This window comes from Pseudomonas sp. S3E12 (genome assembly GCF_001702295.1).
In the GTDB taxonomy this organism is placed as follows: domain Bacteria; phylum Pseudomonadota; class Gammaproteobacteria; order Pseudomonadales; family Pseudomonadaceae; genus Aquipseudomonas; species Aquipseudomonas marginalis.
This window is the reverse complement of record NZ_MBDT01000029.1, coordinates 1-115,343: the sequence shown is the minus strand read 5'-3', so window position 1 is coordinate 115,343 and position 115,343 is coordinate 1. Positions and strand designations below refer to the sequence as shown.

General features: G+C 61.3%; 100 protein-coding genes, 1 tRNA gene and 1 pseudogene (1 of these 102 running past the window's edge). 51 read left to right on the top strand and 51 right to left on the bottom strand.

What is annotated here, in order from left to right:
• The 9 genes from argS to BB029_RS22120 form a co-directional block, all read left to right on the top strand.
• On the top strand, positions 1-1,265 hold the 3' portion of the coding sequence (gene argS / locus BB029_RS22160) for an arginine--tRNA ligase (protein WP_065940784.1). 472 nt of this gene lie to the left of the window's left edge; only the last 1,265 of its 1,737 coding nucleotides appear in the window; its start codon lies off the left edge, out of view; it ends in the stop codon at positions 1,263-1,265.
• A 1-nt stretch (position 1,266) separates the two neighbouring features.
• On the top strand, positions 1,267-1,968 hold the full coding sequence (locus tag BB029_RS22155) for an SPOR domain-containing protein (protein WP_027605014.1): 702 nt from the start codon (positions 1,267-1,269) through the stop codon (positions 1,966-1,968).
• A 256-nt stretch (positions 1,969-2,224) separates the two neighbouring features.
• Positions 2,225-2,755 carry an ATP-dependent protease subunit HslV gene (gene hslV / locus BB029_RS22150; protein ID WP_010563201.1) on the top strand — a complete coding sequence of 177 codons (531 nt, stop codon included), beginning with the start codon at positions 2,225-2,227 and terminating at the stop codon, positions 2,753-2,755.
• A 37-nt stretch (positions 2,756-2,792) separates the two neighbouring features.
• Positions 2,793-4,130 (top strand): ATP-dependent protease ATPase subunit HslU, encoded by a 1,338-nt coding sequence (gene hslU / locus BB029_RS22145; protein ID WP_065940783.1) that lies wholly within the window; start codon positions 2,793-2,795, stop codon positions 4,128-4,130.
• A 149-nt stretch (positions 4,131-4,279) separates the two neighbouring features.
• On the top strand, positions 4,280-4,657 hold the full coding sequence (locus BB029_RS22140; RefSeq protein ID WP_027605016.1) for a gamma-butyrobetaine hydroxylase-like domain-containing protein: 378 nt from the start codon (positions 4,280-4,282) through the stop codon (positions 4,655-4,657).
• Between the two features lie 249 nt (positions 4,658-4,906).
• Entirely contained in the window at positions 4,907-6,586 is a 1,680-nt protein-coding gene (gene phaC / locus BB029_RS22135) for a class II poly(R)-hydroxyalkanoic acid synthase (protein ID WP_065940782.1), read from the top strand.
• Positions 6,587-6,735: 149 nt separating this feature from the next.
• Positions 6,736-7,581 carry a poly(3-hydroxyalkanoate) depolymerase gene (gene phaZ / locus BB029_RS22130; protein WP_027605018.1) on the top strand — a complete coding sequence of 282 codons (846 nt, stop codon included), beginning with the start codon at positions 6,736-6,738 and terminating at the stop codon, positions 7,579-7,581.
• An 88-nt stretch (positions 7,582-7,669) separates the two neighbouring features.
• Positions 7,670-9,352, top strand: a complete 1,683-nt coding sequence (phaC, locus tag BB029_RS22125; RefSeq protein ID WP_065940781.1) for a class II poly(R)-hydroxyalkanoic acid synthase — start codon at positions 7,670-7,672, stop codon at positions 9,350-9,352.
• A 27-nt stretch (positions 9,353-9,379) separates the two neighbouring features.
• Entirely contained in the window at positions 9,380-10,000 is a 621-nt protein-coding gene (locus BB029_RS22120) for a TetR/AcrR family transcriptional regulator (protein WP_065940780.1), read from the top strand.
• On the opposite strand, the gene BB029_RS22115 is transcribed toward BB029_RS22120, so the two are convergent.
• Positions 10,001-10,663: a response regulator transcription factor gene (locus BB029_RS22115; protein WP_065940982.1), complete on the bottom strand. Its 663-nt coding sequence runs from the start codon at positions 10,661-10,663 to the stop codon at positions 10,001-10,003. It abuts the gene before it with no gap.
• A gap of 354 nt (positions 10,664-11,017) precedes the next feature.
• On the opposite strand from BB029_RS22115, the gene BB029_RS22110 reads away from it, so the two are divergent.
• From BB029_RS22110 to BB029_RS22085, 6 genes are all read left to right on the top strand, one after another.
• On the top strand, positions 11,018-11,596 hold the full coding sequence (locus BB029_RS22110; protein ID WP_065940779.1) for a fimbrial protein: 579 nt from the start codon (positions 11,018-11,020) through the stop codon (positions 11,594-11,596).
• Positions 11,597-11,618: 22 nt separating this feature from the next.
• On the top strand, positions 11,619-12,404 hold the full coding sequence (locus BB029_RS22105) for a molecular chaperone (RefSeq protein WP_065940778.1): 786 nt from the start codon (positions 11,619-11,621) through the stop codon (positions 12,402-12,404).
• Between the two features lies 1 nt (position 12,405).
• Entirely contained in the window at positions 12,406-13,173 is a 768-nt protein-coding gene (locus tag BB029_RS22100; protein ID WP_065940777.1) for a molecular chaperone, read from the top strand.
• A 123-nt stretch (positions 13,174-13,296) separates the two neighbouring features.
• A complete protein-coding gene (locus tag BB029_RS22095) occupies positions 13,297-15,873 on the top strand; it encodes a fimbria/pilus outer membrane usher protein (protein ID WP_065940776.1) in 2,577 nt (858 codons plus the stop codon).
• The gene (locus BB029_RS22090; RefSeq protein WP_367399673.1) at positions 15,860-16,879 is read left to right on the top strand and encodes a fimbrial protein; all 1,020 of its coding nucleotides are present in this window, start codon (positions 15,860-15,862) and stop codon (positions 16,877-16,879) included. Before BB029_RS22095 ends, BB029_RS22090 begins: the two co-directional genes overlap by 14 nt.
• Positions 16,880-16,897: 18 nt before the next feature.
• Positions 16,898-17,428, top strand: coding sequence for a fimbrial protein (locus BB029_RS22085; RefSeq protein ID WP_065940775.1), 531 nt, complete (start codon positions 16,898-16,900; stop codon positions 17,426-17,428).
• A 68-nt stretch (positions 17,429-17,496) separates the two neighbouring features.
• Here BB029_RS22085 and BB029_RS22080 read toward each other — a convergent pair whose 3' ends face one another.
• The 3 genes from BB029_RS22080 to BB029_RS22070 all read right to left on the bottom strand — a co-directional run bounded on the left by BB029_RS22080 (position 17,497) and on the right by BB029_RS22070 (position 19,278).
• Positions 17,497-18,462, bottom strand: a complete 966-nt coding sequence (locus BB029_RS22080; protein ID WP_065940774.1) for a phasin family protein — start codon at positions 18,460-18,462, stop codon at positions 17,497-17,499.
• Between the two features lie 12 nt (positions 18,463-18,474).
• On the bottom strand, positions 18,475-18,897 hold the full coding sequence (locus tag BB029_RS22075; RefSeq protein ID WP_065940773.1) for a phasin family protein: 423 nt from the start codon (positions 18,895-18,897) through the stop codon (positions 18,475-18,477).
• Positions 18,898-19,002: 105 nt separating this feature from the next.
• Positions 19,003-19,278: a polyhydroxyalkanoic acid system family protein gene (locus tag BB029_RS22070; RefSeq protein WP_065940772.1), complete on the bottom strand. Its 276-nt coding sequence runs from the start codon at positions 19,276-19,278 to the stop codon at positions 19,003-19,005.
• Positions 19,279-19,422: 144 nt separating this feature from the next.
• On the opposite strand from BB029_RS22070, the gene ubiE reads away from it, so the two are divergent.
• From ubiE to BB029_RS22015, 12 genes and pseudogenes are all read left to right on the top strand, one after another.
• Positions 19,423-20,193, top strand: a complete 771-nt coding sequence (gene ubiE / locus BB029_RS22065) for a bifunctional demethylmenaquinone methyltransferase/2-methoxy-6-polyprenyl-1,4-benzoquinol methylase UbiE (RefSeq protein WP_003171186.1) — start codon at positions 19,423-19,425, stop codon at positions 20,191-20,193.
• On the top strand, positions 20,193-20,816 hold the full coding sequence (locus BB029_RS22060; RefSeq protein WP_065940771.1) for an SCP2 domain-containing protein: 624 nt from the start codon (positions 20,193-20,195) through the stop codon (positions 20,814-20,816). Before ubiE ends, BB029_RS22060 begins: the two co-directional genes overlap by 1 nt.
• Positions 20,813-22,417, top strand: coding sequence for a ubiquinone biosynthesis regulatory protein kinase UbiB (gene ubiB / locus BB029_RS22055; RefSeq protein ID WP_027605031.1), 1,605 nt, complete (start codon positions 20,813-20,815; stop codon positions 22,415-22,417). The genes BB029_RS22060 and ubiB overlap by 4 nt, the downstream gene beginning before the upstream one ends.
• Positions 22,418-22,458: 41 nt before the next feature.
• Positions 22,459-22,851: a phosphoribosyl-AMP cyclohydrolase gene (gene hisI, locus BB029_RS22050; protein ID WP_012721796.1), complete on the top strand. Its 393-nt coding sequence runs from the start codon at positions 22,459-22,461 to the stop codon at positions 22,849-22,851.
• 2 nt (positions 22,852-22,853) lie between these two features.
• Complete coding sequence (locus BB029_RS22045; RefSeq protein ID WP_027605032.1) at positions 22,854-23,186, top strand: phosphoribosyl-ATP diphosphatase; 333 nt, start codon at positions 22,854-22,856, stop codon at positions 23,184-23,186.
• Positions 23,187-23,212: 26 nt separating this feature from the next.
• Positions 23,213-23,491: a twin-arginine translocase TatA/TatE family subunit gene (locus BB029_RS22040; protein WP_003171180.1), complete on the top strand. Its 279-nt coding sequence runs from the start codon at positions 23,213-23,215 to the stop codon at positions 23,489-23,491.
• A 10-nt stretch (positions 23,492-23,501) separates the two neighbouring features.
• Positions 23,502-23,918, top strand: coding sequence for a Sec-independent protein translocase protein TatB (gene tatB, locus BB029_RS22035; protein WP_065940770.1), 417 nt, complete (start codon positions 23,502-23,504; stop codon positions 23,916-23,918).
• Complete coding sequence (tatC, locus tag BB029_RS22030) at positions 23,915-24,703, top strand: twin-arginine translocase subunit TatC (RefSeq protein ID WP_065940769.1); 789 nt, start codon at positions 23,915-23,917, stop codon at positions 24,701-24,703. The genes tatB and tatC overlap by 4 nt, the downstream gene beginning before the upstream one ends.
• Positions 24,700-25,407, top strand: coding sequence for a 16S rRNA (uracil(1498)-N(3))-methyltransferase (locus tag BB029_RS22025; protein WP_065940768.1), 708 nt, complete (start codon positions 24,700-24,702; stop codon positions 25,405-25,407). The genes tatC and BB029_RS22025 overlap by 4 nt, the downstream gene beginning before the upstream one ends.
• A gap of 188 nt (positions 25,408-25,595) precedes the next feature.
• Positions 25,596-26,654: pseudogene (locus BB029_RS34320) on the top strand (methyl-accepting chemotaxis protein); the annotation flags it as partial.
• Positions 26,640-27,512 carry a methyl-accepting chemotaxis protein gene (locus tag BB029_RS34315; protein WP_371856075.1) on the top strand — a complete coding sequence of 291 codons (873 nt, stop codon included), beginning with the start codon at positions 26,640-26,642 and terminating at the stop codon, positions 27,510-27,512. The pseudogene BB029_RS34320 and the gene BB029_RS34315, both read left to right, overlap by 15 nt.
• Before the next feature lie 165 nt (positions 27,513-27,677).
• Positions 27,678-29,585 carry a methyl-accepting chemotaxis protein gene (locus BB029_RS22015; RefSeq protein WP_065940766.1) on the top strand — a complete coding sequence of 636 codons (1,908 nt, stop codon included), beginning with the start codon at positions 27,678-27,680 and terminating at the stop codon, positions 29,583-29,585.
• A gap of 12 nt (positions 29,586-29,597) precedes the next feature.
• On the opposite strand, the gene BB029_RS22010 is transcribed toward BB029_RS22015, so the two are convergent.
• The 22 genes from BB029_RS22010 to hutC form a co-directional block, all read right to left on the bottom strand.
• Positions 29,598-30,332 carry an amino acid ABC transporter ATP-binding protein gene (locus tag BB029_RS22010; protein WP_027605038.1) on the bottom strand — a complete coding sequence of 245 codons (735 nt, stop codon included), beginning with the start codon at positions 30,330-30,332 and terminating at the stop codon, positions 29,598-29,600.
• Positions 30,325-31,284: an amino acid ABC transporter permease gene (locus BB029_RS22005; RefSeq protein ID WP_065940765.1), complete on the bottom strand. Its 960-nt coding sequence runs from the start codon at positions 31,282-31,284 to the stop codon at positions 30,325-30,327. The genes BB029_RS22010 and BB029_RS22005 overlap by 8 nt, the downstream gene beginning before the upstream one ends.
• A gap of 93 nt (positions 31,285-31,377) precedes the next feature.
• Complete coding sequence (locus tag BB029_RS22000; RefSeq protein WP_065940764.1) at positions 31,378-32,175, bottom strand: transporter substrate-binding domain-containing protein; 798 nt, start codon at positions 32,173-32,175, stop codon at positions 31,378-31,380.
• Between the two features lie 210 nt (positions 32,176-32,385).
• A complete protein-coding gene (locus BB029_RS21995) occupies positions 32,386-33,195 on the bottom strand; it encodes a transporter substrate-binding domain-containing protein (protein ID WP_065940763.1) in 810 nt (269 codons plus the stop codon).
• Between the two features lie 177 nt (positions 33,196-33,372).
• Entirely contained in the window at positions 33,373-35,943 is a 2,571-nt protein-coding gene (mdoH, locus tag BB029_RS21990) for a glucans biosynthesis glucosyltransferase MdoH (RefSeq protein ID WP_065940762.1), read from the bottom strand.
• Complete coding sequence (locus BB029_RS21985) at positions 35,936-37,615, bottom strand: glucan biosynthesis protein G (protein WP_222935589.1); 1,680 nt, start codon at positions 37,613-37,615, stop codon at positions 35,936-35,938. The genes mdoH and BB029_RS21985 overlap by 8 nt, the downstream gene beginning before the upstream one ends.
• Before the next feature lie 323 nt (positions 37,616-37,938).
• Entirely contained in the window at positions 37,939-38,376 is a 438-nt protein-coding gene (dtd, locus tag BB029_RS21980; protein WP_065940761.1) for a D-aminoacyl-tRNA deacylase, read from the bottom strand.
• Positions 38,373-39,344: a prolyl aminopeptidase gene (gene pip / locus BB029_RS21975; protein ID WP_027605045.1), complete on the bottom strand. Its 972-nt coding sequence runs from the start codon at positions 39,342-39,344 to the stop codon at positions 38,373-38,375. The genes dtd and pip overlap by 4 nt, the downstream gene beginning before the upstream one ends.
• Before the next feature lie 103 nt (positions 39,345-39,447).
• The gene (locus tag BB029_RS21970) at positions 39,448-40,377 is read right to left on the bottom strand and encodes an alpha/beta hydrolase (RefSeq protein ID WP_065940760.1); all 930 of its coding nucleotides are present in this window, start codon (positions 40,375-40,377) and stop codon (positions 39,448-39,450) included.
• Positions 40,378-40,748: 371 nt separating this feature from the next.
• Entirely contained in the window at positions 40,749-41,696 is a 948-nt protein-coding gene (locus tag BB029_RS21965; protein ID WP_065940759.1) for a choline ABC transporter substrate-binding protein, read from the bottom strand.
• A 131-nt stretch (positions 41,697-41,827) separates the two neighbouring features.
• Complete coding sequence (gene hutG, locus BB029_RS21960) at positions 41,828-42,628, bottom strand: N-formylglutamate deformylase (RefSeq protein WP_065940758.1); 801 nt, start codon at positions 42,626-42,628, stop codon at positions 41,828-41,830.
• An 11-nt stretch (positions 42,629-42,639) separates the two neighbouring features.
• Positions 42,640-43,845, bottom strand: coding sequence for an imidazolonepropionase (hutI, locus tag BB029_RS21955; RefSeq protein ID WP_065940757.1), 1,206 nt, complete (start codon positions 43,843-43,845; stop codon positions 42,640-42,642).
• Between the two features lie 15 nt (positions 43,846-43,860).
• On the bottom strand, positions 43,861-45,270 hold the full coding sequence (locus BB029_RS21950) for an amino acid permease (RefSeq protein WP_065940756.1): 1,410 nt from the start codon (positions 45,268-45,270) through the stop codon (positions 43,861-43,863).
• A gap of 160 nt (positions 45,271-45,430) precedes the next feature.
• Positions 45,431-46,969, bottom strand: a complete 1,539-nt coding sequence (hutH, locus tag BB029_RS21945; protein ID WP_141696571.1) for a histidine ammonia-lyase — start codon at positions 46,967-46,969, stop codon at positions 45,431-45,433.
• A gap of 33 nt (positions 46,970-47,002) precedes the next feature.
• On the bottom strand, positions 47,003-48,511 hold the full coding sequence (gene hutH / locus BB029_RS21940) for a histidine ammonia-lyase (RefSeq protein ID WP_065940755.1): 1,509 nt from the start codon (positions 48,509-48,511) through the stop codon (positions 47,003-47,005).
• A 117-nt stretch (positions 48,512-48,628) separates the two neighbouring features.
• Positions 48,629-49,453 carry a glycine betaine/L-proline ABC transporter ATP-binding protein gene (locus BB029_RS21935; protein ID WP_065940754.1) on the bottom strand — a complete coding sequence of 275 codons (825 nt, stop codon included), beginning with the start codon at positions 49,451-49,453 and terminating at the stop codon, positions 48,629-48,631.
• On the bottom strand, positions 49,450-50,301 hold the full coding sequence (locus BB029_RS21930) for a proline/glycine betaine ABC transporter permease (RefSeq protein WP_027605053.1): 852 nt from the start codon (positions 50,299-50,301) through the stop codon (positions 49,450-49,452). The genes BB029_RS21935 and BB029_RS21930 overlap by 4 nt, the downstream gene beginning before the upstream one ends.
• 71 nt (positions 50,302-50,372) lie before the next feature.
• On the bottom strand, positions 50,373-51,338 hold the full coding sequence (locus tag BB029_RS21925) for an ABC transporter substrate-binding protein (RefSeq protein WP_027605054.1): 966 nt from the start codon (positions 51,336-51,338) through the stop codon (positions 50,373-50,375).
• Between the two features lie 70 nt (positions 51,339-51,408).
• Positions 51,409-52,857, bottom strand: coding sequence for a cytosine permease (locus tag BB029_RS21920; RefSeq protein WP_027605055.1), 1,449 nt, complete (start codon positions 52,855-52,857; stop codon positions 51,409-51,411).
• Between the two features lie 69 nt (positions 52,858-52,926).
• Positions 52,927-54,597, bottom strand: coding sequence for a urocanate hydratase (gene hutU / locus BB029_RS21915; protein WP_065940753.1), 1,671 nt, complete (start codon positions 54,595-54,597; stop codon positions 52,927-52,929).
• A 405-nt stretch (positions 54,598-55,002) separates the two neighbouring features.
• Positions 55,003-55,563: a HutD family protein gene (locus BB029_RS21910; protein WP_065940752.1), complete on the bottom strand. Its 561-nt coding sequence runs from the start codon at positions 55,561-55,563 to the stop codon at positions 55,003-55,005.
• Positions 55,560-56,270, bottom strand: coding sequence for a histidine utilization repressor (gene hutC / locus BB029_RS21905; protein ID WP_371914630.1), 711 nt, complete (start codon positions 56,268-56,270; stop codon positions 55,560-55,562). The genes BB029_RS21910 and hutC overlap by 4 nt, the downstream gene beginning before the upstream one ends.
• Positions 56,271-56,417: 147 nt before the next feature.
• Here hutC and BB029_RS21900 point away from each other — a divergent pair, with 147 nt between their 5' ends.
• Positions 56,418-57,782 (top strand): formimidoylglutamate deiminase, encoded by a 1,365-nt coding sequence (locus BB029_RS21900; protein WP_065940750.1) that lies wholly within the window; start codon positions 56,418-56,420, stop codon positions 57,780-57,782.
• A gap of 54 nt (positions 57,783-57,836) precedes the next feature.
• Here the strand turns inward: BB029_RS21900 and BB029_RS21895 are convergent, their stop codons facing one another.
• The 6 genes from BB029_RS21895 to BB029_RS21870 form a co-directional block, all read right to left on the bottom strand.
• The gene (locus tag BB029_RS21895) at positions 57,837-58,406 is read right to left on the bottom strand and encodes a lipocalin family protein (protein WP_027605060.1); all 570 of its coding nucleotides are present in this window, start codon (positions 58,404-58,406) and stop codon (positions 57,837-57,839) included.
• A 30-nt stretch (positions 58,407-58,436) separates the two neighbouring features.
• On the bottom strand, positions 58,437-58,691 hold the full coding sequence (locus BB029_RS21890) for a hypothetical protein (protein WP_027605061.1): 255 nt from the start codon (positions 58,689-58,691) through the stop codon (positions 58,437-58,439).
• A gap of 176 nt (positions 58,692-58,867) precedes the next feature.
• Positions 58,868-59,878, bottom strand: coding sequence for a class 1 fructose-bisphosphatase (locus BB029_RS21885; RefSeq protein ID WP_027605062.1), 1,011 nt, complete (start codon positions 59,876-59,878; stop codon positions 58,868-58,870).
• A 108-nt stretch (positions 59,879-59,986) separates the two neighbouring features.
• Positions 59,987-61,339 (bottom strand): DUF3999 domain-containing protein, encoded by a 1,353-nt coding sequence (locus tag BB029_RS21880; protein WP_065940979.1) that lies wholly within the window; start codon positions 61,337-61,339, stop codon positions 59,987-59,989.
• The gene (locus BB029_RS21875; RefSeq protein ID WP_065940749.1) at positions 61,339-64,854 is read right to left on the bottom strand and encodes a DUF2339 domain-containing protein; all 3,516 of its coding nucleotides are present in this window, start codon (positions 64,852-64,854) and stop codon (positions 61,339-61,341) included. The genes BB029_RS21880 and BB029_RS21875 overlap by 1 nt, the downstream gene beginning before the upstream one ends.
• 133 nt (positions 64,855-64,987) lie before the next feature.
• A complete protein-coding gene (locus BB029_RS21870) occupies positions 64,988-67,438 on the bottom strand; it encodes a glycogen/starch/alpha-glucan phosphorylase (protein WP_065925746.1) in 2,451 nt (816 codons plus the stop codon).
• 240 nt (positions 67,439-67,678) lie between these two features.
• Here BB029_RS21870 and BB029_RS21865 point away from each other — a divergent pair, with 240 nt between their 5' ends.
• On the top strand, positions 67,679-68,113 hold the full coding sequence (locus BB029_RS21865) for a YkgJ family cysteine cluster protein (protein WP_024072902.1): 435 nt from the start codon (positions 67,679-67,681) through the stop codon (positions 68,111-68,113).
• A gap of 193 nt (positions 68,114-68,306) precedes the next feature.
• Here BB029_RS21865 and typA read toward each other — a convergent pair whose 3' ends face one another.
• Both typA and thiI read right to left on the bottom strand, forming a co-directional pair.
• A complete protein-coding gene (typA, locus tag BB029_RS21860; protein WP_024072901.1) occupies positions 68,307-70,127 on the bottom strand; it encodes a translational GTPase TypA in 1,821 nt (606 codons plus the stop codon).
• A gap of 139 nt (positions 70,128-70,266) precedes the next feature.
• Positions 70,267-71,721, bottom strand: coding sequence for a tRNA uracil 4-sulfurtransferase ThiI (gene thiI / locus BB029_RS21855; RefSeq protein ID WP_065940748.1), 1,455 nt, complete (start codon positions 71,719-71,721; stop codon positions 70,267-70,269).
• Positions 71,722-72,055: 334 nt separating this feature from the next.
• Between thiI and glnA the strand changes: the two genes are divergently transcribed.
• The 4 genes from glnA to ntrC all read left to right on the top strand — a co-directional run bounded on the left by glnA (position 72,056) and on the right by ntrC (position 76,905).
• On the top strand, positions 72,056-73,462 hold the full coding sequence (glnA, locus tag BB029_RS21850) for a glutamate--ammonia ligase (RefSeq protein WP_024072899.1): 1,407 nt from the start codon (positions 72,056-72,058) through the stop codon (positions 73,460-73,462).
• 85 nt (positions 73,463-73,547) lie between these two features.
• A complete protein-coding gene (locus BB029_RS21845; RefSeq protein WP_065940747.1) occupies positions 73,548-74,084 on the top strand; it encodes a chorismate mutase in 537 nt (178 codons plus the stop codon).
• Between the two features lie 302 nt (positions 74,085-74,386).
• Positions 74,387-75,472, top strand: coding sequence for a nitrogen regulation protein NR(II) (gene glnL / locus BB029_RS21840; protein WP_024072896.1), 1,086 nt, complete (start codon positions 74,387-74,389; stop codon positions 75,470-75,472).
• Positions 75,469-76,905, top strand: a complete 1,437-nt coding sequence (gene ntrC, locus BB029_RS21835; RefSeq protein ID WP_027605069.1) for a nitrogen regulation protein NR(I) — start codon at positions 75,469-75,471, stop codon at positions 76,903-76,905. Before glnL ends, ntrC begins: the two co-directional genes overlap by 4 nt.
• A 529-nt stretch (positions 76,906-77,434) precedes the next feature.
• On the opposite strand, the gene BB029_RS21830 is transcribed toward ntrC, so the two are convergent.
• Entirely contained in the window at positions 77,435-77,875 is a 441-nt protein-coding gene (locus BB029_RS21830; protein ID WP_027605070.1) for a hypothetical protein, read from the bottom strand.
• Here BB029_RS21830 and BB029_RS21825 point away from each other — a divergent pair.
• Positions 77,874-78,329, top strand: a complete 456-nt coding sequence (locus BB029_RS21825; protein ID WP_010563141.1) for a tRNA (cytidine(34)-2'-O)-methyltransferase — start codon at positions 77,874-77,876, stop codon at positions 78,327-78,329. The two genes, BB029_RS21830 and BB029_RS21825, sit on opposite strands and share 2 nt — an antisense overlap.
• Positions 78,330-78,455: 126 nt before the next feature.
• On the opposite strand, the gene secB is transcribed toward BB029_RS21825, so the two are convergent.
• The 3 genes from secB to BB029_RS21810 are packed head-to-tail and all read right to left on the bottom strand — an operon-like array spanning position 78,456 to position 79,647.
• Complete coding sequence (gene secB, locus BB029_RS21820) at positions 78,456-78,935, bottom strand: protein-export chaperone SecB (RefSeq protein ID WP_014716520.1); 480 nt, start codon at positions 78,933-78,935, stop codon at positions 78,456-78,458.
• A 42-nt stretch (positions 78,936-78,977) separates the two neighbouring features.
• Positions 78,978-79,232 carry a glutaredoxin 3 gene (gene grxC, locus BB029_RS21815; RefSeq protein WP_010213876.1) on the bottom strand — a complete coding sequence of 85 codons (255 nt, stop codon included), beginning with the start codon at positions 79,230-79,232 and terminating at the stop codon, positions 78,978-78,980.
• Position 79,233: 1 nt separating this feature from the next.
• Positions 79,234-79,647, bottom strand: a complete 414-nt coding sequence (locus BB029_RS21810) for a rhodanese-like domain-containing protein (protein WP_027605071.1) — start codon at positions 79,645-79,647, stop codon at positions 79,234-79,236.
• Between the two features lie 151 nt (positions 79,648-79,798).
• Here BB029_RS21810 and gpmI point away from each other — a divergent pair, with 151 nt between their 5' ends.
• From gpmI to BB029_RS21790, 4 genes are all read left to right on the top strand, one after another.
• Positions 79,799-81,325, top strand: a complete 1,527-nt coding sequence (gene gpmI, locus BB029_RS21805; RefSeq protein WP_065940746.1) for a 2,3-bisphosphoglycerate-independent phosphoglycerate mutase — start codon at positions 79,799-79,801, stop codon at positions 81,323-81,325.
• Positions 81,326-81,510: 185 nt separating this feature from the next.
• Entirely contained in the window at positions 81,511-82,806 is a 1,296-nt protein-coding gene (locus BB029_RS21800) for a murein hydrolase activator EnvC (RefSeq protein ID WP_065940745.1), read from the top strand.
• Positions 82,807-82,836: 30 nt separating this feature from the next.
• Positions 82,837-84,153, top strand: coding sequence for a S41 family peptidase (locus BB029_RS21795; protein WP_065940744.1), 1,317 nt, complete (start codon positions 82,837-82,839; stop codon positions 84,151-84,153).
• A gap of 1 nt (position 84,154) precedes the next feature.
• Positions 84,155-84,934: a divergent polysaccharide deacetylase family protein gene (locus BB029_RS21790; protein ID WP_065940743.1), complete on the top strand. Its 780-nt coding sequence runs from the start codon at positions 84,155-84,157 to the stop codon at positions 84,932-84,934.
• On the opposite strand, the gene BB029_RS21785 is transcribed toward BB029_RS21790, so the two are convergent.
• The 7 genes from BB029_RS21785 to BB029_RS21755 all read right to left on the bottom strand — a co-directional run bounded on the left by BB029_RS21785 (position 84,925) and on the right by BB029_RS21755 (position 90,624).
• The gene (locus tag BB029_RS21785; protein WP_065925754.1) at positions 84,925-85,680 is read right to left on the bottom strand and encodes an ABC transporter substrate-binding protein; all 756 of its coding nucleotides are present in this window, start codon (positions 85,678-85,680) and stop codon (positions 84,925-84,927) included. The two genes, BB029_RS21790 and BB029_RS21785, sit on opposite strands and share 10 nt — an antisense overlap.
• 66 nt (positions 85,681-85,746) lie before the next feature.
• Positions 85,747-86,517 carry an imidazole glycerol phosphate synthase subunit HisF gene (hisF, locus tag BB029_RS21780; RefSeq protein WP_003171107.1) on the bottom strand — a complete coding sequence of 257 codons (771 nt, stop codon included), beginning with the start codon at positions 86,515-86,517 and terminating at the stop codon, positions 85,747-85,749.
• A 9-nt stretch (positions 86,518-86,526) separates the two neighbouring features.
• Entirely contained in the window at positions 86,527-87,264 is a 738-nt protein-coding gene (hisA, locus tag BB029_RS21775) for a 1-(5-phosphoribosyl)-5-[(5-phosphoribosylamino)methylideneamino]imidazole-4-carboxamide isomerase (RefSeq protein WP_027605077.1), read from the bottom strand.
• Between the two features lie 39 nt (positions 87,265-87,303).
• Positions 87,304-87,561 (bottom strand): DUF2164 domain-containing protein, encoded by a 258-nt coding sequence (locus BB029_RS21770; RefSeq protein ID WP_065940742.1) that lies wholly within the window; start codon positions 87,559-87,561, stop codon positions 87,304-87,306.
• Entirely contained in the window at positions 87,562-88,200 is a 639-nt protein-coding gene (hisH, locus tag BB029_RS21765; RefSeq protein WP_065940741.1) for an imidazole glycerol phosphate synthase subunit HisH, read from the bottom strand. It lies immediately after the preceding gene.
• Positions 88,200-88,793 (bottom strand): imidazoleglycerol-phosphate dehydratase HisB, encoded by a 594-nt coding sequence (gene hisB / locus BB029_RS21760; protein WP_017849940.1) that lies wholly within the window; start codon positions 88,791-88,793, stop codon positions 88,200-88,202. Before hisB ends, hisH begins: the two co-directional genes overlap by 1 nt.
• A 169-nt stretch (positions 88,794-88,962) precedes the next feature.
• Positions 88,963-90,624, bottom strand: a complete 1,662-nt coding sequence (locus BB029_RS21755; protein WP_065940740.1) for an OFA family MFS transporter — start codon at positions 90,622-90,624, stop codon at positions 88,963-88,965.
• Between the two features lie 325 nt (positions 90,625-90,949).
• Between BB029_RS21755 and BB029_RS21750 the strand changes: the two genes are divergently transcribed.
• The 4 genes from BB029_RS21750 to BB029_RS21735 all read left to right on the top strand — a co-directional run bounded on the left by BB029_RS21750 (position 90,950) and on the right by BB029_RS21735 (position 94,672).
• The gene (locus BB029_RS21750) at positions 90,950-93,160 is read left to right on the top strand and encodes an AsmA family protein (RefSeq protein ID WP_065940739.1); all 2,211 of its coding nucleotides are present in this window, start codon (positions 90,950-90,952) and stop codon (positions 93,158-93,160) included.
• Positions 93,157-94,224, top strand: a complete 1,068-nt coding sequence (gene mutY, locus BB029_RS21745) for an A/G-specific adenine glycosylase (RefSeq protein WP_065940738.1) — start codon at positions 93,157-93,159, stop codon at positions 94,222-94,224. Before BB029_RS21750 ends, mutY begins: the two co-directional genes overlap by 4 nt.
• Positions 94,221-94,493, top strand: coding sequence for an oxidative damage protection protein (locus tag BB029_RS21740; protein ID WP_027605083.1), 273 nt, complete (start codon positions 94,221-94,223; stop codon positions 94,491-94,493). The genes mutY and BB029_RS21740 overlap by 4 nt, the downstream gene beginning before the upstream one ends.
• A 103-nt stretch (positions 94,494-94,596) precedes the next feature.
• Positions 94,597-94,672: transfer RNA gene (locus tag BB029_RS21735), tRNA-Phe, on the top strand.
• Between the two features lie 121 nt (positions 94,673-94,793).
• Here BB029_RS21735 and BB029_RS21730 read toward each other — a convergent pair.
• Complete coding sequence (locus BB029_RS21730) at positions 94,794-96,398, bottom strand: hypothetical protein (protein WP_065940737.1); 1,605 nt, start codon at positions 96,396-96,398, stop codon at positions 94,794-94,796.
• A gap of 85 nt (positions 96,399-96,483) precedes the next feature.
• Positions 96,484-97,449, bottom strand: coding sequence for an arsenic resistance protein (locus BB029_RS21725; protein ID WP_065940736.1), 966 nt, complete (start codon positions 97,447-97,449; stop codon positions 96,484-96,486).
• 172 nt (positions 97,450-97,621) lie between these two features.
• Here BB029_RS21725 and BB029_RS21720 point away from each other — a divergent pair, with 172 nt between their 5' ends.
• Together BB029_RS21720 and BB029_RS21715 are read left to right on the top strand one after the other, a co-directional pair.
• Positions 97,622-98,560 carry an alpha/beta fold hydrolase gene (locus BB029_RS21720; protein WP_065940735.1) on the top strand — a complete coding sequence of 313 codons (939 nt, stop codon included), beginning with the start codon at positions 97,622-97,624 and terminating at the stop codon, positions 98,558-98,560.
• Positions 98,561-98,577: 17 nt separating this feature from the next.
• Positions 98,578-98,982 (top strand): hypothetical protein, encoded by a 405-nt coding sequence (locus tag BB029_RS21715; RefSeq protein ID WP_027605088.1) that lies wholly within the window; start codon positions 98,578-98,580, stop codon positions 98,980-98,982.
• 74 nt (positions 98,983-99,056) lie between these two features.
• Here the strand turns inward: BB029_RS21715 and gabP are convergent, their stop codons facing one another.
• Complete coding sequence (gabP, locus tag BB029_RS21710; RefSeq protein WP_065940734.1) at positions 99,057-100,448, bottom strand: GABA permease; 1,392 nt, start codon at positions 100,446-100,448, stop codon at positions 99,057-99,059.
• Positions 100,449-101,003: 555 nt separating this feature from the next.
• Between gabP and BB029_RS21705 the strand changes: the two genes are divergently transcribed.
• From BB029_RS21705 to BB029_RS21685, 5 genes are all read left to right on the top strand, one after another.
• The gene (locus BB029_RS21705) at positions 101,004-101,777 is read left to right on the top strand and encodes an ABC transporter ATP-binding protein (RefSeq protein WP_065940733.1); all 774 of its coding nucleotides are present in this window, start codon (positions 101,004-101,006) and stop codon (positions 101,775-101,777) included.
• 13 nt (positions 101,778-101,790) lie between these two features.
• Complete coding sequence (locus tag BB029_RS21700) at positions 101,791-102,543, top strand: ABC transporter substrate-binding protein (protein WP_065940732.1); 753 nt, start codon at positions 101,791-101,793, stop codon at positions 102,541-102,543.
• A gap of 74 nt (positions 102,544-102,617) precedes the next feature.
• A complete protein-coding gene (locus BB029_RS21695) occupies positions 102,618-103,310 on the top strand; it encodes an ABC transporter permease (protein WP_027605092.1) in 693 nt (230 codons plus the stop codon).
• Entirely contained in the window at positions 103,310-103,999 is a 690-nt protein-coding gene (locus BB029_RS21690) for an ABC transporter permease (RefSeq protein ID WP_027605093.1), read from the top strand. Before BB029_RS21695 ends, BB029_RS21690 begins: the two co-directional genes overlap by 1 nt.
• The gene (locus BB029_RS21685) at positions 103,980-105,167 is read left to right on the top strand and encodes a methyltransferase (protein ID WP_065940731.1); all 1,188 of its coding nucleotides are present in this window, start codon (positions 103,980-103,982) and stop codon (positions 105,165-105,167) included. Before BB029_RS21690 ends, BB029_RS21685 begins: the two co-directional genes overlap by 20 nt.
• A 241-nt stretch (positions 105,168-105,408) precedes the next feature.
• Here the strand turns inward: BB029_RS21685 and bcsQ are convergent, their stop codons facing one another.
• Positions 105,409-106,368, bottom strand: coding sequence for a cellulose biosynthesis protein BcsQ (gene bcsQ / locus BB029_RS21680; protein WP_065940730.1), 960 nt, complete (start codon positions 106,366-106,368; stop codon positions 105,409-105,411).
• Positions 106,369-106,634: 266 nt separating this feature from the next.
• Between bcsQ and lapG the strand changes: the two genes are divergently transcribed.
• Both lapG and lapD read left to right on the top strand, forming a co-directional pair.
• Positions 106,635-107,351, top strand: a complete 717-nt coding sequence (gene lapG / locus BB029_RS21675) for a cysteine protease LapG (RefSeq protein ID WP_083236467.1) — start codon at positions 106,635-106,637, stop codon at positions 107,349-107,351.
• A gap of 11 nt (positions 107,352-107,362) precedes the next feature.
• Positions 107,363-109,309: a cyclic di-GMP receptor LapD gene (gene lapD, locus BB029_RS21670; protein ID WP_065940729.1), complete on the top strand. Its 1,947-nt coding sequence runs from the start codon at positions 107,363-107,365 to the stop codon at positions 109,307-109,309.
• 56 nt (positions 109,310-109,365) lie between these two features.
• Here lapD and BB029_RS21665 read toward each other — a convergent pair whose 3' ends face one another.
• On the bottom strand, positions 109,366-109,704 hold the full coding sequence (locus BB029_RS21665) for a tryptophan synthase subunit beta (RefSeq protein WP_065940728.1): 339 nt from the start codon (positions 109,702-109,704) through the stop codon (positions 109,366-109,368).
• Positions 109,705-109,827: 123 nt separating this feature from the next.
• Positions 109,828-115,326, bottom strand: a complete 5,499-nt coding sequence (locus tag BB029_RS34055) for a type I secretion C-terminal target domain-containing protein (RefSeq protein WP_218188812.1) — start codon at positions 115,324-115,326, stop codon at positions 109,828-109,830.
• Positions 115,327-115,343: the final 17 nt, after the last annotated feature.

The window sequence follows — 115,343 nt, the reverse complement described above, 5'->3', positions numbered from 1 at the left end:
TGATCCGCCAGAACCACGTAGGCGACTGGGGCACTCAGTTCGGCATGCTGATGGCCTATCTGCAGGAAAACCCGATCACCAGCAACGAGCTGTCGGACCTGGAGAACTTCTACCGCGCCGCCAAGAAGCGTTTCGACGAATCCGAAGAATTCGCCGACCGCGCCCGCGGGCTAGTGGTCAAGCTGCAAGCCGGGGACAAGGAATGCCTGGAACTGTGGGGCCGCTTCCGCGAGATCTCGCTGTCCCACTGCCAGGAAATCTACGAGCTGCTCAACGTCAAGCTGACCATGGCCGATGTAATGGGCGAAAGCGCCTACAACGACGACCTGATCAACGTGGTCAACGACCTCAAGGCCAAGGGCCTGCTGGTTGAGAGCAACGGCGCGCAGTGCGTGTTCCTCGAAGAATTCAAGACCGCCGACGGCGAGCCGCTGCCGGTGATCATCGTCAAGGCCGATGGCGGCTACCTCTACGCCACCACCGACCTCGCGGCCGTGCGCTACCGCAGCGGCGTGCTCAAGGCCGACCGTGCGCTGTATTTCGTCGACCAGCGCCAAGCCCTGCACTTCCAGCAGGTGTTCGAAGTGGCACGTCGCGCCGGTTTCGTCACCCATCCGATGCACATGGAACACATGGGCTTCGGCACCATGAACGGCGCCGATGGCCGCCCGTTCAAGACCCGCGACGGCGGCACCGTCAAGCTGATCGACCTGCTCAACGAAGCCCAGGACCGCGCCTACAACCTGGTGAAGGAAAAGAACCCGGAGCTGGCCGAGGCCGACCTGCGCAATATTGCCCGCGTGGTGGGGATTGGCGCGGTGAAATACGCCGACCTGTCCAAGCACCGCACCAGCGACTACAGCTTCAACTTCGAACTGATGCTCAACTTCGAGGGCAACACCGCGCCGTACCTGCTGTACGCCTACACCCGCGTGGCCGGTGTGTTCCGCAAGTTGGGCAAGGACTTCAGCCAAGTCGAAGGCCACATAGTGCTGGACGCGCCCCATGAACAGGAGCTGGCCGCCAAGCTCGCGCAGTTCGGCGAAGTGCTGAACAGCGTCGGCGAGAAAGGCACGCCGCATATCCTGTGCACCTACCTGTACGAAGTCGCCGGGTTGTTCTCCAGCTTCTACGAGAACTGCCCGATCCTCACCGCCGACGACGAAGCCCAGAAGCAAAGTCGCCTGCGCCTCGCCGCACTGGCTGGACGGACCCTCAAGCAAGGCCTGGAACTGTTGGGCCTGGAAACTCTGGAGCGTATGTAAGTTGGCTGCCAAGAAAAAACCTGCACCCAAGCGCGGCGCCAGCCGCTACCAGGCCCCAGCGAAGAAGCCGATCCCAGGCTGGTTGTGGATGGCCATCGGCCTCACGGTCGGCGCGTTTATCGTGTTCCTGATGAAGCTGGATCCAGGCCAGGGCGATGACGTCAAACGGGTCAAGCAGGAACAGCAGAAGGCCACGAAAATGGCTGAAGCCAACAAGACTGCACCGAGCCCGACAGCACCGGTAAAGCCGAAGTACGACTTCTATACGCTGCTGCCGGAATCGGAAGTGATCGTGCCGCCTGACGCCGTGCCGGAGAAAACCCTGCCGACGCCGCAAGTGCCGACCACGCCCGTCACCCCTGCGGAAGCGGCGAAAATCGACACGGCGCGGGCTCAGGCGGCGTTGGCAGGGATTACTCCGCCGCCAGCACCACCGGTTGCCGAAACCAAGGCCGCGCCGGTGACCAAGTTCTTCCTGCAGGCAGGCTCGTTCCCGAAGCAGGCCGATGCGGATCGCGTGCGTGCGCAGATCATTCTGTTGGGCCAGACGGTGACGGTGGAGTCCGGCACGGTGAAGGACGCGACCTGGTATCGCGTGCTGGTGGGGCCGTTCAGCAACCGCGAACAGCTGACCGTGGCGCAGAAGCAATTGGCCGGCGCCGGGTTTAGCAACCTGTTGTTACAACAGCGCCAGAGCCGATGATTCTGGCTCAACTTCGATAAAAATGTGGGAGGGGGCTTGCCCCCGATAGCGGTAGATCAGTCAATATTTTCGGCGACTGATACACCGCTAACGGGGCAAGCCCCCTCCCCCATTTGGTATTGCAGCGCTCTGAAATGGGTGTCAGACCGATAAACACCACTCGTCCGCCATAAACCCCCATGGTTGAAATCCCCCCCGCCACCCCCATATGAGTTTCCATCAGGGCATTTTCGCCCCGCTGCGTGGAGACTCTCCCTTGACCACCATCGTTTCAGTACGTCGCCACGGCAAAGTCGTCATGGGCGGCGACGGCCAGGTTTCCCTGGGCAATACCGTGATGAAAGGCAATGCGAAAAAAGTGCGTCGCCTGTATCACGGCCAGGTCCTCGCCGGTTTTGCCGGCGCCACCGCCGACGCCTTCACCCTCTTCGAGCGTTTCGAAGGCCAGCTGGAAAAACACCAGGGCCACCTCGTACGTGCCGCTGTCGAACTCGCCAAAGAATGGCGCACCGACCGTTCCCTCAGCCGCCTGGAAGCCATGCTGGCCGTCGCCAACAAAGATGCGTCCCTGATCATCACCGGTAACGGCGATGTGGTTGAACCTGAACATGGCCTGATCGCCATGGGCTCCGGCGGCGGGTATGCACAAGCCGCAGCCAGCGCACTGTTGAAGAAAACCGACCTGTCGGCCCGCGAAATCGTCGAGACCGCCCTGGGCATTGCCGGCGATATCTGCGTGTTCACCAACCACAACTTCACCATTGAGGAGCAGGACCTCGCCGAGTAAGCCGTAGGCTTATTCCCGCTTGAGGCCGCCAAACACTATGTCCATGACTCCCCGCGAAATCGTCCATGAACTCAATCGCCATATCATCGGCCAGGACGATGCCAAGCGCGCGGTTGCCATCGCGCTGCGTAACCGCTGGCGCCGGATGCAACTGCCTGAAGAATTACGCGTTGAAGTAACACCCAAGAACATCCTGATGATCGGCCCGACCGGCGTCGGTAAAACCGAGATCGCGCGACGCCTGGCCAAACTGGCCAACGCACCGTTCATCAAGGTCGAAGCGACCAAGTTCACCGAAGTCGGCTATGTGGGCCGCGATGTCGAGTCGATCATCCGTGACCTGGCCGACGCTGCCCTTAAGCTGCTGCGCGAACAGGAAATGACCAAGGTCAGCCACCGTGCCGAAGACGCTGCCGAAGAACGCATCCTCGACGCCCTGCTGCCACCGGCGCGCATGGGCTTCAACGAAGACGCTGCACCGGCCTCGGATTCCAACACTCGCCAGCTGTTCCGCAAGCGCCTGCGTGAAGGCCAGTTGGATGACAAGGAAATCGAGATCGAAGTCGCTGAAGTCTCTGGCGTCGACATCTCCGCACCGCCTGGCATGGAAGAAATGACCAGCCAGTTGCAGAACCTGTTCGCCAACATGGGCAAGGGCAAGAAGAAAAGCCGCAAGCTCAAGGTGAAGGAAGCGCTGAAGCTGGTGCGCGACGAAGAAGCCGGGCGCCTGGTAAACGAGGAAGAACTCAAGGCCAAGGCCCTGGAGGCGGTTGAGCAGCATGGCATCGTGTTTATCGACGAGATCGACAAGGTGGCCAAGCGCGGCAACGCCGGCGGCGTCGATGTATCGCGCGAAGGTGTGCAGCGCGACCTGCTGCCGCTGATCGAAGGCTGCACCGTCAATACCAAGCTGGGCATGGTCAAGACCGACCACATCCTGTTTATCGCTTCGGGTGCGTTCCACCTGAGCAAGCCAAGCGACCTGGTGCCCGAGCTGCAAGGCCGCCTGCCGATTCGCGTAGAGCTCAAGGCGCTGACCCCCGGCGACTTCGAGCGCATCCTCAGCGAACCCCATGCGTCGCTCACCGAGCAGTACCGTGAGCTGCTGAAAACCGAAGGGCTGGGCATCGAGTTCCTGCCGGACGGCATCAAGCGCCTGGCGGAGATTGCCTGGCAGGTCAACGAGAAGACCGAGAACATCGGTGCGCGTCGCCTGCACACCCTGCTTGAGCGCCTGCTTGAGGAAGTGTCCTTCAGCGCCGGCGACATGGCGGGAGCGCAGAATGGCGTAGCGATCAAGATCGACGCCGACTACGTCAACAGCCACTTGGGCGAATTGGCGCAGAACGAAGACTTGTCGCGGTATATTCTGTAAGCCTCACACAGAACTGCTTTGCTTCAAATGTGGGAGGGGGCTTGCCCCCGATAGCGGTGAATCAGTCAGCTTATCTATAGCTGACCCACTGCAATCGGGGGCAAGCCCCCTCCCACATTTTTAAGCCGGTTTATTCAAGAGCACCTCATATGGCCAAGTTTCCTACCGCTGTAAACCTGCACAAAACCTCCAACACTCTAGGCCTCACCTACGGCCCCGACGAGGTCTACCAGTTGCCCGCCGAACTGCTGCGGGTGCATTCGCCTTCCGCCGAGGTCCAGGGCCACGGCAAACCTATCCTGCAATTCGGCAAGCTCAACGTGCGGTTGACCAAGATCGAACCGGCCGGCCAGTACGCACTGAAATTGACCTTCGACGACGGACATGACAGCGGACTGTTCACCTGGGACTACCTCTACCAATTGGCCGTGCGTCAGGACGCGTTGTGGGCCGATTATCTCGCCGAGCTCAAGGCAGCCGGCAAAACCCGCGATCCGAGCGAGTCGGTCGTGCGGCTGATGCTCTAGTCCAGGCTTCTTGCTCTTTAGAGGGCATTTTCTAATTTCATCTGCTTGAATGCCCTGTCGCGTGGCCAACGATTGGCCCGCTTGCGAAAAAAATTAAACTCGGGTAACCAATGGAACTGGCAAGTTCCCTGCATTTGACGATGCGGTATCAACGGTCACCCGAGTCGCAGTACCTGGCTTGTGTTGTGTATCGAAACCTGGTGCGCAGCGGTACCCGGTACTCGTCTTTCGGACAATGGAGCGTCGTAGATGAGTAACAAGAACAACGATGACTTGAAACGCCAGGCCTCGGAAAACACCCTGGGGCTCAACCCGATCATCGCGTTACGTAAAAAGGATTTACTGGCCTCGGCCAAGATGGTGCTGACCCAAGCCATCAAGCAACCGTTGCACAGCGTCAAGCACGTCGCCCACTTTGGCGTTGAATTGAAGAACGTGATGTTCGGTAAATCGCAGCTGCAGCCCGAAAGCGATGACCGTCGCTTTCACGACCCAGCCTGGAGCCAGAACCCGCTCTACAAACGCTACCTGCAAACCTACCTGGCGTGGCGCAAGGAACTGCACGACTGGATCGGCGACAGTAACCTGTCGGACCAGGACATCAGCCGCGGCCACTTCGTGATCAACCTGATGACCGAAGCCATGGCCCCTACCAACAGCGCGGCCAACCCGGCGGCGGTCAAACGCTTCTTTGAAACCGGCGGCAAGAGCCTGCTCGACGGCCTGTCGCACCTGGCCAAGGACATGGTGCACAACGGCGGCATGCCGAGCCAGGTCAACATGGGCGCGTTCGAAGTGGGCAAGACCCTGGGCATCACCGAAGGGGCGGTGGTATTTCGCAACGACGTGCTGGAGCTGATCCAGTACAAGCCGATCACCGAACAGGTGCACGAACGCCCGCTGTTGGTGGTACCGCCGCAGATCAACAAATTCTATGTATTCGACCTGAGCCCGGAGAAGAGCCTGGCGCGCTTCTGCCTGCGCAATGGGCAGCAGACCTTTATCGTCAGTTGGCGCAACCCGACCAAGGCCCAGCGCGAATGGGGCCTGTCGACCTATATCGAAGCGCTCAAGGAAGCGGTCGATGTGGTCACGGCGATCACCGGCAGCAAGGATATCAACATGCTCGGCGCCTGCTCCGGCGGCATCACCTGCACCGCCCTGCTGGGCCACTACGCGGCGCTGGGTGAGAAGAAGGTCAACGCCCTGACCCTGCTGGTGAGCGTGCTGGACACCACCCTGGACACCCAGGTGGCGCTGTTCGTGGATGAGCAGACCCTGGAAGCGGCCAAGCGCCATTCCTACCAGGCCGGTGTACTGGAAGGCCGCGACATGGCCAAGGTGTTCGCCTGGATGCGCCCCAACGACCTGATCTGGAACTACTGGGTCAACAATTACCTGCTGGGCAATGAGCCGCCGGTGTTCGACATCCTGTTCTGGAACAACGACACCACACGCTTGCCGGCGGCCTTCCACGGCGACCTGATCGAACTGTTCAAAAACAACCCACTCGTGCGCGCCAATGCCCTGGAAGTGTGCGGCACGCCCATCGACCTCAAGCAGGTCACGGCCGATATCTATTCACTGGCCGGCACCAACGACCACATCACGCCCTGGCAGTCGTGCTACAAGTCGGCACAGTTGTTCGGTGGCAAGGTGGAATTCGTGCTGTCCAGCAGCGGGCATATCCAGAGCATCCTCAACCCGCCCGGCAACCCCAAGGCGCGCTATCAGACCAGCGACAGCCTGGCGGGCAAGCCTCTGGAGTGGCAGGAAAATGCGACCAAGCACACAGATTCGTGGTGGTTGCATTGGCAGGTGTGGCAAGCGGAACGTGCGGGCAAGCTGAAGAAGGCACCGACGAGTTTGGGTAACAAAACCTTCGCCGCAGCGGAAGCAGCCCCCGGGACTTACGTACACGAACGCTGAATTGAAATGCGTTCAAATGTGGGAGGGGGCTTGCTCCCGATGGCAGTGTGTCAGCCATCTGATCCATTGGCTGATCAATTGCAATCGGGGGCAAGCCCCCTCCCACAGTTGGCCTGCATTCCAACCGTCACATCTCACAGGGCTTGAGCATGCCGCAACCGTTCATCTTCCGTACCATCGACCTGGATGGCCAGACCATCCGCACGGCGGTACGCCCGGGCAAGCCCCACTTGACACCGTTGCTGATCTTCAACGGCATCGGCGCCAACCTTGAGCTGGTGTTTCCGTTCGTCCAGGCACTGGACCCGGACCTGGAAGTGATCGCCTTCGATGTGCCGGGCGTGGGTGGCTCCTCGACGCCCAACCGGCCTTATCGTTTTCCCGGCCTGGCCAAGCTCACTGCACGCATGCTGGATTACCTGGACTATGGCCAGGTGAATGCGGTGGGCGTGTCCTGGGGTGGCGCCTTGGCGCAGCAGTTTGCCTACGACTACCCGGAGCGCTGCAAGAAGCTGATCCTGGCGGCGACCGCGGCCGGTGCCTTTATGGTGCCAGGCAAGCCGAAGGTGCTGTGGCTGATGGCCAGCCCCCGGCGCTACATTCAACCGTCCCACGTGGTGCGCATTGCACCGATGATTTATGGCGGTTCGTTCCGCCGCGATTCGAAACTGGCGGCCGAGCACGCGAGCAAAGTGCGCTCGGCCGGCAAGCTGGGCTACTACTGGCAGCTGTTCGCGGGGCTGGGCTGGACCAGCATCCACTGGCTGCACAAGATCCGTCAGCCGACCCTGGTGCTGGCCGGGGACGACGACCCGCTGATCCCGCTGGTCAACATGCGCATGCTGGCCTGGCGCATTCCCAACGCACAGTTGCACATCATCGATGACGGCCACCTGTTCCTGATCACCCGGGCTGAAGCCGTGGCGCCGATCATCATGAAGTTTCTCGAGGAGGAGCGCATGCGGGCCGTGATTCATCCGCGACCAGCGGTGTAAGGACCACACCGCCGCGCAACTTGCCGAGAACCGACTATGGTTCTGAATTGGCGTGCCTGTTGATGGCTTGACGAAGGAGTGTTGGCTCATGCGAGAAAGACCCGTGACGAACCCGGCGCCCACCCCTGCCGCGTTCATCAACGCACAAAACGCGATCACCGGCCTACGCGGTCGGGACTTGCTGTCGACCTTGCGCAGCGTTGCCGCCCACAGCTGGCGCAACCCGGTGCATACCGCCCGTCACGCCCTGGCCCTGGGCGGTCAGCTGGGTCGTGTGCTGCTGGGTGAGACCGTGCACGAGCCCAACCCACGGGACAGCCGCTTCAGCGACCCGACCTGGACGCTCAACCCGTTCTACCGACGCAGCCTGCAAGCCTATTTGAGCTGGCAGAAGCAGACCCGCCAGTGGATCGATGACAGCTCACTGAGTGACGACGACCGCGCCCGCGCGCACTTTGCCTTCGCCTTGATCAATGACGCCGTGTCGCCCTCCAACACCCTGCTCAACCCGCTGGCCGTGAAGGAGCTGCTCAACTCCGGCGGCAACAGTGTAGTGCGCGGCGTGAGCAACCTGTTCGACGACCTGCTGCACAACAACGGCCTGCCGCGCCAGGTGAGCAAACAGGCCTTCGAAGTCGGCAAGACCGTGGCCACCACCCCAGGCTCGGTGGTGTTTCGCAATGAGCTGCTGGAGTTGATCCAGTACAAGCCCATGAGCGAAAAACAGTACGCCAGGCCATTGCTGATCGTGCCGCCGCAAATCAACAAGTACTACATCTTCGACCTGAGCCCGGCCAACAGCTTCGTGCAGTACGCCCTCAAGAACGGCCTGCAGACCTTTATGGTCAGCTGGCGCAACCCGGATGTACGCCACCGCGAATGGGGCCTGTCCACCTATGTGGCGGCGCTGGAGGAAGCACTCAACGTCTGCCGGGCCATCACCGGCGCCCGCGAGGTCAACCTGATGGGTGCCTGCGCCGGTGGCCTGACCATCGCAGCCCTGCAAGGCCACTTGCAAGCCAAGCGCCAGCTGCGTCGTATCTCCAGCGCCAGCTACCTGGTGAGCCTGCTGGACAGCCAGATCGACAGCCCCGCCATGCTGTTCGCCGATGAGCAAACCCTGGAAGCCGCCAAGCGTCGTTCCTACCAGCAAGGCGTGCTGGACGGCCGCGACATGGCCAAGGTGTTCGCCTGGATGCGTCCCAACGACCTGATCTGGAACTACTGGATCAATAACTACCTGCTGGGCAAGGAACCGCCGGCCTTCGACATTTTGTACTGGAACAACGACAACACGCGCCTGCCCGCCGCACTGCATGGCGACCTGCTCGATTTCTTCAAGCACAACCCGCTGAGCCATCCCGGCGGCCTGGAAGTGTGCGGCACGCCCATCGACCTGCAGAAGGTCACGGTGGACAGCTTCAGCGTGGCCGGGATCAACGACCACATCACGCCGTGGGACGCGGTGTATCGCTCCACACAATTGCTCGGTGGCGAGCGGCGCTTCGTGCTGTCCAACAGCGGGCATATCCAGAGCATCCTCAACCCGCCGGGCAACCCCAAGGCCAACTACGTCGAAAATCCCAAGCTGAGCAGCGACCCGCGTGCCTGGTACTACGACGCCAACCACGTCGAGGGCAGTTGGTGGCCGCAGTGGCTGGCGTGGATCCAGCAGCGCTCGGGCGTACAGCGCGAAACCCTCACCGCCCTGGGCAACCAGAACTATCCACCGATGGAAGCGGCGCCCGGCACCTACGTGCGAGTGCGCTGAGCTCAACGATCAGATTAAGAAGACTGGATGAAGACCCGCGACCGTATCCTTGAATGTGCCCTGCAGTTGTTCAACCAGAAGGGCGAGCCGAACGTGTCGACCATGGAGGTGGCCAATGAAATGGGGATCAGCCCCGGCAACCTCTACTACCACTTCCATGGCAAGGAACCGCTGGTGCTGGGGTTGTTCGAGCGCTTCCAGGGCGAATTGGCGCCGCTGCTCGACCCGCCGGCGGACGCGCAACTGCAGGCCCAGGATTACTGGCTGTTCCTGCACCTGATCATCGAACGCATGGCCCAATACCGGTTTTTGTTCCAGGACCTGTCGAACCTGGCGGGGCGCCTGCCGAAACTGGCCAAGGGCATTCGCAACCTGCTGACCGCACTCAAGCGCACCCTCGCGTCCTTGCTGGCGCGTCTGAAGGCGGACGGGCAACTGGTCAGTGACACCCAGGCGCTGGGCCAGTTGGTGGAGCAGATCACCATGACCCTGCTGTTCTCCCTGGACTACCAACGCATTCTCGACCGTGAGGGCGAGGTGCGGGTGGTGGTGTATCAAGTCATGATGCTGGTGGCGCCACACCTGCTGTTGCCGGCGCGACAGGCGACGGAACGATTGGCGCTACGTTATCTGGACGATCAGGGCTGACTACCCGAGTTTTCCGAACTGGTGAGTAAACTTGAACAGTTCACTGTCGTTCCTGATCCCCAACTTTCGATAGGCGGATTGTTTTTGCGTGCTGATCGTACTTGCACTTCGAGAAAACTTGGCCGCAATGGAATTCACGGACATGCCGTCCAGAAAACACCGCAATACTTCCTGCTCTTTTGGCGTCAGGCATTCGTTAAACTGCAAAGGCTTCGACAAGTCTCTGTCCGATTTAATCTTTCCTTCCTTCAATACGGATTGCACACCCTGCAGCGCAGGCACCATGCAAAGCTGCAGGTAAATCCGTCCCTGGGCGACCGTTCGGATTGCCGTGATCAACTCCGTCAGGTTTTGGGTTTTCCCCATGATCCCCCTGCAACCCGCCTTCAACGACAAAGAAACAGTGGCGGGCGTGTAGTGCGAACACACAATCAAGAGCCTGCAGGTGCTGAAACGCCGGTGCAGCGCCTCGATCAGGCTGAGGCCATCGCTGTCCGATGGCGCGAGGCTAAAGTCCATCACCACGACATCGGCCGGCCGCCGCGTAAGAGCCTCCAGCAGTTCCTTGCCGGTTCCGAAGGAACCGATCACCGCAAGGTCGGCCTCCTTGCTCAACCCCAACTCGATGCCCTGCCGAACCATCTCGTGATCATCCAGCAGCATGACGGTATGCGTAGTGGACATTGAAGTAGCCATAATTACACCCATACAAGTGAATACAGCACCACACCCATAATCGCTCTGGTTAAATACACGGTATACCCAGTTACAGGCGAGGATCAATACGACAATTCAATAAGAAAAAACCCTTCAGGCATAACTTACAGATATTTCCCAGTACTACAGAAAACACCTACAAAAGTTAAATTAACTTATCGAACGATCACGAGATAAGTCTCGCTGGTTCTCTATGGATAGCACTCGGCAAACGCGACAAATTAGGGCACCCCGCCATTCGAAAGATCAGCGATCTTCATCGGCGACGGGCTAGACCTATGAATGACGACTGGAAATATCATGAACGTTAACCCCCTCTCCACGATTACGGCCGTGCTGGCCTTGACCGTCGCCGCTTCACAACCGGCGCACGCAGCAGATGGCATCATCAAGTTCAGTGGTCTTGTGACAGACCTGACGTGCACGGTCGAAGGTGCAGCCCCCGGCACTGGCGCAGTCGTCAAGGACGTCAACCTGGGAGGCGTCTCGGCGGCACGCCTGGCAAGCGCGGGCAGTCGTGCCAACCCGACGGGCTTCACCATCCGTATCGGCGCGCCGGGTGAAGGCAGCTGCAGCAACGGGCGTACCGCCATGGTCGCGTTCGATCCAACCAGCCCGGCCATTGATGTGGCGACCGGGCGCTTGAACATCGACGGCTACGATGACCCGTCCGACACCAGCGCCGCCAAGAACGTACAGGTGGAAGTGACTCAACGCGATGGCACGCCGATCAACGTCTACACCGAGAAATCGGCCGGCGCGGTGATCGTCGACAACCAGGCCGTGATCCCGCTCGCGGCGCAAATGTATGCCAGCGGCCCTGCCACCGAAGGCAAGGTCAACACCCGTGTGGGCTTCTTGATCGAGTACGCCGAGTAAGGCAACCCAGGGGCCTGACACGATGAAAAGAATCGCCTGCCTGATGCTGGTTACCACCGCGGCTTGCGCGTGGCTCTGGCTGTTGCCGCTTCCTGCCCGCGCAGGCGTGATCATCCATGGCACACGCGTGATCTACCCCATGCAGCAGCAGGAAGTCGTGGTGCGCCTGGAGAACAAGGGGCCGCTTCCGGCGCTGGTGCAAACCTGGCTGGACACGGGCGACCGGCATTCGACACCGGCAACGGCCCACACACCGTTCATTCTCTCGCCACCGATCTTCCGCATTGAGCCGCACCAGCAACAGGCTTTGCGCCTGCGCTATGGCGCAGGCGCCTTGCCGGCCGACCGTGAAAGCCTGTTTTGGTTGAACGTATTGGAAGTACCACCGCTTGCCGCTGACGCCGCACACAACAACCAGATCGAATTGTCGTTCCGCACCCGCTTGCGTGTGTTTGTGCGCCCGCCGGCATTGCCCTACTCCGTCGACAGCGCCCCGGAAAAACTGCAGTGGAAGCTGGTGGCCCATGAACAGGGTTTCGCCCTGCAAGCCACCAACCCGACGCCGTACCATATTTCCATCGCCTCGATCGAGTTGCTGAACGACGGTAAACGTTTCAGTAAAGCCGCCAACAAAGACGCCAACGACAGTCTGCTGATGCCGGACGGTGACGTGAAACTGTTTGTGCTGCCCCTGCTGCGCCATCACCCCGTCGATGCAGCCACGGTCGAATTCACCACCGTCAGCGACTTTGGTGCTCGAGTCCGTCACTCGGCCCGCCTTGCCCTTCAACCGCAGGATGACCGATGACATGAAGACAGCTATCCGCTCACACCTGCCGGCCCGGTGCATGGCGTTGGTGCTTGCGCTGTTGACCACCCTCCCCGTGCAGGCGAGCGTGGTCATCAACAGCACCCGAATTGTCTACCCGCAGGACGACAAGGAGGTGACGATCAGACTGCACAGCAAGAACCAGGCACCGGTGCTGATCCAGGCGTGGCTGGACAGCGGCGATGAGCAATCAACACCGGATCTGGCGACAGCGCCCTTCGTCCTCACGCCACCGATCTTCCGCATGGAGCCAGGCAAGCAACAGGTGGTACGTATGGCCTACACCGGCGAAGCCTTGCCCAGGGCACAGGAAAGCCTGTTCTGGTTCAACGTACTGGAGGTGCCCTCACGCCCCCAGGGCGGCCAGCAGGGCGATCAGGTGCAGTTCGCCTTCCGCTCGCGCATCAAGGTGTTTTTGCGCCCATCGGGCCTGCCTTACCAGGTCGAGGAAGCACCCGGGAAGCTGCAGTGGCGGTCTGTCCCGGGCGAACATGGCCAGGCGCTGGAAGTCTTCAATCCGACGCCTTACCACGTGACGTTCGAGCGCATCGAAGTGCAAGTGGCAGGGCAGCACTATGTCCGCGAACCGGCGGCGTCGGGTACGGAGAATATGGTGACGCCCGGTGGGCGCGCTCGCTTTGAGTGGCCTCGCCTGAAAACCCCGATGGGCAGCGCTGCAACCGTCGAGTTCCAGACGCTCGACGATTTCGGGGTCAAGACCCACCACAGCAGCGAGGTCTCTCCATGACGGCCGTTCTTCTGTAGCAATCCCACTTCGCCTTATTGAAAGCACCGTCGATTGATACCCCATTCAGTGGGTAGGGATGCCCTTTGCCGACATTCGGGGAGCCCGTTTATGGAAACGCGAAAAATGAGTTTTTACACGCCTGCCAGGCTCGTAAGCCGGCCCCGTTTAAAGCAGACGCTGCGTGGCGTGCTGTTGGTAAGCGGAGCCCATGCCATGGCCGCCAATAGTGCAGAACAGGCTGAGTTCAACCCGGCTTTCTTTACCGGCGGCCGGGGCGGCCTGCAGATCGATATTGCACGGTTCAGCCAAGGCAACGTCGTGCTCCCGGGCAACTATCGCACCGACATCCACCTCAACGGCCAATGGGTTGGGCGTGAAACCCTGACGTTCATTGCGGTGGAAGGTCAGCAGGTCGCGCAGTTGTGCCTGGAGCGTGATGTGCTGCTCAGGTTTGGCATTGACCTGCAAACCACTGAAGCCAATCAGGCGTCCCGTACGCCGTTTGCGCGCTGTGCGGATATCGGCACCTACCTGCCGGGAGCCAGCAGCCAATTTGATTCAGGTGAAAACCGTCTGGATTTGCAAGTGCCGCAGGTTTTCCTGGTGCGCAAGGCACGGGGCTATGTCGACCCGCAGCACTGGGACAGCGGGATCGATGCCGCCTTTGTGCGGTACAACGCCAATACGTTTACCACCCAGACCGATACGCGCGCACTCGGCTCCAGCTACCTGGGCCTGAACACGGGGCTCAATCTTGGCGACTGGCACTGGCGGCATAGCGGCAGCTACAGCCATTCAGAGGTTGCCTCGAGCTATCAAAGCAGCGCCACCTATGTGCAGCACGAAGTGGACACGTTGCAGTCCCAACTGATGGCGGGCGAAATCTACACGCCAGGCGAACTGTTCGATAGCGTGCGCCTGCGGGGTGCCAGCCTGTCCAGCGACGATCGGATGCTGCCCGACTCATTGAGCGGATTTGCACCGGTAGTGCGTGGCGTTGCCGAGACCAACGCGCGGGTCAGCGTGCGCCAACGCGGCGTGTTATTGGACGAAGTGTCTGTAGCACCCGGCCCGTTTGTCCTCAACGACCTGTTTCCCACCGGGTACGGGGGCGACCTGAGCGTCACCATCACCGAGGCCGACGGCCGCCAGCGTGAGTTCATCGTACCGTTCGCCGCCAACGCCAACCTCTTGCGTCCCGGCCACAGCCGCTATGCATTGAGCGTCGGCCAGTTGGATGAAGTGGGCCTGCACCATCCGCCCGCGCTGGTGCAGGCCACTTATCAGCATGGCCTGAGCAATCTCCTCACGGGGTACACCGGCGCGACGCTCGGCGACGACTACCAGTCGCAGTTGCTGGGTACGGCGGTCAACACCTCAGTAGGTGCGTTGTCGTGCGACCTGACGCATTCGAGCGCGCATCTGCCGGGGCATGGTTCACGCCAGGGGCAAAGCGTACAACTGCGCTACAGCAAGAACTTCACGGACACCGGCACCCACTTTGCCCTCGGGGCGTACCGCTACTCCACCGAAGGTTTCCTGAATGTGGCTGATGCCGCACGCATTCGCGACCTGGCCATCGACGGACTGAACCCCGATAACCTGTCGCGGCTGCGCAACAGAATGGACATCAGCCTCAACCAGAGCCTGGGCAACGGTTCGGTGTACCTGACCGGTTCTTCACAACATTATTGGAACCGCACCCATGGCAACCTGACCTTTACCGCCGGGTACAGCGGCACGTGGCGGGGCCTCCACTATCTGCTGAGCGCACAGCGCAGCCGTGATCTGCGCAGTGAGCACGGGGACAAGCAACTGGAGCTCACCTTGAGCCTGCCACTGGGCAGCCACGCCCATTCGCCGACATTGACCACCACCGCCTATGGCGGCGATCAAGGCAGCGGCGAGCGCGCCAGCCTGGGCGGCAGCCTGGGTGAGCACAATCAGTTCAGCTACAGCGTCAGTGCCAACCGGACCCAGGGCAACAGCAACGCCACCAGTGCCGACATGAAATACCACACCCGCCATGGCGTACTCTCCGCCAGCCATGGCCAGAGCAGCACATACCGCTCCACATCGCTTGGCATGACCGGAGGCATTGTCGCCCACGCAGACGGTGTGACCCTCGCCCCAGAACTCGGCGATACCATCGGCATCGTCCAGGCGCCTGACGCCCAAGGCGCGCGAATCAATGGCAATCACAGCGCGCAAATCGGCAAAGGCGGCTTTGCCGTGGTGCCGCACCTCACCCCTTACCGCCAGAACATCGTGGAACTGGACCCGAAGGATCTGTCCACCGATGTGGAGCTCAAGACCGCGGCCCGGAATGTGGCGCCGCGCGCCGGAGCAGTGGTGAAACTGCAGTTCGAGACGACCAGCGGCCAGGCCTTGTTGATCACGGCACTGCGCGAGGATGGCAGCTCGTTGCCGTTCGGTGCGGATGTGTTCGATGAGGACGGCGCGAGCGTCGGGGTGGTCGGGCAGGGCGGTCAGGCTTTTGTGCGCGTGCCCCGTACACAGGGGCCATTGACGATCAAGTGGGGTCCCCATGCCGGTGCCGCATGTCAGTTGCATTACGACTTGGCTACACAGTCGAACACTTCCGGCACCCAGCGCTTACTCAATCTGAACGCGGGCACCTGCCGGCCCGATACAGCACAGCGCATGACACCCTCGAGCGAGAGCAATGCAAGCAGTTGATCCGGCGCAGGCGAGTAATGCCATTGCACTGCTTGCCTGCAAACGCCCTATTTCTTTTGCGGGACTGAAGATGAAACGCGCCATACAACTCATATCAACAGTGCTGATCCTTGGCTCGCCAATCGCGGCTCAAGCGGCGTGTGACAGGTATCAGAACGACACATTCACACTCACCCTTCCTTCCACAATCGTCGTACCGGACAGCCTCCCGGTGGAGTCTGAAATTGTCATTAAGGAGTTCACTGGCACGGCACCCTATTTCACTATGTACTGCAGCAACACTTTATTAACGATTACCGGGCGCTATGGCCCAAGGTCTCACGCAAAGTACTACGAGACCGAGGTTCCCGGTGTAGGTGTACACATGCGCATCCGACATTCCGGCGCGCTTTACCCTTTCTTTGGCATGCATAGTCAAAAAAACACCATCAGCGGTGCGCTCACGAGCTTCATGGCTGCGGAGTTGAGGTTCTATAAGGCCGGGCCTGTAACAGACGGGACAGTGCCTGCCGGAGACATTTGGGTGCAGAGACTGGATAACCGCCCGGAGAGTTTTACCCTGAGGCTCGGCAACGCAGTACGCTTTGTCAGGCCCGCCGCCACCTGCGATCTGGCAGCCGGCGACGCCAACCGCACGATCTCCCTCGACCCGGTGCAAGTCGGCGCATTCGAACACTCCACCACCGTCGGCGCCCGCGAATTTGAGCTGTCGGCGCAGTGCACCAACGCCTCCAACGTCACCTTCAGTTTTTCTGGCACCCCCGCACCAGGCAATGACCGGCTGTTCGCCAATACCGGCACCGCTGGCGGAGTGGCCCTATGGCTTTACTCCCGCCTCGATGGGGGCGTCCAGAACATTCTCGCCAATGGCACCGAGAATAGCCGCACGGTACCGGTTTCCGGCAACCGTGCAGTCTTGCCGCTTGGCGCGGCGTACCACCTGAACGGCACGGTCAGCCAGGGCACGCTCGCCAGTACCGCCACCGTCACCATTACCTACAACTGAAACCCTGAGCACTCTTTGATGAAGATCCGAACGCGCGCCCTGCTGCTGACAATGACTGCGAGCCTGGCCTTCCTGCCTGCCGTGCACGCCGATACCACCGGCACTTTAAACTTTACCGGCCAAATCAACGCCGGTACCTGCGACCTTGCCGCAGGTGACCTGAACCGCAGCCTCGCCCTGCCGGCCATCAAGATTTCGGACTTCGATTCGACCTCCACGGCAGGCTCGCTTGATTTTGAGATTTCTGCCGAATGCGACTCGGATATACGCAAGGTGGTTTTCCAGTTCGGGGGCACACCCGCAGAGGCGAACCCCTTGTTGTTCTCCAATACCGGAACGTCGACAGGGACGGCCCTGGCGTTATCACACCGCGCGGCCAAGGCGTACGCCATCCCAGCGAACGGCAAGGTCGAGCAGCGCAGCCGTACGATTGCAACAAAAGGCAAGAAAGCCGTGATACCACTCACGGCGGCATATCACAAAACCGGCGTAGCGATCACCCAAGGAACCCTGGCCAGCGCGGTGACTGTCTCGATCACTTACAACTGAGGCACTGACAACGCGCAAAAAAAATGCCCCACCTTCTCAGGTGGGGCATTTTTTGTGTCCCGGAAAAATCAGGACTGACTGGTTGGCGTCGGGGTGACCGGCGTTGCAGTCGGGGCGGCAGCAGGCGTGGGTGCCGACACCGAGTTGGCTGTCGAAGCAGACGGTGCCGTGGTTGCCGGCTTGGCGGCAACAGCAGGCTTAGGCGCTGCCGGTTTTTTCGCTGCAGCTGGCTTCTTCGCCGCAGCAGGTTTGGCGGCTGGCTTGGCCACCGGTTTCGCGGCAGCAGGCTTGGCTGCAGGTTTAGCAGCGGCAGGCTTGGCCGCGGGTTTGGCGGCTGGCTTAGCGGCCGGTTTGGCAGCGGCTTTGGCTGCTGGCTTGGCCGCAGGTTTGGCAGCGGCTTTCGCAGCCACGGGTTTAGCGGTGGCCTTGGCAGCCGGTTTGGCCGCTGCGGTTTTGGCAGCCGGTTTAGCGACTGCTTTTGCAGCAGCCTTGGCCGCAGGTTTTGCAGCTGGCTTGGCGGCAGCTTTCACCAGAGGTTTGGCAGCCGTTTTAGCCGCCGGTTTGGCAGCGGCCGTTTTTGCAGCAGGCTTGGCAGCCGGTTTAGCGGCAGCCGCTTTCACTGGAGCCACTTTGGCACCGGTCAGTTTTTCAATTTGCTTTGTCAGGGTATCGACCTTGCTGTGCAGGGTCTTCAGCTCAGCTTTACTCGGCACGCCCAGGCGCGAAATAGCACTGTTGAGGCGCTTGTCCAGAGCCCCTTCGAGTTCGCCCCAAGTACCCAATACCTGTTTTTTCGCATCACTGATGCGCGAACCGGCAGTCGCTTTGGCAGCACCTACTTGTTTACCCACTGCGCTCTTGGTCAACTTCTCGGCTTTCTCGCCGTCTTTAACCAACGTCTCGAAGAGTTTACTGCCGTCACTGTCGATCTTCGAGTAAACGCCTAAACCAGCCAGCCAGATCTTGCGGGAATACTCTTCAACTTTCCCGACCCACGAGCTGCCTTCTTTCTGAGTAGTCTTTTTAACAGCCATCCCGATGTCTCCTTAGTGTTTACGCGCGACACGTTCGAGCAATGCCGTCAGCTCTTCGAGCTTAGCAGAGAGTGTCTCCACGTCATGTTTAGACGCAATGCCAATTCGATTCAAGGCACTGGCAACGCGAGTATCAAAAGCTTTTTCAACTTTATCCAGCTGAACTTCTACCAGACCTTTGACCGCGGAGACATTACTCTTTACTTGATCAATCTGACTGTTGGCCGCATCAAGTTGTTCCACTGCAACTTTTTTGCCTTTACTTTCAACATGTTGACCAGCTTTAACCAGCTCTTTGAAGTAGTCGCCGCCCTCGCTGCCGACCTTCGCGTAGGCACCAAGACCCGCCAACCAGATCTTGCGGGCATAGGTTTTAACGTCACTCAACGCGCCGGTCTGAGCATCGATTTTTTTCTTCAGGATAACTTTGGCCATGGTGCACCTCACGCAGGAAAGGGGGGAGGAACGGCCCGCAGGAGTTGAGGACCTGGGCACAAAGTAGGCTGGAAAATTAGAATCGGCACCCTAAGTACTCGCGCATCAGGCCAAGGCTTTATCCAGGGCTTTCTCGATTTCGGACTTGATGGTGCCACTCATGGCCGACATCAACAGGCCCAGTTCCACATCAATGCGCAGCAAATCATCCGCCACCAACACGGTGCCTTTAACCCCCGAACGCTTGAGGTTCAAGGTGTCGCCGGACCACGAGGGCTCCAGGCCATATTGCTCCTGGAGTTTATGCGCCAACTTCTCGGCCTTTGCGCGTGCCCCTTCTTTACCCAGGGAATGTGCACGCTCAACGGTTATACGGGCCATTACGATGACTCCTCTTTATAGGGATTTGAATACCTTGAATGCGGCAAAAGGTCTCGGTGCGTGCCTATCTTACCTGCAGCCTTGCCAAGACAAAGCAGGCCTTGGGGATTATCATGTCCCGCATTCTCTTTTGGTGACAGCGATATGACTGATCAGCGCAAAGGCAGCGATGCCGAACCCACCACTCACTTCGGTTTCAAGAACGTCCCGGAAAGCCAGAAGGCGGAAAAAGTCGCTGAGGTGTTCCACTCCGTGGCAGCCAAGTACGACCTGATGAACGACGTGCTCTCCGGCGGCATGCACCGCCTGTGGAAACGCTTCACCATCGAGCTGTCGGGTGTACGCACCGGCAACCGTGTGCTGGACATCGCCGGCGGTACGGGTGACCTGGCGGCCAAGTTCTCCAAGCTCGTCGGCCCTACCGGCCAGGTGGTGCTGGCGGACATCAACGGCTCGATGCTCAAGGTCGGCCGTGATCGCCTGCTCGACAAGGGCGTGGCCGGCAATATCGAATTCGTCCAGGCCGACGCTGAAAAGCTGCCGTTCCCCGACAACCATTTCGACTGCGTGACCATCGCCTTCGGCCTGCGCAACGTGACCCACAAGGAAGACGCGATCCGCTCGATGCTGCGCGTCCTCAAGCCGGGTGGTCGCCTGTTGGTACTGGAGTTCTCCAAGCCGACCAACGCGCTGATGTCCAAGGTCTACGACACCTACTCCTTCGCCTTCATGCCGCTGATGGGCAAGCTGATCACCAATGACGCCGAAAGCTACCGCTACCTGGCCGAATCGATCCGCATGCACCCCGACCAGGAAACCCTGAAGTCGATGATGGTAGAGGCCGGTTTCGACCGCGTGACCTACCACAACATGACCTCGGGCATTGTCGCCCTGCACCGTGGCATCAAGCCCTGATGCTGCTCAAAGGCCTTCTCGCCAGCGTCGAACACGGTATCAACCGTGTACTGCGCCTGGACAGCACCGCCCTGGCACGGCTCGCGCACTTGAACGGCAAGGTCATCGCCGTGGACTGCACCAGCCCCGCCCTGCAGCTGTTTATCCTGCCCAGCGATGAAGGCCTGCTGCTCGCCACTCAATGGGCCGCCGAAGCCGACTGCACCCTGCGCGCACCGGCCTCCAGCCTGTTGCACCTGGCGCTGAGCCGCAACAAGACCGCCATCCTCCACGGCCCCGAAGTGCACCTGGAAGGCGACAGTGCGGTCCTGATGGACCTGGCCGCCGTGCTGCAGGACCTGGAGCTGGACTGGGAATACGAGCTGTCACGCTGGATCGGCCCCGTCGCCACCCAACTGATCAGCGGGCACCTGCGCAGTCGCACGCGCTGGTACCAGCAGGGGTTCGCCAGCCTCAACCAGAACCTCGCCGAATACCTGAGCGAAGAATCGCGCACCCTGGTCGGAGAACGCGAAGCGCAAGCGCGCTTTCGTGAGCTCGACAAGGCCAAAATCGACCTGGAACGCCTTGAGGCCCGCTTCGAGCGCCTGAGCCGTTCCCTTGATCCAAGCGATAACGCATGAAGCTGCTCGCCGTCCGCCGTTTGTTCCGTATCCAGCGCGTCGTAATCCGCTACCGCCTCGATGACCTGCTGTTCGCCCTGCCCTTGCCATGGTTCCTGCTGGCGGTGCGCTATGTGCTGCCGTGGCGCTGGTTCCCACGCAAACAGCTGGAGCTGAGCCGGGGCGCGCGCCTGCGCCTGGCGCTGCAGGACCTGGGACCGATTTTTATCAAGTTCGGGCAGATCCTCTCCACGCGCCGCGACCTGCTGCCCGAAGACATCGCCGACGAACTGATGCTGCTGCAGGATCGCGTGCCGCCGTTCGATTCCCAGCAGTCGATGAAGCTGATCGAAGAGCAACTGGGCAAGAAGATCAGCGAGGTGTTCAGCCGCTTCGACGTCGAACCGCTGGCCTCGGCCTCGGTGGCGCAAGTGCACGCCGCGCAGTTGAAGAGCGGCGAAGAAGTGGTGGTGAAGGTGATTCGCCCGGGCCTCAAGCCGATCATCGGCCAGGACCTGGCGTGGCTGTTTATCCTGGCCCGCGCCGCCGAACGTTTCTCTGCCGATGCGCGCCTGCTGCACCCGGTGGACGTGGTCGCCGACTACGAAAAAACCATCTACGACGAACTCGACCTGCTGCGCGAAGCAGCCAACGCCAGCCAGCTCAAGCGCAACTTCGAAGGCTCGCCGCTGCTGTACGTGCCGCAGGTGTATTGGGATTGGTGCCGCCCGAAAGTGCTGGTGATGGAGCGCATCTACGGCGTACAGGTCACCGACCTCGCGACCCTGGCCGACCAACGCACCGACATGAAGATGCTTGCCGAGCGCGGTGTGGAGATCTTCTTCACCCAGGTGTTCCGCGACAGTTTCTTCCACGCCGACATGCACCCCGGCAATATCTTCGTCAGTACCGTCAACCCGTGGAGCCCGCAGTACATCGCGATCGACTGCGGCATCGTCGGCAGCCTGACCCCGGAAGACCAGGACTACCTGGCGCGTAACCTGTTCGCCTTCTTCAAGCGCGACTACCGCCGCGTGGCGCAGTTGCACATCGATTCGGGCTGGGTGCCGGCGGAAACCAAGCTCAATGAATTCGAAGCGGCGATCCGCACCGTGTGCGAGCCGATCTTTGAAAAGCCACTGAAAGATATCTCCTTCGGCCAGGTGCTGATGCGCCTGTTCCAGACCGCGCGGCGCTTCAATATGGAAGTGCAGCCGCAACTGGTGCTGCTGCAAAAAACCCTGCTCAACATCGAAGGACTGGGCCGTCAGCTGTACCCGGACCTCGACCTCTGGAACACCGCCCAGCCGTTCCTGGAACGCTGGATGCGCGAGCGGGTCAGCCCGAAAACCCTGCTGGGCAACCTGCACAGCCAGTTCGAACAGTTGCCGCACCTGGCCAACATGACCCGCGACCTGCTGGAGCGCATGTCCCAGCCCCATGCCAAAGACCCCGCGCCGCCCTGGCAGAAGCGCAAGGACGACTGGTTCCTGCGCCTGCTGGGGGCCGCGCACCTGGTCGGTGGCGTGATGCTGGCCATTGGCGGGCCGCTGAACCAACTGGGCCACTGGCCGGCCGGCATCATGGTCGCCGTGGGTGTTTATCTGATCGTGCGTCGATAGCCAATCCGGTTATACACTGTCGCAAATTGCCGGAGCCGAAGATGAAAGACTGGCTGGACGAGATCAAGTGGGACAGTGACGGCCTGGTGCCGGCCATTGCCCAGGACTACAAGACCGGGCGCGTGCTGATGATGGCCTGGATGAACCGCGAAGCCCTGAGCCTCACCGCCACTGAGCAGCGCGCCATTTACTGGTCACGTTCCCGTGGCAAACTGTGGCGCAAGGGCGAAGAGTCCGGGCACGTGCAGACCCTGCACGAGATGCGCATCGACTGCGACGCCGACGTGGTGATCCTGAAGGTCGAGCAGATCGGCGACATCGCCTGCCACACCGGCCGCCACAGCTGCTTCTATCGCGTGTTCGAGAACGGCGAATGGAAGGTTGTAGAGCCGGTGCTCAAAGACCCGCACGCCATCTACTCGGCAGGACACTGACCATGAGCGATACCCTCAACCGTGTGGCCCAGGTGCTGGAGGACCGCAAAGGTGCGGACGCCGACAGCTCCTACGTCGCCAGCCTGTACCACAAGGGCCTGAACAAGATCCTGGAAAAACTCGGCGAAGAGTCCATCGAGACCATCATCGCCGCCAAGGACGCACAAATCAGCGGCGATTGCAGCGATGTCATCTATGAGACCGCCGACTTGTGGTTCCATAGCCTGGTCATGCTCGCCCAACTGGGGCAGCATCCACAGGCCGTGCTGGATGAACTGGACCGTCGCTTCGGCTTGTCCGGGCACGCCGAAAAGGCCTCGCGCCCGTCCGCTTGAATAACTTTTACTAGAGGATTTGCAGCATGGGCATTTTTGACTGGAAACACTGGATCGTCATTCTGGTGGTGGTGGTACTGGTATTCGGCACCAAGAAACTCAAAAACCTCGGCACCGACGTGGGCGAGTCGATCAAGGGCTTCCGTAAAGCCATGAACGACGATGAGAAGCCTGCCGACCCGGCCGCCAACCCGGTGCCACCGGCCCAGCCTGTACACCCCCAGGCCACCCAGCCAATCACCGAGCGTCGTACCTTCGACGTGCAGGCTGAAAAAGTCGAAGAGCCGACCCGCAAAGACTCGTGAGCACTGACTAATGTTTGGTATCAGCTTCTCTGAACTGCTGCTCGTCGGCCTGGTTGCCTTGCTGGTACTGGGGCCGGAACGCCTGCCCGGTGCCGCACGCACGGCCGGCCTGTGGATCGGGCGCCTGAAACGCAGTTTCAACGCCATCAAACAGGAAGTTGAACGGGAAATCGGCGCCGACGAGATCCGTCGCCAACTGCACAACGAACATATTCTGTCGTTGGAACAGGAAGCCCGGAAGATCCTGTCGCCGGTGCAGGAGCCCGCCAAACCGGTGGAGCCTGTGGCCGAGCACAGCATCGCGCCTGCGCCTGCGGTGGATACCCCGCCAGCCGCCCCGACCCCGACCGCTCCAACCGAGCCTGCGCCGACGCCCGCTGCGTCGCCCGCGCCCCATGACCCTACATTGCCGCCGCGAGCCCCATGAGCGCTGATAAACCGGAAAACGACCAGCATATGCCGCTGGTCTCGCACCTGACCGAGCTGCGGACCCGCCTGCTGCGTTGCGTGGCCGCGATCTTCGTGATCTTTGCCGGGCTGTTCGCCTTTACCCAGCAGATCTACACCTTCGTCTCCACGCCGCTGCGCCAATACCTGCCGGCCGGCGCGACGATGATTGCCACCGATGTGTCATCGCCCTTCCTCACACCGTTGAAGCTGACGATGATGGTCTCGCTGTTCCTGGCGATCCCGGTGATCCTGCACCAGATCTGGGGCTTTATCGCGCCGGGCCTGTACAAGCATGAGAAGCGCATCGCCGTGCCCTTGCTGGTGTCGAGCATCCTGCTGTTCTACACCGGCATGGCCTTCGCCTACTTCCTGGTGTTCCCGTTGATCTTCAAGTTCTTCGCCGCCGCCACCCCGGCCGGCGTGGAAATGATGACCGACATCACCAGCTACCTCGACTTCGTGATGACGCTGTTCTTCGCCTTTGGCGTGGCGTTCGAAATCCCCGTGGCCGTGGTGCTGCTGGTGTGGATCGGCGTGGTCAACGTGGCGTACCTGAAGAAAATCCGCCCGTACGTGATCATAGGCTGCTTCGTGGTCGGCATGATCCTCACGCCGCCGGACATCTTCTCCCAGACCCTGCTGGCCGTGCCGATGTGGATGCTGTTCGAGATCGGCATCCTGTTCAGCGGCTTGATCAGCAAGCGCAGTGAACATCCGGATGACCAGCCCGACGACGACCAGCCGCCAGCGACCCAGCCGTGAACCTGCTGCTGCTGTTCGATGCCGACTTTATCGCGGCCGACCGGGTGATCCTGCGTGATCGGCGCCTGGTGCATATGCAGGAAGTCCACCGCGCCGCCGTAGGCGACAGCCTGCGGGTCGGGCGCCTTGGCGGGTTGATGGGCAACGCGCAATTGCTGCGCCTGGAAGCCCGCGAAGCCGAACTGCAAGTGAGCTTCGACCAACCACCGCCGGCCAAACTGCCCCTGACCCTGCTGCTGGCCCTGCCACGTCCGAAGATGCTGCGTCGGGTGCTGCAAACCGTGGCGGCCATGGGCGTGCCGAAAGTGGTGCTGGTCAATAGCTACCGGGTGGAAAAAAGCTTCTGGCAGACCCCCTTCCTGGAGCCCGAGGCGATTCGCGAACAACTGATCCTCGGCCTGGAACAGGCTCGGGACACGGTGCTGCCGCAAATCGTTATCGAAAAGCGCTTCAAGCCCTTCGTCGAAGACCGCCTGCCGGCCATGACCGCAGGCACCCTTGGCCTGATCGGCCATCCCGGCGACTACCCAGCCTGCCCCCGTGGGCTGGATGAACCGGTCACCCTGGCCATAGGTCCGGAAGGTGGCTGGATCCCCTATGAGGTGGACCTGCTGGCCAAGGCCGGCTTGCAGCCGGTGCAATTGGGCGCCCGCATCCTGCGCGTCGAAACGGCCGTCACCGCCCTGCTCGCCCGCCTCTTCTAACCACACAGCATAACCCCGTGGGAGGGGGCTTGCTCCCGATAGCGGTGGGTCAGTCAGCATTTCTGATACTGAACCACCGCTATCGGGAGCAAGCCCCCTCCCACAGGAGACAGCGTCGCTACAGAATTCCGTATGCAAGCCGATAACCCGTGAATAAGTCCAAGCCTTGTTCCAGGGGAGTTCGCAACATGTATCGTTGGTTAGCCGAAAAGCTGGGGAATGTCAGCGTCAAAACCAAGCTGGCGGTGGGCTTTGGCCTGGTATTGCTGTTGACACTGATGATCACCTTCACCGGCTGGACCGGCCTGGGCGACGTGATCAGCCGTGGTGACAAGCTGGGTTACATCTCCAGCCTCAACGGCTTGACCAAAGACCTGCGCCTGGCACGCCTTGACTACGAGATGCGCCGTGGCGAACAAGGCCCGACCGCCGTCAGCGAGCTGCTGAACAAGCTGGACACTGGCCTGAAGACCGCACGCAGCCTGATCGAACAACCCACGGATGCCGCCCTGGTCGATGAGCAATTGGCCGCCGTGGACCAGTACAAGCGCGCGTTCAACGATATGGTGCAGGCAGGCACCAACCGCGAAAATGCCCGCAGCAAGCTGGGCGATACCGCCGATAATGCGGTACTCAAAGTCAGCGAAGTGGAGAAATCCCTGCTGCAAGGCGACAGTGTCACGCTGTTCAACAGCGTGGTGGACCTGAGCAAACTGATCCAGCAAGCACGCTTCCAAGTACGGGGCTACACCTACAGCGGCAAGGTGGAGGCCGAGCAGCCCGCGCTGGATGCCATCGACAACGCGCTGAAAAAAATCACCAGCCTCACCAGCCAAATACCTGATCAGTATTCAGCCAACCTGCAACAGGCCAGCGTCTCACTGCAAGCCTACCGCGCTGCCGTCAGCCAATACCGCGACTCTCAAGTGGCCAGCGCAGCGGCACTCAAGACCATGTCTGCCCAGGGCGATATCCTGCTGGGCCACAGTGACAAACTGACGGTTTCCCAGACCGCGGTACGCGATGCGGATGCCGCGCAAGCCAAATACTTGCTGCTAATGGCCACCGTGCTGGCGCTGATCTTCGGCCTGGTTGCCGCCTGGGCCATCACCCGCCAGATCATCCTCCCCCTGAACCAGACCCTGCAGGTCGCCGAGCGCGTAGCGTCGGGCGACCTGAGCCACAACCTCACCTCCTTGCGCCAGGATGAGCTGGGCCAACTGCAACGCGCCATGCAAAGCATGACCGTGGGCCTGCGCGAGTTGATCGGCGGCATCAGCGAAGGGGTCACCCAGATCGCCAGCGCCGCCGAGCAACTGTCGGCCGTCACAGAACAAACCAACGCCGGGGTCAACAGCCAGAAAGTCGAGACCGACCAAGTGGCCACCGCCATGAATGAAATGGCCGCCACCGTGCAGGAAGTGGCGCGCAATGCCGAGGAAGCCTCGGAAGCCGCAGTGGCCGCCGACCAGCAGGCCCGCGAAGGCGACAAAGTGGTCGGCGAAGCAATCGCCCAGATCGAACGCCTGGCCACTGAAGTCGGCAACTCTACGGTCGCCATGGCCGATCTGAAGCGCGAAAGCGACAAGATCGGCAGCGTGCTCGATGTGATCAAGTCCGTGGCCCAGCAAACCAACCTGCTGGCGCTCAACGCAGCCATTGAAGCGGCAAGGGCCGGTGAGGCCGGACGCGGTTTCGCGGTGGTGGCCGATGAAGTGCGCAGCCTGGCCCAGCGCACCCAGAAGTCCACCGAAGAGATCGAAGAGCTGATCGTCGGCCTGCAAAGCGGCACCCAGCAGGTGGCGAACATCATGGACAACAGCCGTGGCCTCACCGACAGCAGTGTCGAGCTGACCCGCCGCGCCGGCAGCGCCTTGGAGAACATCACACGTACGGTCTCGACCATCCAGGCGATGAACTCCCAGATCGCCACCGCCGCCGAGCAGCAAAGCGCCGTGGCGGAAGAGATCAATCGCAGTGTGTTGAACGTGCGCGATATCTCCGAGCAGACGGCTTCGGCCAGTGAAGAGACTGCCGCATCGAGTACCGAACTGGCGCGCCTGGGCACTCATCTCCAGGCGCTGGTCGGCCGCTTCCGGGTCTGACCCCGTCCCCGCGTGGCGACCCGCCCTGGGTCGCCGCCTGCAATCTGTGAAATTTCCTACGCGTTTATCAGCCCCACCTCTGCGCCGAGAGAACTAGCGTTCAATTCAGCTCAATGTGCCTGCGCACGTTGAGAACGCCCACTGTTCACTTGTCGGAGGTTGATCATGCTTCGTCGAATGACTTACCTGTTGGGTGACGCCAGTGTCACTCTCAAACTGGCCCTGGGCTTCTCCCTGGTCCTGGCATTGAGCCTTGTGATTGCCGTGACTGGCTGGCAGGCGCTGGCCGCGTCCCTTTACCGCTCGCAGACCCTGACCGTGCTCGCGCAATTGGCCGTGACGGGTGAAGAACTGCGGGCTGACCGAATCGTTTACCGCACCCTGGACGATACCAACAGCCTCAACAAATTGAGCGTGAGCATAGAAAAAATAGACGGGCTCCTGAGCGAGCTTTCCAACCGCCTCAAAGCCCCAAAACCCATTCAGTACCTGCAGGAGATGACCCGCCTTTCTGCAACGTTCAAAGCCACGCTCAAGGAGGTGCCCGCGCTGGTCGAGACACGTGAGAGTGCCCGTGAACAGCTCAAGCAGAGCTCCGTACGCACCGGCGATGTACTCGCACAACTGGCCAGCGACTTACCCGACCAGGAGGATGAAAAAGCCCTCGATGCCATCGAAAACCTGCGCCAGGCCATAGAGCAGGCGGAGGATCGTGCCCAAACCCCTGCCTGGGCCGCCAGCTCGCTGGATGCCTACGCCCAGGCCGTCAGCGACGCCGAGCGCAACCTCGAACTCGCCCAGGCGGGCGTAGCAAAATTGCCGGTCGACAGCGGCGCCCTGAAAAATACCGTGCTCAGTATCCACACCCACCTCACACGCCTCAAAGACACGCAACTCACAACCGAAGGCGCGCAAAATCAATTGGAACAGCAACTGGACCAACTGCTCGCCCAGAGCGATCTCTTGAGCCAGGACCAGACTCAACGGCGCGAACGCGAAGCCGAACAAGCCCGCACCCAAACCCTTGGTACAACTGCTGCCGCCTTGCTGTTGGGCACCCTCGCGGCCTGGCTGATTGCCGGGCAAATCGTGAAACCGCTGCGCAAAGCGCTGTCCGCTGCCAATCGCATTGCGCAGGGCGACCTGAGCCACGACGTGCAGTCCCGACGGCGTGACGAGTTGGGCCAACTGCAACGCAGCATGAGCCAAATGACGCTGAACCTGCGGGGGCTGATTGGCAACATCAGCGACAACGCGCGGCAAATTGCCAGCGCCGCCGAGGAGCTCTCCGCCGTGACCGAACAAACTCGCGCCGGGGTGAATCATCAGCGCGATGAAACCGAGCAGGTCGCCGCCGCCATGAACCAGATGCTCGCCACCGCCCAGGAGGTTGCACGCCACGCCGAGCAGGCTTCCCTCGCCGCCGGACAGGCCAATCAACAGACTGAGCTGGGCGATCAGGTGGTGACGGATGCCGTGGCGCAAATCGAGCACCTTGCCCATGAAATGGCGCGCGCGGGTCAGGCCATGGTGGGGCTGCAACGGGAAAGCCAGAAAATCAGCAGTGTGCTGGATGTGATCAAGTCCGTGTCACAGCAGACCAACCTGCTGGCGCTCAACGCCGCGATAGAAGCCGCACGGGCCGGCGAGGCCGGTCAAGGCTTCGCGGTGGTCGCCGATGAGGTGCGCGGTCTCGCCCAACGGACCCAGCAGTCCGCCGAGGAAATCGAAGAGCTGATTGGCGGCCTGCACAGCGGAACCCAACAAGTGGCCGACATCATGGACTACAGCCGCACCCTGACCGACAACAGTGTCGGCCTGGCCCGCAATGCCGGGGACTCCCTGACGGAGATCGCCCGCACGGTGTCGGTCATCCAGGAAATGAACCCGCAGATCGCCGCTGCCGCCGAGGAGCAAAGTGCGGTGGCCGAAGAGATCAACCGCAGCGTATTGAAAGTACGCGACGCCTCGGAGCAAACCGCCGCCGCCAGTGAACAGACGGCAGCGGCCAGTATCGAACTGGCGCGGCTGGGAACGGATTTGCAGCAATGCGTGGGGCGGTTCAAGGTATGAACGCCCCGCGCCCTATAGCACCTGGCGCAGGAACGCCTGGGCGCGCGGGTCTTTGGGCGCCGCGAAGAACTCGGCCGGGGCCGCATCTTCCAGCAACTTGCCATGATCGAAGAACAGCACCCGATCCGCCACTTCACGGGCAAAACCCATTTCGTGAGTGACGCAGACCATGGTCATGCCCTCCAGGGCCAGGGTCTTCATCACGTCCAGCACCTCGCCGACCATTTCCGGGTCGAGGGCCGAGGTGGGCTCGTCGAACAGCATCACCTTGGGCTCCATCGCCAACGCCCGGGCAATCGCCACCCGCTGTTGCTGGCCGCCGGAAAGCCGCGACGGGAACTCGTTGGCTTTCTGCGCAATGCCGACCTTTTCCAGCAGCGCCAGGGCCTTGGCTTCTCGCTCTTTCTTACCGCGCTTGCGCACGACTTTTTGCGCCAGGCACAGGTTTTCCAGCACGGTCATGTGGGGGAACAGGTTGAAGTGCTGGAACACCATGCCGACTTCACGGCGATAGGCATTCACATCGGTTTTCGGGTCGGCCAGTTGCAGGCCATCGATGCTCACCGAGCCGGAATCGAATTCTTCCAGGCCATTGAGGCAACGCAGGAACGTGGACTTGCCGGAGCCGGACGGGCCGATCACCACCAACACTTCGCCCTTGGCCACCTGGGTGGTCACATGGTCCACCGCGCGCACCACGTGCCCGCGGGTATCGAAGACTTTTACCAGATCGCGGACTTCAATCACTTTGGGCGAGCCTCCGCTCAAGCCGGCTGGCCATTTTCGACAGCGGCAGGTTGATCAGCAGGTACAGCCCTGCGACACAGAACAGGATTTCAAACGGCGAGAACGAGGTGGTGATCACTTCGCGACCGCTTTTGAGCAGCTCGGTAATCGCGATCACCGAGACCAGCGAGGTGTCTTTTACCAGGCTGATAAATTGCCCGGCCAGCGGCGGCAACACGCGCTTGAAGGCCTGCGGCAGCACCACATGGCGCATCGACTGGCTGGCACTCAGGCCCAGGGAGCGCGCGGCTTCGTTCTGACCACGGGTGATGGACTGCACGCCCGCGCGGACGATTTCCGCCACATAGGCGCCGGTGAACAGCGACAGGGCGGCGATCCCGGCGAATTCCCGGGACAGGTTGAGCACCGTGCCGATAAAGAAGTAGAAAATGAAGATCTGCACCAACAGCGGCGTGCCCCGCACCAGCTCGACGTAGATCGTCGACAGGTCGCGCAGGGTCGGATTAGTGGAGAGTCGGCACAACCCCGTGGCCAGGCCAATCGCCAGGCCGAGGATCCCGGACACCACCGACAGCCACAACGTGGTCCACAGGCCCCACATCAAGGGGCCCAACGCCCAATGGCGGTTAACCCCGATGACATCGCCCTCGGCCACATCGTCGCCGCGCGCCACTTGCAGGCTGTTGTCGGCCACGCTCACGCGCTGTTCGACGCCGGTATCGTTGCGCAGGGTGACTTCGGCCACATCGCCCTTGCGGACCAGCTCCACGACAGTGGAGATGTCCGCAGCGCGCTGGGACTCTTCGGCCTGGTAGGCGAAGTATTGCGGGACCCGGTTCCAGCGCCATTCGTAGGACATCAGCGAGGTGGCGTAATACAAGGCGCCGGCCAGGCCGACCAGCACGACCACGGTCAGCAGGTGCCAGGGCCATTGGGCTTTTTTCTGTTTCATCTACTCAGCATCCAAAAAATCGAGGCCCGCACACCTGAGGTGGCGAGCGGGCTCCCCACAGCAAGCCCTCTCACACCAGAAAACAGTCCCGCTTTATTCCATGTCCTTGAGCCACTCGGAGCTCTTGAACCACTTGTCATGGATGCGATCGTAGGTGCCGTCGTTCTTGATCTGGTGCAGGAAGTTGTTGATGAAGTTGATGCTGTCGTAGTCACCCTTCTTCAGGCCGAACGCCAGCGGTTCAAAGGTGAAGGGTTCTTCGAGGAACACCAACTTGCCGTTACCGACTTTTTTCTCGGCGACCACGTTGTACGGCGCGTCATACACGAAGGCATCGGCCTTGCCGTTGACCACGTCCAGCACACCTTCCTGCTCGTTGTCATAGCCGTGGTACTTGGCCTTGGAGATCAGCTTCTTGGCGACCATCTCACCGGTGGTGCCGAGCTTGGAGGTCAGGCGGTACTTCTCGTCGTTCAGGTCTTTGTAGGACTTGATGGTGCCTTCCAGGTCCTTGCGGATCAGCAGGGTCTGGCCAACCACGATGAAGGGCTCGCTGAAGTTCAGGCGCAGGTTGCGTTCCTGGGTCAGGGTCATGCCGCTGCCGATCATGTCGAACTTGCCGGTGAGGAACGCCGGGATGATGCCGTCATAGCCGGTAGACACCAGCTCGAGCTTGACGCCCATGGACTTGGCCATGGCCTTGAGGATATCGACCTCGAACCCAATGATTTCGCCCCGTTTGTCAGTCATTTCGAACGGCATGTAGGTCGGGTCCATGCCGACTTTCAGCGTGCCGCGCTTGACCGCATCATCGATGGCACCGGCCTGGGCGGCATTGGCCGCAACCAGCGCGGCGACGCCGAGCAGCAGCATCGAAAGATACTTTTTCATCATCAAGTCCCCTGAACGATTCTTATACGGTCGGCGCGCAAAAGGGCTGCACCAATTCGGGGTGCGATCCTAACCCACTCATTGCCTGTCACAAAGGTTTCACGGGTATTTGTTATCCGCGTATGTCGGAAAAGTCCCACAACAACGCAGCCAACTGCTGGGATAGACGCTTGCGTTGGCAGCGCTGGCAACGGATTGATGTGTAAGAAGTTATGACTTCCAGTCGACCTCTACCAGCCAGTCCATGTCCTTGAACCACTTGTCGTGCAAGCGATCGTAGGTCCCGTCCTGGGCGACTTGATTGAGGAAATGGTTGATCCAGTTGAGGCTGTCAAAATCGCCTTTTTTCACACCAAACGCCAAGGGTTCAAAGGTGAATGGCTGTTCAAGCGCCAGCAGCTCGCGGTTTTCCCGCAAGCTCAGGGCGATCAGGTTGTAGGGCGCATCATAAATAAAGGCATCGGCGGCGCCGTTCACCACTTGGCGCACAGCCTCCCGGGGCGTTGCAAAACTGCTCAAGCGCGCCGCCCCCAGGAAACGTTGCGCCGCCGCCTCGCCAGTGGTGCCCTGGACGGTGGTGACGCGGTAAGTGGCGTCGTCCAGGTCTTCGACACTGGTGACCTTGCCCCTCAGGCTGGGGTGCAGCAATACGGTTTGCCCCACCACGATAAAGGAGTCGCTGAAATTCAGCTTCAGGTTGCGCTCCTGGGTGACGGTCATGCCGCTGCCGATCAGGTCGAACTTTTTCGCCTGCAGCCCAGGCAGCAACTCGGTATAGGGCACGCTGACCAATTCAAGTTCAACACCCAGGGCCTGGCTCATCACCTTGAGCAGGTCGATTTCAAAGCCCACGATACGACCCTCTTTATCGGTCATTTCAAAGGGGACATAGGTGGGCGTAGTACCCACTTTCAACACACCACGCCGAACCGCATCGTCGATGGCACCGGCCTGCACCAGACCACTGTGAATCAATGTGATAACGCCGATCAGCAATGCCGAACAATACCTTTTGATCATGAATCCCCCTGTGATCGAGCCGAATTTGGGGGGCGATCCTACCCCACTCGCGGGCACGCAAATATGCCTCGGACAAGGGACTTTTGTTTCGAAATAACAAGGAGTTAGGGCGATAGAGAAACGCTGTAGGACCAGCGCTTCGAACGCCCCCGAAGTGAACCCTCGGGGGCGCCTGAATCAGGCCGGTTGGGCCTGGGACGACAGCGGTTGCAGCGGCAGTAACGGCGCGTGCGGGTCGGCCTTGATCGAATTACGCCAGGCAGCGAGCCACTCGGCATGCCCTTCGCTCCAGATCTGCTCATGCAAGCGGGCCAGGGCTACCGGGTCGCTGAGCAACGCCAGGCGTTCGCCGTTGTTGAGGCCGGCAGGGCCGACTTTCAACGCATGGCGCACACGTTCGGTACGCAGGTACTCGATCGGCTCGGCCTGACCGTGACGCGAGGTCGCAAGGGCACAGGCCAGGGCGTTCTGCTGCGGGTCGACCACCGAGCGTACGAAGCCGTCTTTCAGCGCGTGCCAACGGTTTTCGTGGGTGTACTTGTCGGTGGACAGCAACGCTTGCGGCGGATTGTATTCCTCAGGGATCAGGAACAGGCTCTCATCCCGAGACTTCAGGCCGAGGTTGACCCGGCTGGAGATCACCGATACCGGGATCGACAGCATCAACGAACCCACGATCGGCACCAGCCACCACAGGAAGCTCGGGTTCAACCACACCACCAGCAGGGCCCAGAAGAAGCCAAGCAGGGTCTGCGTGCCGTGACGCTTGATCGCTTCGCCCCACGGGGTGGAGTCGTCGTCACGCTGCGGCGAGTTCCAGGTCGCGGCCCAGCCGAGGAACGCGGCGAGCACGAAACGGGTATGGAAAATCATCCGCACCGGCGCCAGCAGCATGGAGAACAGCATCTCCAGCAGCATGGACATGGTTACCTTGAACTTGCCACCGAACTCTTTCGCGCCCTTGGCCCAGATCAGGATGATGCTCAGCAATTTCGGCAGGAACAGCAGCACGATAGTGGTGGAGAACAGCGCCACCGCCTTGTCCGGGTGCCATTGCGGCCACAGCGGGTACAACTGGCGTGGCGCCATGAAGTACTGCGGCTCCATCAGGGTGTTGACCGCCAGCAAGGCCGTCGACAGCACCAGGAACAGGAACCACAACGGTGCCGACAGGTAGGACATCACGCCGGTCAGGAACACCGCGCGGTGCACCGGGTGCATGCCCTTGACCAGGAACAGGCGGAAGTTCATCAGGTTGCCGTGGCACCAGCGACGGTCACGCTTGAGTTCATCCAGCAGGTTCGGCGGCAGTTCTTCGTAGCTGCCCGGCAGGTCGTAGGCAATCCACACGCCCCAGCCGGCACGGCGCATCAGCGCTGCTTCAACGAAGTCGTGGGACAGGATGGAACCTGCGAATGCACCTTTACCCGGCAATGGCGCCAGGGCGCAGTGCTCGATAAACGGCTTCATGCGGATGATCGCGTTGTGACCCCAGTAGTGGGATTCACCCAACTGCCAGAAGTGCAGGCCGGCGGTGAACAGCGGGCCGTACACCCGGGTGGCGAATTGCTGCATGCGCGCATACAGGGTGTCCATGCCCGACGCACGGGGCGCGGTCTGGATAATCCCGGCATCCGGCGTGGCTTCCATCAGGCGCACCAGGCTGGTCAGGCATTCGCCGCTCATCACGGAGTCGGCATCGAGAACCACCATGTACTTGTAGTCGCCGCCCCAACGACGGCAGAAGTCGTCGAGGTTGCCGCTTTTACGCTTCACGCGACGGCGACGGCGGCGATAGAAGATCTTGCCGAAGCCACCCGCCTCACGGCAAACGTCGAGCCAGGCTTGCTGCTCGGCGATGCAGATGTCGGCCTCGTTACTGTCGCTGAGCACGAAGAAGTCGAAACGATCGAGGTCACCGGTGGCGGCCACCGATTCGAACGTCGCGCGCAAACCGGCGAATACCCGCGGCACGTCTTCGTTGCAGATCGGCATGACCAGCGCGGTGCGCGCGTCTTTCGGGATCGGCTCGTCGCCGGCACTTTTACCGGAAATCCGGTATTTATCGTGGCCGGTGAGCAGTTCGAGGAAGCCCATCAATGCAGTCCAGAAACCGGCCGAGACCCAGCAGAACAGGATCCCGAACATGATCAGGATGCTGGTCTGCAGGGCGTAAGGCAGCACCTGGGTGGCGGTTTGCAGCAGGGTCTGGTTGCGGATCTCGTCGAAGTCGACCAGCGACCAGCCCTGGTACGGCATGATGCCCTTCATATACCAGCCGGCCACGATGGTCTGGCCGAGCATCAGCACCAGCAGGATGTAACGACGAATCGAACCCACGGTACGCCAGCGGGCTGCAGGCAATACGCGCTCATCCTTCGGCGGGGCCGGCGGGTTGCTGCGGCCGGTGATCCGCCGCCAGCCGCGCACCAGGATATTGGTGCGCCACGGTTCAGGCACCACGCGGGTACGGCGGATCGGCGGCGTGGCCTTGAGGCACACGCGCCCACTGGCGTCGAGCCCGAGCATTTCGGCGTCTTGCAGCTCTTCGGCCGTGCTGAGGGTCAAGCGGCGACCCACCGACGCCTGGGCGGCGTCGACGGGTGCATCGAACGCCTTGGACGACAAGCGCTCGTGCAACTCGGTGAAGGATGTGCAGCCCGCCAACTCGGCGCGCTGCTCAGCGGTCATCGGAAGATGCGCCAGGTACTCGGAGAGAGTCTCTGGCTGGACTTGAGAATTACTCATCGGCAGGCAACTGATAGCTCCAGGTTTCGGTCAGGACTTGCTCGGTCTTGATCGGCTCCGGTGTGGCTGGGGCAGCTTCTGGCTGCTTGGCTTCCTTGTCTTTCGCGTCTTTCTTGGCCTGTTTCTCGTGCTGCTTGGCCAGGACCTTGTCGGCCTTCAGCACCTGGGTCGAAACATGCTCAGGCTCAGGCGGCGTGATGTCCTGGACCAGGGCTGCACGCATCTCGGTCGGCTTGCCTGCGTCCTTGATCTTCATACGCAGGGTCAGGCGCCAGCCTTTGGTGTGTTCGTTGTAGCGCACGCTGTTTTCTACCAGCTCGGCGTTGTCACTCACGCTCACCTGGCTGCGCACCGGGGCGTCCGGCAGCAGTTTCTTCAGGGACGGGCCCTCGAAGTCCACCAGGTATGCCACGCTGCCATCCGGCTGACGGATCAGGTTGGATTGCTTCACATCACCGGTGGAGCGCAGGGTCTGCTTGACCCAGGCACTGTCCGGCGAATGGAACGCGGCATCATCGAGGGTCCAGTGCAGGCGGTAGGCCACTTCCAGCGGCTTGCCGACTTCCGGCAACTCGGCCGGGCTCCAGAACGCAACGATGTTGTCGTTGGTTTCATCGGCAGTCGGGATCTCCACGAGGTCGACGGAACCCTTGCCCCAGTCGCCTTCAGGCTCGATCCACGCGCTTGGGCGCTTGTCGTAGTTATCGTCGAGGTCTTCGTAGTGGCTGAAGTTTCGACCGCGTTGCAGCAGGCCGAACCCACGCGGGTTCTCCACGGTGAAGTTGCTGACCGACAGGTGTTTAGGGTTGTTCAGGGGGCGCCAGATCCACTCGCCATTGCCGGCATGGATCGACAGGCCGCTGGAGTCATGCAGCTCGCGACGGTAGTTGAGCACCTTGGACGGCTGGTTGGCGCCGAACAGGAACATGGAGGTCAACGGGGCAACGCCCAGTTTGCTGACCTTGTCACGCAGGAACATCTGGGATTTCACATCGACAACCGTGTCGGTGCCCGGACGCAGGATCAGGCGATAGGCGCCGGTCGCACGTGGGGAATCCAGCAGGGCAAAGATCACCAGGTGCTTGTCACCCGGTTTTGGACGTTCGATCCAGAACTCGGTGAAACGCGGGAACTCTTCACCCGACGGCAGCGCGGTATCGATCGCCATGCCACGGGCGGACAGGCCATAGACCTGGTCCTTGCCGACGACGCGGAAATAGCTGGCGCCGAGCATGGTCATGATTTCGTCTTGCTTGTCGCCCTTGTTGATCGGGTACAGCACACGGAAACCGGCGTAACCCAGCTGTTCGGTGGCTTTAGGATCAAACTTCACGTCGCCGAAATCGAAGCGAGTCGGGTCGTATTTGATTTCCTGGACGCTGTCGGCGGTCACTTCGTTGATTTTCACCGGTGTATCGAAATGCATACCCTGGTGATAGAAGGACAACTTGAACGGGGTGTTCTGATCGGCCCATTCGGCTTTTTCATTGCGGAAACGAATCTTCTGGTAGTCCGCGAACTTCATTTCGCGAAATTCGTTCGGCAGATTGCTGCGCGGAGCTTCGTATTTCTGCCCGGCCAGCTCTTTTGCCTTGGCCGACACATCATCCAGACTGAATGCCCACAGTTGACCCGCGCCGAACAGGCAAAACAGGGCGGAGCCCGTCACCAGTGCGTTTCGTAACCGTTTGGCAGACAATTTTGGTGCATTACAGGGACTAACAATCACGAGCAACCCTCGCCGAAAACAGATCAAAAAACCAACGGCCAGCTATCTATATGCCAGGTTGGCGAGCATTGTTCCGACTCCCCTGGGTCAAAATGATTCCCCAGTGGTTATCGGACAAGTCTCTACCTAAGTCAAAAATGGACCAAACAACGCTGATCCCCGTAGCGCGCGATTATCTAGTAGCCCGCGAGACAACGCATCAGGGACAACGAAGTATTTGTAGCGAAACCCTACGTTTTTAGGCATTAAAGTCGTTTTTAATACATTCATGTCTGTAAGAGAAAGGTCACAGGGCCATCATTGACCAAATGCACCTGCATATCCGCGCCAAAACGCCCCGAGGCCACCTTGCCATGCAATTGTTGCGCTTGTAACAGCAAGTGATCAAAAAGCGCCGCTCCCAGGGCCGGCGGGGCAGCGGTGGAAAAGCTCGGCCGCAGGCCGCTCTTGGTATCCGCCGCCAAAGTGAACTGCGACACCAGCAGCAATCCCCCCTCGATATCCTTCAACGACAGGTTCATCTTGCCCTCGTCGTCGCTGAACACCCGGTAGTTAAGCAGCTTGTGCAGCAGTTTGTCGGCGCTCTCGGGCGTATCTGAAGGTTCGACGGCCACCAGCACCAGCAAACCCTGGTCGATCGCCCCGACAATTTCGCCCGCCACTTCGACCCGGGCGCCGCGCACCCGTTGCAGCAAGCCCTTCATGCTTCTTCTGGCGGCAGATCAAGCAGGCGCCGCGCCATTTCGCCGGTCGCGCGCACCAGTGCATCGGTAATCCCGGGCTCGGACGCCGCATGGCCCGCTTCACGGATGACCTGCAGTTCGCTGTTCGGCCAGGCCTGATGCAGCTCCCAGGCGTTATCCAGCGGGCAGATCATATCGTAGCGGCCATGGATGATGACGCCAGGCAGATGGGCGATCTTGTGCATATCGCGAATCAGCTGGTTGGGCTCCAGGAAGGAGTTATTGGTGAAGTAGTGGCACTCGATACGGGCGATGGACAGCGCGCGCTGAGGCTCGGAAAAACGCTCCACGTGCTGCGGGCTCGGGCACAGGCCGAGCATGCGCCCTTCCCAGCCGGACCAGGCCTTGGCGGCGTGCATCTGGGCGATCTGGTCGTTGCCGGTCAGGCGCTTGTGGTAGGCCGCGATCATGTCGTGACGCTCATCGGCGGGAATCGGCGCGATGTAGTCCTGCCAGTAGTCCGGGAACAGGCGGCTGGCACCGGCCTGGTAGAACCATTCGATGTCCTGGGGGCGGGCGAGGAAAATACCGCGCACGATCAGGCCATGCACACGTTCGGGGTGGGTTTGCGCGTAGGCCAGGGCCAGGGTCGAGCCCCAGGAGCCGCCGAACAGCACCCATTTGTCGATGCCAAGATGTTCGCGGATGCGCTCGAGGTCGGCGACCAGGTCCCAGGTGGTGTTGTTCTCCAGGCTCGCGCGCGGGGTGGAACGGCCGCAGCCACGCTGGTCGAAGGTGACGATGCGGTACAGGTTGGGATCGAAATAGCAGCGGCTCTGGGCATCGCAACCGGCGCCAGGGCCACCGTGGATGAATACGACAGGCAAGCCTTCGGGGGAGCCACTTTCATCGACGTACAGCGTGTGGGTGTCATCGACTGCCAGATCGTGCCGGGCGTAGGGTTTGATCTGCGGGTACCAAGTCTGCATTGCGCGCTCCGTAGGGGGTCGGGTTCATCCCTGGGGGGACGTCTTTTATTTTGCCGTCTGGCACTATAAACCCGAATTGTGCAATGAGCATGTCCTTGAGCGCTTAGAGCTGCGTCAGTAGTTCGCTCCTCAGGTAATCCAACAGGTAACCGTACAGCCGATCCACCTCCGGGGCCTGGCCCTTTGCGCGTAGACAGCCGTGGACCAGGCCTTTGCCCGGATACAACAGTGCAGGCACACCGGCCTGTTGCAGGCGCTCGGCGTACAGCATGCCGTCGTCGCGCAGCGGGTCGAATTGGGCTACTGCGATCAAGGCCTTGGGCAAACCACTGAAATCATCGGCCAGCAGCGGCATGGCATAGGGCGATGGTTTAGCCAAATCGCGCAGGTAGAGCGCCAGGTAGTAATCGGTGTCGGCAGTGCTGAGCAGCGGTGCGTCCATGCAGTCACGGCGCGAGGGCAAATCAGCCGGGCCGCCCAGCCCGGGGTAAATAAGGACCTGGGCCCGCGGCATAGGCTGGGCATCATCGCGCAACCCCAGGCACAACGCCGCCGCCAGGTTGCCGCCTGCGCTGTCACCGACCACCACCAGGCGTTGCCGATTGATAGCGTGTGGCGCCTGCCCTTTCTGGATCGCCTGCCACACTGCGCGGCAATCGTCGTAGGCGGCCGGGAATGGGTGCTCGGGCGCCAGGCGGTAGTCAATGGCGATCACCAGCACCCGGAGGGCATTGGCCAGCTCGAAGCAGATGAAGTCATGGGAATCCAGGCCGCCGACCACCCAGCCACCGCCGTGTATATAGAGGAGACATGGCCAGCCGTCGGCGGGGGGCGGTGTGGGGGGCAGATAACTGCGCACGTCCACGCCGGCCAGGGTGAAGTCCGTGAGCTGCAAGCCTTCCGGTTTCGGCGGGGTGAATGCCTGGCACATGTGCTGGTAACTTTGGCGCTGGCTCGTCAGGGAAGAGTCGGCGCAGGTGAAGGACTCGGTTTTTGCGACGAAGGCGGCGAGTTGCGGGGATATCGGGTACATACGCGATGATCTCTGGCGCGGCAGGTTCAAGGTCGGGGGTTTCCGATTGCGATGGATCAATCACTTGATAGATTGCCTGGCATGGCGCTATCGGGGCAGTCGTATCTACACATCTTCGGTGAATGCATAACCTGAGGTAATGAAGTCCTTGTGGTGAGCGGGCTTGCCCCGCGCTGGGCTGCGAAGCAGCCCTAAAACCCCACACGCTGAGTACTAACAGAAAAATCCCGGGGCTTTTATTGGGGCCGCTTCGCAGCCCAGCGCGGGGCAAGCCCGCTCACCACAGCGTTATGCGTCAACCCTTAAGATGTGTGTAGATACCCATGGCTATCGGGGGCAAGCCCCCTCCCACCGTTGGGGCTGCATTTGGCTTAGGGTTTAAGGCTCGCCTGCACTGCCGTCACGCCATCCCCGCCATCAAACGCGGTAACACCTGCCAGCCAGCGCTGCAAATCCTCGGGGTGGTCGCGCAGCCATTGCCTGGCCACGTCCTGCGGTGACTGGCGCTCCATGATCGGCACCATCAGCTGGCTTTCCTGGGCCGCGGTGAAGGTCAGGTTTTCCAGCAATCGGTTAGCGTTGGGGCAGCGTTCGGCAAAGTCCGGCGCGGTCACGGTGGAGACCGTGGCGCGCCCTTCGTCAGGACCGAACACGTCTTCGCTGCCAGTGAGATAGGCCATTTTCATATTGATGTTCATGGGGTGCGGGGTCCACCCGACAAATACCACGAACTCCTTGCGGTTCACCGCGCGCTGCACCGCCGCCAACATGCCAGCCTCACCGGAAGCCACCAGCTTGAAGCCGCCCAGGCCGAAGTGGTTGGTGTCGATCATTTTCTGGATATCGGTATTGGCGCCGCTGCCGGGCTCGATGCCGTAGATCTTGCCGCCCAGCTTGTCCTTGAAACGGGCGATGTCGGCAAAGGTCTTCAGCCCGGCGTCAGCCACGTATTGCGGCACGGCCAGGGTGGCCTGGGCATCGGCGAGGCTGGGTTTATCAAAGACCTTGACCTGCCTGGCGGCCAGAAACGGCGCGATGTTGTTGTCCATCGCCGGCTTCCAATAGCCGAGGAACACGTCCAGGCGTTTATCGCGGATACCGGCAAAAATGATCTGCTGCACGGCGCTGGTCTGCTTGCTGTCATAGCCCAGGCCGTTGAGCAGCACGTCGGCCATGCCCGAGGTGGCGACCACATCGGTCCAACTGACCACGCCCATGCGCACGGTTTTGCAGGAGGCCGGTTCGGCGGCCATGGCTTGGGCACTGAGGAGTGCGGCGCCGGTGAGGGTCAACAGGTAACGGTTGAACAGTCTTTTCATGAAAGAGGTCTCACTCGGCAGCTTTTATTATGGGAAGTGGCGTCTGGTGCGCCATAACCACAACCTTACCGAGCGAGACCTCTCCCAACACGACCTGTGGCGACTGTGAGTTGCACAGGGGCGACCGTTCGTCACTCGTAGCGCTTGCGCCCCCACGCCAGCAAGCCTTCCAGCAGCTGCTTCAACACCACTTGCGTCGGCTCGGCCAGATCCGGGCGATAGCGGAACGGCTCGAACTCTTCCATATACGTGCTCTGGCACAATTCCAGCTGCACCGCATGGATATCCTGCGCAGGATTGCCGTAATGGCGAGTGATATGCCCGCCCTTGAAGCGCCCGTTCAAGACGTGGGTGTACTGAGGATGGGTGGCACAGATGGCCTCGAGCTGGCTCGCCAGTTCCGGATCGCAGGCGGCGCCGTTGAAGGTGCCGAGGTTGAAGTCCGGCAGCTTGCCCTCGAACAGGTGCGGGATCACCGAGCGGATCGAGTGCGCATCGAACAGCAGCGCATAACCGAACTCAGCCTTGAGCCGCGCCAGTTCCTCTTGCAGCGTGCGGTGATACGGGCCCCAGATCTTTTGCAGGTAACTGGCGCGCTCTGTCTCGCTCGGCTCCAGCCCTTCGCGGAACAACGGCACGCCATCGAACAGGGTCGCCGGGTACAGACCGGTGGTGGCACCGGCGTACAGCGGCTTGTCGTCCGAAGGCCGGTTCAGGTCAATGACAAACCGCGAGTACTCCGCCGACAGGGTGCTGGCGCCCAGTTCATCCGCAAAGTCATACAGCGTGGGGATGTGCCAATCGGTGTCCGGCAGGCTTTGCGCTTCGGGGATCAACCCGGCTTCCACCGCAGGCGTCAGGCGCAGGCCGGCGTGGGGCATGCTGATCAGCAGCGGCACACGGCCTTGTTTGAAGTTCAGAACCTTATCCACAGCAGTGCTCCTTATACAGTGACGTCGACGCCGTGGCGCACGACGCGTTTATCCAGCTCACCGCCCAGCCAATAGGCAAGGTCGGCGGGGCGATCGATCTGCCACGCGACAAAGTCGGCCACCTTGCCCACTTCCAGGGACCCATGGGTGTCGCCCATGCCCAGGGCGGTGGCCGCATGTTGTGTGACACCGGCCAGGGCTTCTTCCGGGGTCATGCGGAACAGGGTGCAGGCCATGTTCAGCATCAGGCGCACCGACAACGCCGGCGAGGTGCCGGGGTTGAGGTCGCTGGCGATGGCGATCTTCACGCCGTGCCTGCGCAGGGCGTCCATCGGCGGCAGCTGGGTTTCGCGCAGGAAGTAGAACGCCCCCGGCAGCAAGACCGCGACGGTGCCGGCAGCGGCCATGGCGATGGCGTCTTCTTCGGTCATGAATTCCAGGTGATCCGCCGACAGCGCGTGGTAACGCGCCGCCAGGCTGGAGCCGTGCAGCGACGACAACTGCTCGGCGTGCAGCTTCACCGGCAGGCCGAGTTGCCGGGCGACCTTGAACACCCGCTCCACCTGCTCGGTGGAAAACGCCAGGTATTCGCAGAACGCATCCACCGCGTCCACCAATCCTTCCTCCGCCAAGGCCGGCAGCATCTCGGCGCAGATGTGCTCGATGTAATCATCGGCGCGGTCCTTGTACTCCGGCGGCAATGCATGGGCCGCCAGGCACGTGGCACGCACGCTGACCGGCAGCGCTTCTCCCAGGCGCCGAGCCACACGCAACATCTTGCGCTCGTTGGCCAGGTCCAGGCCGTAGCCGGACTTGATCTCCACCGTGGTAACGCCGTCGCGCAGCAGGCTGCGCAGGCGCTTATGGGCGCTGGCGAAGAGTTCATCCTCCGTGGCAGCGCGGGTGGCACGCACGGTGCTGGCAATACCGCCGCCCTTGGCCGCGATGTCGGCATAGCTCACGCCCTCGAGGCGCTGCTCGAATTCGCCGCTGCGATTGCCGCCAAACACCGCGTGGGTGTGGCAGTCGATCAGCCCGGGGGTGACCCACGCGCCGTGCAGGTCATGCACCTGGGCGTAATCTGCCGTCGGTACTTCGCTGCGCGGACCGATCCACTCGATGAGCGAACCGGCGGTGACCAGGGCGGCATCCTCGATGATCGAGTATTTGCCCTGGGCCATGGTTGCGACGTGGCAGTGTTGCCAAAGGGTTTTCATCAACGCCTCCCTAAGTTATCGATGAGACAAGGCCGGGTCGTAATGGACCTTGGCCGCTTGCCCGGCGGCGGGCTTGACCCACAGCAGATAGGCAACGACCAGCAACACGATCCACACCGCACCGACCAGCAAGGCCGCCTGGGTGTCCGGGAAGTAACCGAGCACGCCAAACACAAACAGCATGAACACGATGGCCGCAGCTGGTGCGTAGGGCCAGAACGGCACCGGGAATTTCAATTCGGCGACCTGCTCTTTCGTCATCGAGCGGCGCATGGCGACCTGGGTGAACAGGATCATCAGCCACACCCATACGGTGGCGAAGGTGGCAATCGACGCGATCAGCAGGAACACGTTTTCCGGGATCAGGTAGTTGAGCAGCACACCGCCGAGCAAGGCGGCGCCCATCACCACCACCGTCATCCACGGTACGCCTTGCGCGGACAACCGGGCAAAGCCCTTGGGCGCCTGCCCTTGCTGCGCCAGGCCGTACATCATGCGGCCGGCACCGAAGATGTCGCTGTTGATGGCCGACACGGCCGCCGAAATCACCACGATATTGAGGAGGGTCGCCGCCGAGCCTATCCCGAGGTTGCTGAAGATCTGCACGAACGGGCTGCCCTGGCTGCCGATCTGCGGCCATGGGTAGATGGCCATCAAGACAAACAACGTCAGCACGTAGAACAACAGGATGCGCAGCGGCACGGCGTTGATCGCCTTGGGGATCACGCGCTGCGGGTCCTTGGCTTCACCGGCGGTGATGCCGATGATCTCGATGCCGCCAAACGCGAACATCACCACGGCAAACGAGGCGATCAGCCCACCAATGCCGTTGGGCATGAAGCCGCCGTGGGCCCACAGGTTGCTCAGGCCGCTGGCCTGGGTTTCGCCGGCCGAGTGGATGCCGAACAGCATGATGCCGAAACCGCCGAGGATCATCGCCACGATGGCGCCGACCTTGAGCAGCGACAGCCAGAACTCCATCTCGCCAAAGACCTTGACGTTGCACAGGTTCAGGCCGCCGATCAAAAACACGATGCCGAGCACCCAGACCCAGCGTGCGACCTCGGGAAACCAGAAGCCCATGTAGATGCCGAAGGCGGTGACGTCGGCGAGACAGACGATGATCATTTCAAAGGCGTAGGTCCAGCCCAGGATAAAACCGGCCAACGGGCCCAGGTAGGTGCTGGCGTATTGGCCGAAGGAGCCGGAGACCGGGTTGTGCACGGCCATTTCACCGAGGGCGCGCATCACCATGAACACCGCGGCGCCGCCGATCAGGTAGGCCAGCAGCACGGCGGGGCCAGCCATCTGGATGGCCGAGGCGGAACCGTAGAACAGCCCGGTGCCGATCGCGGAACCGAGGGCCATGAAGCGAATATGTCGGGCGCTCAGCCCGCGTTTCAAACCCTTTTCTTGCTGGTGCATTTCTCGTCCCTAATTATTTTTATCCTGAGAAAGTTGTTTGTGGTGAGCGAGCTTGCTCGCGCTCGAGTGCGAAGCGCTCGCGGCCTTTTTTGGGGCTGCTGCGCAGCCCGGCGCGAGCAAGCTCGCTCACCACAGAGAGCCATGCCGTTCTCTGAACCGCTTACAGGCTCGGCAGCAACGTGGCCGGCACCAGCTCATTCAGGCAGCGGCTGGCGAGCAGTTCGCTGGCGGCGATGATGTCCGGGGCGAAGAAGCGGTCCTTGTCGTAGAACGCCACTTTGTCGCGCAACAAGCCACGGGCTTTTTCCAGTTTCGGCGAGGTTTTCAGGCCTTCGCGCAGGTCCAGGCCCTGGCACGCGGCCAGCCATTCCACCGCGAGGATGCCGCGGGTGTTCTCGGCCATTTCCCACAGGCGCTTGCCGGCAGCCGGGGCCATCGACACGTGGTCTTCCTGGTTGGCGGACGTCGGGATGCTGTCGACGCTATGGGGATGAGCCAATGCCTTGTTCTCACTGGCGAGGGCGGCGGCGGTCACCTGGGCGATCATGAAACCGGAGTTCACCCCACCATTGCCCACCAGGAACGGCGGCAGTTGCGACATGTGCTTGTCCATCATCAGCGAGATACGGCGCTCGCTCAGGGAGCCGATTTCGGCGATGGCCAGGGCCATGTTGTCAGCGGCCATGGCCACCGGTTCGGCGTGGAAGTTGCCACCGGAGATCACGTCACCCTCAGCGGCAAATACCAACGGGTTATCGGACACGGCGTTGGCTTCGACCACCAGCACCTCGGCCGCCTGGCGCAACTGGGTCAGGCAGGCGCCCATGACTTGTGGCTGGCAGCGCAGGGAGTACGGGTCCTGCACCTTGTCGCAGTTCTGGTGCGACTGCGACACCTGGCTGCTCTCACCCAGCAGGTCACGATAGGCCGCCGCCGAATCGATCTGCCCACGTTGACCGCGAGCCGCATGAATACGCGCGTCGAACGGCGAGCGCGAGCCCAGCACCGCTTCCACGGTAAGGCCGCCGCACGCCAGGGCGCCGGCGAACAGGTCTTCGCCCTCGAACAGGCCACGCAGGGCATAGGCGGTGGACACCTGGGTGCCGTTGAGCAGCGCCAGGCCTTCCTTGGCGGCGAGGGTCAGCGGCGTCAGGCCGGCGACTTTCAGCGCGTCGGTAGCTTCCAGCCATTCGCCCTTGTAGCGCGCCTTGCCTTCGCCCAGCAGCACCAGGGACATATGCGCCAACGGCGCCAGGTCACCGGAAGCACCAACGGAGCCTTTCAGGGGAATATGCGGGTACACCTCGGCATTGATCAGCGCGATCAGTGCGTCGATCACCTGCCGGCGAATCCCGGAGAACCCACGGCTGAGGCTATTGACCTTGAGCACCATGACCAGCCGCACCAGCGCATCGCTGATCGGCTCACCGACGCCGGCGGCGTGGGACAACACCAGGGAACGCTGGAGGTTTTCCAGGTCTTCGCTGGCGATGCGGGTCGAGGCCAGCAGGCCGAAACCGGTGTTGATGCCGTAGGCGGTGCGGTTCTCGGCGAGAATCTGTTCCACGCAGGCCACACTGGCTTCGATCTGGGCCGAGGCACTGTCATCCAGGCGCAGGGTTACCGGCTGCTGGTAGATGGCCCGCAGTTGGGCGAGGCTCAGTTGGCCTGGAATCAGGTTTAGCGCAGTCACATTCATACTCCTTGTGAATTATTCTTTTGAAATAAGTGTTCAGTGCAGATTCGGTAATGCGGTGTCCTTGAGCACCTTGGCGGCGGCCGCAATATCCGGCGCCAGCCAACGGTCCTGCTCATAGGCCGGCACCACTTCACGCAACAGGCGCCAGGCGCGATCGGTGCCCGCGCCGAAGCGCTGGTCTTTCAGGAATTCGAAGGCCTGGGCCGCCAGCAGGTACTCGATGGCGAGGATCTGGGTGACGTTGGCCACTACCTGGTGCAGCTTGAGCGCGGCGTTGGTGCCCATGCTCAGGTGGTCTTCCTGCAGCCCCGAGGTGACGAAGTTGTCGAGCACCGCCGGTTGCGCCAACTGGCGGTTCTGTCCGCACAGTGAGGCGGCGACGTACTGCACGATCATCATCCCGGAGTTGACCCCGGGGTTGCTCACCAGGAACGCCGGCAGGCCGCTGACGTGGGGGTTGATCAGGCGGTCGAGGCGGCGCTCGGCCACCGAGCCGATTTCGGCCAGGGCAATCGCCAGCAGGTCGGCGGCCAGGGCGACGGACTGGCCGTGGGGGTTGGCCTGGGACACCACGCGGTAGTGGTCCGGCGTGCCGAGCACCAGCGGGTTGTCGGTGGCGCTGTTGAGTTCGGTCTCGATCTGGCGAGTGGCGTGTTCCACCTGGTCGCGCGCCGCGCCGTGGATCTGCGGGATCGAGCGCAGGCTCAGGGCGTCCTGGGTGCGGATGCCTTTGCTGCTCGCAATCACTTCACTGCCATCGAGCAACGCACGCAGGTTGCGGCCGACATGCTGCATGCCCGGGTGCGGCTTGAGGGCGATGATTTCTTCGTCGAAGGCATCGATCTGGCCGCGTTGTGCCTCGAAGCTCATGGCGCCGATCACGTCGGCCCATTGCAGTAAATGATGGGCGTCGGCCAGGGCCAGGCAGCTCAGGCCGGTCATGCACGGCGTGCCGTTGACCAGGCACAGGCCGTCCTTGGCGCCGAGCACCACCGGCTGCAAACCTTCTTCGTCCAGGGCTTGTTGCGCCGGCACGATCCGGCCGCGATAGCTCACATTTCCTACACCCAGCAGCGCCACACCGACATGAGCCATATGGGTCAGGTAACCCACCGAGCCCTGGGACGGTACTTGCGGCGTGATGCCGTGGTTGAGCAGTGCCAGCAGCGAATGCACCACCTGCGGATGCAGGCCGGATTTGCCGTGGCTGTAGTTGATGACCGCCGCGCAGATGATCGCGCGGGTCTGCTCGTCGCCGAGTACCGGGCCGACGCCACAGGCGTGACTCAACAGAGTATTGCGCGACAGCTGGCTCAGTTGCTCGCCTTTAAGCGACACGTTGCACAATGCGCCCAACCCGGTGTTCACGCCGTAGGCGCGTTCGCCGCTGGTAACGATGCGCTGCACGATGGCCTGGGCATTGTCGATCCGCGCCCAGGCCTGGCCCGAGAGTTCGAGCACCGCACCGTGACGGGCCACGGCGACCACCTCCTGCCAGCGCAGGGGAGTGTCGGCGATGATGATTTTTGCTGCCTGGGACATTGTTGACCTCTTCATATTCTCTACAGCTTTGCCGGCCTCATCGGGGGCAAGCCCCCTCCCACAGGGGGATGCATTGCAAATGTGGGAGGGAGCTTGAGCCTCACCACAGAACCTGGGTCAGACCACCGCCGCACGCCGCTGGACAAACCGGTCCACGTACTCATCCGCCGGTGAATGCAGGATCTCCCTCGGCGTGCCGACCTGGATCAGCTTGCCGTCCTTGAGGATCGCGATGCGGTTGCCGATACGCACGGCCTCGTCGAGGTCGTGGGTGATGAACACGATGGTCTTGTGCAGGGTCTTTTGCAGCTCGAGCAACTGGTCCTGCATCTCGGCGCGGATCAGCGGGTCGAGGGCGCTGAAGGCTTCGTCCATCAGGATGATGTCGGTGTCAGCGGCCAGGGCGCGGGCCAGGCCGACACGCTGGCGCATGCCACCGGAAAGCTGGTGCGGGTATTTGTTTTCGTAGCCCTTGAGGCCCACGGTTTCGATCCAGTGCAGCGCGCGTTCGGCGCAGACCTGCTTGGTTTCGCCACGCACCTTGAGGCCGTAGGCGACGTTGTCGAGTACGCTCTTGTGGGGCAGCAGGCCGAAGCTCTGGAACACCATGCTGATCTTGTGCCGACGGAACTGGCGCAGGGCGTCCATGTCCAGTTGCAGGATGTCTTCGCCGTCCACCAGGATCGCGCCGCTGGTGGGGTCGATCAGGCGGTTGAAGTGGCGCACCAGCGTGGATTTACCCGAGCCCGACAGACCCATGATCACGAAGATCTCACCGGTGCCGATGCTCAGGGACAAATCGTTCACGCCGACCACGCAGCCGGTCTCGGCCAGCACCTGGTCCTTGGTCTTGCCTTGGCCGACCATCGCCAGCGCCTCCTTGGAGCGGGCGCCGAAGATCTTGAAGACGTTTTTAACTTCGATTTTGCTGACAGTAGTCATTTGCTCGCCTCATGCCGTGGACGACCATAGGCCTGGGTAATGCGGTCGATGACCACGGCGAGAATCACGATCGCCAGCCCGGCTTCGAGGCCACGGCCGACGTTGAGGGTCTGGATGCCGACCAATACGTCTTCACCTAAGCCACGGGCGCCGATCATCGAGGCGATCACTACCATCGACAACGCCATCATGGTGGTCTGGTTGATACCGGCCATGATGCTCGGCAGCGCCAGCGGCAATTGCACGCCGAACAGCTGTTGCCAGCGGTTGGCACCAAAGGCGTTGATGGCTTCCATGACTTCGCCGTCGACCTGGCGAATCCCCAGGTCGGTCAAGCGAATCAGCGGCGGTGCGGCGTAGATCACCGTGGCGAAAATCGCCGGCACCTTGCCCAGGCCGAACAGCATCAGCACCGGGATCAGGTACACGAAGCTGGGCATGGTCTGCATGATGTCGAGCAGCGGCATCAACACCGAACGCAGGCGATTGCTGCGCGCCGACAGGATGCCCAGCGGGATGCCGATCAACACCGAGATCACCGTGGCGACCATCATCAGCGCCAGGGTCTGCATCAGCTTGTCCCACAGGCCGACCGCGCCCACCAGGAACAGCAGACCGACGATCACCGCCGTGGTCAGCACCTTGCGGGTGGCATGCCAGGCAACGGCGCCGACGATGGCCAGCATCAGCCACCAGGGGGCGGCGCGCAGCAGCCCTTCCAGGTTGACGATGGCCCACAGCAGGGTGTCGGAGATGTGCCGGAACACATCGCCGTAATTGGTAACCAGTGAATCCACCCAACCATTGACCCAGTCGGCGATGGAAAACGTAAAACTCTCAGGAAACATAGCGTGCTCTCGATCCAGTGGGTTGTGGCCAGGCGCCCGGCTACCCATGAGGGTAGCCGGGCACACTTGACCTACAAGGCCGCGTCGATTTTCTTGGCTGCCTCGTCGCTCACCCAGGCGTGCCAGACTTCAGGATGTTCCTTGAGGAAAATTTTCGCCAGTTTCGGCGACTCAATACGCTCCTTGGCCATGCGCCCCAGGTTCTGGTTCAGCAGGTCGATGGGCAGGTTGACTTTTTCCAGCACGGCCACCAGTTCCGGGGCTTGTTCGTGGAAGGTCTTGGACAGGCCGACCTTGATGCTCACGGTCTTATCCACACCGGGTTTTTCTTCCAGCTTGACCAGGTCGACCTGGCCCATCAGCGGGGTTGGCGACCAGTAGTAGAACAGGATCGGCTCGCCACGCTTGTAGCTCGACAGCACCGCCGCATCCAGCGCCGGGCCGGTGCCTGGGCGGAAGTTGGTGTAGGTGCTTTCCAGGCCATAGCTCTTGAGCATTTCGCTGTTGTCCAGCTCGCAGGTCCAGCCGGCCGGGCAGTTGTAGAAACGGCCCTTGGACGGTTCTTCCTGGTCCTTGAACACCGCGGCGTACTTGGCCAGGTCGGCGATGTTTTTCAGGTCCGGCGCCTTGGCTTCCAGCTTGCGCTTGGCGTCGCCTTCGATCACGTAGCGCGGTACGTACCAGCCTTCGACGGCGCCCACCACCGGGGCACCGACACCGACGACTTTGCCGGCCTTCTCGGCCTTGTTCCAGACTTCGCTGCGGCCGACCCACTCTTCGGCAAACACTTGGATGTCGTTGCTGCTCAAGGCGTTTTCCATGGTGATGGAGTTGCCCGGCAGGCTGTCGGTTTTGCAGTCGTAGCCTTTTTCCAGCACGGTTTGCAGGATGTCGGTGAGCAACATGCCGCTTTCCCAGTTCAGGCCGGCGAATTTCACCGGTTTGCCGGATTCACACCAACCGGCCGCCTGGGCGCCAGCAGTGGCCAGCAAGCCCGCGGAAAACACGGTGGCCAACAGGGTCTTATGCATTTTCATTGTTGTGACGCTCCCAAATCTTGAAATGGATTACGGCAGTCAGTAGGCATCCTGCCCTGTCCACGTCCCATCAGGCCTGTGCAACCAGCCCGTTTGTCGTCGTCGGTGCAGCGCCCTGCTCTGTCGGCAGGGTCAGGTGTTCAGGCGTTGCGCGAGGCCACTTTTTCGCCGCCCAGTAATAGAGCGCGGCGGGAAGGACCAGGCCGATGATCCAGGAAATATCCACATCCCCCAGGGCCGCCACCAGGGGACCGGTGTAGAACTTGGTGGAGATGAACGGCAATTGCACCAGCACACCGAAGACATACACGCTGATACCGAGCAGGTTCCAACGGCCATAGCGCCCGTTCGGATCGGCCAGCGCCGGCACGTCGTAGCGATCGCGGGTGATGCAGTAGTAGTCGACCAGGTTGATCGCGCTCCATGGGGTAAAAAACGCCAGCAGGAACAGGATGAAGGACTTGAACGCCCCCAGGAACGAGTGCTGCCCGAGCAAGGCGATCAGGGTCGCCGTACCGACGATGGCCAGTACGAAAAACAGGCGCTGCAAGCGCGTGACCTCGAGGCGACCGCGAAAGCCGCTGATGATCGTGGCAATGCACATGAAGCTGCCGTAGGAGTTCAGCGTGGAGATGGTGACCTTGCCGAACGCGATGCTGAAATACAGCAGCGCCGCAGTGGCCCCGGTACCGCCCAGGCCGACGATATAGGCCACTTCGTGACCGGCAAATTGCCCGTTGGACATGGCCGCCGCGAACACGCCGAGGATCATCGCCACCTGCGCGCCAACCACCGAACCTGCACCTGCGGCAAGAAAGGTTTTCAGCGAGGACGTGTTGCTCGGCAGGTAGCGTGAATAGTCCGCCACGTACGGGCCGAAGGCGATTTGCCAGGAGGCCGCGAGCGACACCGCCAGCAGGAAGCTGCTCCAGCTGAAGTGGCGGATTTGCAGGAGTGCGCCGACATCGGCCTGGCTCATCAGACGGCTGAACAGGTAGACAAAGGCAATCACGCCAATGACGCTGGCAACGCGGCCGATGAAGTGGATCACCCGGTAACCGAGCACCGTGACCAGCACGATGACACTGGCGAAGATCAGGATCCCGACGCTGTCGCTGACACCAAACAACTGGCCCAGGGCCTGGCCGGAAAGCACGGTGCCGGTTGCGGTGAAACCGAGGTACATCAGGCAGACCAGCACGATCGGGATCGCCGCGCCGTACACACCGAACTGCACCCGGCTGGAGATCATCTGCGGCAGGCCCAGCCTGGGCCCTTGCGCCGCATGCAACGCCATCACGCCACCGCCCAGCAGTTGACCGATCAACAGACCGAGCAACGACCAAAACACATCACCGCCCAGCACCACGGCCAGGGCCCCGGTGACGATCGCGGTGATCTGCAGGTTGGCACCCAGCCACAGGGTGAACTGGCTCAATAGACGACCGTGTCTTTCCGCTTCCGGGATGTAGTCGATCGAACGCCTTTCGATCAACGGGGTGGTGTCGTTTGCAGCCATGTGTATTCAACCTCTGATGGATTGTCCTGGGTTCGCCGCCATCGGGGGCAAGCCCCCTCCCACATCGGGTTACTTGATCATTGGAAGATTGAGGCCCTGCTCTTTGGCGCAGTCGATGGCGATCTGGTAACCAGCGTCTGCGTGACGCATCACACCGGTGGCCGGGTCGTTGTGCAGCACGCGGGCAATGCGCTCGGCCGCTTCGTCGGTACCGTCACAGACGATGACCATGCCGGAGTGCTGGGAGAAGCCCATGCCCACGCCGCCGCCGTGGTGCAACGAAACCCAGGTCGCGCCGCTGGCGGTGTTGAGCAAGGCGTTGAGCAACGGCCAGTCGGACACGGCGTCGGAACCGTCCTGCATGGATTCGGTTTCGCGGTTGGGGCTGGCGACCGAGCCGGAGTCCAGGTGGTCACGGCCGATCACCACTGGCGCCGACAGCTCGCCGCTGCGCACCATCTCGTTGAACGCCAGGCCGAGCTTGGCGCGTTGGCCCAGGCCGACCCAGCAGATACGCGCCGGCAGGCCCTGGAAGCTGATGCGCTCGCGGGCCATGTCCAGCCAGTTGTGCAGGTGGGCGTCGTCGGGGATCAGCTCTTTGACTTTGGCGTCGGTCTTGTAGATGTCCTGCGGGTCGCCCGACAGCGCAGCCCAGCGGAACGGGCCGATGCCACGGCAGAACAGCGGGCGAATGTACGCCGGTACGAAGCCTGGGAAGTCGAAGGCGTTTTCCACGCCCTCTTCCTGGGCCATCTGGCGGATGTTGTTGCCGTAGTCGAAGGTCGGGATGCCTTGCTTCTGGAATTCCAGCATGGCTTTGACGTGCACCGCCATCGACTGCTTGGCGGCCTTGATCACGGCAGCCGGTTCGGTCTTGGCGCGGGCGCGGTATTCGTCCCAGGTCCAGCCGGCCGGCAGGTAACCGTTGAGCGGGTCGTGGGCGCTGGTCTGGTCGGTGACCATGTCCGGGCGCACGCCACGCTTGACCAGTTCCGGCAGGATTTCAGCGGCGTTACCCAGCAGCGCGATGGAGATGGCCTTGCCCTCCTTTGTGTACTTGGCGATGCGGGCCAGGGCGTCGTCGAGGTCGGTGGCTTGCTCATCGACGTAGCGGCTGTTGAGGCGGAAATCGATGCTGACCTGCTGGCACTCGATATTCAGCGAGCATGCACCGGCCAGTGTCGCGGCCAGAGGCTGTGCACCGCCCATGCCGCCGAGACCGGCGGTGAGGACCCAACGGCCCTTGAGGTTTGAATCGTAGTGCTGGCGACCGGCTTCGACGAAGGTTTCGTAGGTGCCCTGGACGATGCCCTGGCTGCCGATGTAGATCCAGCTGCCGGCGGTCATCTGGCCGTACATGGCCAGGCCCTTGGCGTCCAGCTCGTTGAAGTGCTCCCAACTGGCCCAGTGCGGCACCAGGTTGGAGTTGGCGATCAGCACGCGTGGGGCATTGCTGTGGGTCTTGAACACGCCGACCGGCTTGCCGGACTGCACCAGCAGGGTTTCATCGTCATTCAGGTGGGTGAGGCTCTCGACGATCTGGTCGTAGCACTCCCAGTTGCGCGCTGCACGGCCGATACCGCCGTACACCACCAGTTCCTTGGGGTTCTCGGCCACTTGGGGGTCGAGGTTGTTCATCAGCATGCGCAGCGGCGCTTCAGTCAGCCAGCTTTTGGCGGTGAGCTTGTTACCGCGAGCGGCGCGGATTTCGACGTCACGGTATTTTGTAGGCTTGGTCACAACAAGAACTCCTCGGCGATCGATGCGCGAACATGGATGGTGCGAAGGAGAGTCTTACGCACACATCTTTACTTGTACATACAAGCATATGCAATCAAGCGGCCAACTTTCTGAGGAAGGTATTCGGATTTTTCTGAAAAGCGCGTACGAGCCTTGGAAATCAGGGCTTCGAGGCGTGATGAAATTTCTTGCGAAGGGGTTTTATAGCGAAGGAGGTGTGTCACGACAGCGCGGTTTTGCGCCACGCTGGGGCGTTCGGTAACAAATTGGTGCGAGACCTGGAAACAGATCGCAAGAACAGTGAGAAACAAATGTGGGAGGGGGCTTGCTCCCGATTGCGGTGTGTCAGCCCAGGATATACCCACTGATCCACCGCTATCGGGAGCAAGCCCCCTCCCACATTTTTTAACCCCGCGGGGTCAGTTCGATAATGCAGCAGCGACCCGTGACGGAAATATCCAGCAGACCGCTGTTACCGTCCACTTGCAGGCAATCGTGATGGCCCAGTACCTCGTCCAGCACCTTCACTTCATCCGCCACGCTGAACACCAGCACCGTCTGCGCCGTAGTAAAGAACCGCTGTACACCATCCACCCACTGCAACCGCGCATGGTAACGCTGGGGCGAGTAGATCAGGTTGAAGTCGCGGATCGGCCCGGTAATCAAGCGGCATGAAACCTGGCTGTCGCCCTTGAAGGCGAACGGTTGCAGCGGTAACAACCCGCGCTGCTCCTCACCATCCACGGTCAGCACCATGCCTGCGCCTTTGATCACAGTGATCACGCGCTGGTAGCCGGCAAAGGTGGAAAACCCGCCAGACTCGCCGATATCGGCAATCGACAGGCGCCAGCCGAAGCCTTCCAGGCCCTCGCCGGCATCGCGGGTGATTTCTTCAGTACTGCCGCCGCCGTTTTTCCACGGCATGCGCACGTAATCGGCGGCGCGCCAGACTTTTACTGCACTCATTTACTGAACCGTCCTTCCAGGCTGTGGCGGGAACCGGGGTGGATCAAACGCGCGGCAGTCACCGGCTGACGGCCGGACCAGGTACGCCGGCGAATCAACAGGCACGGCTCGCTCGGCTCGATCTGCAGCAACTCGCACTCGGCAGAGTCGGCGAGAATCGCTTCGACCACGTGCTCGCCTTCGGTCAACGGCGCCACCTGGTTGAGATAGGCATAGGGGGTTTGCAGGGTGAAGTCCTGTTGCAGGTACTCCGGCGCGACCAGGGCGTTGACGAAACGGTCCTCGATTTGCACGGGAATATCGTTTTCGTAATGCACGATCAGCGAGTGGAACACCCGCCCGCCTTCGCGCATTTCCAGGGCGACGGCGCGTTCGGAACCGGCAGCCTCTTCGCCCAGGGTGATGACCTGGCAGGTATGCCGATGACCGCGAGAGGCGATCTCATCGGCAATGTTGTGCACTTCAAACAGCGCCGACTGGCTCTTGGGCTCGGCGACGAACGTGCCGACACCTTGCATGCGCACCAGCAAACCTTCGGCAGTAAGCTCACGCAGCGCGCGGTTGATGGTCATGCGGCTGAAGCCCAACTGGCTGACCAGTTCGCTCTCCGACGGTACGCGGTAATGGGGCGGCCAGTTGCCGTTGAGGATCTGCTGGCTGATCATCTGTTTGACGCGGGCATACAAGGGCGCCGGACTTTCGTCCATGTGGGCAGCCAGTGAAGACTTGGCGGGCGGAGTCGGCACAGGGAATCCTTGCAAGGGGAAAAGATGCATAGATTGCCGGAGTTTACCGAGCAGGCAAACGTCTGTATATGTATATACAAATAAACACACGACCGGGGTGCTCTAATCATGTCCGCTTTCTTTGCCGAACGCGCGCTGCTGCCTAGTGGATGGGCCAACGATGTACGTCTTGAAGTCAGCGCCGATGGCCTGCTGACACAGGTTGAGGCCAACGCCAGCGCAGCCGGTGCCGAACGGCTCAGGGGCCCGGTATTGGCGGGCATGCCGAACCTGCACTCCCACGCCTTTCAGCGCGCCATGGCGGGGTTGGCCGAAGTAGCCGGCAACCCGAATGACAGTTTCTGGACCTGGCGCGACCTGATGTACCGCATGGTCGGCAAGATCAGCCCGGAGCAACTGCAGGTGATCGCGCGGCAGTTGTATATCGAGATGCTCAAGGCCGGCTACACCTCGGTGGCCGAATTCCACTATGTGCATCATGACGTCAGCGGCCAGCCGTACGCCGACCGTACGGAACTGTCGCGGCAGATCAGCCACGCGGCCGCCAGCAGCGGTATTGGCCTGACCTTGGTGCCCGTGCTCTACACCCACTCGGGTTTTGGCGGGCAGGCGCCGAACGAAGGCCAGCGACGGTTTATCAACAGCACCGAAAACTACCTGGACCTGCAGGCGCACCTCAAACCGATCCTCGCGGCGCAACCGGCGCAGCAACTGGGCTTGTGCTTCCACTCCCTGCGCGCGGTTACGCCACAGCAGATCAATGAGGTATTGGCCGCCAGCGACAAGACGTGCCCGGTGCATATCCATATCGCCGAACAGCAAAAGGAAGTCGACGACTGCCTGGCCTGGAGCGGCAAACGCCCGTTGCAATGGCTGTACGACAACGTCGAGGTCGATGAACGTTGGTGCGTGGTGCACGCGACCCACGCCAACCCGGAAGAAGTGACGCGCATGGCCAAGAGCCGCGCAATTGCCGGTTTGTGCCTGACCACCGAGGCGAATCTGGGCGACGGGATTTTCCCGGCCGTGGATTATCTCGCCCAGGACGGACGCCTGGGCATCGGTTCCGACAGCCATGTGTCCCTGAGCGTGGTGGAAGAACTGCGCTGGCTGGAATACGGCCAACGCCTGCGCGATCAACGGCGCAATCGCTTGTATCGCAGCGACCAGCCGATGGTCGGCCGGACGTTGTTCGATGCGGCGCTGGACGGTGGCGCACAGGCGCTGGGGCAGCCGATAGGTCGACTGGAAGTGGGCAAGCGTGCGGATTGGATCGTACTGGACGGTAACGATCCTTACCTGGCGACAGCGACAGACGACGGCATTCTCAATCGCTGGTTGTTTGCCGGCGGCGATCGGCAGGTGCGCGACGTACTGGTCAACGGCAAGTGGGTAGTGCGCGACGGGCATCATGCCGGCGAAGAAGACAGCAGCCAGGCATTTACGCAGGTCTTAAGAGCGTTACTCGGTTAGAAAATGTGGGAGGGGCTTGCTCCCTCCCACAATTGGATCTGTGGTGATCCAGAGTTACTGCGAAGTCTTCGCCATCTGCTTATCCGACGTACGCCAGATCAACCGCGTGGTGTCATACCCTTGCTGCCGCGCCCTGCTCAACAGGTCTTCGCGGGTGTCCGCGCTGACCGTCGGCGTGCGTGACAGGATCCACATATAGCGCCGGCTCGGGCTGCCGACGATGGCGGTCTTGTAGTCATCGCTGACGTACAGCACCCAGTAATCGCCCTTGGCGACGCCTGGCAGCAGCGATGTAAACCAGTTGTTGAATTCCACCCAGAGCTTGTCGGTCTTGCCAGGCACCTGCGGCGTGGCCGTGCCCTTGGCTTCTTCCCACTTCCACTCGGTGGTGAGGCAGCGGTTGAATACCGACATATCGCCATCAGGCAGCAATGTGTAGCGGGCTTCGGACTGCGCGCAGTTACGCTGGAAGTACATCGGCAATCGGGCCAACTCATACCAGGTGCCCTGGTAACGCTTGAGGTTGACGTTGCTCGCTGTCTTGGGTTGCAGATCATCGCCAGAATGGCTGGCGCAGCCCGCCAAAAACAGGCTGGCGCAAAGGAACAAAACAAAACGCATCATTCTTCTTCTCCCGCAGGCTTTCGCCCCGGTTTACTTCAGGCCTTGCCCGGAAAACATCAGAACTTTGTCACCGGCATATTGAACGCTGATAAAGCTGTTTTTATCGCCCCATGTGCAGCTGGACATGCCCAGTGCGCCGGAACAATCGGTCGGCTTGCCCAGCAGCGACTCCACCTCGGCCTTAGGCATGCCGGCCGACAACTTTGCGTAGTTTTCTTGATTGACCTTGCTGCAAGCGGCCAACAGCACGCAAAAAGCCAGCAAAGCGAGACGGCGTAACGACATGGAATAACTCCTGGAGGGACGAAGCAGCTTGGGTATCTGCCAGAAGCTTAGAAGGGAAAAGGGGTGTCTGGTTCCCGACGAACGAAAACAAAAAAGCCCCGAAAACGCTGAAACGTTTCGGGGCTTCTTTAAGGGTGAACCGGCTCACAACAACGCCGTTCACTTATCGCCGCAGCTTACTTCTTGTGGTAAGCGGTCACACGCTCAACTTCTTCCTTGGAACCCAGGAACACCGCCACACGCTGGTGCAAGCCGTCAGGCTGGATATCGAGGATACGCTGGTGGCCGTCGGTGGACGCACCGCCCGCCTGCTCGACCAGGAAGGACATCGGATTGGCTTCGTACATCAGGCGCAGCTTGCCCGGCTTGGACGGCTCGCGGCTGTCGCGTGGGTACATGAACAGGCCGCCACGGGTCAGGATACGGTGCACATCGGCCACCATCGCCGCGACCCAACGCATGTTGAAGTTCTTCTTCAACGGGCCTTCTTCGCCTTCCATCAACTCGTTCACATAGCGCTTGACCGGTTCTTCCCAGTGGCGCTGGTTGGACATGTTGATCGCGAATTCCTGGGTGGAAGCCGGAATGGTGATGTCTTCATGGGTGAGGACGAAGCTGCCCATTTCACGGTCCAGGGTGAAGCCCTTGACGCCATCGCCCAGGGTCAGCACCAGCATGGTCTGTGGGCCGTAGATCGCGTAGCCGGCAGCGACCTGCTCGGTGCCTGGCTGCAGGAAGGCCTTTTCGTTCAGGGCTTCGTTCTGGCTCAGGTATTCGTTCGGGCAACGCAGTACCGAGAAGATGGTGCCAACCGGGGCGTTGATGTCGATGTTGGAAGAGCCGTCCAGTGGATCGAACACCAGCAGGTAGGCGCCTTTCGGGTATTTGCCCGGGATCTGGTAGGCATTGTCCATTTCTTCGGACGCCATGCCGGCCAGGTGACCGCCCCATTCGTTGGCTTCGAGCAGGATTTCGTTGGAAATCACGTCGAGCTTCTTCTGCACTTCGCCCTGCACGTTTTCAGTGCCCATGCTGCCCAGGACACCACCCAGTGCGCCTTTGGACACGGCGTGGCTGATTTCCTTGCAAGCACGCGCCACCACTTCGATAAGGAAGCGCAGATCGGCAGGCGTGTTGTTGCTGCGGGTCTGCTCAATCAAATAGCGACTCAAGGTAACGCGGGACATGGAAGGCTCCGATGAAGGGGGGGCTAAAAACCCGCGCAGTTTAACGCGAGTCGGGGTGTATTTCCTCCTATCAGAGGATTTAAACCCAATAGAGTTCATGGACTTTATTTAACGTGCCTGCGGCGGCTTGCGCAGCAAACTGTAGGCCATGCCTCCCAGCGCCGCCACGCCGAGCAGTAATACGGCCCAGAGTCCGAGTTTTTTCCAGTTCGGCCCGCTGTCGACAGCCGCCGGGCCCGGTGGCGAAGTGACCGCGACGGCCCCGGCCACCTTGGCTTGTCCCAAGGTGTTGAGGCGCTCGGCGGTGTAATCCGGGATCAGCGTCGACAACGGCAGGTTCGCCGCCTTCACCGAGGCATTCCCCAGCGCCAGCGTGAACGGCGGCTCGCCCCGCGCCAGGAACACCAACTGCGTGGCGCGCACCGCGAAGCGCAGGGCCGGCGCTTCGACGCCCAGGCCGCCGCCGCGCTCGTCGACCTGCAACTTGAGTTCGGCGACCGTCTGGCCGGGCAGTTGCAACTCGTCCTGCACCACGTCCTGGCCATTCTGGGTCAGGCGGTAGAGCAGACCGTTGCTCAACGGCTGCCAGGCTTGATTGCCATCGCGTCGCCCCGCCAAGGTCACCGGCGCCAGCGTATTGGCCTGCTTCAGCTCGACACGCAAGCGTTCGACACCCAGCCCAGTGGGCAACTTCCACGTGTACTCACCCGCCTTGAGCCGCGTGCCCGAGAGCGGCTGCGACCAAACCAGCGCCAGCGGCAGGCTGCTGCTGGTGGCACTGGCCAACCTGGCCGAGGTCAGCAACGGCGCTGCCTGCCCCTTCCACACCAGGCGCAGGTAACGCGCGGACTGGCCCGGCAAACTGACGTCATGCTGCTCGACCCGCTCGTCGGCAAACGACAAACGCGCCACTTGTCCATCGCCCCAGGATTGCCAGTGCTGCAAGTCATCACTGGCTTCAATGCTGAAGCGCTGGAAGCCCTCCTGCTCGCGGCTCCAGTCCAGGCTCAACTGCTGCAACGGCGCCTTGATTTTACTGGCATCGAGCACCCAGCCACGCAGCACCTGCTTGCCGGGCTTGGGTGCGGTGGACGGTTTGATTTCCACCAGGGTGCCTTCGGCCGTGGTTTTCATCACCACACCGGGCAAGGTTGCCTGGGTGTCGGCGGCATACAGCGGGAACCACTTCACGTCGGTGACTTCACGACTTTCGGTGCGTTGCGACGCTTGACGCGCCAGCGCGTAGGCCTGGGGTTCACCGGCAGCGTTAAACACGCGCACATCGCTGAGGTCAGCCTGGCGCGCATTCAGTTGCACGGCCAAGGGCAACTCAAGGCGATACCAGGGGCCGTTGCCGCTGACGCTCAGCGCCACCTGGCTGCTGAAGTCGGCCGGCGTTTCCTGCGCCCACGCCGACAACGTCGTACACATGCCCAGCACGACCACGCTTAACTTACCGATCAAGAGGATGCTCCTTCAGTTTCCAACACAGGTTCGGCACGCTTGGGCGGCAGCGGCGCAAAGTAGCCCACCATCAGCAACAACCCGCCCACGCCGATAAACGACACGATCCGCGCCAGGCCGCCACGGTTGCTCAGCTCGACAAAGAACAGCTTGGCCACCACCACCGCGATCAGCGCCGCGCCGATCAGCCAGACTTCGCGGCGATGGCGCAGGTGGCCGCCGATCATCAGGCCGAGGGCGATCAGGGTCCAGACAATCGACAGGCCGGCTTGCACCAACATCGATTCCAGCAACCCATCCAGATGGAACGGTACGCCGCCCCAGTGATGTGCGGTGCGCATCACCAGGGCCGTAAAGAACGCGAACAGCGAAATACCGGCAATGCCCTGGGCGATCAATTCAGCCCGCGGCCCTCGCTGCGGCGCCACACTGCGCGACCACAGGTACACGCCCAGCAGCGCAAACAGCAGGCCCAGGTCCAGCGGGTTGAGCAGCGGCACATAGGGCAACGGCCTGGCCGTGCCGTCGCTGAAGGTATTCGCCAGCCAGAACCAGCCCAGCATCAGCACCGCCAAGGGCAGCGCCGCCAACACGCGATACTCCCGTGGATACGCCGACAGCGGCCATGGCCAGTTGCGCGGTGCAGCAGCCAGCACCAGGTACAGGCTTGGCAGGATCGCCCAGCCCAGCCAGCGCCAGGCGTTGTATTCGCTCGACAGCAATAACAGGCCGTAGCGCAGTTCCAGCGCCAATACGCCGATCAACATCCAGCTACCCAACACATGAGCAATGCTCAGGACGGTGGCCGGCACCAGCGTCGCCAAACGCCGCAGCGCGATGAAATGCACCCCGAACACCGCCAGCCAGGCCAGCCAGCCGTAGTGCGCTGCCGGGTGGTAATAATTATGCGCAGACACCAGCAATACCATCCCCGCCGCCGGCATCAACACGGTGCAGAGCACGCCCAGCGAGGCCCAGCGCAGCCGCGTCGCGAGCAACGCCCAGATCGCCACGCTGACCGCCGCAATGCCCAGCAGCAGCGAGGCACGCAGCTCAGCGGGAACAAACCGCAGCACTTCAGCGATCAGCGCCAACGCCCACCACGCCGCGCCCCACACCAGCAGCAGGTCAGACAGGCGTTGCAGCTTGAGCACGGCAAACACCGGCGCATGGGGCTCACGTTGCAAGCGCCAGGCGCCGACCAAGGCGGCCAGGCCCAGCACCATCGGTGTCCAGAAACCGCTGTGCCCCAGGGGACGCACGCCCTCGCTGGTCAAAGGCCCGAGCAGCTCCGGCACCGCCAGCAGGAACGACGCGCCGCCAATCACTTGCAGCAGTAACCCGAACACAAAACTGACGCGCTGTTGCAGGTACAGGCTCAACCAGATGATCAACAACCCACTGGCCGCCCACACACCGCTGGCGCTTTCCCATGGCAGTACAAACAGCACGGCGAGGTTGATCAGCACCAACCCGGCCAGCAGCACCACAGACAGCCCGCGCAACAGCCGTACATCGCTGCGCACCATGTCGTCGCGCGCCGCCAGCAGCATGCCGCCGATCAACGCCAGGCCGATCAACGACGCGCTGAGCAGGCCGCTCCAGCCGGCGTTGAATACCGCTGCCGAGTCGCCGCCTTGTAAGCGCAGCAGGAACAACGCCCCGCCCAGCAGTTGCACGGCGAACGCCGTGAACAGGAACGTGCGCGAGCCAATCCGCAAGCCGATGAACAGGGTCGCCAGGCCGGCGAGCGCCCAACTGATGGCAGTGCCTTGAGTCAGCAACAGCAGCGGCGCGAGCAGGTACACGAAGGTCAGGCCGAGGCTGGCCAGAACCGGCAGGCCCTTGCGCTCCCACTCCGCCGCCTGCTCCGTCGCGGCCCTGCGCAGTTGGTCGAAGCTGAACAGCAACGCCGCGCCCAGCAGCAACGCCCCCAAGGGCGCCCCCTCCAGCAGCGTGTGCTCGCCGATGCGCAGCTCACTGAGAAACGCCAGCGCCGAGCCCAATTGCAGCAACAGGCCAAATGCCCGCGCCAACGGCCGCTGCTGGCGCAAGCCGAGCCAGAAGATCCCGGCACCTTCCACCGCCCAGGCGGCTGCGGTCCAACGCGCATCGAGGCCCAGGGGAATCGCCAGGCTGGCAAAGATCACCCCCAGGGCCAGGCAGGTTTCCGCCAGCAGCAAGGCGCGCCCGCCACTGAGCACGCGGGCCAGGCCCATGTAGAGGATGCTCAGGCCCAGCGCGCTGAACGCTGCGGCGAACTCAAGGTGCTGCACCAGCGCGAACTGCAGGCCAAACCCCACCAGCGGCGGGCCGAACAGCATGCTGCCGTCGACGTAGTCGCCTTTGGATGCCGACCAGCGCAACAACGCATCACGGCCTTCGGGCGCGTCGCCCATCTCCCGCAATTTGCGCCGGGCGAACAACAGGCCGATAGCCAGGTACATCAGGAAAAACAGGATCAGGAACGGCTCGGTACTCCACAGCAGTTCCGGCGTATAGGAACGCATGCCCCAGGCAAAGCCGATACCGAAGGTGCCGACAAAGCCGATCAGGTTGAGCAAGCGCCAAGCCTTGAACCAGGCGATGGCGAGGATACCGGCGTTGAGCAGGGCAAAATAACTGAACAGCGCGACATGATTACCGGCGCCGGTCGACGTGAGGATCGGCGCCGCGAAGCCGCCGAGCGCTGCCGCACAGGCCAGTCCCAACGCATCCTGGGTAATCGCCAGGATCGCCGAGAACACCGTGACCGCCACCAGCAGGCCCAACGCCGCGCTCGGGTCGATCAACGGGTGCAGGCGCATCGCGGCAAACACCGTCAGGTACAGCACCGCGATCCCGGTGCCTTGCAGCATCAAGCCGTAGTTGCTGTTGCGCAGCCGCAGCCACCAGCCCAGGCCCAACAGGCCAAGGGCCGCCGCGGCAACGCCGGCGTAACGCAGTTCGATCGGCACCACCATGCCTTCGGTGGCGTAGCGCAACAGGAAGGCCAGGCCGAGAAACAGCAGCACCACGCCGACACGCAGCACGGTGTTGCCACCAAACAGCCAATTGCGTGCGCCGCCGATGGCGCGTTCGATCAGGTTGGGGCCGCGAGGAGCGATAGGTTCTTGAGGCGGGCGTGGCGTCGGGGCAGGCGTCCAGACGTCATCCGGCAATGGCTGGCTCGGTTCGGCGACCATGGCGACAGGCGCCAATTCAGCCGGCAGCTCCCACACCAGTTCAGGCGCCTTGGCGACAGGTGCCGCCTCAGGCACAGGCGGCTCGACGATGACAGTGCGTGTCGGCGTGGGTACTTCCAGTTGCCGCAGGCGCTCACCCAGGGCGATCAACGCCTTCTGCGTGGTTTCCAACTGAACAGCCTGCTGCTGCGCCTGGGTCGCCAGCTTCGACAGGCGAATCGCCTGGCCGATGCCCAACCCCAACAGCGCACCGATGCCCGCATCATAGAACGACTCATCGAGCGTCCAGCCGAGCACCAGGCCAATCAGCATGAAAATCCATTGCATGGTCGATATTCCCTGAGCAAACCGTGCTGTAGGAGCGAGCTTGCTCGCGAAGATCGCAAAGATACCGCGTTAAATCAGAAAGCACGCGTTATCGTTGGCGTTTTTCGCGAGCAAGCTCGCTCCTACAGTAGATCTAGTCCAGGGCTTTCCAGATCTCCGTAGCGTACTCGCGGATCGTCCGGTCCGACGAGAACCAGCCCATCCGTGCGGTATTGAGCACCGCCGAACGCCACCACGCCTTGGAATCATGCCAATGCGCTTCGACCCGCGCCTGGGCATCCCAGTAGGAATCGAAGTCGGCGCAGACCAGGAAGCGGTCGTAGTCGATCAACCCGTCGATCAAGCCCACATAGCGGCCCGGATCGTCCGGCGAGAACACCCCGCCGCGAATCGCTTGCAGCACATCGTTCAGACGATGGGACGCAGCAATATCGGGCCCGGCGTTGAACTCACCGGCATGTTTACGTGCCTCCACCTGTTGCGCACTGAGGCCGAAGATAAACATGTGATCGGCGCCCACGCGCTCGTGCATCTCCACGTTGGCGCCGTCCATGGTGCCGATGGTCAGCGCGCCGTTGAGGCCGAACTTCATGTTGCTGGTGCCCGAGGCTTCAAAGCCGGCGGTGGAGATCTGCTCCGACAAGTCCGCCGCCGGAATGATGCTTTCCGCCAGGCTGACGTTGTAGTTGGGCAGGAACACCACCTTGAGCAGCCCACGTACGGTCGGGTCGTTGTTGACGGTGCGCGCGATGTCGTTGGTCAGCTTGATGATCAACTTGGCCTGGTGATAGCTGGCCGCCGCCTTGCCCGCGAAGATCTTCACCCGTGGCACCCAGTCGGTGCCCGGCTCGGCACGGATCGCCTGGTACAGCGCCACGGTGTGCAGCAGGTTGAGCAACTGGCGCTTGTATTCGTGGATACGCTTGACCTGCACGTCGAACATCGCTGCCGGGTTCACCGAAATACCCAGGCGCTCATGGATGATCTCGGCCAGCGCACGCTTGCTGTGCAGGCGCTGGTCGGCAAAGGCTTTGCGGAAGGTCTGTTTCTCGGCGAAGGTTTCCAACTCGCCCAGGCGGGTTTCGATGTTGTCGAGAATGTCCGGGCCCAAGGCTTCCACCAGCATATCGGTGAGCTTGGGGTTGGCCTGGTACAGCCAGCGGCGGAAGGTAATGCCGTTGGTCTTGTTGTTGATGCGCTCCGGGTAGAGCTTGTGCAGTTCGGAGAACACCGTGCTGCGCATCAGTTGGGTGTGCAGGCCGGACACGCCGTTGACGCTGTGGGAGCCGAGGAACGCCAGGTTGCCCATGCGCACACGGCGGCCGTTGTCTTCTTCGATCAGGGACACGGCGCGCAGTACGTCGAAGTCATGGATGCCCTTGGCGCGCAGCGCATCGATGTGCTGGGCGTTAATCAGGTAGATGATCTGCATATGCCGGGGCAGCATGCGCTCCATCAGGCCGACCGGCCAGGTTTCCAGGGCTTCGGGCAACAGGGTGTGGTTGGTGTACGACAGGGTTTCGACGGTGACATCCCACGCGGCTTCCCACGGAATGTCGTGCAGGTCGACCAACTGGCGCATCAACTCGGCCACGGCGATCGAGGGGTGGGTGTCGTTGAGCTGGATCGCTGCATGTTCGCCCAGGCTCAGGACCGAGCCGTGCATGTTTTTGTGGCGACGCAACAGATCTTGCAAGGAGGCGGCGACGAAGAAGTATTCCTGGCGCAGGCGCAGTTCCTGCCCCGCTTCGGTGCTGTCCGCCGGGTAAAGCACTCGGGAGATGCTCTCGGCGCGGGCCACTTCGGCGACGGCGCCCAGGTGGTCACCGGCGTTGAAGCGTTCCAAGTGCAGATCTTCCACCGCACGGGCACGCCACAGGCGCAAGGTATTCACGCTGGCGCCGCGCCAGCCGACCACCGGGGTGTCGTAGGCAACGGCGCGCACGGTTTCGTTGGGCGTCCACACCTGGATCAGCTTACCGGAGGCATCCGGCAGGGTCTCGACGCTGCCACCGAAGCCGATCGGGTAAATCACCTCGGCCCGCTCGAATTCCCACGGGTTGCCGAAATCCAGCCAGCGTTCGGTCTGTTCCTGCTGCCAGCCATCGACAATCGCCTGGCGGAACAAGCCGTGCTCATAACGAATGCCATAACCGTGGCCGGCGATGCCCAAGGTCGACATGCTTTCCATAAAGCATGCCGCCAGACGGCCGAGGCCGCCGTTGCCAAGCGCCGCGTCGGGCTCCAGCAGGCGAATGCGTTCGAGGTCCACACCCAGCTCGGACAAGGCTTCGCGAGCGATCTCCAGCACGCCGAGGTTGCTCAGGCTGTCGTAGAGCAGGCGCCCGATAAGGAATTCCAGGGAGAGGTAATACACCCGCTTCTGGCCTTTGCGGTAGATACGCCGCGTGTGGTCCATCCAGTGGTCGACCATCTGGTCGCGGGCGGCCAGGGCAATGGCTTCGAACCAGTCATGGTCGAAGGCATGGTCCGGGTCTTTGCCCACCGCGTAGGTGAGTTTGGTCAAGACAGCATCGCGGAATGCGGCTACCTCTGCTTCTCGTGCAAGCGGTTCCTGAGACATCGGTGTGACCTCGGGCGAGATTGAAGGAGTTGCTAGAGCCTAGTCGGTCTGACAGACGGTAGACGCTCTGGTTCGGCAGTTTTTTAACTCATTCACCTTTAATACGCTTTTGATGCAGGGGTCGTGCCCGATCAGCCCACGGCCAGGCCTTTGAGCTGAAATACGCAAAATATTGTTCAAAAAACCACCAATCCCGGTATGATCGCGCGCCCGGATACCGCCCCACCTTTTGGAACCCTGATGAAGCCTCAACTGATCGCCGCCGCGGAACTCGACCGTCTCGAGACTTGGCAGAAATATTCCGCCCATATGTGCGGCGGCTGCGTGTCCAGCTGCTGCACGCTGCCGGTTGAGGTGAAGATCAAGGACCTGATCCGCATTGGCATCGTCGATGAGTTCGAGCGCGGCGACCCGCCGAAGAACATCGCCAAGCGGTTGCAGAAGGAAGGTATCGTCGAGCGCTACAACAACAAATCCGAGATTTTTACCCTGCAGCGCATGAGCAACAACGACTGCCTGTACCTGGATCGTAAGACGCGCTTCTGCACTATTTATGACAAGCGCCCGGATACTTGCCGCAACCACCCGAAGATCGGGCCGCGCCCGGGGTATTGCGCGTACAAGCCGAAGGAAGTGGTGCGCGAGACCAAGTTCAAGACCCTCGACAAGTTCTGATCCGGGTTTTGTGGGGCTCTCAAGGGCCCTATCGGGGGCAAGCCCCCTCCCACATTTTGATCTGTGAACACATTCAAAGGTGGGAGGGGGCTTGCCCCCGATGAGGCCAGTACAGCCACCACAGAAACTGCAGGCATAAAAAAACGCCCCCGGCCTTTCGACCGGGGGCGTTTTTCATTCAGCCTGAGTTAACTCAGTTCTTGGCTTTCTTGGCAGCGCGGGTGCGCTCGCCTTCGTCCAGGATCTTCTTACGCAGGCGGATCGACTTCGGCGTCACTTCGCACAGTTCGTCGTCCTGGATGAATTCCAGGGCCTGTTCCAGGGTGAAGCGAACAGGTGGAACCAGGGCGATGGTTTCGTCTTTACCCGAAGCACGCATGTTGTCGAGCTTCTTGCCTTTGGTTGGGTTGACGCCCATGTCGTTGTCACGGCTGTTCAGGCCAACGATCTGACCGTTGTAGATCTCTTGACCGTGTTCAACGAACAGCTTGCCACGCGCCTGGAGGGTTTCCAGGGAGTAGGTCAGCGCCTTGCCGGTTTCTACCGATACCAGGACACCGTTCTGACGGCCGGACATGTCGCCGGACTTCATGGTGTCGTAGCGATCGAAGATCGAGGTCAGGATGCCAGCACCGTTGGTCAGGGTCAGGAACTGGTTACGGAAACCGATCAGACCACGAGCCGGGATGTTGTATTCCAGACGCACACGGCCTTTGCCATCCGGCACCATGTTGGTCAGGTCGCCCTTACGCAGGCCCATCTCTTCCATGACCTTGCCCTGGGATTCTTCAGGGGTGTCGATGGTGACGTTTTCGAACGGTTCCTGCTTCACGCCGTCAACGGTACGGATGATCACTTCAGGACGACCAACGCCCATTTCGAAGCCTTCGCGACGCATGGTTTCGATCAGTACCGAGAGGTGCAGCTCACCACGGCCGGAAACCTTGAACTTGTCAGCCGAGTCGCCTTCTTCAACGCGCAGTGCAACGTTGTACAGCAGCTCTTTGTCCAGACGTTCCTTGATGTTACGGGAAGTCACGAACTTGCCTTCTTTACCGCAGAAAGGCGAGTCGTTTACCTGGAAGGTCATGGAAACGGTTGGCTCGTCGACGGTCAGAGGCTTCATTGCCTCGACAGTGTCCGGCTGGCACAGGGTGTCGGAGATGAACAGCGAGTCCATACCGCTGACGCACACGATATCGCCGGCGAAAGCTTCTTCAACGTCGATACGGTGCAGGCCGTGGTGACCCATCAGCTTCAGGATACGACCGTTGCGCTTCTTGCCGTCGGCGCCGATAGCGACAACCGGGGTGTTCGGCTTGACGCTGCCACGGGCGATACGGCCAACGCCGATAACACCCAGGAAGCTGTTGTAGTCCAGTGCCGAGATTTGCATCTGGAACGGACCGTCACGGTCAACCTTCGGTGGTGGAACGTGGTCAACGATCGCCTGGTACAGCGGGGTCATGTCTTCCGCCATGGCGGTGTGTTCCAGACCGGCAATACCGTTCAGGGCCGAGGCGTAGATCACTTGGAAATCAAGTTGCTCTTCGGTGGCACCCAGGTTGTCGAACAGGTCGAAGATCTGGTCCAGAACCCAGTCCGGACGCGCGCCTGGACGGTCAACCTTGTTGATGCACACGATCGGACGCAGGCCGGCTTCGAACGCCTTCTTGGTCACGAAACGGGTTTGCGGCATAGGGCCGTCTTGAGCGTCAACCAGCAGCAGAACGGAGTCAACCATCGACATTACGCGTTCTACTTCGCCGCCGAAGTCGGCGTGGCCCGGGGTATCCACGATGTTGATGTGGTAGCCGTTCCAGTTGATAGCGGTGTTTTTTGCCAGGATGGTAATACCGCGCTCTTTTTCCTGGTCGTTGGAGTCCATCACGCGCTCGTCGTTGAGCTCGTTGCGCTCCAGGGTGCCGGATTGACGCAGGAGTTTGTCTACCAGGGTGGTTTTACCATGGTCAACGTGGGCAATGATGGCGATGTTACGTAGATTTTCGATCACTTGTGTATCTCGATCAGAGGATTCGGTGTGCTGACAGGTCGTGGCAGCGATTAACAGTAGAGTCAGGCCTTGCCGTTACAGCTTGACGGCAGAGTCGGGGGGCCGGTGACGCAGGCCACAGGCAAACAGCCCCGGGCTCTTAGCTCGGTCGATAAACGCGCACATTGGCATGCCCCTCACTGAGCAAATGGTGGGCATGCAGGCGACTCATCACGCCTTTGTCGCAATACAGCAGGTACTGACGGCTGTTATCCAGTTCCTTGAAACGCGCGTTCAATGCATAAAACGGCAGCGTTTGTACGTCGATGCCGGCGATTTCCAGCGGCTCATCTTCAGCGGCATCCGGGTGACGGATGTCGATGACGATCTGGCCGGCCAGGGCTTCGCTGACTTCTTCGATCTGCACATCCTGGCCCAGTTCGTCGATAACACGATCGATCGGGACCAGCTTGGCGTTCTCGAGCGCACGCTCCAGAACCGCCATATCAAACTGTTGTTCTTCGTACTCCACGCGGTTGCGCTTGGCGTGGGTCTTGGGGTTCACCGAAATGACCCCGCAGTATTCAGGCATATGCTTGGCAAAGTCGGCGGTGCCGATTGTTTCTGCCAAGTCGATGATGTCCTGCTTGTGGCTGGCGATCAGCGGGCGCAATACCAGCTTCTCGGTCACGCAGTCGATCAGCGACAGGTTCGGCAGCGTCTGGCTGGAAACCTGGGAAATCGCTTCACCGGTCACCAGCGCGTCGATCTGCAACTGATCGGCGATTCGGGACGCAGCGCGCAACATCATACGCTTCAAAACTACGCCCATATGACTGTTATCGACTTTACCGAGAATTTCGCCCAGCACTTCCTCGAACGGTACGCTCACAAATAGCACGCGCTGGGAGCTGCCGTACTTCTTCCAGATAAAGTGCGCAACTTCCATCACGCCCAATTCGTGTGCACGCCCGCCCAGGTTAAAGAAGCAGAAGTGGCTCATCAGGCCGCGGCGCATGATCTGGTAGGCCGCCACCGTGGAATCGAAACCGCCGGACATGAGCACCAGGGTCTGTTCCAGGGCGCCCAGCGGGTAGCCGCCGATGCTGTCGTGCTGGCTGTGAATCACAAACAACCGTTGGTCGCGAATTTCCATGCGCACTTCAATTTGCGGCGCCTTGAGGGAAATTCCGGCGGCGCCGCACTCGCGACGCAGCTTGCTGCCGACGTATTTCTCGACGTCCATGGAGCTGAACGGGTGCTTGCCGGCACGCTTGCAGCGCACCGAAAAAATCTTGCCTTCAAGGCTGTCGCCGAAGTGCCGTTTGCATTTCTCGGTAATGTCGTCGAAGTCCCCCAGCGGGTACTCATCCACCTGCAGGAAATGCGCGATACCCGGCATGCAGCTCAGGCGCTCGGTCATGTCCTTCAAGGCCTTGGCGTCGGTCAGGCGGGTTTCCAGCTCGAGGTTGTCCCACACACCGTTCACCACCACAGCCGGGTCCAGATCGCGGAGCACGGCACGGATGTTCTTGGCCAACTGACGGATGAAACGCATCCGTACCGGTCGGCTCTTGATGGTGATCTCGGGGAAGACTTTAACGATTAATTTCATGGAAACAGCGCGCGCAGGGCCTGCCGAAAAAGGGGGGCGCGGATTATAGCGGAAATCGCTCAAGGTTTAACCAGTTAATATGCACAACACTCGACTCGCACTAAATAGGTGCATTTGCACTCGCGAACGCCACATTGCGGTGCGCCAATTTCGGGCATTTGTCGCAATGCACCTTTATAGGGGCGTTTTTGGAGCAAAAAACCCATGTTGGCGCACTGGCATGCAATTTGCTCTCTTGTGAGGCAGGTTGCCATGGCGGACTATCCGCGCCGGCATCACCCACATTCTAAGGGCTAACTCCACTACCCCAGCCCGAAGCCACCCGGAGGACACTATGTCGAAGTCGGTTCAACTCATCAAAGATCATGACGTTAAATGGATTGATCTGCGCTTCACGGACACCAAAGGCACTCAGCACCACGTGACCATGCCGGCTCGCGACGCGCTGGATGATGCTTTCTTCGAAGAAGGCAAAATGTTCGACGGCTCCTCCATCGCTGGCTGGAAAGGCATCGAAGCCTCCGACATGATCCTGATGCCGGACGACAGCACTGCCGTCCTCGACCCGTTCACCGAAGACCCAACCCTGATCATCGTCTGCGACGTGATCGAGCCTTCGACCATGCAAGGCTACGACCGCGACCCACGTGCGATCGCCAAGCGTGCCGAGGAATACCTGAAGTCCACCGGTATCGGCGACACCGTATTCGTAGGCCCGGAGCCGGAATTCTTCATCTTTGATTCGGTCAAGTTCAAGTCCGACATCTCCGGCTCCATGTTCAAGATCTTCTCCGAACAAGGTTCGTGGATGTCCGACCAGGACGTGGAAGGCGGCAACAAAGGCCACCGTCCAGGCATCAAAGGTGGCTACTTCCCGGTTCCGCCGTTCGACCATGACCACGAAATCCGTACCTCCATGTGCAACGCCATGGAAGAAATGGGCCTGGTCATCGAAGTTCACCACCACGAAGTGGCGACTGCCGGCCAGAACGAAATCGGCGTTAAGTTCAACACCCTGGTGGCCAAGGCTGACGAAGTCCAGACCCTGAAGTACTGCGTACACAACGTGGCTGATGCCTACGGCCGTACCGCTACCTTCATGCCTAAGCCGCTGTACGGCGATAACGGTTCGGGTATGCACGTTCACCTGTCCATCGCCAAAGAAGGCAAGAACACCTTCGCTGGCGAAGGTTATGCCGGCCTGTCCGACACCGCCCTGTACTTCATCGGCGGCATCATCAAGCACGGTAAGGCCCTGAACGGCTTCACCAACCCGTCGACCAACTCCTACAAGCGTCTGGTCCCAGGTTTCGAAGCACCGGTCATGCTGGCCTACTCGGCTCGCAACCGTTCCGCCTCGATCCGTATTCCTTACGTGTCCAGCCCGCGCGCTCGCCGTATCGAAGCTCGCTTCCCGGATCCAGCAGCCAACCCATACCTGGCCTTCGCTGCCCTGGTCATGGCCGGCCTGGACGGTATCCAGAACAAGATCCACCCTGGCGACGCCGCCGACAAAAACTTGTACGACCTGCCGCCTGAAGAGGCCAAAGAGATCCCACAAGTGTGCGGCAGCCTGAAAGAAGCCCTGGAAGAGCTGGACAAGGGCCGTGCGTTCCTGACCAAAGGCGGCGTATTCAGCGACGACTTCATCGATGCCTACATCGAGCTGAAAAGCGAAGAAGAAATCAAAGTACGCACCTTCGTACACCCACTGGAATACGAGCTGTACTACAGCTGCTGATCCGGTAGCGCTGCTTGACGCAGCGTGATGAAAAAGGCCTCCTTCGGGAGGTCTTTTTTTTGCCCGCACCCTAGGAGGTCACCTCTTGAAGCGTCTACTTGCATTCACTTTATTGTTCGCCAGCGCCAGTGCATTCGCTGCACCGCCGACACTGGAGCCATTGCTCAACAGCATCGCCGAACGCCTGGCCATTGCCGACCAGGTGGCCCTGAGCAAATGGGACAGTAAAAAACCGGTAGAAGACAAAAAGCGCGAGCAGGACGTGCTCGCCAGCGTCATTGCCCAGGCACCGAGTTACAAACTGGAGCCCGCCGCCGCCGAGCAATTTTTCTCGGCACAGATCGAGGCAAACAAGCTGGTGCAATACACCCACCTGTCCGACTGGCAGTTCCAGGGCAAGGCACCCGACGACCCGCGCCCGGACCTGGTGAAGCAGATTCGCCCGCAACTGGATCAATTGCAAAAACGCCTGCTGCAACAGCTCGCAGACTTCACGCCACAACGCAGCGACCCGCAGTGCCCTCAATGGCTGGCTGAAGCGGTGCATGAGCCGCTGAACGACCCGTTGCGGCAGCTGGCGATGATTCGCGCCACGGCCGAGCTATGTATCCACAAAGACTGAATCTGTAACCCGACCCGAACATGTGGGAGTTCCTCCCACATTGGATTTGTGTGAATTCGGCACTTCCTGAACAACCTTCACAAAACCGCACTATATTGGTGCGACATCCCGCACCCTTCCCACTGACTCACACCATTTTGGTTCGAAACTTCCCGAGCGGGCTGGCAGAACGCCACAGTTTCGCGCCTTAACCCCTTATTTCAGGGGATTCACGCTTCTTTTCGGAGCCTTGGTTTGGTTTTTGCATTTTCCTTGTATCAGCGTGTGCCTCAAGCCCGCGCCTTGCTCCAAAAGAGGTCCCGATGACCATCAGCGATGCACTGCACCGTTTGCTACTCGACAACCTGACCACCGCGACCATCCTGCTCAATGACGACCTGCGCCTTGAGTACATGAACCCGGCGGCAGAGATGCTCCTGGCCATCAGCGGCCAGCGCAGCCATGGGCAGTTCATCAGCGAATTGTTCACCGAGTCGGCCGAAGCCTTGAGTTCGTTGCGCCAGGCAGTGGAGCAGGCACACCCGTTCACCAAACGTGAAGCGATGCTCACGGCACTCACCGGCCAGACGCTGACCGTCGACTACGCCGTGACCCCGATCCTGAGCAACGGAGCCACGCTGCTGCTGCTCGAAGTGCACCCCCGCGACCGCCTGTTGCGCATCACCAAGGAAGAAGCCCAGCTGTCCAAGCAGGAGACCAGCAAGATGCTGGTGCGCGGCCTGGCCCATGAGATCAAGAACCCGCTGGGCGGCATTCGCGGCGCGGCGCAGTTGCTGGCCCGTGAACTGCCGGACGAGCACCTCAAGGACTACACCAACGTCATCATCGAAGAGGCCGACCGCCTGCGTAACCTGGTGGACCGCATGCTCGGCTCCAACAAGCTGCCGTCGCTGGCGATGACCAACGTGCACGAAGTACTGGAGCGCGTCTGTCAGTTGGTAGAAGCCGAAAGCCAGGGCTGCATCACCCTGGTGCGCGACTACGACCCAAGCATTCCCGACGTGTTGATCGACCGCGAGCAGATGATCCAGGCGGTGCTCAACATCGTGCGCAACGCCATGCAGGCCATCAGCAGCCAGAACGAGCTGCGCCTTGGCCGCATCAGCCTGCGCACCCGTGCCCTGCGCCAGTTCACCATCGGCCACGTGCGCCATCGCCTGGTGACCAAGGTCGAGATCATCGACAACGGCCCGGGCATCCCTGCGGAACTTCAGGAAACCATCTTCTTTCCCATGGTCAGCGGCCGCCCGGACGGTACCGGGCTGGGCCTGGCCATTACCCAGAACATCATCAGCCAGCACCAGGGTCTGATCGAATGTGAGAGCCATCCCGGCCACACCACATTCTCGATCTTTCTGCCTCTGGAACAAGGAGCCCCATCGACATGAGCCGTAGTGAAACTGTGTGGATCGTCGATGACGACCGTTCTATCCGCTGGGTCCTCGAGAAAGCCTTGCAACAGGAAGGCATGACCACCCAGAGCTTCGACAGCGCCGACGGGGTGATGAGCCGCCTGGCGCGCCAGCAGCCCGACGTGATCATCTCCGACATCCGCATGCCCGGCGCCAGTGGCCTGGACCTGCTGGCGCGGATTCGCGAGCAGCACCCGCGCCTGCCGGTGATCATCATGACTGCCCACTCGGACCTGGACAGCGCTGTCGCGTCCTATCAGGGCGGTGCCTTCGAGTACCTGCCCAAGCCGTTTGACGTGGACGAGGCCGTGGCGCTGGTCAAGCGCGCCAACCAGCACGCCCAGGAACAGCAGAACCAGGAAGCTCCGCCGACCCTGACCCGCACCCCGGAAATCATCGGTGAAGCGCCGGCGATGCAGGAAGTGTTTCGCGCCATCGGGCGCTTGAGCCATTCCAACATCACCGTGCTGATCAACGGCGAGTCGGGTACCGGTAAAGAGCTGGTAGCCCACGCCCTGCACCGCCACAGCCCGCGAGCGGCCTCGCCGTTTATCGCACTGAACATGGCGGCGATCCCCAAGGATCTGATGGAGTCCGAGCTGTTCGGACATGAGAAAGGCGCGTTCACCGGCGCAGCCAACCTGCGTCGCGGCCGCTTCGAACAGGCGGACGGCGGCACACTGTTCCTCGATGAAATCGGCGACATGCCGGCCGACACCCAGACCCGTCTGCTGCGCGTACTGGCGGACGGCGAGTTCTACCGCGTGGGCGGGCACACACCGGTCAAGGTCGATGTGCGCATCATCGCCGCGACTCACCAGAACCTGGAAACCCTGGTGCACGCCGGCAAGTTCCGTGAAGACTTGTTCCACCGTCTCAACGTGATCCGCATCCACATCCCACGGATGTCGGACCGCCGCGAAGATATCCCGACCCTCGCCCGCCACTTCCTCAGCCGCGCCGCCCAGGAGCTGGCCGTCGAGCCGAAGCTGCTGAAAAGCGAGACCGAGGAATACCTGAAGAACCTGCCGTGGCCCGGCAACGTGCGCCAGTTGGAGAACACCTGCCGCTGGATCACCGTGATGGCGTCCGGCCGCGAAGTGCATATCGGCGACCTGCCGCCGGAACTGTTGAGCCTGCCGCAGGATTCGGCCCCGGTGACCAACTGGGAACAGGCGCTGCGCCAATGGGCCGACCAGGCCCTGGCACGCGGCCAGTCGAACCTGCTGGACAGCGCCGTGCCGGCCTTCGAGCGGATCATGATCGAAACCGCCCTCAAGCACACCGCCGGCCGCCGTCGCGATGCCGCCGTGTTGCTGGGTTGGGGTCGCAATACCTTGACGCGCAAGATCAAGGAGTTGGGCATGAAGGTGGATGGTGGTGATGACGATGAGGGCGACGACGCCTGATCTCCCATCTACCGAGGTCTAATGTGGGAGGGGGCTTGCTCCCGATAGCGGTGGATCAGTCAGATAGATATCGACTGACACTCCGCCATCGGGAGCAAGCCCCCTCTCACATTTGGACCCCCACAGGGACTCAGAACCGTGCACCGCTTCAATGCACCCTGTTCTAGCATCGCGCACACGTTCCAAGCCCGAAACCAGCGTTTTGTTAAGAAAATACTGAACCCCGAAAACACCAAAGCCCCGTATTCCGGGGCTTTGCGCTTTCTGGAGAAATTTTTTGCCACAACTCAGCCACTCTGGCACGCGCCCTGCAATAACCCCAGTACAACCCAGTTTCGGGGACCTTGGTACAGGCAGGCCGAGAATCCCCTCTTTACACCCGGGGTGCTTGATGCGAACCGCGTCGCGCTCCACACCGCTTTCGGGAACCTCGGTACAGGCAGGCCGGGGATTCCCTCTTTAACACCGAAGCCTCTGGCTTCACCCCGTTTTGGGAGCCCTGGTACAGGCAGGCCGGGAACTCCCTCTTTTATTGCTCTTGGAGATGGATCTCCAGCCGCCAGCGGTCATCGACCTCCTCGCCCTTCCACTCCCCACGCAGCGGCCGAGCCGCCACCAGGTTCAGCAGCAAGCCCGCATCGGTCTTGCGCACGCGCCAGTTCACATCCTTGTCGTTGACCTTGAGCTGCCCGCTGGCGGCCTTGCCTTGCGCGTCGAACAACAGCGCCACGGTGCCGTCGATATGCTCACCGTGCAGCTTGGGTTCGCGGTTAAACCACGCCACCACACCGTCCGCCGCCGTCTCTATCTGCTGCAACTCGACCGGGTCTGGGGTGGTCAGGCGACCGATCATCAGGCCCACCATCAGGCCGACAATCGCCAATGAGCCCATCACCCTCGGCATTAGCTTCGGCCTTGGGTCTTCTTCAGGGGTAGAATGCAGCGCATCTTTGCCTTCGGAGCCGTGCATGTTTCACGTCATCCTTTTTCAACCAGAAATTCCGCCGAATACCGGCAACGTTATCAGGCTGTGCGCCAACAGTGGCTGCCACCTGCATTTGATCGAGCCCCTGGGCTTCGACATGGACGACAAACGCCTGCGCCGTGCCGGCCTGGACTACCACGAGTACGCCACCCTGCAGCGCCATGCCGACCTGGCCAGCTGCCTGGAAAGCCTGGGCCACCCACGGCTGTTCGCGTTCACCACCAAGGGTTCGCGACCGTTCCATGATGCCAGCTTCGCCGAAGGCGACGCCTTCCTGTTCGGCCCGGAAAGCCGTGGCCTGCCGGCCGAGGTACTCGACGCCCTGCCCGATGGCCATCGCCTGCGCCTGCCGATGCGCGAAGGCTGCCGCAGCCTGAACCTGTCGAACACCGTCGCCGTTGCCGTCTACGAAGGCTGGCGCCAACTCGGCTTCAAATAGCACACATAACAAATGTGGGAGGGGGCTTGCCCCCGATGGCGGAGTGTCAGTCGACATCTATCTGACTGATCCACCGCCATCGGGAGCAAGCTCCCTCCCACATTGGGTTCTGCGTCGGGTTCGAGATTACTGAACCGTCGGCGCGCCTTCCTGTTGCATGCGCTGCAGCTCTTGAGCGTACAGGGCATCGAAGTTCACCGGAGCCAGCATCAACGCCGGGAACGAACCACGGGTGACCAGGCTGTCCAGGGTCTCGCGGGCATACGGGAACAGGATGTTCGGGCAGAACGCACCCAGGGTGTGGCTCATGGACGCTTCGTCCAGGCCCTGGATCAGGAAGATACCGGCCTGTTGCACTTCAGCGATGAAGGCCACTTCTTCGCCATTCTTGACGGTGACCGACAAGGTCAGCACGACTTCGTGGAAATCGCCTTCCAGTGCCTTTTGACGGGTGTTCAGGTCCAGGGCAACGCTTGGGGTCCATTCCTGGCGGAAGATAGCCGGGCTTTTCGGCGCTTCGAACGACAAGTCACGCACATAGATACGCTGCAGCGAAAATTGTGGGCCTTGGGCTTCTGCTGCTTCGGTGTTCTGTTGGTCAGTCATCGCAGATCCTTCTTGATCTTGGGGTCTTTTAGGGGTTAGGAGTCAGACGAGCAGCAGCGCATCGAGTTTACCGGCGCGCTCCAGGGCAAACAGGTCGTCGCAACCACCGATGTGTTTAGCGCCGATCCAGATCTGCGGCACCGACGTGCGCCCCGCCTTCTGGGCCATTTCGGCACGCACCTGGGGTTTGCCATCGACCTTGATCTCTTCGAAGGCAACGCCCTTTTTCTCCAGCAGGGCCTTGGCCCGCATGCAGTAAGGGCACCAATCGCTGGAATATACGACGACCTGGCTCATATCACTTCACCAGCGGCAGGTTATCGGCGCGCCAGCTGCTGATGCCACCGGACAGCTTGGCGGCGGTGAAACCGCTCTTGAGCATCTCGCGGGCGTGGGTACCGGCGTGCTGGCCCTGGGCGTCGACCAGGATGATGGTCTTGGCCTTGTGCTTTTCCAGCTCGGCCAGGCGCGCGATCAGCTTGTCCTGAGGAATGTTCAGGGCACCGACGATGTGGCCGGCGGCGAAATCCTTGACTGGGCGGATATCCACCACAATGGCCTCATCCTTGTTGACCAGCGCGGTCAGCTCCGACGTGCTCAGGCTGCGGCCACCACGGCTCAATTCGTGAGCGATCAGCAGCGCCAGCAGGATGACGAAGGCACCCACGAGCAGATAGTGGGCAGTGGCAAATGCAATCAGGTGATCAACCATCAAGGAGGTTCCAGGGCGTTAAAATGGCGGTAAGTATACACAGCCGTCAGGGGGGGCCAACCCCCGTAAGGCGGTGACGTGGTCGGAACTTCGCTTTAAACTGCCACTCCCTTTTCAATTGCCTTCCTTTATTACCGCCGCGAGAGGATCTATGACTACTACGCCTAAACCTTTGGTCCTGATAATTCTCGATGGCTTCGGACACAGTGAAAGCCACCACGACAACGCGGTGTACGCGGCCAAGAAGCCCGTACTCGACCGCCTGACCGCGACGGTGCCCAACGGCCTGATCTCCGGCTCGGGCATGGACGTGGGCCTGCCGGACGGCCAGATGGGCAACTCGGAAGTCGGCCACATGAACCTCGGCGCCGGACGAGTGGTCTATCAGGACTTCACCCGCGTGACCAAATCGATCCGCGATGGCGAGTTCTTCGAGAACCCGACTATCTGCGCAGCGGTAGATAAAGCCGTGGCCGCCGGCAAAGCCGTGCACTTCATGGGCCTGCTGTCCGACGGCGGCGTTCACAGTCACCAGGACCATCTGGTGGCGATGGCCGAGCTGGCCTTCAAGCGCGGCGCCGACAAGATCTACCTGCACGCCTTCCTCGATGGTCGCGACACCCCGCCAAAAAGCGCGCAATCCTCCATCGAGCTGCTGGACGCCACCTTCGCCGCCCTGGGCAAGGGCCGCATCGCCAGCCTGGTGGGCCGCTACTTCGCCATGGACCGCGACAACCGTTGGGACCGCGTGTCCCAGGCCTACAACCTGATCGTCGACGGCCAGGCCGAATTCCACGCCGCCACCGCCCAGGAAGGCCTGGAAGCTGCCTACGCCCGTGGCGAGAGCGATGAATTCGTCAAGGCCACCACCATCGGCGAGCCGGTCAAGGTCGAAGACGGCGACGCCGTGGTGTTCATGAACTTCCGCGCCGACCGCGCGCGCGAGCTGAGCCGTGTGTTTGTCGAAGACGGTTTCAAGGAATTCGAGCGGGCGCGCCAGCCAAAAGTCCAATACGTCGGCCTGACCCAATACGCCGCCAGCATCCCGGCCCCCGCTGCCTTTGCTGCCGGCAGCCTGGACAACGTGCTGGGCGACTACCTGGCGAAGAACGGCAAGACCCAGCTGCGTATTGCCGAGACCGAGAAATACGCCCACGTCACCTTCTTCTTCTCCGGCGGGCGTGAAGAACCGTTCCCGGGCGAAGAACGCATCCTGATCCCTTCGCCAAAAGTCGCCACCTACGACCTGCAGCCGGAAATGAGCGCGCCGGAAGTCACCGACAAGATCGTCGACGCCATCGACCACCAGCGTTACGACGTGATCGTGGTCAACTATGCCAACGGCGACATGGTCGGCCACAGCGGTAACCTGGAAGCTGCGACCAAGGCCGTGGAATGCCTGGACCTGTGCGTCGGCCGCATTGTCGAGGCCCTGGAAAAAGTCGGCGGCGAAGCGCTGATCACCGCCGACCACGGCAACTGCGAGCAGATGTCCGACGAAACCACCGGCCAGGCCCATACCGCCCACACCACCGAGCCGGTGCCGTTCATCTATGTAGGCAAGCGCGATTTCAAAGTGCGTGATGGCGGCGTGCTGGCGGATGTGGCACCGACCATGCTGATGCTGATGGGGCTGGAGAAGCCCAAAGAGATGACCGGGACCTCAATTCTGGTCTGATCTCAACAAACATGTGGGAGGGGCTTGTCCCTTCCCACATGGGATCTGCGGTGTTTGGCAGATGTCTTTTTGCCATACCACCGCCGCTCGGCACCTATCTTGCCTTCCAGGCCGAATTGGGCGTTTTTTTTGCAGCGCTTGGCGGGCATACTAGGCCGTCCCTTTCCCTGGTGTCGCCCGCCTCTATGCTTCGCGCCTTGATTACCCTCGCTCTTGTCTGCCTGCTCCAACCGGCGTTTGCCGACGAGCGCGCACAAACTCAACAACAGTTGGACGCTACGCGTCAGGACATTACCGAGCTGAAAAAACTGCTCGGCAAGCTCCAGGAAGAAAAATCCGGGGTGCAGAAAGACCTGCGCGGCACGGAAACCGAAATGGGTAAGCTGGAGAAGCAGGTCCAGGAGCTGCAAAAAGAACTAAAGAAGAGCGAGTCGGAACTGGAGCGACTCGACGCTGAGAAAAAAAAACTCCAGAGCGCACGCGTTGAACAGCAACGCCTGATCGCGATCCAGGCCCGCGCCGCCTACCAGAGCGGCCGCCAGGAATACCTCAAGCTGCTGCTCAACCAGCAGAACCCGGAGAAATTCGCGCGCACCCTGACCTACTACGACTACCTGAGCAAGGCCCGCCTGGAGCAATTGAAAAGCTTCAACGAGACCCTGCGCCAGTTGGCCAATGTCGAACAGGAAATCGCCAACCAGCAGTCGCAGCTGGAGGACCAGAAAGCCAGCCTCAACGCCCAGCGCGACGAGCTGGACAAAGTCCGCAAGGAGCGCCAGCTGGCCCTGGCCAAGCTCAATGACGACGTGAAGGCCCGCGACGCCAAGCTGCAGGCCCGCGAGCAGGACCAGGCCGACCTGGCCAAAGTGCTCAAGACCATCGAAGAAACCCTGGCACGCCAGGCACGCGAGGCCGAAGAAGCGCGGCAGAAAGCGCTGATCGCCCAGCAGGAAGCGGAAAAAAAGCGCCAGCGTGAGGCCGAACTGGCAGCCACCACCGATGCCCCGGCGCCGCGCAAACCGGCACATGCCGCCCCTGGCCCGCTGGTTTCCAGTGCCGGCGAGTCGTTCGGCGGGCCTTTTGCTTCAGCCCGCGGCAAACTTCCATGGCCGGTTGATGGTCGACTGCTGGCACGCTTTGGGGAAACCCGGGGCGATGACACCCGCGCCAAGTGGGACGGGGTGATGATCAGCGCCTCTGCCGGCAGCCAGGTCCACGCCGTACATGGTGGGCGCGTGGTGTTTGCCGATTGGCTGCGGGGCGCCGGTTTGTTGGTGATTCTCGACCACGGTAATGGCTATTTAAGCCTTTATGGCCACAATCAGACGTTACTCAAGTCGGCAGGTGATGTTGTAAAAGCCGGTGAATCCATCTCCACTGTCGGTAACAGTGGTGGCCAGGACACCCCGGCGCTGTACTTCGCTATTCGTCAGCAGGGTCGCCCGAGCGATCCCGCACAATGGTGCCGGTCCCAAGGATAGGGTCGCATCTACATTAGGAGTTCGTTCGACATGCTGCATTTGTCCCGCCTCACTTCGCTGGCCCTGACGATCGCCCTGGTCATCGGCGCGCCTCTGGCTTTTGCCGACCAGGCCGCCCCGGCTGCACCCGCCGCCACGGCCGCGACCACCAAGGCGCCATTGCCGCTGGACGAGCTGCGCACCTTTGCCGAGGTCATGGACCGGATCAAGGCCGCCTATGTCGAACCTGTAGACGACAAGACCCTGCTGGAAAATGCCATCAAGGGCATGCTCAGCAACCTCGACCCGCACTCCGCGTACCTGGGTCCGGAAGATTTTGCCGAGCTGCAGGAAAGCACCAGTGGTGAATTCGGCGGCCTGGGCATTGAAGTCGGCGCTGAAGACGGCAACATCAAGGTCGTTTCGCCCATCGACGACACCCCGGCATCCAAGGCCGGCATCCAGGCCGGTGACTTTATCGTCAAGATCAACGGCCAGCCGACCCGCGGCCAGACCATGACCGAAGCCGTCGACAAGATGCGCGGCAAGATCGGCCAGAAAATCACCCTGACCCTGGTGCGCGACGGCGGCAACCCGTTTGACGTGACGCTCACCCGCGCGACCATCGTGGTCAAGAGCGTGAAGAGTCAGTTGCTGGAGTCGGGCTACGGCTACATCCGCATCACCCAGTTCCAGGTCAAGACCGGCGAAGAAGTGGCCAAGGCCCTGGCCAAGCTGCGCAAGGACAACGGCAAGAAACTCAGCGGCATCGTGCTCGACCTGCGCAACAACCCGGGCGGCGTGCTGCAGTCGGCGGTGGAAGTGGTCGACCACTTCATCACCAAGGGCCTGATCGTCTACACCAAGGGCCGTATCGCCAACTCCGAGCTGCGCTTCTCGGCCACCGGCAACGACCTCAGCGAGAACGTGCCATTGGCCGTGCTGATCAACGGCGGCAGCGCCTCGGCCTCGGAAATCGTCGCCGGCGCCCTGCAAGACCAGAAGCGCGGCGTGCTGATGGGCACCACCAGCTTCGGCAAAGGCTCGGTACAAACCGTGCTGCCGCTGAACAACGATCGCGCCCTGAAGATCACCACCGCGCTGTACTACACGCCGAACGGCCGCTCGATCCAGGCCCAGGGCATCGTGCCGGACATCGAAGTGCGCAAGGCCAAGATCACCAACGAAATCGACAGCGAGTACTACAAGGAAGCAGACCTGCAAGGTCACCTGGGCAATGGCAACGGCGGTGCCGACCAGCCAACCGGCAGCAGCAAGAAAGCCAAGCCGATGCCGCAGGACGATGACTACCAGCTGGCCCAGGCGCTGAGCCTGCTCAAGGGCCTGAGCATTACGCGCAGCCGTTGATATGCGTGTTGCCCTGATCATTGCTGTGCTGTGCAGCCTGGCAGGGGTCGCCCAAGCGGCCCCTGCCGGCGAATCCCACAAAGCCTACCTGACCCTTATCATCGACGACCTGGGGCAAAACCTGCCCCGGGATCGTCGCGTGCTGGCCCTGCCTGGGCCAGTGACCACGGCGATCATGCCCGACACGCCCCACGCCGCCGAATTCGCCCGCGAAGCGCACAAGGCCGGCAAGATCGTGATCCTGCACATGCCCATGGACCCCGCCACCGGCCCGTTCGCCTGGCACCCTGAACTCTCCCTCGAAGAACTTGGCCAACGCCTGGACGCCGCCTTCAAGGCCGTGCCCTACACCGCCGGCATCAACAACCATATGGGCAGTCGCATGACCGCCCAGCCGGCCGCCATGGCCTGGCTGATGGCGGAACTGCAGCGGCGCAACAAGTTCTTCGTCGACAGCCGCACCAGCGCACAGACCGTGGCCGCCGCCGAGGCGCAGAAGATCGGCCTGGCCCATGTCTCGCGGGATGTATTCCTCGATGATGAGCGCACCGAAGCAGCGATTGCCACGCAGCTGCAAACCGCGATCAAGCTGGCGCATAAACAGGGTTCAGCGGTGATGATCGGCCACCCCTATCCGCAGACGCTGGCGGTGCTCGAGCGCGAATTGCCCAAGCTCCAGGCCCAGGGCATCGAGTGGATTGATATCAAGCTGATGATCAGTGTGCGCAGCAATCAAGCCATGGCGGGGCACGGCAAGAACGGCGTCTACCGCTACAAATAGTCCGCCATGATCTGTTCCACCCGCCCTTCAGAGCGCAACTGATCCAACGCTGCCTGCAGCCTGGCCACCGTCTCATCCGGCACATCCTTGTTCAGCGCCAGGTACAACTGGGCACTGTTGAACCGCAGCACAGTCTTGAGCCCGGTCACACCGACCTGGCGCGCCAGGTAACGCCCGGCCGGGTCGCCGGTGGCCCACAGGTCGATCTGGCCATCCACGAGCTTTTGCGCGTTGTCCTGGTCACGCAACACCACCACCGGGTTAAGGCCCTGCTTCTCCAGGGTCTCGGCGATGGCATCGCCCTTATAGGCGCCGATCCTGTAGCGGCGCGCGTGCTCCAGGTCGTCGAGCTGGATCTTGCTGTCGGCCTTGGCCAGCAGCACCCAGTCGTCCGGGCCGATGGGGCCAACCCACTTGAACAGCGCTTCACGATCCGGCAAACGCGCCATCACAAACACGCCATAGCCGGGTTTCTCCAGGGCGAGCTTGTAGATTCGCTCCCAGGGAAAACGCAGGGTGAGATTGTAGGAAATGCCGGCACGCTTGAAGGTTTCGCGCACGATGTCTACGGCGATGCCTTCGATGTTCTCGTCCCTGGCGAAGTTCTTGCCGTTCTTGGCCATGTTGTAGGGCGGGAAATTTTCCGTCAGCAATACCAGGGAGGCGTCGGACGGCTCTTCGGCGTGGGCTGCACTCACCATGAAGATGGAGGTGCTGGCGAGGGCAAGCAGCAGGGTCTTGAACATGAAGGCTACCGGAATCCATGGCAAGCGCAGAGAGTGCCGCGCGCCTGCCATGGTGTCCAGCAACGTTTAGCGAACGACGATACCGCGCGCCGCCATGTAGGCCTTGGCCTCGGGAACGGTGTATTCACCAAAGTGAAAAATACTCGCCGCCAACACCGCGCTGGCATGGCCTTCGATCACGCCGTCGGCCAGGTGTTGCAGATTACCGACGCCGCCGGAGGCGATCACCGGAATACCCAGCGCATCACTGATGGCGCGGGTCACACCCAGGTCGAAGCCGTTCTTCATGCCGTCCTGGTCCATGCTGGTCAGCAGGATTTCCCCGGCGCCCAGGCCTTCCATCTTCATCGCCCACTCCACCGCGTCCAGGCCGGTCGGCTTGCGACCGCCGTGGGTGAAGATCTCCCAGCGCGGGGTTTCGCCCGGGCCGGAGACTTTCTTGGCGTCGATGGCGACCACGATGCATTGCGAGCCGAAGTGCTGCGCGGCTTCGCCGACGAACTCCGGGTTGAACACCGCAGCAGTGTTGATCGAGACCTTGTCCGCACCGGCATTGAGCAGGTTGCGGATGTCCTGCACGGTGCGCACGCCACCGCCCACGGTCAGCGGGATAAACACCTGGCTGGCCATGCGCTCGACGGTATGCAACGTAGTGTCGCGGCCGTCGACACTGGCGGTGATGTCGAGAAAGGTAATCTCGTCGGCACCCTGCTCATCGTAGCGACGGGCGATTTCCACCGGGTCGCCGGCGTCACGGATGTTCTCGAACTTGACGCCCTTGACCACGCGACCGTTGTCGACGTCCAGGCAAGGGATGATGCGTTTGGCCAGCGCCATGGTCAGTCCTCAGCCGTTGTAGGCATCGCAGTAAGCCTGGGCTTCGGCGACGTCCAGGGTACCTTCGTAGATCGCGCGGCCGGTGATGGCGCCGATGATGCCTGGAGCCTTGGCGTCCAGCAGTGACTTGATGTCGCCCAGGTTGTGAATGCCGCCGGAAGCGATCACCGGAATCTTCGTCGCCGCCGCCAGCGCCGCGGTGAACGGCACGTTGCAGCCCTGCATCATGCCGTCTTTGGCGATGTCGGTATAAACGATGGCGGACACGCCGTCGGCTTCGAACTGCCTGGCCAGGTCGATGACTTGCACGGTGCTGATTTCAGCCCAGCCGTCGGTGGCGACGAAACCATCTTTAGCGTCCAGGCCCACGATCACTTTGCCCGGGAACGCGCGGCAGGCTTCGGCGACGAAGGCCGGGTCTTTCACGGCCTTGGTGCCAATGATCACGTAGCTCACGCCGGCCTTGACGTAATGCTCGATGGTTTCCAGGGAGCGGATACCGCCGCCGATCTGGATCGGCAGGTTCGGGTAGCGCCTGGCGATCGCGGTGACCACCTCGCCGTTGACCGGCTGGCCTTCGAAGGCGCCGTTCAAGTCCACCAGATGCAGACGCCGGCAGCCCCCTTCCACCCATTTGGCAGCCATGCTCACCGGATCATCGGAGAACACGGTGGAATCTTCCATACGGCCTTGGCGCAGACGGACGCAGGCGCCGTCCTTGAGATCGATAGCGGGGATAATCAGCATCTGGCAAACCTTATTCGATATTCAGCAATGCTTGGGAAATCAGGGTTTCTCAAGCGACCACAGGTCGCTTTCGATGCTTTCGAACCTTTCTTTAAGGAGCGTCTGCGTATCGAAAATCGCCCTGTTGTAATAGTGCGGAGCCACTTCGGTGGTGAACAGCTCAAGAATCTCGGCGACCTCGAACGAGCCCAGCTTGAGCTCGAAGCGGTCTTCCATGAAGCGCTTGATCTTGAGGGTAGCCTCACTTTCCTGCTCCGGCGTGAGGGTCAAGATCGGCGGCTTCGGCTTCCTGGCCATTTACCAGCGCCCATCCCAGGCGGCGAAGTTCTGCAGCAATTGCAGGCCATGGGTATGGCTCTTCTCGGGGTGGAACTGCACGGCAAAACGCGAACCTTCGGCCAACGCAGCGGCGAAGTCGACGCCGTAGTGCCCACCACCCACCACCTGGCGCGGTTTACCGGCGGCGATGTAGTAGCTGTGCACGAAGTAGAAGCGCGCCATGTCCGGGATGTCGTGCCACAGCGGGTGATCCACTGCCTGGCTGACTTCGTTCCAGCCCATGTGCGGGACTTTCAGGTGGGCGCCGTCTTCGTGCAGGTCCTTGCCGAAGAACTTCACCTGGCCGGGGAACAGGCCGATGCAGTCGACGCCGTCGTTCTCTTCACTGCGATCGAGCAAGGCTTGCATGCCCACGCAGATGCCGAGGAACGGACGATCCTGGCTGACTTCGCGCACCAGGCTGTCAAAGCCCAGGCGACGGATCTCGGCCATGCAATCGCGGATCGCGCCCACACCGGGGAACACCACGCGGTCGGCTTCGCGAATCACGTTGGCATCGCTGGTGATCAGCACCTTGCCGGCCCCTACGTGTTCGAGGGCCTTGGCCACCGAGTGCAGGTTGCCCATGCCGTAATCGATAACCGCGACCGTCTGCATTACAGGACGCCCTTGGTCGAGGGCATCTGCCCGGCCATGCGCTCATCCAGCTCCACGGCCATGCGCAGCGCGCGGCCGAAAGCCTTGAACACGGTTTCGATCTGGTGGTGGGTGTTGGTGCCGCGCAGGTTGTCGATGTGCAGGCTGACCAGTGCGTGGTTGACGAAGCCCTGGAAGAATTCCTGGAACAGGTCGACATCGAAGCCGCCCACGGTGGCGCGGGTGTACGGCACGTGCATCTGCAGGCCTGGGCGGCCGGAGAAGTCGATGACCACACGCGACAGCGCTTCGTCCAGCGGGACATAGGCGTGACCGTAGCGACGGATGCCTTTTTTGTCGCCGATGGCCTTGGCAAACGCCTGGCCGAGGGTGATGCCTACGTCTTCCACCGTGTGGTGGTCGTCGATATGCAGGTCGCCCTTGCTGACGATATCCAGGTCGATCAGCCCGTGACGGGCGATCTGGTCCAGCATGTGCTCAAGAAAAGGTACACCGATATCAAATCGGGCCTTTCCGGTGCCATCCAGGTTGATCGAGGCTTTGATCTGGGTTTCCAGAGTGTCGCGCTCGACGGACGCCTTACGTTCGGCCATCACCAGCTCCGCAAAATCATTGGGCGAAAAAGGCAGCCATTATAGGGGCGCGGGCGCTAAACAGAAACATCGAAGGGGATAAGACTGACGAGTTGAGGCGGGGAATGTCGGGGATAGACATGTATACACAAGCGGGCGCTCCAGGATGGTGCACCCGCTTGTATTCAACTTAGTGGAACAGTACCGCCGTCTTCTGCAGGGTCACCCACACACCCCACGCCAACGGAATACCCACCACCAGCCAGGCCGCGATCGCCAACGGCACGGTGCCGGGTGCCGCTTTCCACTCCAGGGAAGTGCTGGCATCGGCACCCTTGTCATGGCCCAGCGCCTGCTCGGCGGCCAGTTCCGCGTCGGTCATGAAGTACTTGTCGGCCACCGGGCGGACCAGCATGTTGCAGATAAAGCCCAGCACCAGCAGGCCGGCGAGAATGTACAAGGTGATGTCATAGGCCGCAGCGCGTTCAACGCCGATGCTCAGTTGATACTCACGCAGGTAGTTCACCAGCACCGGGCCCAGCACTCCCGCCGCTGCCCAGGCGGTCAGCAGGCGACCGTGGATCGCGCCGACCATCTGGGTACCGAACAGGTCCGCCAGGTAGGCCGGGACAGTCGCAAAGCCACCGCCGTACATCGACAGGATGATGCAGAACGCCGCCACGAACAGCGCCACATTGCCCAGGTGCCCCAGGTTCGGGATCAGCGCATACAGGGCAAAGCCCAGGGCGAAGAACACGAAGTAGGTGTTTTTACGCCCCAGGTAGTCGGAGAACGACGCCCAGAAGAACCGGCCACCGATGTTGAACAGGCTCAACAGACCCGTGAAACCTGCAGCGATGGCCGCGATGGAGGCCAGTTGACCGGCGTCCAGTTGGCCAAACGGCACATCGACACCCAGCAGTTTGCCACCGAACACTTCCTGCAGCAGCGGCGAAGCCATGCCGAGGATGCCGATACCCGCCGACACGTTCAGGCACAGCACCAGCCATACCAAGCGGAATTGCGGGGTTTTCCACGCCACATTCACGTGCACGTGACGGTGGGTGATCATCGCGTTACTGGCTTTTTTCGCCGGTGCGGTCCAGCCCTCAGGCTTCCAGCCAGTGGGTGGAACGCGGTAGGACAGCGCGCCGCCGATCATGAACACGAAGTAGATCGCAGCCATGACCAGGAAACTCTGCCATACGCCCACGCTGGTCGGCGAAGCAAAGTGCCCCATCAGCGCAGCAGCCAGCGGGGCGCCCACCATTGCGCCGCCGCCGAAGCCCATGATCGCCATGCCGGTGGCCATGCCGCGCTTGTCCGGAAACCACTTGATCAGGGTCGATACGGGCGAGATATAACCCAGGCCCAGGCCGATACCGCCAATGACCCCGGAGCCGATCCACATCAGCCAGATCTGGTGGGTATAGATACCCAGCGCCGAGATCAACAGGCCGCCGCACCAGCACAACGCCGACACAACACCGGCCTTGCGCGGCCCGGCATGTTCCAGCCAGCCACCCCAGATCGCTGCCGAGCAACCCAGGAAGATGAAGAACAGGGTGTAGATCCAGCCCAGCATGGAGATGGGCCAGTCGCATTGGGACGAGAAGACCTGGGCGATGAAGCTCATGTCCGGCGCACAGGCAACCGGTTTAGTGATACCCAGCGCCTTGGACAGCGGCAGCCAGAACACCGAAAAGCCGTAGGCCATGCCGATGCACAGGTGGATGGCCAGGGCGGCCGGTGGAACCAGCCAGCGGTTAAACCCGGGCTTGGCGATAATGCGCTCCTTCGACAGGAACGCAGGCTGGGCGGCTGTAGTGCCGGCCACAGTGCTAGTGCTCATTGATGAATCCCCCAGTTATTAGTATGCGTTCGTCAGGCGCTCTCTCCCTCGGCCTTGCACGCAAAGCGTGGCCGTTTTTGTAGAGTGAAGCTCCATTTTGGCGCGACGATAAGTCGCAGAAGGCGAACGAACGGCTGAAGATTAGCATTAGCGGATGACAGAAAAACCAAAATGACATCATCTTTTTGCGATTTTTCGGTTTTATTGGCGTCAAAAACCCGCTTCCCGACCTGTGGATACAATGTAACGATCGGTGAACTGACGCAGGCCGTCGGGCGTTATACTCTGCGGCTAAATTTTGAAATCGACATACAAGGACTCGCCCATGAAAGCGTTCGGCAAAATCCTGGGTCTGGTACTTCTCGGGCTGTTGCTGATCATTGTGGCTCTGGGCTTTGCCCTGACCCATCTCTTCGATCCCAACGACTATAAAGACGAGATTCGCCAGATTGCCCGCGACAAGGCCCACATCGAGCTGACGCTCAATGGCGATATCGGCTGGAGCCTGTTCCCCTGGCTCGGCCTGGAACTGCACGAAGCCAGCGTGGCGACCCTGACCACGCCGACCCAACCCTTCGCCGACCTGCAAATGCTTGGCCTGTCGGTGCGCGTGCTGCCGCTGCTGCGGCGCGAGGTGCAGATGAGCGATGTGCGTGTCGAAGGCCTGAACCTGCGCCTCAACCGCGACAAGCAGGGCCATGGCAACTGGGAAGACATCGGCAAGACCGCACCGGTGGCAACTGCCGGAACCCCCGCGCCAGCGCAAGCGCCTGCCGAGCCCGAAGCGGAAAAACCGTCCAAGCCGATCCGCCTGGATATCGACAGCCTGACGGTCAACAACGCCCGCGTCGAATACAACGATGAACAGACCGGCAAGCAATTCAGCGCCGAAAGCATCCAGCTGAGCACCGGCGCCGTGCACGAAGGTGCAAGCATCCCGGTGAAACTCACCGCCTTCTTCGGCAGCAACCAGCCAGTGATGCGCGTCAAGACCGAGCTCAACGGCAACCTGCGTATCGAACGCGCGCTCAAGCGCTACCAGTTCGAAGACATGAAAGTCACCGGCGAAGCCACTGGCGAGCCGCTGCAAGGCAAGACCGTGACCTTCTCCACACAAGGCCAGCTACTGGTGGACCAGGCGGCCAATATCGCCGAATGGACCAACCTGAAGCTCTCGACCAACCAGTTGCGCGCCCTGGGCGAGCTGAAGGTCAACGACCTGGACAAGACCCCGCAGCTCAGCGGCGCGCTGTCCATCGCCCAGTTTGACCTGGCCAAGTTCCTCGACAGCGTGGGCAACCCGCTGCCGCCCATGGCCGAGGGCAGCCTGAGCAAGGTCGAGCTGGTCAGCCGCCTCAAGGGCACGCCGACCAGCCTGGCGCTGGAAGACCTGAACCTGAAACTCGATGGCAGCACCTTTACCGGTCGTATCGCCGTGGACGACTTTGCCAAGCAGGCGCTGCGCGTGCAGCTCAAGGGCGATACCTTCAACGCCGACAACTACCTGCCGGCCAAGTCGGAATCCGCCAAGGGCGCGACCGCCGCCCGCCAGGCCGAAGTGCAGAACAGCGAAGCCGGCGCCATGGCGGCCGGGGGCACCACGCCACTGCCGGAAGCACCGACAAAAGGCGCCTGGAGCACCGACAAACTGCTGCCATTGGCCCACCTGCGCAAGCTGGATGTGAATGCCGACCTCGCCTTCGGCCAACTGACCCTGAGTAAATTGCCGATCCAGAATGCCGTGCTGAAAGCGTCCGGCGTCGACGGCCAACTCAAGCTCGACACTCTGAGCGGCGAGCTCTACAACGGCACCTTCCAGGCCAACGGCAACCTGGACGTGCGCCAGGACATTCCGCTGCTGGCCCTGCAAAGCCGGATCAGGCAGGTTCCGGTCGAACGCATCCTGCAGGCCCAGGGGCAAACGCCGCCGGTGAAAGGCCAGGTCACCCTCGACAGCAACCTCAGCGGCCGCGGCAATAGCCAGAAAGCCCTGATAGACAGCCTCAACGGTACCGCCAGCTTTGTGATCAACAACGGCGTGCTGCTCAACGCCAACCTCGAGCAACAACTGTGCACCGGTATCGCCCTGCTCAACCGCAAGACCTTGAGCGGCGAACAACGCGGCAAGGACACACCGTTCCAGGAGTTGAAGGGCAACCTGACCTTCCGTAACGGCGTCGCCAACAACCCCGACCTGAAAGTGCGCATCCCCGGGCTGGCGGTCAATGGCAACGGTGACGTCGACCTGCGCGTACTGGGCATGGATTACCGCGTCGGCATCATCGTCGAAGGCGACCAGCGCGAAGTACCGGACCCGGCCTGCGAAGTAGGCGCCAACTTCCAGGGCATCGAAGTGCCGCTGCGCTGCCGTGGCCCGCTGGAACTCGGCGCCAAGGCTTGCCGCCTGGACAAGGACGGCCTGAGCCAGGTCGCGATCAAGGCGGCCGGCAACAAGCTCAGCGAGAAGCTGGAAGAGAAGCTCGACAAGGTCAACCCGCAGCTCAAAGATGCTTTGAAAGGCCTGTTCAAACGATGAAAAACGAGCAGTTTTCAACGGCGGTGCTGGACTGGTACGACCGCCACGGCCGCCATGACTTGCCCTGGCAGCAGGGCATCACGCCTTACCGGGTGTGGGTTTCGGAGATCATGCTGCAGCAGACCCAGGTCAGCACGGTGCTCAATTACTTCGACCGCTTTATGGCCTCCCTGCCAACGGTCGAAGCCCTGGCCGCCGCGCCGGAGGACGAAGTGCTGCACCTGTGGACCGGCCTGGGTTATTACACTCGGGCGCGCAACCTGCAAAAGACCGCGAAAATCATCGTGGCCGAGTACGGCGGCGAGTTTCCCAGGGATGTGGAAAAACTTACCGAGTTGCCCGGCATCGGCCTGTCCACCGCCGGCGCGATTGCCAGCCTGAGCATGGGCCTGCGCGCACCGATCCTCGACGGCAACGTCAAACGCGTGCTGGCGCGCTTCACCGCACAAGAGGGCTACCCCGGCGAACCCAAGGTGGCCAAGCAGCTGTGGGCGACCGCAGAGCGCTTCACACCCCATGATCGTGTCAACGCCTACACCCAGGCGATGATGGACATGGGCGCCACCCTCTGCACGCGCAGCAAACCCAGCTGCCTGCTGTGCCCGCTGGAAAAAAACTGCGAAGCCCATATGCTCGGCCTGGAGACGCGCTACCCGATCCCCAAGCCGCGCAAGACCATCCCGCAGAAGCGCACGCTGATGCCGATGCTGGCCAATGCCGAAGGCGCCATCCTGCTTTACCGCCGCCCTTCCACCGGCTTGTGGGGCGGCTTGTGGAGCCTGCCCGAACTGGACGACCTGCAAGACCTCGAACACCTGGCCAACCAGCACGCACTCGAGCTGGGCGAGCACCAGCCACTGCCGGGGCTGATCCACACCTTCAGCCACTTCCAGCTGGCCATCGAACCCTGGCTGGTGCAGGTCGAGGAATCCGCCCATCACGTGGCCGAGGCCGACTGGCTCTGGTATAACCTCGCCACCCCGCCGCGCCTGGGCCTTGCCGCCCCGGTAAAGAAACTGCTGAAACGCGCGGCCGATGTATTGAACGCAGGAGAGTCGTCATGACCCGCACCGTAATGTGCCGCAAGTACAACGAAGAATTGCCAGGCCTGGAACGCCCTCCGTACCCAGGTGCGAAGGGCCAGGACATTTTCGATCACATCTCCGCCCAGGCATGGGGCGACTGGCTGAAACACCAGACGCTGCTGATCAATGAAAAACGCCTGAACATGATGAACGCCGAAGACCGTAAATACCTGTCAGGCGAAATGGACAAGTTCTTTTCCGGCGAGGATTACGCCAAGGCTGACGGCTACGTGCCGCCTGCTCAATAATTGATCAAAAATCGGGGTCGGCACGTAAGCGACGGTAATAATTAAATATTTTTTGAAAACTTGCTTGACGACCCCCTGAAAAACCCGTTTAATGCGCCCCGTTGCCCAGATAGCTCAGTCGGTAGAGCAGGGGATTGAAAATCCCCGTGTCGGCGGTTCGATTCCGTCTCTGGGCACCACTAATTAGTTTCAGGTGGTGCAAACGTCATCTGAAACACATAAGAAACCCGCCTAGTGCGGGTTTTTTATTGTCTGCAATTTGAGTGATCCAAGTCGCGATTTTGAGATGAGGCGGCTGATTCATTCCAGCCGAAACACCATCAGTGGGTTGTCATTCAAACGCCCTTCAAAACTTGGCACCTGATGCTCCAGAGGCGTGCCCTTGAGCAACGCGGTTTCCTTGCGCGCCACAATGACCCACGACGGTCGCGGTAACGCGCTCAATCGCTCAACATCTGCAGCACCGACAAACAGCGGCTGCTCGTCATGGTCCAGATTCATCATGTAGCGCACCGCCCAGGTGTCCCTGCCGAGATTCAGGAATACCAGTTGCCCAGGCTGCGATACGCGAAGCGCTTCCACCTGGCGGACGAATTGCCGAGTGTCGAACTGCAAATCCTTGGCAGGCTCCACGACCGTCACCAGCACCAGCCATTGCGCGCCCAGCGCGAACGCGCTGAGCCACACCAGCCGCCCCGCTCGCCGCCAGGCAAGCACGGCCGCCACTTGCAGGAGCACCAGCGCCCCCACCAACAGCGGCAACGAGACGTCAGGCCAGTAACCGTGCTTCTGCCACCCATGCCGACAGACCAACACGGCAACCACGCACAGCGCCGGCAACGCCGCGACAAGCCACTCATAGCCCCTGCGCACGCCCGAGAGCCAGCCTTGCGCCTGAAGCAGCCCATAGGCCGCGACAGCCGCAAACATCGGCACCATGGGCAGGATGTAATAGGCACGCTTGAAATGCGGCACCGACAACCCAAGCAGGATCATCAACCCACAGGCACCGAGCCGCACCACCAATTGCACCGGGTCATCAAACCGCTCCGCCCAACGATGACGCAGCGCAACCAATGTGACCAACGCCAGCGGCACCACGGGGAAGTAACGGTACAGGCTCAGCTGGAAGTAGAAATAGAACGGCTCGCCGCTTTCATCAAGGCGCCCGCCCACTTGCATCTTGAACACTTCATCGGCAAACCCATCGCCGCCGCTGATGCGCGCCAGCTTCACCAACAGCCACCAACAGGCCGCCAGCAATACCAGGCCGACGATGCCGTGGATCAACACCTGCCTGACCCGCTCTCCAGGGCTGCCCAGCGCCCAATACACACATACCACGCCGCAGACTTCGATCAAGCCCAGCGGGCCGCGTATCGCGAAACCCAGGATGAACAGCGGGAACACCGCAAGTTGCCTGAACCGTGAGCCCAGGCGCTCACCACTGTGCAGCAGGTAGAAACTGCCGACACACAACAACGCCACCATCTGGTCCAGGCATACCGAGCGGGACTTCTCGAGCAATTGGGTAGTGAGCAACGTCAGCAGCACCGTGAGCAACGCCCACGGGCGACTCGCCGGGACCAGCAAGCGATAGATCAAGGCTACGACCCCGGCGGATGCAAGGGCAGTGGGCAGCACATTGGCCAAATGGTTGGGCGCACCGAACAACCGGGCAAATACGTAGCTGAAGAAGGTCGCGGTACCAGGGTAGTCCGCGTAAGGCTGCCCATAGGTGGTAGGGAAAAGACTCGCTCCATGGCGAAACATTTCCTGCAGGAACAGCGCCCAGCGACCGTCAAAGCCTTGAGGTTGCTGGTCCCAGATACCCAGCGTGAACAGCAACAGCGCGAATAGGAAAATGCCCAGGGACTCCAGGCGGAAACGGTTGCAGTGATCCATGGGTTGGCCTGTCAGGTAGGGAACGCCGACCTAGAGTGCCGAACGTATCCCTAATAGCACCTGAACAAACCTGAACATTCACATTTCACCGGCCTGCAGGCCACACCAGCCTCGGGATCAGGCGCACGTAGATCAACTCGCCCACCAATTCGACCAGGGTTTGCAGGATCACCGCCGTCGCCGCCACGCCGCGCACGTCTTCTGGCAACGCCAGGGCCAAGGGCAACACCACCAATGAGTTACGCGTCGACGCGCTGAACGTCACCGCCCGTGCCGTCGCCGCCGGCAGCGCGAACAGCCTCGCGGTCACCCCCCCGATCACCGGCGCCAGCAACAGGAACGCCACGTACACCGGGATCACCGGCAGCAGCAGGTTAATGTCACGCACCACCGAAGTGATTTGCGAACCGATCACCACCACCAATACCAGCGCCATCGCCGGCACCGGCAACCACGCCCAAGCATCATTCCAGGCGCTGACGCCCGATGAGCGCCGCGCCAGGAATGCGGTGATCACCGCCAGCGCCATGGGCAGCACGATCAACAACAGGAACGCCTCGATAAACGGCCCCACCTGCACCACCACCCCGGACTGCACCCCCAGCATCAACCCCAGGTACACCGGCAACAGCAGCAACTGCAGCAACAACAACACCGGCGTCGCCGCCAGCATCAAGCGCGAGTCGCCTTTACCGATATGAGTAAACACCACCACGTAGTCGATACACGGCGTCAGCAACACCAGCAATGCGCCCACCAGCAATGCCGGGCGCTCCACCAGGCCACGGGTCAACACCCACACCAGCAACGGCACGAGGATGAAATTGGCCAACAGCAGCGCCGACAGAAAGCGCTTGTGACTCAAGCTCTGGCGCAGGTCCAGAAAAGGGATTTGCAGGAACATCGCATACATCAACACCGCGATGGCGGGCGTGACCAGCGCGCCGAGGCCCTGGGCCAATGAAGGCGCGAGCAGGCCGAAAGCACCAGCCAGAAGGACAGCGGCGAAGTAGAGGGGGATCTGGTGGTGTTCGAGGGTGTCGCGGGTCATGGTCGAGCTCAGATCAATCGAAAGATCGTCAGCCTATGCACCCAAAGGGCCAAGGTCGAGCGTCATGGCCATCTTCACACCCATGGCGCGCTAAATTTGTTAATTTCGACTCCCTATAAAAAGCGCGTGAGCCTCCAAGCACCACAAAAAAGCGCACGGATCGAGCGGACCTATGAACCTGCCAACCCGCCCCACCCAAGAAGCATTCCTCGAATCCGCCGCAGACGGCCATCCCCTCGGCGGCTTCACCTGGCGCCACCCGCGCACCGACCGCGAACGCCCGGTCGTCATCATCAACGCCGCCACCTCCGTGCGCTGCCGCCACTACTCACGTTTCGCCGACTACCTGTTTGCCAACGGCTTCGACGTGATCACCTACGACTATCGCGGCATCGGCGAGTCCCGCAGCGGTTCGTTGCGTGGGTTCAAGGCGTCGTGGTCGGATTGGGGCACGCTGGATTTCGAAGCGATCCTGCTGCGGGCACAGCGGGAGTTTCCAGGCCAACCGATTGATGTGGTCGGCCACAGTTTTGGCGGCTGTGCGGCGGGGCTGGGGGCATCCGGCGCGGTGATCCGGCGAATCGTGACCGTGGGCGCGCAGTTCGCCTACTGGCGCGATTACGCCGCCGCCGGGCGCTGGCAGATGTTTGCCAAATGGCATGTGGTCATGCCGGTGATCACGGCACTCTGCGGGTATTTCCCCGGCAAGCGCCTGGGTTGGCTGGAGGATACGCCGGCAGGCGTGGTGCGCGACTGGAGCACGCCAACGCCCAGGTATGAGACGCGGCCCAGCGGACGGGCCTTGGCGGACTTGCCATTCAGCCGCGTAAAGGCGCAGGTGCTGGCGATCAGCATCACCGATGACCCCTTCGGCACCGTGGCGGCGATTGAACGGTTGCTGGGTTACTTCGACGGCAGCGAGTGCACCCATCTGCGCATTGCCCCTGAAGACATCGGCGAAAAACAGGTCGGACATTTCGCGTTCTTTCGCAGCGAGTATCAGGATCGGTTGTGGCCCATTGCATTGGCATGGCTGCAACACGGTCAATTAACGGCGGATACCCTTGGGATTTCCCTCAACCTGCGCTTCAATACCCCACCCAGATCCTGACCCAAGGACGTGAGCCCATGGCCTCGCCGAACAAGCAGCAAAAACGTGCCCACCGGGCCAAGGCCAAGGCCAAGCAGAACCGCACCCAGCGCGCCGTCGCGAGCAAGCCGGATGCGTTTGCCGGCGATGACGACCGGATTGACCTTGAATCAGTGGATTTGACCGAGCTGTTCGTGGAGATGCGCACCGCCGGCGAGACCAGCCAGCAGGCCCTCTGCGCGGTATTCCTGGCTCACCCGCTGCTCGCGCTGGTGCTGGAGCAGGAAGGCGAAGAGGAAGCCACCGACTTTATCCTGGCGGCACTGATCGAGTATCGGCAGTGGGCCACCGACAGCGACGATGAAGCCGCCGCACTGGCGTGGATCGAATCGCCGCAGTTCCAGGCGGATTACGTCGCCGCATCCGAGGCCCTCACCAACTAAAACCAAATGTGGGAGGGGGCTTGCCCCCTCCCACATTTGAACTGCGGCGCAATCAAGCACCGCATTCCATCACATCAATTCAGCACCGCAGCGCCCACTCTCTGCGCCTTGCGACGGCTGGACACAATCAACCCGGCCGCCACTACCAGCAAGCTCAAGACCCCAGTCGCGATGATCTCGACCCGATGCGCTTCCTGGAACAGCATGATGGTCAATGTGCCGACGATAAACACCATCACCGCGTAGGTCAGGCCTGGGAACAGCCACATCTTGAAGACAATTTTCTCGCCCGCCGCCATGCGCTTCTGGCGCATGCGCAGTTGCGACACTGCAATCACCAGGTACACCAGCAACGCGATGGCGCCGGAGCTGGCCAGCAGGAATTCGAACACCGCAGCCGGTGCCACGTAGTTGGCAAATACCGCCAGGAACGCCGCGCCGGTTGACAGCAATACCGCCCAGTAAGGCGTGCCGCTCTTGTTGGTGCGTTTGGCCACGGCCGGTGCATCGCCGCGACGGCCCAGGGAGAACAGCATGCGCGAAGCGGTGTACAGCGCCGAGTTCAGGCAACTGGTCACGGCAACCAGGACCACCAGGTCGACGATCAGCTTGGCGTTCGGGATACCCATGCGTTCCAGCACGGTCTGGTAGGAACCTACCGCCGCCAGGGTCGGATCATTCCAAGGCACCAGGGACACGACGATGAAGATCGACAACAGGTAGAACAAACCAATCCGCCAGATCACCGAGTTGGTGGCCTTGGTGATTTGCTGGCCCGGGTTCTTCGATTCAGCGGCGGCGATGGTGACGATCTCGGTGCCCATGAAGGAGAACATAGTGGTCAGGATCGCGGCCAATACCGCGCCCATGCCGTTGGGCATAAAGCCTTGGGTGTCAAAGAGGTGGGAAACGCCGCTGACCTGGCTGGTCGGCAGGAAGCCGAAAATCGCCGCCAGGCCGAGGATCACAAAGCCCACGATCGCCACGACCTTGATCAACGCAAACCAAAACTCGAACTCACCGTAGTTCTTCACGCTGAACAGGTTGGTTGCCGTCAGCAGCAAGGTAATGATCAGCGTAAAGGCCCAGATGGCCACATCCGGGAACCAGGCGTGGAGAATGGTCGCAGCGGCGTTGGCTTCCAATGGAATCACCAGCACCCAGAACCACCAGTACAGCCAGCCGATAGTAAAACCGGCCCAGTGACCGATCGCACGGTCGGCGTAAGTGGAGAACGAACCGGTGTCCGGCGACGCCACGGCCATTTCGGCCAGCATGCGCATCACCAAGACCACCAGCGTTCCCGCTGCGGCATATGCCAGCAGGACCGCAGGGCCGGCGGCAGCAATCGCATGGCCTGAGCCGACAAACAAACCGGCACCAATGACGCCGGCAATCGACAGCATGGTGACGTGACGCGGTTTGAGCCCCTGTTCGAGGTCATTGGAGCTTTGCGTACTACTCATTGACACACCTTTGCGAGGAATTGCGAAAACGGTCCGCCCGGCCTGGGCTCTTCCTCGTGAAAAGAAACCAACAGGGCGTTCTTTATTTTTTACGCAAGATTTGCGCCAAAATGTTACAAAACCGCGATTGACGCGGCCTGCAGGACGATTCACCAGTCATCGCAAGTCATTGAGAACAATGGCATTCCGCTATAGCGTTACCGTGCGACTCACTTTCAAGACGAACAAGCGCACCAAAAACACACACGAAAAGTACGCAGCGCGCCATAAAAGGGCCGATAGCTACCGTTTGCCCGTTTAACCCTTCCAACACCCGCCCAAAGCTGGCACCATCGCGCCCTTTTTCACGCGAAGCCTGCGGATTCACGGGTTAAAACGGTTGTTCGGTTGTTGATGGCGCGACACCCTGCTGTGCCGATGCGACACCCTGCCGCACACCGCCCGTTTACCGCCCGCCGCGCTGTTGGCCGCCATCAGGACGCTATGCTAGCTTGGCGCCTCGCCAGGAAGGCGGCCCAACAGCGAAGATCGCAATGAACACAATGAGGACCCCACATGGCCGAGGCCACGCCCGCGCTTGAAATCCGCAACTTGCATAAACGCTATGGTGAGCTGGAGGTACTCAAAGGTATCTCGCTGACCGCTCGCGACGGCGATGTGATCTCGATCCTGGGCTCCTCCGGTTCCGGCAAGTCCACGTTCCTGCGCTGCATCAATCTGCTGGAAAACCCACACCAGGGCCAGATCCTCGTGGCCGGCGAAGAACTCAAGCTCAAGGCCGCGAAAAACGGCGAGTTGCTGGCCGCTGACGGCAAGCAGATCAACCGCCTGCGCAGCGAAATCGGTTTTGTGTTTCAAAACTTTAACCTGTGGCCGCACATGAGCATCCTCGACAACATCATCGAGGCCCCTCGCCGCGTGCTCGGCCAAAGCAAGGCCGAAGCAATAGAAGTGGCCGAAGCCCTGCTGGACAAGGTCGGCATCGCCGACAAGCGCCATGCCTACCCCGCGCAATTGTCCGGCGGCCAGCAACAACGGGCGGCCATCGCGCGCACCCTGGCGATGCAGCCCAAAGTCATCCTGTTCGACGAACCCACTTCGGCGCTTGACCCGGAAATGGTCCAGGAAGTACTTAATGTGATCCGCGCGCTGGCCGAAGAAGGCCGCACCATGCTGCTGGTCACCCACGAAATGGGCTTCGCCCGTCAGGTCTCCAGTGAAGTGGTGTTCCTCCACCAGGGCCTGATCGAAGAGCAAGGATCGCCACAGCAGGTGTTTGAAAACCCGCTTTCGGCGCGCTGCAAACAATTCATGTCCAGCAACCGCTAACGGAGCAACATGCATGCAGAACTATAAAAAATTCCTTCTGGCCGCGGCCGTCTCGATGGCGTTCAGCGCCACGGCCATGGCAGAAACCCTGACCATGGGGATCGAAGCGGCCTACCCGCCGTTCAACAATAAAGACGCCAGCGGCCAAGTGGTCGGCTTCGACAAAGACATCGGCGACGCCCTGTGCGCCAAGATGAAAGTCGAGAAGTGCGACGTGTACGTGTCCGACTGGGACGGCATCATCCCGGCCCTGAATGCCAAGAAGTTCGACTTCCTGGTGTCCTCGCTGTCGATCACCGACGAGCGCAAGCAAGCTGTCGACTTCACCGACCCGTACTACTCCAACAAGCTGCAGTTCATCGCGCCCAAGGCCACCGCAGACTTCAAGACCGACGCCGCCTACCTGAAGGGCAAGGTCATCGGCGCACAACGCGCGACGCTGGCCGGTACCTACCTGGAAGACAAGCTGCCTGACACCGAAGCCAAGCTCTACGACACCCAGGAAAACGCCTACCTTGACCTGACGTCCGGCCGCCTCGACGGGATCCTCGCCGACAAGTACGTGCAGTACGAATGGCTCAAGAGCAAAGACGGTTCGGCCTACGAGTTCAAGGGCGACCCGGTTGTCGAGAGCGACAAGATCGGTATCGCCGTACGCAAGGGCGACCCGCTGCGCGAGCGCCTGAACAAAGCCCTGGCAGAGATCAAGGCAGACGGCACCTACAAGAAGATCAACGACAAGTACTTCCCGTTCAGCATCGAATGACCTGAACGGCCTGCCCGGCGCACTCACTTGAGCGCGCCGGCTTTCAGCAATGCCTGCCGCGATATGAAAACACCATGAATTTCGATCTCTACGGATTCGGCCCGGCGCTCGCTGCCGGCGCGCTGATGACCGTCAAACTGGCGCTCACAGCGTTATGCCTGGGGCTGGTACTCGGCCTCGCCGGTGCCCTGGCCAAGACTTCCCCGTACAAGCCGTTGCAATGGCTGGGCGGTACTTACTCGACAATCGTTCGCGGTGTGCCGGAGCTGCTGTGGGTGCTGCTGATTTACTTCGGCACGATCAACGCCATGCGCTCACTGGGTGAGCTGCTCGATATTCCCGACCTGTCCCTCAGCGCCTTTGCCGCTGGCGTGATCGCCCTGGGCCTGTGTTTCGGCGCCTACGCCACGGAAGTGCTGCGGGGTGCAATCATCTCCATTCCCAAAGGCCACCGCGAAGCGGGTGTGGCGCTGGGCCTGTCGAAGTTTCGTATCTTTACCCGGTTGATCATGCCGCAGATGTGGCGCATCGCCCTGCCGGGCCTGGGCAATCTGTTCCTGATCCTGATGAAAGATACCGCGCTGGTCACGGTCATCGGCCTCGAAGAAATCATGCGCCATGCGCAGATTGCCGTAACGGTTACCAAACAACCTTTCACCTTCTATATGGTCGCCGCATTCATCTACCTGGGCCTGACGTCGCTGTCGATGGTGGCCATGCACTTCCTGGAACAACGCGCCGCCCGCGGCTTCGTGAGGACGACGTAATGGAATGGGAAGTCATCATCAAGTGGCTGCCGAAGTTTATCCAGGGCGCCATCCTGACCCTGGAGCTGGTGAGCATCGCTGTGATCCTCGGCCTGATCCTGGCCATCCCCCTGGGTATCGCGCGCTCGTCCAGGCACCTGTCTGTGCGCGCCCTGCCTTACGCTTATATCTTTTTCTTTCGCGGCACGCCGCTGCTGGTGCAGTTGTTCCTGGTCTATTACGGCCTGGCCCAATTCGACAGCATCCGCTCAAGTTTCATGTGGAAGTACCTGCGCGATCCGTTCTGGTGTGCCACCGCCACCATGACGCTGCACACCGCCGCGTACATCGCCGAGATCCTGCGGGGTGCCATCCAGGCCATTCCGCCTGGGGAAATCGAAGCCGCCCGTGCGCTGGGCATGTCCAGGCCCAAGACGCTGTTCTACATCATCCTGCCCCGGGCCGCGCGCATCGGATTGCCGGCCTACAGCAACGAAGTGATCCTGATGCTCAAGGCCAGCTCGCTGGCGAGCACCGTGACTCTGCTGGAGCTGACTGGCATGGCCAGGACGATCATCGCGCGCAACTACCTGACGGTGGAGATGTTCTTCACCGCCGGCGTGTTCTACCTGCTGATCTCCTTCCTGCTGGTACGCGGCTTCAAGCTGTTGGAACGCTGGCTGCGCGTCGATGCCTGCCAGGGACGTTGAAGCCCGCTTCGAGGCGCTGGATGCGTTTCTGATCGAGCACCAAGGGCTGTGGCGACCACGGCCCTTTGTGCATCGGCAGTTGCCTTGGGAAACCGAGCATCCGCAACTGGCCCGATGGCTGCGTCAACGCTCGTTGTCCGACGCGGAAACCAGCCATAACCATCCCCACACCCTACCGGCGCCAGCGCCTTTTCCCTCACTGGCCCGCGAAGCCTTGCGCCTCAGTGCTGTGGATAAGTTACCGACGCAGCCCCTGCAACCCGCGGCACACCGCCTGAATGTCGACGTACCCGGGCGTAAATGGCAGCAAATCGAAGCCTTCGGCGCCGCGCTGGACTTTGCGCAAACACCCCGGCATTGGCTGGACTGGTGCGCCGGCAAGGGCCACCTCGGCCGCCGCCTGTTGCACACCGGCCAGCAACTGACCTGCCTGGAATACGACCCGGCGCTGATCGCGGCAGGCCAAGCCTTGAGCGACTACCACGGCCTGCCCGCCACCCATCGCCTGCAAGATGTCATGGCGGACGTAAGCCTAGACCCCGAGCACACCCCCGTCGCCCTGCATGCCTGCGGCGACCTGCATGTGCGCCTGCTGCAACTGGCCAGTGCCGCCGGCTGCAAGCAACTGGCCGTAGCGCCGTGCTGCTACAACCGCATCCACGCGGACGCCTACCAACCGCTGTCCGAAGCGGGCCGTGCTTCCACCTTGCAGCTGTCGGTCGACGACCTTGGCCTGCCACTCAGCGAAACCGTCACGGCCGGCAAACGCGTGCGGCTGCAGCGGGACACCTCAATGGCCCGCCGCCTGGGTTTCGATCAGTTACAACGCCAGTTACGCCACTGCGACGAGTACCTGCCCACCCCGTCCCTGCCCGCCGGTTGGCTGGACAAACCCTTCGCCGACTACTGCCAGGCGTTGGCCAGCCTCAAAGGGTTATCCACAGGTGAACAGGATTGGGCGGCGCTGGAGGCGCATGGCTGGCGACGTTTGGCCGAGGTCAGGAACCTAGAGTTGGTGCGTGGGCTGTTTCGGCGCCCACTTGAGCTGTGGCTGGTCCTGGATCGGGCACTGTTTCTGGCCGAACGTGGCTACAGGGTCGAGGTGGGCAGCTTCTGCGAAACCGCATTGACACCACGCAACTTGATGGTGCTTGCCGAGCGCGATTAAGGGGCAGGATTGTCGCACCCCGACCTGTGGATAACTCTGTTGATGGAATCTTTACAAAGCCTGTAGCCATCTACGCTACCGGCAAAAAGCCACGCTGTTCATTTTTTGTTCATACAATAAAACGCACGTAAAACAGGCAGTTGCGGCGTGTTGAGAACGGTTGCACAAAACAGCAGTTTCGTGACACCTGTACCCCACCGATTGTGCATAAGCATCTGGCGTCAAGCTTATAAACCGTGCTTTAGGCGCGCTTTTTACGGGCGATCAATAACCGGCAAAGTTCGCTGATATCGTCACCGGCCAGGCTCGGGACCGAGCTACCCAGCGGGTCGGCTGCAAAGGCCAGGGCTTCGCTGATCGCCGGATCACGGTGAACGACTTCCAACGGGTATTCGCCTCGACGCAGCTTGAAGGCATCGAGCATATCCAGGTTGAACGCCGAGTTTTCGTCCAGTTGATTGATCACAAAGTGACAACGGGGTGGGCGTTCACGCTCAAGGTGGGGCGCCAGCAGTGCGTCCAATTGATCCAGCGTGCCGAGGCAAGCGGCATTCGGTTGGGCGACCACCAGCACAATATCGGCCACGCTCAACGCCTGATGGAGATAAACGTTGTTCCCTGCGGGGGTATCGACGATCACCATATGCCCTTCACTCAGCCCCAGTGCCGACAGGCGCTGAGCCAGCCACTTCGGTTCACGGGTCAACCAACGTTGCAGGTTCTCCTTCTGTTGGGTGTCGGTGTCGCCAAAGAGGATAACCTGACATCCGGCGAACCCCGATTGCAGGATGCTCTGCCAGGGTCTGTTGAGCAGGCTGCTACGGCCCACGCCAGGTAGCTCACGATCGACACCAAAGTGCTGGTGCAAGGCATTTTGGGGATCCAGGTCCACCGCCACGACCGACTCACCCAGACGCTGCAGGCCGCTGCTCAGCGCCGTAGCCAGGGTGCTGCGGCCCACGCCACCATTGACTGACACCAACGCCACAACGGTCGGGCGCAGCGCGCTCAATGGTTCATTTTGTGGATGTTCATGGGCATAAGTCCCCTGAGCACTTAGGCGCGAACCCTCTTTGTGGTTTACCCGAGTGCCATCATCGAACGGAATGCTGCCAAAAAAGTGCAAGCGCGCATTTCTTCCCGTGGGGTCCCGGGAAACGCCCTTGCCGAACAAGGCAAATAGATCATCAGTGCGGCTCATAGCCGGAGCTCCTTAACAGCGCCATTTAAAGACGTGAAAGGTCGGCAAGGTGAGGCTTCACCGCAGGTCTTTTTGTAGGCGTCTTCGTTGCCATATTCTGTGACAGCGCTAACGAGGTGTCATTATTTTGATGAAACCCACACAACCCTTTCGGACGAGCGGAAAAAGGCCAATTTCCTGACGCATATTTACTCCAATTCAATGGCGGTGATTTCATCGTGCCATTGTTTTTTACCCAGTATCACCGCACCATTGCCGCACCTTCAATGCTGCAAGCTTGGGTAATCGCAGTGGCGTTACGCTTTAAACTCCCGCGGATTCTGTACGGTCTTGCCATCACGCTGTTGCTGGGTGGCGGCCTGCTGGGCGATTTGCTCGCCGATTGGGATTTCAGCCAGATCAGCCGCCGCGCCGAGTCGCTTTACGGGCCACTGGGCCCCGGGCGTCAGCGCATCGATGCGTGGCAACAATTGCTGTCGACGCAAAAGCAGGTAAGTGAGGCCGAGCAGCTCAAAGTAGTGAACTTGTTCTTCAACCGCCAGTTGCACTACGAGGAAGACATCGACCTGTGGCACGAGATTGATTATTGGGCGACCCCCATTCAATCCCTGTGGAAAGGCGCCGGCGATTGTGAAGACTACGCCATCGCCAAATACTTCAGCCTGCGGCATCTGGGCGTACCGGCCGAGAAGCTGCGCATAACCTACGTCAAGGCCTTGCGCCAGAACCGTGCGCATATGGTGCTGACATACTATGCAAGCCCCGAAGCCATGCCCTTGGTGCTGGACAGCCTGATGGACCCCATTCTGCCTGCCAGCCAACGTCCGGACCTGCTGCCCGTTTATGCGTTTAACGGCGAAGGGCTGTGGCTGCCGGGCGCTGCGGGCAACAAAAAAGTCGGTGATACCAAGCGCCTGTCACGCTGGCAGGACGTCTTGAAGAAAATGAGCGCAGAAGGGTTTCCGACCAGTTCGGATAATTAACAGGAGCTACGATGTCACTGTTCAAACAATTGCTGATCGCTATCTGCGTGTTCCTGGTGGTCGCGTTCAGCGGTAGCTTCATCGTCAGCCTGGAGAGTTCGCGTACCCAGTACGTCAACCAACTGCGCTCCCACGCCCAGGACGCGGCCACTGCGCTGGCACTGTCACTGACGCCGAACATCGACGACCCGGCGATGACCGAACTGATGGTCAGCTCGATCTTCGACAGTGGCTACTACGCGAGCATCCGCGTGATAGACCTGAGCAATAACCAGGTGCTGGTGGAACGTGCCGCCGAGCCGGACGCCAGCAACGTACCGGCCTGGTTCGTGAAGATGATCGGCCTGGCGCCGGCCGGCGGCGATGCCATCGTCAGCCGTGGCTGGCAGCAGGCGGCACGGGTTGAAGTGGTCAGTCACCCGATGTTTGCCCTGGCAAAACTCTGGCAAAGCGCACTGGGCAGCCTGGGTTGGCTGCTGATCTGCGGTGCCGTAAGTGCGGTACTCGGCGCGCTGTTGCTACGCCGCCAGTTGAAGCCGTTGGACTATATGGTGGAGCAGTCCCACGCCATTGCGCGTCGCGAGTTCCTCAGCCTGCCCGATCTGCCCCGTACCCCCGAATTGCGCCGCGTGGTGCAGGCCATGAACCAGATGGTGGAGAAGCTCAAGGCGTTGTTCCACGAGCAGACCGAGCGCAGCGAGAAGCTGCGGGTGGAGTCCTACCAGGACAGCCTGACCGGGCTGGCCAACCGTCGCTACTTCGAGATGCAACTGCAATCGCGGGTCAGCAACCTCGAGGAGTCCAGTTCGGGCTACCTGCTGATGTTGCGGGTCAACGATTTGAGCGGTCTCAACCAGCGCCTGGGCGGGCAGCGTACCGACCAACTGTTGCAGGCCGTCAGCCAGCAGCTGGTGCGAACCTGTGCCAAATACCCGGAAACCCAAAACCTGATCACCCGCAGTCGAGGTGGAGAGTTCGCGGTGCTTGCCCCGGGCCTGGTGCGGGACGAAGCGCTGCAACTGGCCCAGGCGCTGGAAAGCACCCTGCAAAGCCTGCACGAAACGGGCGCCACCGACCTGTCGACCGTGGCCTTCATCGGGCTGGCGCCGTACAACCCTGGCGATGCCTCGGCAGATCTGTTGATGCTGGCCGACCAGGCACTGGCCCAGGCTGAAGCCAGCGTTGGCCAAAGCTGGGTGTGCCTGGAACACCAAACCACGGGCACCACCAGCGACGACCCGCACAGCTGGCACACATTGCTCGACGACGCCCTGAACCAAGGGCGCTTCCGTTTGTTTTTCCAGCCAGTAGTAAGCAGCAGCGACACCCGACAGGTGCTGCATTACAAGGTGCTGTCCCGCCTGCTCGATAATCAGGGCCAGACCATCGCGGCCGGCCACTTCCTGCCTTGGCTGGAGCGCTTCGGCTGGACCGCGCGCCTCGATCAACTGATGCTCGACCTGGTGATCAAGCACCTGACGCAGCACACCCCAGCGGTGGCGCTGAACCTCTCGGCCGCGACCTTGAATGACCCACAGGCCCTGGAGCGGGTGTTCGAACGCCTGGCCCAGCACCCGGCTCTGGGGCCGCGCTTGACGCTGGAGATCGGTGAAGAGCAAGTGCCTGAGCAAACCCAGCTGGAGCGTCTTACCCGCCGTATGCGCAGCCTGGGGTACAGCCTCGGCCTGCAACGTTTCGGTGGCCGCTTCAGCATGATCGGCAACCTGGCGAACCTGGGCCTGGCGTACCTCAAGATCGACGGCAGCTACATCCGAGCCATCGACCAGGAAAGCCATAAGCGCTTCTTTATCGAAGCGATCCAGCGCGCCGCCCACAGCATTGACCTGCCGTTGATTGCCGAGCGAGTAGAGACCGAGGGTGAGTTACGAGTGATTCGCGAGATGGGTATTGAAGGGGTGCAAGGCCAACTGGTCGGTGAACCGGCGCCCTGGAAGTGAAGCACTGACGCATCGTGCCTCCTTGACGGGTACGCCGTGAAGGAGGTGCGTGGGCGTCAGATCAAACCGGTTTCATCGTCATTGATCAGCTCGCTCAAGCCACCCAACGCCGCCCTGGCCTGGGTACGTTCCAAAAACTTGGCCTGTGCTGCCGGCGGCAAGTCGGTGATGCTCATCACGTTCTTGGTGATCAGTACCTGGATCAAGTCATCCAGCACTCGAATCATCTCAAGGTCACTTTGCTTGAGCTGTTTGAGGCTGTTGTCGACCAGATCATCGGCAAACCACGCCTGAATCTCATGATGGTCAGCCGGCAGCGTCTCGGTGGCTTCGGCGTAGGCCTGCGCCTCGACGCGAATCAAAGCGTTGTGTTGATCGCGTTGCACGTAGAACATCAACGTTCTCCCAATAAAAAATCCCTGCAGGCGCCGCGCACGGCCCCACAGAGATTACACGCATTTTTCCGAAGCCGATGCCAACGGGGCGCCAATCTCGAAAGATTGACGCCCCGTGGGTGATCAGTCGTGGTGTTTGACGGTCAAGTCGCCACCCGCGATCAGGTTGTTGATCGCGGAGCTGCCAGCCCCCCAGTTGGCGCCATCGACTTTGATGGTGACATCAGCCGTGCCGCCACCCGACGCCGTGAACGACCCGGTGCTGCTGACGCTCAACGTCGAATTACCCGACGAGTCGGTGGTCAGCTTCAAGTAGCTGGACAAGTTGTTGTCGTTATTGCCCTGGAGCAAATCGGACAGGTCCAGCTTGTCGCCTTCGCCGTGCTTGAAGTCCGTGATGCGATCAAAGCCGCCGTTGGTGTTGGTGTCGCCTTTGAGCCACACAAAGGTATCGGCACCCGCGCCGCCGGTCAGGATGTCGTTACCCTTGCCGCCCACCAGGATGTCGTTGCCGGCACCGCCGGAGAGGGTGTCGTTGCCGCCCTGGCCGAACAGGATGTCGTTGCCGGCATTGCCGATCAGGGTGTCGCCGCCATCATTGGTGCCATAGATGTTCGACGCGTTGGCCAGTGCACCGACGTCCTGCACATGCTCAGTGATGTACTGATGCAAGGTGCGGTCATCGATCTGGTCGACGGTGGTGGACAGCTTCTCAGCGGCGAACGCCTTGAGTGCCGCACTGCCTTCCTGGCCTTTGTAGCTGATCAGGTCACCGAAGATGATGTCGTTGCCCGAACCGCCGGAAACGTTGTCGGCACCGGTATCGGCGGTGTGGCCGGTAATGGTATCCGCCAGTTTCGCGGTGTCGATGGTGCTGACCGTCTTGTCGGTATCGAAGTACTTCTGGAGCATGTCCTTATCGACGTTGTTGCCCAGGCCGATGGCTTGTACTTCAACACCGCCCGAGACCGCAGTCGTCAACGCCGTGTAAGCGGCCTTGGCGTTTTCCAGCGCGTAGTCATAACGGCCGGAGTTGCCGGCAGCGCCCGCGACGTCGAAACCACCACGGCCGTCGGACACAACATAACCTTCAAAGGTCTTGTTGCCGGACGAGTCGTACGAGTACACCTTGCCGTCCTTGTCGACGATGACCTGCGTCTGGCCATAGATCGTTGCGGTGACCGGAGTCGTCTGGCCCAGGGTGTAGGTGTAGCCGTTGACCTTGTTGTCAAAGGTAACGTTGGACCCCCACCAGGAGCTGGTATACCCCAGGCTGATGTTGTCATACGTGGCGTTGTAGACATTCGGCTCACCATCGGTAATGAAATACGTCAGGTTTTTTGCACCGGCGTTGCTGGTGGCGTCACTGCTCTTGAACCAGGCCGTCGCCGCGTTGAAGGCATCCTGGTAGTTGGTCACGTCGCTCGGGTTGGAGGCCATATTATTCAACACGGCCTGCAAGGCAGCCTTGGCGGCAGCCTGGTCGGCCAGGTTGACCGACACTTGGGATTCAACCTTGGTATCGAAGTCGACCAGCAGCACTTTCACCACACCCGACCCCGTCAGCTTGGCGTTGGCGATCAAGGTATCGAAAATGCTGGAGAGCTGGGTTTTGATCGACGACATCGCACTCGACCCGATACTGCCCGAGGTGTCGACGATAAACGCGATGTTGTAGTTGCTGCCCGGGGTGGTGATACCGCCCTTGTCGCCGACCACGATGTTGTTGGCCGAGCTGGAGCCCAGGTCGATGGTATCCGCCGCCGCACCGCCTTCCGTGACAGGGGTGTAGACCTGGGGCTTGACCGTGATGGTCGTCGTCGCCACTGACGAACTCAGGCTGTTGCTGCCTTCATTGTCAGTCACGGCGATGTCGATGGTGCGGTCACCAATGGCCGGGTACTTGCTGGTGCTGGAATACTGGAACGACTCGAGCAGCGCCTTGTAGGTCGCAGCATCCGCCACACCCGACAGGGTCAGCACGATCTTGCCGCTGACGTCGGTGCCGACGCTGGTCACGGTGACGCCTTTGTAGGTACCGCCCACTGCCACCAGGTTGGAGCTGAGCACGTCACCCGAACTGGCGTTTTTCAGGGTGATGGTCGCACTTTGCATCTGGGTGCTGTCGACGTCAGCGATGGCCACATTGCCGGTAATCGCAACGCCGTTGGTGCCGCGTTCGGTGTACGAGGTGCTGAAGCCAGTGGCAACAGAGCCGTCGACGGTGCTGAGGTCCAGGGTTGGCGCGTCATTGACCGCAGTGACCACGATGCTCACTTTGCCAGTGGTCACCGCTTCAACGCCGGTGCTCAACTCTTTGGCCGTCGCTTTCACGGTCAGATCAAAACTGGCGGTGGAGTCCTTGAACGGTGTAACCGTCAGGGTTTTCAGGTTCCAGGTGCTGACATCGTACAGCGTGGTTGCGCCAGTCGAGGTGATGCTGTGCCCCGTGGTGCCGTCGGTAATCACGGTGCCTGCCGGCAAGCCGCTGATTTCCACCTTGTGGGATTCCGAACCGTCGTTGTCGACAAACGTGGTGGTAATCGGCGCGACCTTGATGGCGGTGTCTTCCGGCCCACGGTTGTAGACGTAGCCGGTGTAATAGCCTTCACCGTTGACCACGTGGCTGTCACCGAGGACCGCACCGGCCGCTTTCAACGCGTCCACGCTGGTGTAGGTCTGCACGCCGCTGTTGCCCAGCGACATCGACGGGCCATTGTTGATCGACACATTGACGTCGTAGTTGCCCGCGCCAGCCTGGTTGTAGTGGTAGATATCGAGGGTGTAATAGCCCGACTCGGTCGGCGTATAGGCCGTCCCGGTAATCGCGCTGCCCTTGCTCCAGGTCTCGCTGGCGACCAACTTGCCGCCTACAGTGATTGCCAGGCTGTCATCGGCCGTACCGGTGAAGGTGTAGCTCTTGCCGGCTTCCAGGTAGATCAGGCCAGAGACCTTGGTCGCGGTGCCATCCGCCACGTTACTGTTGCTGACACTGCTGGTCACGCCCGTAGAGACAGCGCTCGCAGCGGTCTTGGCGTCGATCACCTTGATCAGGTCACTGGAGTTGACCACACCGTTACCGTTGGTCCCCAAATCAGTGCGCAGGGTGCCGCCGGTCCAGGTTTGAATGGTCAAGCCTGTCGGCACAGCGCCGAATGCGCCGACCGTCACGACCGGAACGTCCGTCACCGGGTGGATATCCACAGTGATGGTCTTGGTGTCGCTGTAGGAGTTGCCATCGGTAGCCTGGAACTTCAGCTGGGTGTAATCGCCTTGCATGTTACCCACGCCGGTGCCGCCGAAGCTGTTGTCGCCCGACTCGTTGGCTGCCGGGGTGTAACGCACATTGTGGTTATCGAAGTCAGCCTGGCTGAACGACTTGCCCGCCGAGGTATCGGTCTTCAGATCGTTGGTGGTGAGTTTGACCCACGTGCCGTTGACGTTGTACTCGATGGCGCCGGCAGGCAGGCTGGTGAACACCACTTTCGGGTTAGCGGAGTCTTCATCCTTGACGCCGAAGGTGGCCCAGGTCAGTTCGACCGAGGTGTCTTCGTTGCTCTGGATGTAGCCGTTGCTGGCGGTTGGAGTGTCGTCGACCAAAATCACGGTCGGCTGCCCGGTGCTGTGGGAGTTCAGCCCTTCAGGGTCGGTGACGGTCAGGTCGATCTTCGGCAGTTGATTGCCGGCGTTGACGAAGTCCGCGCCCTTCTGGGTCAGCACAATGTTGTTACCGGACAGGCTGTAGTAGCCGTCTACGTTGCTGTTGCCGGTGAAAGTGATCGTCAGACCCGCGCGCGGCGTTTCTTCGTCGGAGGCCGTGAAGGTACCGGCGACAGTGCCCGCTTTAGCAGCGTTCTCATCGAGGGTATTGGCCGCGATGCTGATCACCGGCACATCGTTGTGCAGGATGACAGTCGGCTGCCCAGTGCTGTGAGAGTTCAAGCCTTCAGGGTCGGTGACAGTCAGGTCGATCTTCGGCAGTTGATTGCCGGCGTTAACGAAGTCGGCGCCCTTCTGGGTCAACACAACGTTGTTGCCGGACAGGCTGTAGTAGCCGTCTACGTTGCTGTTGCCGGTAAAGGAAACAGTCAGGCCCTCGCGTGGTGTTTCTTCATCGGTCGCGGTGAAGCGGCCAGCGACGGTGCCCGCAGTAGCGGAGTTCTCGTCGATGGTGACTGGCGCGACGCTGATGACCGGCACGTCGTTGTGCAGGATGACGGTCGGCTGCCCAGTGCTGTGAGAGTTCAAGCCTTCAGGGTCGGTGACAGTCAGGTCGATCTTCGGCAGTTGGTTGCCGGCGTTGACGAAGTCCGCGCCCTTCTGGGTCAGCACAATGTTGTTACCGGACAGGCTGTAGTAACCGTCTACGTTGCTGTTGCCGGTGAAGGTGATTGTCAGACCCGCGCGCGGCGTTTCTTCGTCGGAGGCCGTGAAGGTACCGGCGACAGTGCCCGCCTTAGCGGCGTTCTCATCGAGGGTATTGGCCGCGATGGTGATCACCGGGATGTCGTTGTGCAGGGTGACGGTCGGCTGGCCAGTGCTGTGAGAGTTCAAGCCTTCAGGGTCGGTGACAGTCAGGTCGATCTTCGGCAGTTGATTGCCGGCGTTGACGAAGTCAGCACCTTTTTGCGTCAGTACAACGTTGTTGCCAGACAGACTGTAGTAACCGTCTACGTTGCTGTTGCCGGTGAAGGTGATCGTCAGACCCGCGCGCGGCGTTTCTTCGTCGGAGGCCGTGAAGGTACCGGCGACAGTGCCCGCCTTAGCGGCGTTCTCATCGAGGGTATTGGCCGCGATGGTGATCACCGGGATGTCGTTGTGCAGAGTGACCGTCGGCTGGCCGGTGCCGTTGGAACTGGCGCCATCAGGGTCGGTGACGGTCAGGTCGATTTTCGGCAGTTGATTGCCGGCGTTAACGAAGTCGGCGCCCTTCTGGGTCAACACAACGTTGTTGCCGGACAGGCTGTAGTAGCCATCCACGTTGCTGTTTCCAGTAAAGGAAACAGTCAAACCTTCGCGTGGGGTTTCTTCGTCAGTCGCAGTGAAGCGGCCAGCGACGGTACCCGCAGTAGCAGAGTTCTCGTCGATGGTGACTGGCGCGACGCTGATGACCGGCACGTCGTTATGCAAGGTGACAGTCGGTTGACCAGTGCCATTGGAGCTGAGCCCCTCAGGATCGGTAACCGTCAGGTCGATCTTCGGCAGTTGATTGCCAGCGTTAACGAAGTCGGCACCTTTTTGCGTCAGTACAACGTTATTGCCGGACAGGCTGTAGTAGCCATCCACATTGCTGTTTCCAGTAAAGGAAACAGTCAAACCTTCGCGTGGTGTTTCTTCATCAGTCGCAGTGAAGCGGCCAGCGACGGTGCCCGCAGTAGCAGAGTTCTCATCGATGGTGACTGGCGCGACGCTGATCACCGGCACATCGTTATGCAAGGTGACAGTAGGCTGACCAGTGCCATTGGAGCTAAGCCCCTCTGGATCGGTAACCGTCAGATCAATCTTCGGCAGTTGATTGCCGGCGTTAACGAAATCAGCACCTTTTTGCGTCAGTACAACGTTGTTGCCGGACAGGCTGTAGTAACCGTCTACGTTGCTGTTGCCGGTGAAGGAAACAGTCAAACCTTCGCGTGGCGTTT

Excerpts from the sequence above, each read along its gene's own strand:
- BB029_RS21830 (WP_027605070.1), bottom strand. The coding sequence starts at position 77,875 with ATGCACGGCTCCGAAGGCAAAGATGCGCTGCATTCTACCCCTGAAGAA.
- lapD (WP_065940729.1), top strand. The coding sequence starts at position 107,363 with ATGTCACTGTTCAAACAATTGCTGATCGCTATCTGCGTGTTCCTGGTG.
- BB029_RS21950 (WP_065940756.1), bottom strand. The coding sequence starts at position 45,270 with ATGCACCAGCAAGAAAAGGGTTTGAAACGCGGGCTGAGCGCCCGACAT.
- ubiE (WP_003171186.1), top strand. The coding sequence starts at position 19,423 with ATGACTGATCAGCGCAAAGGCAGCGATGCCGAACCCACCACTCACTTC.
- BB029_RS21715 (WP_027605088.1), top strand. The coding sequence starts at position 98,578 with ATGGCCTCGCCGAACAAGCAGCAAAAACGTGCCCACCGGGCCAAGGCC.
- BB029_RS21800 (WP_065940745.1), top strand. The coding sequence starts at position 81,511 with ATGCTTCGCGCCTTGATTACCCTCGCTCTTGTCTGCCTGCTCCAACCG.
- BB029_RS21705 (WP_065940733.1), top strand. The coding sequence starts at position 101,004 with ATGGCCGAGGCCACGCCCGCGCTTGAAATCCGCAACTTGCATAAACGC.
- BB029_RS21900 (WP_065940750.1), top strand. The coding sequence starts at position 56,418 with ATGTCCGCTTTCTTTGCCGAACGCGCGCTGCTGCCTAGTGGATGGGCC.
- BB029_RS22105 (WP_065940778.1), top strand. The coding sequence starts at position 11,619 with ATGAAAAGAATCGCCTGCCTGATGCTGGTTACCACCGCGGCTTGCGCG.
- BB029_RS21965 (WP_065940759.1), bottom strand. The coding sequence starts at position 41,696 with ATGAAAAGACTGTTCAACCGTTACCTGTTGACCCTCACCGGCGCCGCA.
- BB029_RS21825 (WP_010563141.1), top strand. The coding sequence starts at position 77,874 with ATGTTTCACGTCATCCTTTTTCAACCAGAAATTCCGCCGAATACCGGC.
- BB029_RS21770 (WP_065940742.1), bottom strand. The coding sequence starts at position 87,561 with ATGGCCAGGAAGCCGAAGCCGCCGATCTTGACCCTCACGCCGGAGCAG.
- phaC (WP_065940781.1), top strand. The coding sequence starts at position 7,670 with ATGCGAGAAAGACCCGTGACGAACCCGGCGCCCACCCCTGCCGCGTTC.
- BB029_RS22015 (WP_065940766.1), top strand. The coding sequence starts at position 27,678 with ATGCTTCGTCGAATGACTTACCTGTTGGGTGACGCCAGTGTCACTCTC.
- BB029_RS21810 (WP_027605071.1), bottom strand. The coding sequence starts at position 79,647 with ATGGTTGATCACCTGATTGCATTTGCCACTGCCCACTATCTGCTCGTG.
- BB029_RS21890 (WP_027605061.1), bottom strand. The coding sequence starts at position 58,691 with ATGTCGTTACGCCGTCTCGCTTTGCTGGCTTTTTGCGTGCTGTTGGCC.
- BB029_RS21740 (WP_027605083.1), top strand. The coding sequence starts at position 94,221 with ATGACCCGCACCGTAATGTGCCGCAAGTACAACGAAGAATTGCCAGGC.
- hisB (WP_017849940.1), bottom strand. The coding sequence starts at position 88,793 with ATGGCCGAACGTAAGGCGTCCGTCGAGCGCGACACTCTGGAAACCCAG.
- tatC (WP_065940769.1), top strand. The coding sequence starts at position 23,915 with ATGAGCGCTGATAAACCGGAAAACGACCAGCATATGCCGCTGGTCTCG.
- BB029_RS34315 (WP_371856075.1), top strand. The coding sequence starts at position 26,640 with ATGCAAAGCATGACCGTGGGCCTGCGCGAGTTGATCGGCGGCATCAGC.
- BB029_RS21875 (WP_065940749.1), bottom strand. The coding sequence starts at position 64,854 with ATGCAATGGATTTTCATGCTGATTGGCCTGGTGCTCGGCTGGACGCTC.
- BB029_RS22100 (WP_065940777.1), top strand. The coding sequence starts at position 12,406 with ATGAAGACAGCTATCCGCTCACACCTGCCGGCCCGGTGCATGGCGTTG.
- BB029_RS22110 (WP_065940779.1), top strand. The coding sequence starts at position 11,018 with ATGAACGTTAACCCCCTCTCCACGATTACGGCCGTGCTGGCCTTGACC.
- glnL (WP_024072896.1), top strand. The coding sequence starts at position 74,387 with ATGACCATCAGCGATGCACTGCACCGTTTGCTACTCGACAACCTGACC.
- BB029_RS21895 (WP_027605060.1), bottom strand. The coding sequence starts at position 58,406 with ATGATGCGTTTTGTTTTGTTCCTTTGCGCCAGCCTGTTTTTGGCGGGC.
- thiI (WP_065940748.1), bottom strand. The coding sequence starts at position 71,721 with ATGAAATTAATCGTTAAAGTCTTCCCCGAGATCACCATCAAGAGCCGA.
- BB029_RS22080 (WP_065940774.1), bottom strand. The coding sequence starts at position 18,462 with ATGGCTGTTAAAAAGACTACTCAGAAAGAAGGCAGCTCGTGGGTCGGG.
- BB029_RS22115 (WP_065940982.1), bottom strand. The coding sequence starts at position 10,663 with ATGCTGCTGGATGATCACGAGATGGTTCGGCAGGGCATCGAGTTGGGG.
- BB029_RS21870 (WP_065925746.1), bottom strand. The coding sequence starts at position 67,438 with ATGTCTCAGGAACCGCTTGCACGAGAAGCAGAGGTAGCCGCATTCCGC.
- BB029_RS21995 (WP_065940763.1), bottom strand. The coding sequence starts at position 33,195 with ATGATCAAAAGGTATTGTTCGGCATTGCTGATCGGCGTTATCACATTG.
- BB029_RS21685 (WP_065940731.1), top strand. The coding sequence starts at position 103,980 with ATGCCTGCCAGGGACGTTGAAGCCCGCTTCGAGGCGCTGGATGCGTTT.
- glnA (WP_024072899.1), top strand. The coding sequence starts at position 72,056 with ATGTCGAAGTCGGTTCAACTCATCAAAGATCATGACGTTAAATGGATT.
- BB029_RS21750 (WP_065940739.1), top strand. The coding sequence starts at position 90,950 with ATGAAAGCGTTCGGCAAAATCCTGGGTCTGGTACTTCTCGGGCTGTTG.
- hutH (WP_065940755.1), bottom strand. The coding sequence starts at position 48,511 with ATGTCCCAGGCAGCAAAAATCATCATCGCCGACACTCCCCTGCGCTGG.
- BB029_RS21920 (WP_027605055.1), bottom strand. The coding sequence starts at position 52,857 with ATGGCTGCAAACGACACCACCCCGTTGATCGAAAGGCGTTCGATCGAC.
- BB029_RS22090 (WP_367399673.1), top strand. The coding sequence starts at position 15,860 with ATGCAAGCAGTTGATCCGGCGCAGGCGAGTAATGCCATTGCACTGCTT.
- phaZ (WP_027605018.1), top strand. The coding sequence starts at position 6,736 with ATGCCGCAACCGTTCATCTTCCGTACCATCGACCTGGATGGCCAGACC.
- ubiB (WP_027605031.1), top strand. The coding sequence starts at position 20,813 with ATGAAGCTGCTCGCCGTCCGCCGTTTGTTCCGTATCCAGCGCGTCGTA.
- hisI (WP_012721796.1), top strand. The coding sequence starts at position 22,459 with ATGAAAGACTGGCTGGACGAGATCAAGTGGGACAGTGACGGCCTGGTG.
- BB029_RS22045 (WP_027605032.1), top strand. The coding sequence starts at position 22,854 with ATGAGCGATACCCTCAACCGTGTGGCCCAGGTGCTGGAGGACCGCAAA.
- dtd (WP_065940761.1), bottom strand. The coding sequence starts at position 38,376 with ATGAAGGGCTTGCTGCAACGGGTGCGCGGCGCCCGGGTCGAAGTGGCG.
- mutY (WP_065940738.1), top strand. The coding sequence starts at position 93,157 with ATGAAAAACGAGCAGTTTTCAACGGCGGTGCTGGACTGGTACGACCGC.
- hutC (WP_371914630.1), bottom strand. The coding sequence starts at position 56,270 with ATGGACGAAAGTCCGGCGCCCTTGTATGCCCGCGTCAAACAGATGATC.
- BB029_RS21695 (WP_027605092.1), top strand. The coding sequence starts at position 102,618 with ATGAATTTCGATCTCTACGGATTCGGCCCGGCGCTCGCTGCCGGCGCG.
- BB029_RS21930 (WP_027605053.1), bottom strand. The coding sequence starts at position 50,301 with ATGTTTCCTGAGAGTTTTACGTTTTCCATCGCCGACTGGGTCAATGGT.
- BB029_RS22040 (WP_003171180.1), top strand. The coding sequence starts at position 23,213 with ATGGGCATTTTTGACTGGAAACACTGGATCGTCATTCTGGTGGTGGTG.
- BB029_RS21925 (WP_027605054.1), bottom strand. The coding sequence starts at position 51,338 with ATGAAAATGCATAAGACCCTGTTGGCCACCGTGTTTTCCGCGGGCTTG.
- pip (WP_027605045.1), bottom strand. The coding sequence starts at position 39,344 with ATGCAGACTTGGTACCCGCAGATCAAACCCTACGCCCGGCACGATCTG.
- BB029_RS21755 (WP_065940740.1), bottom strand. The coding sequence starts at position 90,624 with ATGAGCACTAGCACTGTGGCCGGCACTACAGCCGCCCAGCCTGCGTTC.
- lapG (WP_083236467.1), top strand. The coding sequence starts at position 106,635 with ATGCTGCAAGCTTGGGTAATCGCAGTGGCGTTACGCTTTAAACTCCCG.
- bcsQ (WP_065940730.1), bottom strand. The coding sequence starts at position 106,368 with ATGAGCCGCACTGATGATCTATTTGCCTTGTTCGGCAAGGGCGTTTCC.
- BB029_RS21865 (WP_024072902.1), top strand. The coding sequence starts at position 67,679 with ATGAAGCCTCAACTGATCGCCGCCGCGGAACTCGACCGTCTCGAGACT.
- BB029_RS22060 (WP_065940771.1), top strand. The coding sequence starts at position 20,193 with ATGCTGCTCAAAGGCCTTCTCGCCAGCGTCGAACACGGTATCAACCGT.
- BB029_RS22075 (WP_065940773.1), bottom strand. The coding sequence starts at position 18,897 with ATGGCCAAAGTTATCCTGAAGAAAAAAATCGATGCTCAGACCGGCGCG.
- BB029_RS21665 (WP_065940728.1), bottom strand. The coding sequence starts at position 109,704 with ATGTTCTACGTGCAACGCGATCAACACAACGCTTTGATTCGCGTCGAG.
- mdoH (WP_065940762.1), bottom strand. The coding sequence starts at position 35,943 with ATGAGTAATTCTCAAGTCCAGCCAGAGACTCTCTCCGAGTACCTGGCG.
- BB029_RS21910 (WP_065940752.1), bottom strand. The coding sequence starts at position 55,563 with ATGAGTGCAGTAAAAGTCTGGCGCGCCGCCGATTACGTGCGCATGCCG.
- phaC (WP_065940782.1), top strand. The coding sequence starts at position 4,907 with ATGAGTAACAAGAACAACGATGACTTGAAACGCCAGGCCTCGGAAAAC.
- BB029_RS22005 (WP_065940765.1), bottom strand. The coding sequence starts at position 31,284 with ATGAAACAGAAAAAAGCCCAATGGCCCTGGCACCTGCTGACCGTGGTC.
- gabP (WP_065940734.1), bottom strand. The coding sequence starts at position 100,448 with ATGAGTAGTACGCAAAGCTCCAATGACCTCGAACAGGGGCTCAAACCG.
- BB029_RS21725 (WP_065940736.1), bottom strand. The coding sequence starts at position 97,449 with ATGACCCGCGACACCCTCGAACACCACCAGATCCCCCTCTACTTCGCC.
- hisH (WP_065940741.1), bottom strand. The coding sequence starts at position 88,200 with ATGCAGACGGTCGCGGTTATCGATTACGGCATGGGCAACCTGCACTCG.
- grxC (WP_010213876.1), bottom strand. The coding sequence starts at position 79,232 with ATGAGCCAGGTCGTCGTATATTCCAGCGATTGGTGCCCTTACTGCATG.
- BB029_RS22120 (WP_065940780.1), top strand. The coding sequence starts at position 9,380 with ATGAAGACCCGCGACCGTATCCTTGAATGTGCCCTGCAGTTGTTCAAC.
- BB029_RS21700 (WP_065940732.1), top strand. The coding sequence starts at position 101,791 with ATGCAGAACTATAAAAAATTCCTTCTGGCCGCGGCCGTCTCGATGGCG.
- BB029_RS21790 (WP_065940743.1), top strand. The coding sequence starts at position 84,155 with ATGCGTGTTGCCCTGATCATTGCTGTGCTGTGCAGCCTGGCAGGGGTC.
- BB029_RS21785 (WP_065925754.1), bottom strand. The coding sequence starts at position 85,680 with ATGTTCAAGACCCTGCTGCTTGCCCTCGCCAGCACCTCCATCTTCATG.
- BB029_RS22000 (WP_065940764.1), bottom strand. The coding sequence starts at position 32,175 with ATGAAAAAGTATCTTTCGATGCTGCTGCTCGGCGTCGCCGCGCTGGTT.
- BB029_RS21935 (WP_065940754.1), bottom strand. The coding sequence starts at position 49,453 with ATGACTACTGTCAGCAAAATCGAAGTTAAAAACGTCTTCAAGATCTTC.
- BB029_RS22085 (WP_065940775.1), top strand. The coding sequence starts at position 16,898 with ATGAAGATCCGAACGCGCGCCCTGCTGCTGACAATGACTGCGAGCCTG.
- tatB (WP_065940770.1), top strand. The coding sequence starts at position 23,502 with ATGTTTGGTATCAGCTTCTCTGAACTGCTGCTCGTCGGCCTGGTTGCC.
- hutH (WP_141696571.1), bottom strand. The coding sequence starts at position 46,969 with ATGAATGTGACTGCGCTAAACCTGATTCCAGGCCAACTGAGCCTCGCC.
- BB029_RS21730 (WP_065940737.1), bottom strand. The coding sequence starts at position 96,398 with ATGGATCACTGCAACCGTTTCCGCCTGGAGTCCCTGGGCATTTTCCTA.
- ntrC (WP_027605069.1), top strand. The coding sequence starts at position 75,469 with ATGAGCCGTAGTGAAACTGTGTGGATCGTCGATGACGACCGTTCTATC.
- BB029_RS21970 (WP_065940760.1), bottom strand. The coding sequence starts at position 40,377 with ATGTACCCGATATCCCCGCAACTCGCCGCCTTCGTCGCAAAAACCGAG.
- BB029_RS21690 (WP_027605093.1), top strand. The coding sequence starts at position 103,310 with ATGGAATGGGAAGTCATCATCAAGTGGCTGCCGAAGTTTATCCAGGGC.
- hisA (WP_027605077.1), bottom strand. The coding sequence starts at position 87,264 with ATGCTGATTATCCCCGCTATCGATCTCAAGGACGGCGCCTGCGTCCGT.
- gpmI (WP_065940746.1), top strand. The coding sequence starts at position 79,799 with ATGACTACTACGCCTAAACCTTTGGTCCTGATAATTCTCGATGGCTTC.
- hutI (WP_065940757.1), bottom strand. The coding sequence starts at position 43,845 with ATGAAAACCCTTTGGCAACACTGCCACGTCGCAACCATGGCCCAGGGC.
- BB029_RS22070 (WP_065940772.1), bottom strand. The coding sequence starts at position 19,278 with ATGGCCCGTATAACCGTTGAGCGTGCACATTCCCTGGGTAAAGAAGGG.
- BB029_RS21795 (WP_065940744.1), top strand. The coding sequence starts at position 82,837 with ATGCTGCATTTGTCCCGCCTCACTTCGCTGGCCCTGACGATCGCCCTG.
- BB029_RS21720 (WP_065940735.1), top strand. The coding sequence starts at position 97,622 with ATGAACCTGCCAACCCGCCCCACCCAAGAAGCATTCCTCGAATCCGCC.
- BB029_RS22140 (WP_027605016.1), top strand. The coding sequence starts at position 4,280 with ATGGCCAAGTTTCCTACCGCTGTAAACCTGCACAAAACCTCCAACACT.
- BB029_RS21885 (WP_027605062.1), bottom strand. The coding sequence starts at position 59,878 with ATGTCCCGCGTTACCTTGAGTCGCTATTTGATTGAGCAGACCCGCAGC.
- hisF (WP_003171107.1), bottom strand. The coding sequence starts at position 86,517 with ATGGCGCTGGCCAAACGCATCATCCCTTGCCTGGACGTCGACAACGGT.
- secB (WP_014716520.1), bottom strand. The coding sequence starts at position 78,935 with ATGACTGACCAACAGAACACCGAAGCAGCAGAAGCCCAAGGCCCACAA.
- BB029_RS22095 (WP_065940776.1), top strand. The coding sequence starts at position 13,297 with ATGAGTTTTTACACGCCTGCCAGGCTCGTAAGCCGGCCCCGTTTAAAG.
- hslU (WP_065940783.1), top strand. The coding sequence starts at position 2,793 with ATGTCCATGACTCCCCGCGAAATCGTCCATGAACTCAATCGCCATATC.